Origin of the sequence: Eubacterium sp. AF36-5BH (genome assembly GCF_003460505.1) — a bacterium.
Lineage (GTDB): Bacteria > Bacillota > Clostridia > Lachnospirales > Lachnospiraceae > Eubacterium_G.
Genome location: NZ_QTVG01000006.1, coordinates 1 through 115,343, shown reverse-complemented (window position 1 = coordinate 115,343; position 115,343 = coordinate 1). Strand labels below are relative to the sequence as shown.

At 35.1% G+C, this 115,343-nt stretch carries 88 protein-coding genes, 4 pseudogenes, 2 riboswitches and 1 other annotated feature (1 of these 95 running past the window's edge); of the genes and pseudogenes, 22 read left to right on the top strand and 70 right to left on the bottom strand.

From position 1 onward, the window contains the following. The 31 genes and pseudogenes from DW006_RS07620 to DW006_RS07465 form a co-directional block, all read right to left on the bottom strand. Positions 1-551: the beginning of a glycoside hydrolase family 16 protein gene (locus DW006_RS07620; protein WP_117999735.1), read on the bottom strand. 1,369 nt of this gene lie to the left of the window's left edge; the window shows 551 of its 1,920 coding nt (coding positions 1-551); it begins with the start codon at positions 549-551; its stop codon lies beyond the left edge, outside the window. A 296-nt stretch (positions 552-847) separates the two neighbouring features. After that, positions 848-2,047 (bottom strand): hypothetical protein, encoded by a 1,200-nt coding sequence (locus DW006_RS07615; protein ID WP_022165905.1) that lies wholly within the window; start codon positions 2,045-2,047, stop codon positions 848-850. 12 nt (positions 2,048-2,059) lie between these two features. Then, entirely contained in the window at positions 2,060-2,878 is an 819-nt protein-coding gene (locus tag DW006_RS07610; protein ID WP_022165906.1) for a MoxR family ATPase, read from the bottom strand. Between the two features lie 117 nt (positions 2,879-2,995). Further along, positions 2,996-4,120, bottom strand: a complete 1,125-nt coding sequence (locus DW006_RS07605; RefSeq protein WP_117999734.1) for an aldo/keto reductase — start codon at positions 4,118-4,120, stop codon at positions 2,996-2,998. A 167-nt stretch (positions 4,121-4,287) separates the two neighbouring features. Then, positions 4,288-6,897: a glycoside hydrolase family 16 protein gene (locus DW006_RS07600; RefSeq protein ID WP_117999733.1), complete on the bottom strand. Its 2,610-nt coding sequence runs from the start codon at positions 6,895-6,897 to the stop codon at positions 4,288-4,290. A gap of 376 nt (positions 6,898-7,273) precedes the next feature. Beyond that, positions 7,274-8,872 (bottom strand): Na+/H+ antiporter NhaC family protein, encoded by a 1,599-nt coding sequence (locus DW006_RS07595; protein WP_243002596.1) that lies wholly within the window; start codon positions 8,870-8,872, stop codon positions 7,274-7,276. A 289-nt stretch (positions 8,873-9,161) separates the two neighbouring features. Next, positions 9,162-10,187: an aldo/keto reductase gene (locus DW006_RS07590; RefSeq protein ID WP_117999731.1), complete on the bottom strand. Its 1,026-nt coding sequence runs from the start codon at positions 10,185-10,187 to the stop codon at positions 9,162-9,164. Between the two features lie 8 nt (positions 10,188-10,195). Then, on the bottom strand, positions 10,196-10,654 hold the full coding sequence (locus tag DW006_RS07585) for a low molecular weight protein-tyrosine-phosphatase (RefSeq protein WP_117999829.1): 459 nt from the start codon (positions 10,652-10,654) through the stop codon (positions 10,196-10,198). A 179-nt stretch (positions 10,655-10,833) separates the two neighbouring features. Next, on the bottom strand, positions 10,834-12,033 hold the full coding sequence (locus tag DW006_RS07580; protein ID WP_117603803.1) for a site-specific integrase: 1,200 nt from the start codon (positions 12,031-12,033) through the stop codon (positions 10,834-10,836). A gap of 134 nt (positions 12,034-12,167) precedes the next feature. Then, entirely contained in the window at positions 12,168-12,377 is a 210-nt protein-coding gene (locus DW006_RS07575; RefSeq protein ID WP_004844954.1) for an excisionase, read from the bottom strand. Next, the gene (locus DW006_RS07570) at positions 12,374-13,189 is read right to left on the bottom strand and encodes an ATP-binding protein (RefSeq protein WP_117946846.1); all 816 of its coding nucleotides are present in this window, start codon (positions 13,187-13,189) and stop codon (positions 12,374-12,376) included. The genes DW006_RS07575 and DW006_RS07570 overlap by 4 nt, the downstream gene beginning before the upstream one ends. Further along, a complete protein-coding gene (locus DW006_RS07565; protein ID WP_117603801.1) occupies positions 13,189-13,716 on the bottom strand; it encodes a replication initiator protein A in 528 nt (175 codons plus the stop codon). The genes DW006_RS07570 and DW006_RS07565 overlap by 1 nt, the downstream gene beginning before the upstream one ends. Before the next feature lie 978 nt (positions 13,717-14,694). Next, positions 14,695-15,720 (bottom strand): sensor histidine kinase, encoded by a 1,026-nt coding sequence (locus tag DW006_RS07550; RefSeq protein WP_117999730.1) that lies wholly within the window; start codon positions 15,718-15,720, stop codon positions 14,695-14,697. Further along, on the bottom strand, positions 15,717-16,394 hold the full coding sequence (locus tag DW006_RS07545; RefSeq protein WP_055218786.1) for a response regulator transcription factor: 678 nt from the start codon (positions 16,392-16,394) through the stop codon (positions 15,717-15,719). The genes DW006_RS07550 and DW006_RS07545 overlap by 4 nt, the downstream gene beginning before the upstream one ends. A gap of 19 nt (positions 16,395-16,413) precedes the next feature. After that, positions 16,414-18,486 (bottom strand): ABC transporter permease, encoded by a 2,073-nt coding sequence (locus tag DW006_RS07540; RefSeq protein WP_117999729.1) that lies wholly within the window; start codon positions 18,484-18,486, stop codon positions 16,414-16,416. Further along, positions 18,476-19,243: an ABC transporter ATP-binding protein gene (locus DW006_RS07535; RefSeq protein WP_117999728.1), complete on the bottom strand. Its 768-nt coding sequence runs from the start codon at positions 19,241-19,243 to the stop codon at positions 18,476-18,478. Before DW006_RS07535 ends, DW006_RS07540 begins: the two co-directional genes overlap by 11 nt. 553 nt (positions 19,244-19,796) lie before the next feature. Next, complete coding sequence (locus DW006_RS07530) at positions 19,797-21,020, bottom strand: ATP-binding protein (RefSeq protein ID WP_117999727.1); 1,224 nt, start codon at positions 21,018-21,020, stop codon at positions 19,797-19,799. A 256-nt stretch (positions 21,021-21,276) separates the two neighbouring features. Next, entirely contained in the window at positions 21,277-21,747 is a 471-nt protein-coding gene (locus tag DW006_RS07525; protein WP_117999726.1) for a hypothetical protein, read from the bottom strand. A 17-nt stretch (positions 21,748-21,764) separates the two neighbouring features. Then, positions 21,765-23,564, bottom strand: coding sequence for a DUF2075 domain-containing protein (locus tag DW006_RS07520; RefSeq protein ID WP_117999725.1), 1,800 nt, complete (start codon positions 23,562-23,564; stop codon positions 21,765-21,767). Between the two features lie 15 nt (positions 23,565-23,579). After that, entirely contained in the window at positions 23,580-23,912 is a 333-nt protein-coding gene (locus tag DW006_RS07515) for a nucleotide pyrophosphohydrolase (RefSeq protein ID WP_117999724.1), read from the bottom strand. A 177-nt stretch (positions 23,913-24,089) separates the two neighbouring features. Beyond that, positions 24,090-24,500, bottom strand: a complete 411-nt coding sequence (locus DW006_RS07510) for a (deoxy)nucleoside triphosphate pyrophosphohydrolase (RefSeq protein WP_117999723.1) — start codon at positions 24,498-24,500, stop codon at positions 24,090-24,092. Between the two features lie 22 nt (positions 24,501-24,522). After that, positions 24,523-26,948, bottom strand: a pseudogene (locus DW006_RS12445) (DUF3427 domain-containing protein). Positions 26,949-26,969: 21 nt separating this feature from the next. Next, a pseudogene (locus DW006_RS12440) lies at positions 26,970-27,260 on the bottom strand (phospholipase D-like domain-containing protein); the annotation flags it as partial. A 212-nt stretch (positions 27,261-27,472) separates the two neighbouring features. Further along, the gene (locus DW006_RS07500) at positions 27,473-28,849 is read right to left on the bottom strand and encodes a hypothetical protein (RefSeq protein ID WP_117999722.1); all 1,377 of its coding nucleotides are present in this window, start codon (positions 28,847-28,849) and stop codon (positions 27,473-27,475) included. A gap of 54 nt (positions 28,850-28,903) precedes the next feature. Beyond that, positions 28,904-29,224: a hypothetical protein gene (locus DW006_RS07495; RefSeq protein ID WP_147337641.1), complete on the bottom strand. Its 321-nt coding sequence runs from the start codon at positions 29,222-29,224 to the stop codon at positions 28,904-28,906. 431 nt (positions 29,225-29,655) lie between these two features. After that, entirely contained in the window at positions 29,656-30,255 is a 600-nt protein-coding gene (gene thrH / locus DW006_RS07490; protein WP_117999720.1) for a bifunctional phosphoserine phosphatase/homoserine phosphotransferase ThrH, read from the bottom strand. A gap of 102 nt (positions 30,256-30,357) precedes the next feature. Beyond that, positions 30,358-31,455 (bottom strand): HNH endonuclease domain-containing protein, encoded by a 1,098-nt coding sequence (locus DW006_RS07485; protein WP_117999719.1) that lies wholly within the window; start codon positions 31,453-31,455, stop codon positions 30,358-30,360. A gap of 58 nt (positions 31,456-31,513) precedes the next feature. Then, a pseudogene (locus tag DW006_RS07480) lies at positions 31,514-32,114 on the bottom strand (C-terminal helicase domain-containing protein); the annotation flags it as partial. 16 nt (positions 32,115-32,130) lie between these two features. Next, positions 32,131-32,382: a hypothetical protein gene (locus tag DW006_RS07475; protein WP_117999718.1), complete on the bottom strand. Its 252-nt coding sequence runs from the start codon at positions 32,380-32,382 to the stop codon at positions 32,131-32,133. Between the two features lie 342 nt (positions 32,383-32,724). Further along, complete coding sequence (locus tag DW006_RS07470) at positions 32,725-33,297, bottom strand: hypothetical protein (RefSeq protein ID WP_117999717.1); 573 nt, start codon at positions 33,295-33,297, stop codon at positions 32,725-32,727. 221 nt (positions 33,298-33,518) lie between these two features. Then, complete coding sequence (locus tag DW006_RS07465; protein WP_117999716.1) at positions 33,519-37,010, bottom strand: InlB B-repeat-containing protein; 3,492 nt, start codon at positions 37,008-37,010, stop codon at positions 33,519-33,521. A gap of 75 nt (positions 37,011-37,085) precedes the next feature. On the opposite strand from DW006_RS07465, the gene DW006_RS07460 reads away from it, so the two are divergent. The 4 genes from DW006_RS07460 to DW006_RS07445 are packed head-to-tail and all read left to right on the top strand — an operon-like array spanning position 37,086 to position 38,613. Then, positions 37,086-37,448: a helix-turn-helix domain-containing protein gene (locus DW006_RS07460; protein WP_306751100.1), complete on the top strand. Its 363-nt coding sequence runs from the start codon at positions 37,086-37,088 to the stop codon at positions 37,446-37,448. After that, positions 37,408-37,785 carry a TnpV protein gene (locus tag DW006_RS07455; RefSeq protein WP_009274452.1) on the top strand — a complete coding sequence of 126 codons (378 nt, stop codon included), beginning with the start codon at positions 37,408-37,410 and terminating at the stop codon, positions 37,783-37,785. The genes DW006_RS07460 and DW006_RS07455 overlap by 41 nt, the downstream gene beginning before the upstream one ends. A 55-nt stretch (positions 37,786-37,840) precedes the next feature. After that, positions 37,841-38,254, top strand: a complete 414-nt coding sequence (locus tag DW006_RS07450; protein WP_117505909.1) for a DUF3795 domain-containing protein — start codon at positions 37,841-37,843, stop codon at positions 38,252-38,254. A gap of 53 nt (positions 38,255-38,307) precedes the next feature. Next, positions 38,308-38,613 carry a hypothetical protein gene (locus tag DW006_RS07445; protein ID WP_021425049.1) on the top strand — a complete coding sequence of 102 codons (306 nt, stop codon included), beginning with the start codon at positions 38,308-38,310 and terminating at the stop codon, positions 38,611-38,613. 93 nt (positions 38,614-38,706) lie between these two features. Here DW006_RS07445 and DW006_RS07440 read toward each other — a convergent pair whose 3' ends face one another. Continuing rightward, complete coding sequence (locus tag DW006_RS07440; protein ID WP_117505910.1) at positions 38,707-39,513, bottom strand: helix-turn-helix domain-containing protein; 807 nt, start codon at positions 39,511-39,513, stop codon at positions 38,707-38,709. A gap of 483 nt (positions 39,514-39,996) precedes the next feature. Here DW006_RS07440 and DW006_RS07430 point away from each other — a divergent pair, with 483 nt between their 5' ends. The 7 genes from DW006_RS07430 to DW006_RS07400 all read left to right on the top strand — a co-directional run bounded on the left by DW006_RS07430 (position 39,997) and on the right by DW006_RS07400 (position 45,255). Beyond that, positions 39,997-40,185, top strand: coding sequence for a hypothetical protein (locus DW006_RS07430; protein WP_003020302.1), 189 nt, complete (start codon positions 39,997-39,999; stop codon positions 40,183-40,185). Next, positions 40,182-40,523 (top strand): DeoR family transcriptional regulator, encoded by a 342-nt coding sequence (locus DW006_RS07425; RefSeq protein ID WP_006873175.1) that lies wholly within the window; start codon positions 40,182-40,184, stop codon positions 40,521-40,523. The genes DW006_RS07430 and DW006_RS07425 overlap by 4 nt, the downstream gene beginning before the upstream one ends. Continuing rightward, a complete protein-coding gene (locus DW006_RS07420; RefSeq protein WP_117505911.1) occupies positions 40,516-40,812 on the top strand; it encodes a DUF3847 domain-containing protein in 297 nt (98 codons plus the stop codon). The genes DW006_RS07425 and DW006_RS07420 overlap by 8 nt, the downstream gene beginning before the upstream one ends. 300 nt (positions 40,813-41,112) lie before the next feature. Further along, positions 41,113-41,475 carry a VOC family protein gene (locus DW006_RS07415; RefSeq protein WP_006777628.1) on the top strand — a complete coding sequence of 121 codons (363 nt, stop codon included), beginning with the start codon at positions 41,113-41,115 and terminating at the stop codon, positions 41,473-41,475. Between the two features lie 190 nt (positions 41,476-41,665). Beyond that, positions 41,666-43,240 carry a MobQ family relaxase gene (mobQ, locus tag DW006_RS07410; RefSeq protein ID WP_117505912.1) on the top strand — a complete coding sequence of 525 codons (1,575 nt, stop codon included), beginning with the start codon at positions 41,666-41,668 and terminating at the stop codon, positions 43,238-43,240. A 64-nt stretch (positions 43,241-43,304) separates the two neighbouring features. Next, a complete protein-coding gene (locus tag DW006_RS07405) occupies positions 43,305-43,949 on the top strand; it encodes a CHC2 zinc finger domain-containing protein (RefSeq protein ID WP_117505913.1) in 645 nt (214 codons plus the stop codon). Then, positions 43,918-45,255, top strand: a complete 1,338-nt coding sequence (locus DW006_RS07400; RefSeq protein ID WP_117505914.1) for a virulence-associated E family protein — start codon at positions 43,918-43,920, stop codon at positions 45,253-45,255. Before DW006_RS07405 ends, DW006_RS07400 begins: the two co-directional genes overlap by 32 nt. Positions 45,256-45,283: 28 nt before the next feature. Here the strand turns inward: DW006_RS07400 and DW006_RS12435 are convergent, their stop codons facing one another. Then, the gene (locus DW006_RS12435; RefSeq protein WP_117505918.1) at positions 45,284-45,523 is read right to left on the bottom strand and encodes a tweety protein; all 240 of its coding nucleotides are present in this window, start codon (positions 45,521-45,523) and stop codon (positions 45,284-45,286) included. On the opposite strand from DW006_RS12435, the gene DW006_RS07390 reads away from it, so the two are divergent. Beyond that, the gene (locus DW006_RS07390; RefSeq protein WP_054328110.1) at positions 45,497-45,694 is read left to right on the top strand and encodes a hypothetical protein; all 198 of its coding nucleotides are present in this window, start codon (positions 45,497-45,499) and stop codon (positions 45,692-45,694) included. The genes DW006_RS12435 and DW006_RS07390 overlap by 27 nt on opposite strands. Beyond that, positions 45,695-47,365: a recombinase family protein gene (locus tag DW006_RS07385; protein ID WP_117505915.1), complete on the top strand. Its 1,671-nt coding sequence runs from the start codon at positions 45,695-45,697 to the stop codon at positions 47,363-47,365. A gap of 82 nt (positions 47,366-47,447) precedes the next feature. On the opposite strand, the gene DW006_RS07380 is transcribed toward DW006_RS07385, so the two are convergent. The 8 genes from DW006_RS07380 to DW006_RS07335 form a co-directional block, all read right to left on the bottom strand. Then, on the bottom strand, positions 47,448-50,393 hold the full coding sequence (locus tag DW006_RS07380; protein WP_117999715.1) for a hypothetical protein: 2,946 nt from the start codon (positions 50,391-50,393) through the stop codon (positions 47,448-47,450). 10 nt (positions 50,394-50,403) lie between these two features. Beyond that, positions 50,404-58,287: a hypothetical protein gene (locus tag DW006_RS07375; protein WP_117999714.1), complete on the bottom strand. Its 7,884-nt coding sequence runs from the start codon at positions 58,285-58,287 to the stop codon at positions 50,404-50,406. A 248-nt stretch (positions 58,288-58,535) separates the two neighbouring features. Continuing rightward, positions 58,536-59,807, bottom strand: coding sequence for a helix-turn-helix domain-containing protein (locus tag DW006_RS12430; RefSeq protein WP_117999713.1), 1,272 nt, complete (start codon positions 59,805-59,807; stop codon positions 58,536-58,538). 96 nt (positions 59,808-59,903) lie between these two features. Beyond that, the gene (locus DW006_RS07365) at positions 59,904-61,763 is read right to left on the bottom strand and encodes an ABC-F family ATP-binding cassette domain-containing protein (protein WP_117999712.1); all 1,860 of its coding nucleotides are present in this window, start codon (positions 61,761-61,763) and stop codon (positions 59,904-59,906) included. 424 nt (positions 61,764-62,187) lie between these two features. Continuing rightward, positions 62,188-62,649, bottom strand: a complete 462-nt coding sequence (locus tag DW006_RS07355) for an Hsp20/alpha crystallin family protein (RefSeq protein ID WP_117999711.1) — start codon at positions 62,647-62,649, stop codon at positions 62,188-62,190. A gap of 459 nt (positions 62,650-63,108) precedes the next feature. After that, positions 63,109-64,455 carry an MATE family efflux transporter gene (locus DW006_RS07345; RefSeq protein WP_117999710.1) on the bottom strand — a complete coding sequence of 449 codons (1,347 nt, stop codon included), beginning with the start codon at positions 64,453-64,455 and terminating at the stop codon, positions 63,109-63,111. A gap of 10 nt (positions 64,456-64,465) precedes the next feature. Next, on the bottom strand, positions 64,466-65,584 hold the full coding sequence (locus tag DW006_RS07340) for a metallophosphoesterase (protein ID WP_117999709.1): 1,119 nt from the start codon (positions 65,582-65,584) through the stop codon (positions 64,466-64,468). A 58-nt stretch (positions 65,585-65,642) separates the two neighbouring features. Next, positions 65,643-66,092: a flavodoxin gene (locus DW006_RS07335; protein ID WP_117999708.1), complete on the bottom strand. Its 450-nt coding sequence runs from the start codon at positions 66,090-66,092 to the stop codon at positions 65,643-65,645. Between the two features lie 325 nt (positions 66,093-66,417). Here DW006_RS07335 and DW006_RS07330 point away from each other — a divergent pair, with 325 nt between their 5' ends. After that, entirely contained in the window at positions 66,418-66,858 is a 441-nt protein-coding gene (locus DW006_RS07330; protein WP_117999707.1) for a MarR family transcriptional regulator, read from the top strand. Further along, positions 66,858-68,147: a cytidylate kinase family protein gene (locus DW006_RS07325; protein WP_117999706.1), complete on the top strand. Its 1,290-nt coding sequence runs from the start codon at positions 66,858-66,860 to the stop codon at positions 68,145-68,147. The genes DW006_RS07330 and DW006_RS07325 overlap by 1 nt, the downstream gene beginning before the upstream one ends. Positions 68,148-68,421: 274 nt before the next feature. Here the strand turns inward: DW006_RS07325 and DW006_RS07320 are convergent, their stop codons facing one another. The 12 genes and pseudogenes from DW006_RS07320 to DW006_RS07260 all read right to left on the bottom strand — a co-directional run bounded on the left by DW006_RS07320 (position 68,422) and on the right by DW006_RS07260 (position 82,128). After that, positions 68,422-68,850, bottom strand: coding sequence for an SseB family protein (locus DW006_RS07320; RefSeq protein ID WP_022164912.1), 429 nt, complete (start codon positions 68,848-68,850; stop codon positions 68,422-68,424). A gap of 246 nt (positions 68,851-69,096) precedes the next feature. Then, positions 69,097-69,561: a 6,7-dimethyl-8-ribityllumazine synthase gene (ribE, locus tag DW006_RS07315; RefSeq protein ID WP_022164913.1), complete on the bottom strand. Its 465-nt coding sequence runs from the start codon at positions 69,559-69,561 to the stop codon at positions 69,097-69,099. A 253-nt stretch (positions 69,562-69,814) separates the two neighbouring features. Continuing rightward, positions 69,815-71,017 carry a bifunctional 3,4-dihydroxy-2-butanone-4-phosphate synthase/GTP cyclohydrolase II gene (locus DW006_RS07310; protein ID WP_117999705.1) on the bottom strand — a complete coding sequence of 401 codons (1,203 nt, stop codon included), beginning with the start codon at positions 71,015-71,017 and terminating at the stop codon, positions 69,815-69,817. A gap of 18 nt (positions 71,018-71,035) precedes the next feature. Continuing rightward, positions 71,036-71,740, bottom strand: a complete 705-nt coding sequence (gene ribE / locus DW006_RS07305) for a riboflavin synthase (RefSeq protein ID WP_117999704.1) — start codon at positions 71,738-71,740, stop codon at positions 71,036-71,038. Then, a pseudogene (gene ribD, locus DW006_RS07300) lies at positions 71,703-72,834 on the bottom strand (bifunctional diaminohydroxyphosphoribosylaminopyrimidine deaminase/5-amino-6-(5-phosphoribosylamino)uracil reductase RibD). Before ribD ends, ribE (DW006_RS07305) begins: the two are co-directional and overlap by 38 nt. A 337-nt stretch (positions 72,835-73,171) precedes the next feature. Then, positions 73,172-73,286: riboswitch (FMN riboswitch) on the bottom strand. Positions 73,287-73,340: 54 nt separating this feature from the next. Then, on the bottom strand, positions 73,341-74,318 hold the full coding sequence (locus tag DW006_RS07295; RefSeq protein ID WP_147337640.1) for an acyltransferase family protein: 978 nt from the start codon (positions 74,316-74,318) through the stop codon (positions 73,341-73,343). Positions 74,319-74,793: 475 nt separating this feature from the next. Beyond that, positions 74,794-75,879, bottom strand: coding sequence for a leucine-rich repeat domain-containing protein (locus tag DW006_RS07285; protein WP_117999700.1), 1,086 nt, complete (start codon positions 75,877-75,879; stop codon positions 74,794-74,796). A 14-nt stretch (positions 75,880-75,893) separates the two neighbouring features. Continuing rightward, positions 75,894-76,847 (bottom strand): leucine-rich repeat protein, encoded by a 954-nt coding sequence (locus DW006_RS07280; RefSeq protein ID WP_117999699.1) that lies wholly within the window; start codon positions 76,845-76,847, stop codon positions 75,894-75,896. A 313-nt stretch (positions 76,848-77,160) separates the two neighbouring features. After that, a complete protein-coding gene (locus DW006_RS07275) occupies positions 77,161-78,591 on the bottom strand; it encodes a 6-phospho-beta-glucosidase (protein WP_117999698.1) in 1,431 nt (476 codons plus the stop codon). A gap of 16 nt (positions 78,592-78,607) precedes the next feature. Next, positions 78,608-80,467, bottom strand: coding sequence for a beta-glucoside-specific PTS transporter subunit IIABC (locus DW006_RS07270; protein ID WP_117999697.1), 1,860 nt, complete (start codon positions 80,465-80,467; stop codon positions 78,608-78,610). Positions 80,468-80,773: 306 nt separating this feature from the next. Next, on the bottom strand, positions 80,774-81,490 hold the full coding sequence (locus DW006_RS07265) for a MurR/RpiR family transcriptional regulator (RefSeq protein WP_117999696.1): 717 nt from the start codon (positions 81,488-81,490) through the stop codon (positions 80,774-80,776). Between the two features lie 155 nt (positions 81,491-81,645). Beyond that, positions 81,646-82,128 (bottom strand): DUF2798 domain-containing protein, encoded by a 483-nt coding sequence (locus DW006_RS07260; RefSeq protein WP_117999695.1) that lies wholly within the window; start codon positions 82,126-82,128, stop codon positions 81,646-81,648. Between the two features lie 347 nt (positions 82,129-82,475). Here DW006_RS07260 and DW006_RS07255 point away from each other — a divergent pair, with 347 nt between their 5' ends. The 4 genes from DW006_RS07255 to DW006_RS07240 all read left to right on the top strand — a co-directional run bounded on the left by DW006_RS07255 (position 82,476) and on the right by DW006_RS07240 (position 86,676). Beyond that, complete coding sequence (locus DW006_RS07255; protein WP_117999694.1) at positions 82,476-83,444, top strand: TAXI family TRAP transporter solute-binding subunit; 969 nt, start codon at positions 82,476-82,478, stop codon at positions 83,442-83,444. Between the two features lie 67 nt (positions 83,445-83,511). After that, the gene (gene gltS / locus DW006_RS07250) at positions 83,512-84,699 is read left to right on the top strand and encodes a sodium/glutamate symporter (protein ID WP_117999828.1); all 1,188 of its coding nucleotides are present in this window, start codon (positions 83,512-83,514) and stop codon (positions 84,697-84,699) included. 20 nt (positions 84,700-84,719) lie between these two features. Continuing rightward, complete coding sequence (locus DW006_RS07245) at positions 84,720-84,968, top strand: hypothetical protein (RefSeq protein ID WP_243002595.1); 249 nt, start codon at positions 84,720-84,722, stop codon at positions 84,966-84,968. 43 nt (positions 84,969-85,011) lie between these two features. After that, positions 85,012-85,109, top strand: a riboswitch (purine riboswitch). A 187-nt stretch (positions 85,110-85,296) separates the two neighbouring features. After that, on the top strand, positions 85,297-86,676 hold the full coding sequence (locus DW006_RS07240) for an FAD-dependent protein (protein ID WP_117999692.1): 1,380 nt from the start codon (positions 85,297-85,299) through the stop codon (positions 86,674-86,676). A 170-nt stretch (positions 86,677-86,846) separates the two neighbouring features. Here DW006_RS07240 and hcp read toward each other — a convergent pair whose 3' ends face one another. Beyond that, the gene (gene hcp / locus DW006_RS07235) at positions 86,847-88,466 is read right to left on the bottom strand and encodes a hydroxylamine reductase (RefSeq protein ID WP_347475099.1); all 1,620 of its coding nucleotides are present in this window, start codon (positions 88,464-88,466) and stop codon (positions 86,847-86,849) included. A 241-nt stretch (positions 88,467-88,707) separates the two neighbouring features. After that, entirely contained in the window at positions 88,708-89,490 is a 783-nt protein-coding gene (locus tag DW006_RS07230) for a 4Fe-4S binding protein (RefSeq protein WP_117999691.1), read from the bottom strand. 226 nt (positions 89,491-89,716) lie between these two features. On the opposite strand from DW006_RS07230, the gene DW006_RS07225 reads away from it, so the two are divergent. Then, on the top strand, positions 89,717-90,388 hold the full coding sequence (locus DW006_RS07225) for a Crp/Fnr family transcriptional regulator (RefSeq protein ID WP_117999690.1): 672 nt from the start codon (positions 89,717-89,719) through the stop codon (positions 90,386-90,388). A 122-nt stretch (positions 90,389-90,510) separates the two neighbouring features. Here the strand turns inward: DW006_RS07225 and DW006_RS07220 are convergent, their stop codons facing one another. From DW006_RS07220 to DW006_RS07195, 6 genes are all read right to left on the bottom strand, one after another. Continuing rightward, complete coding sequence (locus DW006_RS07220) at positions 90,511-91,848, bottom strand: glycoside hydrolase family 30 beta sandwich domain-containing protein (protein WP_117999689.1); 1,338 nt, start codon at positions 91,846-91,848, stop codon at positions 90,511-90,513. A gap of 28 nt (positions 91,849-91,876) precedes the next feature. Further along, entirely contained in the window at positions 91,877-92,626 is a 750-nt protein-coding gene (locus DW006_RS07215; protein ID WP_117999688.1) for a response regulator, read from the bottom strand. Further along, positions 92,626-94,437 carry a histidine kinase gene (locus DW006_RS07210; RefSeq protein WP_117999687.1) on the bottom strand — a complete coding sequence of 604 codons (1,812 nt, stop codon included), beginning with the start codon at positions 94,435-94,437 and terminating at the stop codon, positions 92,626-92,628. Before DW006_RS07210 ends, DW006_RS07215 begins: the two co-directional genes overlap by 1 nt. Before the next feature lie 81 nt (positions 94,438-94,518). After that, entirely contained in the window at positions 94,519-95,364 is an 846-nt protein-coding gene (locus DW006_RS07205) for a carbohydrate ABC transporter permease (protein WP_117999686.1), read from the bottom strand. A gap of 1 nt (position 95,365) precedes the next feature. Then, the gene (locus DW006_RS07200) at positions 95,366-96,289 is read right to left on the bottom strand and encodes a sugar ABC transporter permease (protein ID WP_117999685.1); all 924 of its coding nucleotides are present in this window, start codon (positions 96,287-96,289) and stop codon (positions 95,366-95,368) included. Between the two features lie 99 nt (positions 96,290-96,388). Continuing rightward, positions 96,389-97,696, bottom strand: a complete 1,308-nt coding sequence (locus DW006_RS07195) for an extracellular solute-binding protein (RefSeq protein ID WP_117999684.1) — start codon at positions 97,694-97,696, stop codon at positions 96,389-96,391. A 441-nt stretch (positions 97,697-98,137) separates the two neighbouring features. On the opposite strand from DW006_RS07195, the gene DW006_RS07190 reads away from it, so the two are divergent. Continuing rightward, on the top strand, positions 98,138-98,485 hold the full coding sequence (locus DW006_RS07190; protein ID WP_117999683.1) for a hypothetical protein: 348 nt from the start codon (positions 98,138-98,140) through the stop codon (positions 98,483-98,485). Positions 98,486-98,557: 72 nt separating this feature from the next. Here DW006_RS07190 and DW006_RS07185 read toward each other — a convergent pair whose 3' ends face one another. Beyond that, positions 98,558-100,813 (bottom strand): glycogen/starch/alpha-glucan phosphorylase, encoded by a 2,256-nt coding sequence (locus DW006_RS07185; protein WP_117999682.1) that lies wholly within the window; start codon positions 100,811-100,813, stop codon positions 98,558-98,560. Between the two features lie 246 nt (positions 100,814-101,059). Between DW006_RS07185 and DW006_RS07180 the strand changes: the two genes are divergently transcribed. Continuing rightward, positions 101,060-101,926: an AraC family transcriptional regulator gene (locus tag DW006_RS07180; RefSeq protein WP_117999681.1), complete on the top strand. Its 867-nt coding sequence runs from the start codon at positions 101,060-101,062 to the stop codon at positions 101,924-101,926. Positions 101,927-102,176: 250 nt separating this feature from the next. Here the strand turns inward: DW006_RS07180 and DW006_RS07175 are convergent, their stop codons facing one another. The 8 genes from DW006_RS07175 to DW006_RS07140 all read right to left on the bottom strand — a co-directional run bounded on the left by DW006_RS07175 (position 102,177) and on the right by DW006_RS07140 (position 114,884). Further along, positions 102,177-103,151 (bottom strand): ATP-dependent 6-phosphofructokinase, encoded by a 975-nt coding sequence (locus tag DW006_RS07175; RefSeq protein ID WP_022164575.1) that lies wholly within the window; start codon positions 103,149-103,151, stop codon positions 102,177-102,179. 264 nt (positions 103,152-103,415) lie between these two features. Continuing rightward, positions 103,416-105,116, bottom strand: a complete 1,701-nt coding sequence (locus tag DW006_RS07170) for a carbon starvation protein A (RefSeq protein ID WP_117999680.1) — start codon at positions 105,114-105,116, stop codon at positions 103,416-103,418. Positions 105,117-105,643: 527 nt separating this feature from the next. Continuing rightward, positions 105,644-105,896 (bottom strand) — a binding site (T-box leader). Positions 105,897-106,018: 122 nt separating this feature from the next. Beyond that, positions 106,019-108,190 carry an ATP-dependent helicase gene (locus DW006_RS07165; protein WP_117999679.1) on the bottom strand — a complete coding sequence of 724 codons (2,172 nt, stop codon included), beginning with the start codon at positions 108,188-108,190 and terminating at the stop codon, positions 106,019-106,021. A gap of 118 nt (positions 108,191-108,308) precedes the next feature. Further along, positions 108,309-108,869: a cytidylate kinase-like family protein gene (locus tag DW006_RS07160; RefSeq protein WP_117999678.1), complete on the bottom strand. Its 561-nt coding sequence runs from the start codon at positions 108,867-108,869 to the stop codon at positions 108,309-108,311. Positions 108,870-109,060: 191 nt separating this feature from the next. Continuing rightward, positions 109,061-109,753, bottom strand: a complete 693-nt coding sequence (locus DW006_RS07155; RefSeq protein WP_117999677.1) for an LrgB family protein — start codon at positions 109,751-109,753, stop codon at positions 109,061-109,063. Then, the gene (locus DW006_RS07150; RefSeq protein ID WP_117999676.1) at positions 109,734-110,105 is read right to left on the bottom strand and encodes a CidA/LrgA family protein; all 372 of its coding nucleotides are present in this window, start codon (positions 110,103-110,105) and stop codon (positions 109,734-109,736) included. Before DW006_RS07150 ends, DW006_RS07155 begins: the two co-directional genes overlap by 20 nt. Positions 110,106-110,338: 233 nt before the next feature. Beyond that, complete coding sequence (locus DW006_RS07145; RefSeq protein ID WP_117999675.1) at positions 110,339-114,187, bottom strand: leucine-rich repeat protein; 3,849 nt, start codon at positions 114,185-114,187, stop codon at positions 110,339-110,341. Between the two features lie 346 nt (positions 114,188-114,533). Then, positions 114,534-114,884, bottom strand: coding sequence for a hypothetical protein (locus tag DW006_RS07140; protein ID WP_117999674.1), 351 nt, complete (start codon positions 114,882-114,884; stop codon positions 114,534-114,536). Positions 114,885-115,343 lie beyond the last annotated feature (459 nt).

The window sequence follows — 115,343 nt, the reverse complement described above, 5'->3', positions numbered from 1 at the left end:
TCACCCTTTAAACCATTTGTGTTCCAATGAAGACAACCGCCTACATAATTGTTGGAATTAGCATGTTCCATAATGTCAATTTCCCCACAATATGGCCAACCAACTCCTTCGTTCATGTTTTCGCCCATCATCCAATATGCAGGCCAAACACCATCCTGATTTCCATTTTCTACTTTTATTCTGGCTTCCATTTTTCCATATTTAAAATATTTCTTGCCCTTTGAAATAATTCTACCTGATGTATATTTCTGTCCACCATAATTTTCTTTTTTTGCAATAATCTGTAATGAACCGCCTGCTACTCTAACATTGTCAGTTCTGTTTGTATAATATTCAATTTCTCCGTTACCCCAGCCCCAGTTTCCGTTTCCAATTTCGTATGACCATACAGATCTATCAAGAGATGTACCGTTAAACTCATCTGACCATACCAAGTTCCAATTGTTTGCAGCTTTTACACTCTTTGTTTTTGTTTCGCCAATTGTAATTCCTGATACAGCTACTGCCAGTGACATTACAACAGCCCCCACTTTTTTCGCTATTCTTTTCATGTTTTTGTCCTTGTACTTTTGCTACCTGATATAATGTAACAAATAACTTCCTTTCCCAATCATAATTGTTAATAAAAAATTACTTTCCGTCTTTTCTGAATTATCTGTAAAATTCATTCAACAAAACTTTCCAATAAATTCCTCATTAAACAAAAATTATATTTCTATATAAACAAAGAAAAATGTTTTTATCAAGTATTTTTATGCAATTTTTCAAAAAAAAGCAGCTACACTTTTGTGTAGCCACCTTTTTGTACCCTATATACATTTAAGAAACAAATATAACAGGGAGTGTGTTATTTATCTGACATCAACTTTTTAATTCCTGCCTTTAAGCCATTAACTGTCAATGGATACATGTCTATGATTTCCTTAATGGCTCTTTCTGATTCCATCCAGTAATTCTTTGTTAAATCACCATGGAATGATGGATTAAGCCAAATGGTATGTGGATATTTCTTCTTAAACAACTGAATCCATTCATGTCCTGAAAGTCCATTATTAGGCCCGCTGTAATTTCCGTTTTTGTCGTAGTATTCTTCCGGCGCCATTCCAGCATCACCTACAACTATAACCTTGTAATCCTTGTCATAGTTATTAAAAGCATAAGTTGTGTCAATCCATTCTCCCGGAGCACACTCAGGTGTTTTGTATAACTTTGCGTAAATACAATTGTGAATGTAGAAAGTTTTTACGTCCTTAAAATGATTTGCTTTATTTACTGCCTGAAATAGCTGGTTGCACAATTCACTGTAAGGATACATTGACCCACCACTATCAAAAATTAGCATAAGTTTAACAGAATTCTTTCTAGGCTGCTGAAACTCAAGTTTCAGATAACCACCCTGATTACAGGTAGAAGAAATGGTCCCGTCAATATCTAACTCTGTCTTTGGCAAATCCATTTTTCGTGAATACTGACGTAGTTCCCTGAAAGCCACCTGAAACTGTCTCATTGTAAGTTTAGTGTCTCTTCTGAAATCTCTGTAACGTCTCTCACCCATTACGGCAAATGCTGTTTTCATTCCGGCTTCATTTCCAAGTTGGATGCCACCTGCTACATGACCGTTTTTTCCAAAAGCCGAACCACCGCCTGTACCAATCCAGTGATTTCCACCGTTATGCTCAGTGTGTTGCTCGCCTAATCTTTCACGAAACATTCTGTGAACTTCTTTTGCCTCACGCTCTGTACGTTTATCTACAAAATCTTCAGGATTAGTTAAACGAACTCTGTCACTGTCGTTATGGAGCCATTTGTTTAATTTTTCCATATTTAATTTATCAGTTTTGATATTTTTAAAATACTCTAAAAAAGCAGAATCTAATTTATCGTAATCAGCTTCGCTTTTTACAAGCACTGTTTTACACAAGTAATAAAAGTCAGTAAAATTAGAATGTGCCAGCCCCTTATCTAAAGCTTCCATAAGAGTAAGCCATTCTGTTGTAGATATATCCAATCCATTACTTTTCAATGTGTAGAAAAATGGTGTAAACATATTTCCTCCATATTATCTGCTAACAAGTCTTACTGTTTCTAAATCTTCATCTTTTTTAATAAGCACACCTAAATATGGCAACTTAACGCTTATTGTTTCAGGATCAACGCCACCAATCATTAATGCTCTAATCCAGTCAATAAATTCCGATGTACTTGGTTTCTTTCTTAAATCCCTAATCTGTCTGATTTTATAGAAAGTATTCATTGCCTGATCTAATAGATTCTCTTCTAAATTTTCAAAGTGAGCATCTACAATCTGCTTCATTAATGCCGGTTCAGGAAATGTAATGTAATGGAATACACAACGACGTAAAAATGCATCAGGCAATTCTTTTTCCGCATTAGATGTAATAATAACAATTGGGCGAACCTTTGCCTTTACTGTTTCCTTTGTTTCGTTAATATAAAATTCCATTTTGTCCAATTCCCAAAGAAGGTCATTAGGGAATTCCAAGTCTGCCTTGTCGATTTCGTCTATTAAAAGAACAACCTGCTTATCCTTCTTAAAAGCTTCACCAAGTTTTCCAAGCTTAATATAGTGTCCAATGTCATCTACTCCTGCTTCACCAAACTGGCTGTCGTACAATCTCTGAATTGTATCATAAATATATAAACCATCCTGCGCCTTTGTTGTTGACTTAATGTTCCAAATAAGTAACTCCATGTCAAGAGCCTTAGCAACTGCCTCCGCCAACATTGTTTTTCCAGTTCCTGGTTCTCCTTTAATAAGAAGAGGTTTCTGCAATTCTCTTGCCACCTGCACTGATGCCATTAAATCATCTGATGCTACATAAGTATCTGTTCCTGTAAATCTTGCTTCCTTTGCCATTTAAATTCCTTTCGTTTTTAGTTTTTTATTATAAAGTCGGTTCTTAAATCATTTCTTAACTATAAAATTATATTAATCCCAAATTTATTATTAAGAAATTATATATTCAAACCATTATTATTTTCCAAAATATTCTGCCACTTTCTTTAAGTCTTCAATAATTGGTAAGTTCTGTGGACAAATTTTCTGACACTTACCACAGGCAATACAATCACTTGCCTTACCAAAAATTCCTGTTAATCTGTCATAATATTCACCCTGTGGTGTCCAGCCTTTTTCTTTTACTTCCTGTTTATCTGCATTGTATAAAGAAAAATACTTTGGTATAGCAATTTTCTTTGGACAACCCTCAGTACAGTATGAACAACCTGTACATGGAATTTCTATATTTTCATTTAAAATATCTGCAGCTTTCATAACAAGGTCAACTTCTTCTTTTGTTAATGGTTTAAAATCCATCATATAATCAGTGTTATCAAGAAGCTGTTCCATATTACTCATACCACTTAAAACCATCATTACATTATCAAGACTTGCCACAAATCTAATTGCCCATGATGGCACTGACATTTCCCTATTGTATGCCTTGAAATGTTCTTCAACTGCCTCAGGCACATTAGCTAAAGTTCCACCTTTTACCGGCTCCATAACAATAACCGGCTTCCCATGTTTTGTAGCTACTTCATAGCATTTACGTGACTGAACCCCTTCACTTTCCCAGTCAAGATAATTAATCTGAAGCTGAACAAATTCCATTTCCGGATGTTCTGTTAGAACCTTGTCCAACAACTCTGCATTATCGTGAAATGAGAAACCAATATGCTTAACAAGTCCTGCTTTCTTTTTATCAACCAACCACTGAAAACATCCAAGGTCTGTGTACTTCTTGTAATGATCTAAACCAATATCGTGAAGTAAGTAGTAATCAAAAAACTCTACACCTGTCTTTTCAAGCTGCTGATTAAAAATCTCATCTGCTTCTTCTATTGTGTTAAAAAATCCACCATGCAATTTGTCAGCCAAAGTAAAGCTGTCTCTTGAATGACGTTTTACCAAAGCCTCTTTTGTAGCATTCTCACTTTTGAATCCACAATACATCCAAGCCGTATCAAAATATGTAAATCCACGTTCCAAAAATGTGTCCACCATTTTGGACATTTCTTCTATATCAACATCTGCTGCCTCATTTTGGTCTACAAGTGGTAATCTCATCAAACCAAATCCTAACTTCTTTTTAGCCATATTTCCTCCTTATTAAAATTGTAGAAATCATTCTTTAGCCATAAATATTTCTACTAATATTTTTCCTAGACATTTACTTCTATATTTTAATAATTAATGAATTATTTGGCAAGCAAAGTTGCAAAAAAGTAAGAAGCCCTTACTAGACTTCTTACTTTCTAAATAAATTACTTTTTAATTTTTACTTTTTTAGGTTTTGACCATGTTTTGCAACCAACAGCTCTAGCTCTTACATATAATTTCTTCTTGTTTTTAAGCTTCTTGCTCTTAATTGTAAACTTAGTCTTCTTTACAGTTTTCTTAACAAGAATCTTCTTGAACTTCTTGTTCTTAGAAACCTGTACCTGATATTTCTTTGCATTCTTAGCTTTCTTTAATAAGATACTAATTTTCTTCGCTTTAATCTTCTTAGTTGCTTTCTTAACCTTTGTTTTGCCAACAGTCTTCTTAACAATAGGTGTTGTTACCTGTGGCTTTGTAGTTTTTTCCGGAGCCTTTGTTGACTCTGGTGTTGTTTCTGTTGGTGCCGGTGTTGTTGGTTCAGTTGTAGGATTTGTAATTATCTTTGTACCTAACTTGTAATCACCGTATAAGCCATCGTTTGCACCATCAGTTTTTACATTTGCATTCTTATCATTCTGTTCATCTTCATTTGATGCAACTTTTCTCTGATATACTCTAACATAATCTACTTCCATCATGGCCGATGTGAAATTGTCATCAGGTACATAACCACTATCAAAAGTTCCGCCTGCTGCTAAGTTTAAGATAAGGTAAAATCTCTGATCAAATGGTGCATATGTATTACCTCTGTCTGAACCTGAGTACCATTCTCCAGCTGTACATTTGAAGTAGCATTTACCATCACAGTAAATCTTAATATTTTCTGCATCCCAAACTACGCTGTATACATGCCAATCATCAATACCTGTTTTAACATTTCCATTTTTAGTCATGTCAAACGCATCAGATGAGTTAATGTTGTTTGGCCACTGTGAACCATAATGTAATGTACCAAATACCATGTTTGGTGTACGTCCACGTCCTTCAAATACATCAATTTCTCCTGATAAAGGCCATGAACCATATACTGAATCATTTGGAAGCATCCACATTGCAGGCCATACACCTGTACCTGTTGGCATTTTTGCTCTAAAATCTACTCTTCCGTATTTAACTGAGAACTTGTCCTTTGTTGTTATCTTACCTGAAGAATATTTTGCTTCTGCTTTCTTTGTGCTATCACCCTTCTGGGTAAAAATCTTTGACTGCTTCTTCATGTCAATATTAAGTTTTCCGTCTTTTACAGAAACATTATCTCTTGTATAATATTCTAATTCCTGATTTCCCCATCCGGCTGTATTAATATCATCTTCTTCGAGGAGGAATCCTTCATCGTATGACCACTTGTTTGTATCAAGCTTGCCTCCGTCAAATTCGTCATTGAAAATCATTTTCCAACCTGCAGGAGTATAATCCTCTGAACTGTTTTCTACTTTAATATCTGTCATGTCAGCAGGTAACTGTGCTTTATATTCTGTGTTACCCTTAATTGTGTAGATTATTGCATTGCTACTTGCATCGCCACCTTTTTTGCCATCAATAGGGTAGCTGATTCTGATTTCTGTATCTTCTCTTACAGGCTGAAACCATAAGCCATAAACATGATCACTGAAATATCCCCACTGACTGCTTAATGAATATTTGTTATAGCCATTTCCTTCGTAAACCCAGCCACTAACTGCTACGTCTGTAAGGGCAATCCATTTTCCGTCGACTTTTACTTCATATTTGAATAAGTCTAAATCATCCTTAATTGCTTCTGTTCCACCAATCTTTGGAAGTGGAATACCAACTGATGCTGTTTCAACTTTGCTTGCATCGTATGAAGTTCCCTCATAAGCTGTTAAAGCATAACTTGTTCTAACAGGCTTCTCATAAACAACTTTTACATCCTGCATTACATTAGGATTTGACTTTGATTTGAAACGAAGTGTAAATGACCAACTGATGTTTGTAAACCAATAACCGCCATCACCCTCTGAATAATAACCAAAGTTCTGATCCCATTTGAAACCTGAATTTGCATTGCCAAGGAACTTTACAAATCCTTTGCCATCGTTATTGTCAACTAAAATTTCAACATCATTCTGAATCTGTTCATACTTAATATTTTTGTCACCGTTAAAAGTCCATGCTCCCCAATGTGTAGCTGAACCACCTGTTGTGTCTGCCTTAATTGTTTCTTCTGTAGTAGAAATACTTGTAAGCTTATAAGTTGCAAGTTTTTCTAGTTCTAAAGTGTAATCCAAGTTTACACCACTTGATTTGCTATGAAATCTGAATTCTGTAGTTTCTGAAACTTTCAACCAGCAAACCCAGCCATCCCAGTCAAGCTGATGTTCAATACCCCAAGTTTCATTCCATACAAAAGACTTAACTTCTTCAATCTTCTTCCATTCGCCGCTTGTGCCGTTCTCCTGTTTAACGTACAACTGAATGTCATCTCTTACATTATCATAATTCAATTCTTTTGGTTCTTTTCCATTAAACTTAGGTAAAACAAATCCAAAGCTTACTGCACCTGTTCCTGATTTCTTAATTGTTGGTCCCTGTTCACTGTTATAATAGTCCATTGATGTGACTGCTGTTGTGGCTGAAACCTTTGAGCTGTTACTTACTGAAACAACACCGATTGTTGTAATCATAAGTGCAACAGTTAATACCATTGAAACAAGTCTGCTAAACCAATTTTTCTTACTAAACCCTCTGTTCATAATAACACGTTCCTTCCTTTCTCAATATTCTTCTGCCCAAATACTTTAAAATTTTTATTCGAGCTTCCCCATGTTAAATGTTCTTTTATTATATCGCTCACATTTTATTCACAAAATTCTTTATTTTTTATTTAGTTCACTTTTTTTATAAAAACATTTTTATTTTTTAAGTTTTAATGCTTTCCCCATAAACTATTCCCCAATTTATATTGTTCTTACGGAATTTCTTATTTTTTAAGTAATAAAAAATATTTTTGGAGATAAAAAAATCTGTATTAAGTTCACTGGTAATCTACCAGGTTAACCTAATACAGATTTTTTAAAATTTATGTTTTTATTTTGAAAGCTTATACTTGGCTTTTACTCCAATTTTATACTATTCTTTATCTTCTTGAACAATGTTAATTAAAGCAATTACCACAATCATCATAAGAATTGCAATCGGTAGCACAATCCATGCATTGCGGACAAAGCCTGCAATTATAAATGAGAAAAATGAAACTGCTGCCGCCACAATAGCATAAGGTAACTGAGTGGATACGTGATTTACATGGTCACACTCTGCACCCGCCGAAGCCATAATGGTTGTATCTGAAATTGGTGAACAATGGTCACCGCAAACAGCACCTGCCATGCAGGCTGAAATTGAAATAATCATTAACTCATAATTGCTGCCCTCAAATACTGCAACTACAATAGGAATAAGGATTCCGAATGTTCCCCATGAAGTTCCTGTTGCAAACGCAAGGAAACATGCAACTAAGAAAATAACAGCAGGCAATAATGAAATAAAATCTCCTGCAACAGATTTCATTGACATTGCAACAAACTCTTTTGCTCCAAGAGAATCTGTCATTGATTTTAAAGTCCATGCCATTGTTAAAATTAAAATAGCAGGAACCATTGCCCTAAATCCATCAACTAAACAATCCATGCAGTTTTTAAACGGAAGAACTCTTCTAATAACATACAAAACAATTGTAATTACAAGTCCGAAGAAGCTTCCTATTGCAAGTCCTACTGATGCATCACTGTTTGAAAATGCTGTAATAAAGTCTTTTCCTTTGAAAAATCCACCTGTGTAAATCATTCCAATTACACAACAAACCACAAGACATAAAATCGGAATAACAAGGTCGATTACTTTACCTTTCGAGCTACCCTGCTCATCTTCCTGAATGTTCTGTGTTCTATCGCCCATTGAAAATAAGTCACCGTTGTCAGCGTTCTTCTCATGTTTTGCCATTGGGCCAAATTCAACTTTTAAAAGAACCATCGTCACCATCATTACTATAGTTAAAATTGCATAAAAGTTATAAGGAATGGCTCTTACAAATAAAGTTAAGCCGTCCTCCCCTTTTACAAAACCACTTACTGCTGCCGCCCATGAAGATACCGGTGCAATAATACAAACCGGTGCTGCTGTTGCATCTATTAAATATGCAAGTTTTGCACGTGATACGTTATGCTTGTCAGTTACCGGACGCATTACACTACCAACTGTAAGACAGTTAAAATAATCATCAATAAAAATCAAAACACCCAATAAAATAGTTGCAAGCTGTGCACCTACTTTTGTTTTAATATGCTCGCTTGCCCATTTTCCAAATGCTGCCGAACCGCCGGCCTTATTCATCATAGCGACAATAGTTCCCAAAATAACAAGGAATATTAAAATACCTACGTTGTATGAATCTGTTAAAACACTTACAAAGCCGCCATTGTCATCTCCGAAAGCATGGAGTATTGTTCTTTCAACATTGCCACTGCCATAAAGAACGGCACCAACAACAATACCTATAAACAATGAACTGTAAACTTCTTTAGTTATTAACGCCAGTGCAATAGCTACAACCGGTGGTAATAACGCCCAACCTGTAGAAAAAACTACAGGGGAATACTTTGCCTTGTCTGCGCCTAAAACAACTGTGGCACAAACAACCACTAAAAGTGCTGAAACACAAAAAAGTGCCATAAGCCTTCTAGCTGTTAAACCTTTTCTTCTTTCCATAATGTTTTTTAGTTAAATTAGCTTTAACTTTCTCCTCCGTTTTCTATTTTTTACCTTTGCCTTTTTATATTATCACTTTTTTATTAATAAGAAAATTGTTAAAAAGGAATTTATGTATACTTTGTTTAATTATTACATGTGATTTTCCTTTAACTTAATTTTACAATCATTGATACATACTATTTTTATGTATTAATTTTCTATTTAACATTTCTGTTATAAACGATATATCAACTTGAATTATATGCATTACTTATACTTGTACTTTGCCGGCTAAAACATTCTTGTAATCTTCCAGATTCTTTCTAAGAAGTTCCGGTGTGTCTAATTCATAAGGACATTTTCTTTTACATTTGCCACAATTAATACAGTTTTCTATTTTTGCCATTTCAGCCTGCATCTCTTTTGTAAGCCATGCCTTAGATGGTGCTCGTCGTAACATTAAAGACATTCTTGCACAATTGTTTATTAAAATTCCCTGTGGGCAAGGCATGCAATAACCACACCCCCTGCAAAATTCTCCCACTAATTCAGTTCTTTCTTTTGCAATAAAATTTCTTGTCTCCTGGTCTAACACCGGATCCCTGTCCATAAATTGAAGCCATTGCTCAAGCTCTTCCATTTTCTGTATTCCCCAAATTGGAAGAACATTATCGTACTGAGAAATATATGCCATTGCCGCATTTGAATTGTGAATCAAACCACCTGCAAGTCCTTTCATTGCTATGAAACCAACATTTTTTTCTTTGCACAAATTCACAAGTTCAATCTCTCTGGCTGAACAAAGATAACTAAATGGAAATTGCATTGTTTCATATAATCCTGAATTAACACATTTAAAAGCTGTTTCAATGTTATGTGCTGTCACACCAATATGTTTAACTATTCCCTGCTGTTTTGCACTTTTTAGGCACTCATACATTCCAGTACCATCTCCCGGTTCATAGCACTGTGGAACACAATGAAGCTGATATATATCCAAGTAATCTGTTTTTAAATTAGTTAATGTAGTATCTAATTGAATCCAGAAATCTTCAGGATTTTTTGCCATGGTCTTTGATGCAATAAAGATTTTTTCTCTCATTCCATTAAATGCGACTCCAAGTTTTTCCTCGCTATCACTGTATGCCCTTGCCGTATCAAAAAAAGTCATGCCTCCTTCGTAGGCTCTATGCAAAATATCAACTGCTGTATTCATATCCACTCGCTGTATTGGCAATGCTCCAAATCCATTTTGGGGTGTAGTGATATTTGTTTTTCCTAATGTAACTTGTTTCATATACTAGTTTACCTTCTTTCGTTTAAAAATCTCAGAAAACCTCTGCAACCTTTTTCCACATCTTCATATGTTACGTCAAAATTGCCTGTATACCATGGATCTGCAATATCTCCTGACTCTCCGGCAAATTGTAAAAGTTTGTAGACTTTTCCTTTGTAATCACTTCCGACTATACGTGCAATATTTTTCATATTGGCACTGTCCATGCCGATAATATAATCGAATTGGTCATAGTCTGACTTTTCTAAATGTCTTGCCTTATGATTACCGCAGTAAATACCTACCTGTGCAAGCTTTCTTCGTGTACCTGAATGTACACCATTGCCAATTTCCTCGTAACTGGTTGCTGCCGAATCTATATAAAATTGTTGTGCCATGCACGCCTGCTCTACCATGTGCTGAAGCACGTATTGCGCCATAGTTGAGCGACAGATATTGCCGTGGCAAATGAATAGTATTTTTATCATTGTTGCATAACCTCGCATTTCTTAGTTTTTCTTGGTTTTTCGGGCTTTGTAAGCCTTTGTGAATTTTTCTTTTCTGGCATAACCTGGTTTATTTTCTCATAATATCGTCCGCAAAAGGTGTAAAATAAGGTGTATGTTTTTCCATTTTACACCTTGCTATTTTCAATTAAAAATCGTAATTACACAACCTGAATCCGGGCAACTTCTTCCCTGGCATCCTCAAGATTTACGTGCGTATATGTATTCAGCGTTACGCTGATGTCTGAGTGGCCCATCAAATATTGCAATGCTTTTGGATTCATTCCGGATTTTGCCATATTTGAGCAATAGGTATGCCGACATACATGAGGGGTGATGACAGGCATCTGTACTTTGTAAGTATTATTATACTTCTGAATGATGTGTTGAAAATAATGCTCCCAGTGCAGGGAATAACAGATACTTTCATTTTTATCAAAGTATAAGAATCCACTTTTTCCATCTACCATAGGTTCTGCTTTGGGCGGGTTTCGTTTTTCTATAATTTTCCGAAAACATTCCTCTACATCTGCAGTCATAGGTATCTTTCTTGTTCCGCTGGTTGTTTTAGTCTCTTGAATATAATATCCGATTTTTGATTTTTTCTGCAATTGATGATCGATGTTGATCGTATGCTCCTTGAAATCAATATCAGAAATCGTCAAACCACAAAATTCCGAGATGCGAAGGCCTGTTTTAAATAATATGTAAATTCCTTCATAATACCTGCAAAAATGAGGGTCTTCCTTCACAAACCGTAGGAACTTTCGTTCCTCAGCCCTGCTGATTGCCTCTCTTGTCACACTGTCATTCACAACCACTTCCATTAGCTGAAACTGAAATGGATTTTTCCTGATCAGGTCATCATCCACTGCCAACTGAAATGCCGGACGAAGAACTCCTCGGATTGAATGGATGGAACTATAGCTTTTCTTTTCTACCTGCTGAAGATGTATCAGCCAACATTTTGCATCCGAAATCCGAACCGTATCAATCCTTCTTTTTCCAAATGGATCTTTCTTCAATAAATTGATAACTGTTCCGTATCCTGCAACTGTAGTAGGTCTGACACCGGTTTTTGTTGATGTATATTTTTCAACCAGTTCCAGTACCGTCATATTTCCGCCATTTGTTGCAATCTGTTCAAAATGATCTGCCTGGATTTTCTTCTCCATCTCCCGAAGCGATAAAGCCCGGTGCTTTCCTTTCGGAGTTGCATCGTTATGGTCTAAGCGCCAGCTATATACGCAGCGCTCCTTTCCCATCTCATCGACATACTTAAATCTATATCTGCCATCAGATAACTGTATTTCTCCATTGTGTAATATACGTCCTCTATGATCTCTCCTTTTTTCACTCATAATATTTCGTCTCCTTCATTAAATGCTCATTTAACTTGGAAGACCGTCTCGGTTTATTCATTATACCACAAGACCTTCTCTTCGCTAAGATAAAATGAACATTATTTTCATTACTATTTCTTCTATTCTGTCACTTAAACTGTACTGGCTGTGTCCAGATAATCTTCAAATAATTTTCTTTTGAACCGGATATGCGAACCAACTTCCAAAATAAAATCTGCTCCTTCATTTTCACCTGCGATTTGTCTCAATCTCTTTTCTCCAATTCCGTAATATTCTGCTGCTTCGGAAACATTTAAAGAATATTTCTTCCAAACAGGTATTGTTTTTTCTGTATGATTCATTCGCATTCCTCCTTCCCTCTGTTTGTGTTCAACAGCGTTTTCGCTTTCTCCATTTTCATACTTGCAATCGCTTCTCGTTTGCTTGTGCCTCCAACATACACGGGTGTACACATTTCTAAAATACGGTCATAGATACGCCTTTTATCCAACATGGTCTCGCTTTTTATTTCTTTCAGCGGAAGATTCGTTGTGATGATCAAAGGTCGTCCCGAACGGATCCTGCGGTCTATGACACTAAAAATAATTCCTAACGCATATTCTGAATTTCGTTCCACTCCAAGATCATCAATAATCAAAAGCTGGTAAGAAGCCAATGCATTGATATATTCCGTTTTGTCTGCCAGTGGAAATATATTATCAATAATGGTATTGAAATTTGTCATCTTTACCGTTACTTCCCGCTTAAGAAGTTCATTGGCAATACACCCGGCAATATAACTTTTCCCGGTACCAACCGGTCCCCAGAACAAACAGCCTATATGATTTCTTTTCATTTCCTCCCAGTTATCAACATAGCTTTTTGCCTTATGCATTACTGCATCTGACATATCTGCATTCTCAAATGTCCACTCTTCCATCCTGCTCTCGTCAAAACAGATGCTCGTATTTCTACTGACTAATTCCCGGTGTTCTTTCTCTTTAAAATATTTTTGTTCTTCTTCATACGCTTTTCTGTCACAGGCACATTGCCTGGAATGTTTCTTCATCCCCATAAAGCCACCCTCTGGGAAAAATGCTTCTTTCGCTTCCCCACAGACTTTGCAGTATCGCAAACCATCACTACCTACACATACGGTATCTTCTTCTCTCATCACAAACTCTCTCCTTTCCCATAGCAATAATTTACTTCATAATATTTATTACTTTTATATTTCTCAGTTACTTTACTAGGTGCCACATTTCCGACTCCTGTACAGCCATTTTTACGACCAGATGATGGTTGCTTTTCCGACTCCATCAAAGCCATCTTTTCAACCGCCTTATTCTCAACCGGCTGTAGCCCAATCTCATCAGATGGTATTTTTACATATAAATGATTGGGTTTTGAAAATCCACCGGATCTGCGAACCAATAATCCCTCATCATCTAATTCCTTCAATGCTGTTTTTATAGAAGATTTGCATTTGCCGATTTGAACAGACAATTCATCTATTGGAAATATCAGATAAACATTTCCATACTTGTCTATCCAGCTATTCTTTCTTGATATCCGCGCCCGGTCGTACAAAATCATATAAAGATATTTTGCAGTTTGAGAAATTCGCAGTTTTAGCAAAAACTTCGGAAACTGGAAGTATTGAAGCATCTGCTCTGACTCCTTCATGTATTCATATTTCATTCTTTTCTCACCTCGTTTCTGTTTCTAATTGTTGTAAAAATCATTTTTATGCCGGCTCAAAAAATGTCCTTACACATATTCAAAAGATGAAGGGCATAAATACAGGCTCTTGATGAAAATTTTTTATTTTTCCTGCAAAAAATACCCTTTCATTAATACGAAACGCTGAGAGGCATTTTTACAGCCCCCTGAAGAAAACTTTTTTATTTTTTCTGTTAATTAAATATTTGAAAATAAAAAAACACTCACCTATCCAGGTGAATGCCTTATCAAAATTTTCTTATTTTGTTGTCTATGATGCTTACTCAGAAACGCTTGCGTATCTGCTAAAATGTAATTGCCTGCAATTATATTTTCACGTGGGTATGGGGACGTAATCCCCATCAAGTCTGCCACTCGTAAGTAATACAATATTGTCAAAATGACAATACTGTAATACACGGGTGGATCTTGCTCTGGTTGTAACGTATGAATTCATACAATAATAGGCCCAAATGGGCACTTTCACCATTTGAGCCTATATATTATATATGTCTTTCAAATGATAGCTTAAAAAATAGCTGTCTAGACGGTATGTTTTTAACGTAGAATTGATTTTATGGAAGACAAGGCATGGAATGCTTTGTACCTTTAATGGAAAAATTTAATGATATTTACCATGTACAAAAAAGAAACGGCAGATAAAAAACATCACACGAATCCTTATCGTGCTGTAAACTATATAAGAGATGAGAACGGAAATCCTATATGCCCTAATGGACGTAAATTTCTTTTCAAACGAAAACAACATGTAAGATATAAAAAATATGGACGTACAGAAGAAATCTATCCAAGCTTATTAAGTGTACCCTTTTTACATAAAACAGTGACGATTTTCAAAAAACATATATTAATGTAAAGAAACGCCAGAACCAGCATTTGTCGGAACTAGCGTTTCTTTAGCAGAGACTTATTTTACAGCCCCGTTTTTTGCTTATATTATTTTCCTCCGTTGGATTTCAATTTTGGAAAGAAGATGACTATCTTAAAGCCCTTTTCCCACGGGGAAGCAGCTTCCAGACGAAGGTTTAGATCGTCAGCCATCTTCTTAACCAGGTAAAGCCCTATACCGGTAGCTTTCTTTCTGCTGTCAGTAGAATCCCCGGTAAAGCCCTTTTGAAAAATATACGGCAGATCATATTTTTTTACACCGATGCCATTATCCTCAACTGAAAGGACATCTGCGATCTCCGAATGTATCATAGAGATTGTTAGCATGGGACTATCGCTGCTATATTTTATGGCATTGCTCACGATCTGTCCCAACATAAACTGAAGCCCTCTACGGTCTGTATAGACTGTTTCAGATTGCAGTTTATTGATAATTACAAACTGCTTTTCTTCCAGAAGTGGGGCATAGTCCTCCAGAACTTCCCCCAAGCAGTCATTCAAATTGATATCCTTAAACTGATAATCCTTTGTACTGCTCTTTAACCGGGCATAGTATAACATCTGAGTGACATCCTCCTGAAGCTGACTGCGGACATAATCCAGTTTTGCTTGCAGGGGAGGAGACATTTCGTTGCTCCGATTATCCAGGAGCATGGTCAACAACGATAGGGGCGTTTTCGCTTCATGTGCCCAGCCCTCCACATATTCTTCATAGTCCTGTAGGGCATCTGCCATACTGTTACTCTCAGTTTTGTGTTCCTGTAAAACTGATGCCAGAAGCCGGATAGATTCTCCTTCTTCCCGGCTGATGGCACCGAGCAGCCGTTCCTCGTTGCAGATGGCAGGATCACTGAGGAAATCCCGGAACAGCTCTCGGCGGGTGGTCTCCCGCTTGTTTAGTACAAACAGAATTGCTGAAAACAAAAGGAGGCTTGTCAGAACTACTAACCCACTCAAGGTTTGAAATGCCTGAATGTCAGAAATCCAAAGAATGATAGCACAAAAGCAATCCACGCCCAACAGCAACAGCAGCCAGGGGTAGTACCGTTCTATCATGCGCCAAAGCCGCTTCATGGAGCCACCCCCGTTTCCAGACGATAGCCCATCCCACGAACCGCAACGATTCGCTGCTTCATCTCAAGACCGGACATCGTCTTTTTCAGCCTGGTCAGATTAACCTGCAAGGCATTTTCGTCTATGTATTCCGTGGTTCCCCATAGTGCTATGCAAAGTTGCTCCGTCGTGACCAGAGCATCGCCGCCGGACAAAAGAGCAACCAACAGTTTTCCCTGATTTTTTGGAAGCACGACAGAGGTATTATGAATATAAAGCGTGTAGGTCTGCTGGTCTAACAGGAAATCTGGTCCCTCTATGAGATTGGTACGGCCTTCATACCTTTTGAGGATATTGGATACCCTGGCAAGAAGTCGATCTTTTCTGCACGGCTTCGTCAAATATTCATCAGCACCCAAGTGGAACGCTTGCAGTTCATCCTTTACCTGATCTCTGGAAGTCAGTATCAGGACGGGGATAGCGGTTTTATTCTTTAGTTCCTGGCAGATTTGAAAGCCACTGATCTCCGGCAAATTCAGGTCTAAGATCACAAGGTCAGGACGGAGGGCTGCCAGGAGCCGAGCGGCATCTTCCAACTCGGTGATTGCCTCCGCAAGATACCCGTCCTTTTGAAGCATATTGCAGAGTTCTTCCCGCATATAGACTTCATCTTCCACAACAGCAATTCTTTTCACGGCAGCACCTCCTTCCAAATTATTCTTCTCTCTGTGGCTGCATCAGTGTCAGCAAATACCGATCACTGGAGCGCTTGACCACTCTCATATAAATATATTCTATCACGCAAAGCAGCAAAATCATAGCAGCAGATACAAACATCATTTCAGCCACTGTCCCACGGGTTCGGGACGAGAGTATCCCTGTAAATAACGCCCTGACTCCAAACAAACTGCTGACAGCCGCAACCAATACAGGAAGTCCCATAAACCAGGTAATTTGCTTTCCAGCAGACTGGCAAAGGGTTTCGTAAGTAGCTCCCAGGCGGATCAGAGTCTGGTATCTGCGCCCGGTTTTCTGCTGACTCATCAGGAACTGAACACCCACGATGGTGTTGGCAACTACCAGGAAAACAATCGCAAGATAGAGGGTAATATAACTGGATGCTATGGTGTAGAAAAGCTGACGACCCATATTCTGAAGATAGCTTTCATATTCAATGTCAGTTTCGTCCAGCTTCTCGTTCAAATCCAAATATGCAGTCATAAGGCTATTTCCATTCAGAGCTTGCTCACTGAGCACCGCATTGACATAGGTATCATACATTCCCTGACTATAATATAGAAATGCTTCATCCGGAAGAATCAATGCAAAGGACAAGGTTATAGAACGGTCCGTGACCAAATTCACAGACTGAACCTCTCCTGTAAGATGAATCGGACTACCATCCAGTTCCACCTTGGGATGCCCGGCCAATACTTGGTTCAGCATTGCGGTACGGCTTACCGTAGTAAACTCTGTATCAATATAGACAGCGGCCTCCTTTTCGCCTAATTGGAGAGCCGGATTGCCGGACAATTCCAACAAACGATTATAGTCCGATAAACAAATCAAATATGGGTATGTGGCATAACCAAGATTGTTCAGAAGGACATCCCGGTCTTCCGACTGGGGCAGGCTCCGAAGAGAGTCCATAACAGCGTCCATGCTGTAGGCATTATCATAATCTTCTGTGGTGCGAATACGCCCAACCCTCATTTCAAAAAGCTCTGAAAATTGATTTTCCAAACTGTTTTCTTTCAGGACTGCCTTTATATTCGGAAGAACCTGCGATGAATCTTCTGCAGTATGATCTTCAAAAGTATAGTCGATTACATGGCCAGAAGACAGGTTATTCGTTCCTGCAATTCCTACGCCCGCACCAAAACAACACAGCGCCGCCAGAATCAGCAGGGAGCTGATGGCCATGGAGTTTGACTGATGAATGACATTCTCCTGAATCTGCCGGAAGGTAAATACATGAAGCTGCTTATTTCCTTTTCCTTTCTTAACAATCAAAGCAATCAGTGCACGCATCCCATAGAAAAGCAGCATCGTACCAACTATGCCCAACAGCAAAGTCAGTCCCATCATACTTACCTTTGTCCATGCAATTCCCTGAATCGCCATGTAGTAAGCCACTGCCAACATCACACTTCCGCATATAGCAGCCAGTCCATAGATAACAGATGGCATTTGCTTTTTGGGGCGGTTCGTTGGCTGGGATAGCAAAGTACCGATCTCCTGGCGGCTGATTCGTCCACTCAAAATCAGAAGTGCCGTCAGCTTAATTGCCAGAAATCCTGCCAGCGTCCATTCAATCGCAAACCAGGATAAAGAAAACTGATGACCGATGATCCCCATGCCTGCCAGCTTGGCGGTGACAAGACTGACAATTTCTGAAAGCACCACAGCCACAGGTAATCCTATGAGCATGGCAAGAATACTGGTCAGGAAATCTTCCGCCAGAAGCATACCAAACAGTTTACTTCTACGCATCCCCAACATTAGATAAACACCAAACTCATGCCGTCTGCGCTCGAACTGATACTTGCAGGCAAAATAGATCAAAAAGAACAGAATACCGAGGGTCATCCCATAAAACGCAGGAATCAGAAGCAGGAGTTTGTCAACTGCGTCACTCTCCATTTTCTGCAAAAAGAGCATCACATCTTGAGTGGAGATGGAAAGAATCATGTAAAATGCAACAATAGAAATCACCAGGGAGCTGAAAAACAGACCGTTTTCCTTTCGGCTGCGGCGACTGTTCCGAAGAATGAGATTAGAGAACATTTGCGCTGCCCCCTCCCAGTTGCGCCATCACCTTCAGGATGTGCCCGTAGAACTCCTGCTGGCTTTCGTCTCCACGCCGAAGCTCATGAAAGATCACGCCATCCTGGATGAACAGGATGCGCTTACAGAAGCTGGCGGCATTGGAATCATGGGTTACCATCAGGATCGTAGCTTGTTCGTCACGATTCAGGCCGGACAGCTTCTCCATAAGACTTCTTGCGTTCTTAGAATCCAGCGCACCCGTCGGTTCATCGGCAAGGATCATTTGGGGATGTAAGATCAGAGCCCTTGCTGCCGCAACACGCTGACGCTGGCCACCGGACATCTTGGACGGAAACTTATCCAGAACATCAGAAATTTCCAGATAGTCAGCCAACTGCTTCAGCCGCTGGCTGCTTTCTGTTTCGGCTACCCCATGCAAGGAAGTCGGGAGCAGGATATTTTCCCTGCCAGTCAGGTTGTCCAGCAATTCAAAGTTCTGGAATAGATAACCAACTTTTTTGCCACGGTACTCGGCAAGAGCCTTTTCCTTGAGGGATTGCAGAGTATCTCCCTCCACCTGAATGCTTCCACCTGTAGGCTGAATCACAGTTGCAATACAGTTGAGAAGCGTGGATTTGCCGGAACCACTGCTTCCCATAATACCGAGAAACTCTCCCGGCATGACCTGAAAAGTGATTCCGTTCAGTGCTCTCGTCTGGTTTGGCAACGTCCCATAGACTTTGGTAAGATTTTCAATATTCAAAATTGGTTTCATGTGAATGCCTCCTATCCATTTCTGGGTAAATGATAGCACAGAAGCACAATAAATAACACTTACAGTCGCTGTAAGGATTCTGTTCCTGTTTTCAGAACAAGAATGACGCATCAAGCGGAATAAGTATATGTTTTGTAAAAACGTCGGGTGACAATGAAAAAATATGCTGGACTACCGGATTGGCTAACTTGCATTTCTTTGTCAATTCTGGTAACCGCTTCAAACATGGAAGTTTCTGTTCTTACTTTTATTATACTCAATCAATAAAATCAACACGGTTCAGCAAATTTTAATTATTTCCAATATGACAAAATTGCTTCCTGTTATATTTATCTATTTCTTTATTTCTCTATTATTCCGATCCGGTCTTCCAAAGGTATAAATAAGGTGTAAATTATTCGTCAATCATCAAAAAATCCTTTAAAGCCTAGGCTTTCACAGCATCCATTAAACACTGCCGTGGCAGATAAAAAGTATTTTTATCATTGTTAAATTTCTCCTGTTCTGAGATGCCCTGTCTTACCGAGTTTTGCGTTGGTTTATCAGAATTTCCTTATATCATCCAGACCGGTATGATATAGTTATCCCTATCAATTGCACCAAGTGCAGGCTTCATACAAATAACCGCTCCTTTAGAGCATGGTGTTGATGCCTTATCAAGCAACCTAAATATCTTTGTCAATTCTGTTCCCGGATTTGAGGTTTTCTTAATTTCAATTGGATTTAATATTCCATCATGTTCCAATACAATATCAATTTCTTTGGCATCCTTGTCGCGGTAATAATACATATATGGTTCCTTTCCACAGTTCAGGTACGTTTTCCTAATTTCTGCAACCACGTAATTTTCTAAAATTGCACCATTCATAGCTCCGCTTTCTAATGTTTCAGCACTGCTCCACTTTGTCAAGTAACAAACCAATCCCGTATCGTAAAAATACAACTTTGAAGTTTTTACAAGACGCTTTAGCAGATTGTTGGAATACGGATGTAAGTAAAAAATAATTCCCAGAGTTTCCAAAATCCCCAGCCAATTCTTTGCCTGTGTTTGATTAATATCCGCATCTCTTGCAATTTCTGCTATATTAACCATTTGACCACATCTTGCAGCCACCGCAGTAATAAATCGAAGAAATTTAAGTGAATCAATAGCATCCGACAATTCTTTAACGTCACGCTCAATATAAGTAGACAAATAACTGCTGTAAAAAATCTGGCTGTTGCTGTTCACACCACTTACAATAGCAGGCATGGAACCTTTATAAATACGTTCGAAAATTCCTCTTGCATCAATTTCTGTTCTGCCTGCCTTTCTTGTAACCAATGCTTCCATCTCTATGGTAAATGGCTCCATATCAGCGCCTGCTATTTCTGCCTGTGATAGAGAAGTAAGAGAAAGCACTGCCACTCTGCCTGCCAGTGACTCCTGTACTCCTCCCATCAGTTTAAATATCTGTGAGCCAGTCAACCAAAAAGCCCCTGGTTCATGATTTTTATCCACATTCATTTTAATATAAGCAAATAATTCCGGCGCATACTGAACTTCATCAATTAATACAGGAGGCTTGTGCAATTGCAGGAATAATTCCGGGTCAGACTTAGCAAGAGCCCTTTCATTCAAATCATCCAGGGTAACATATCCCCTTTCTGTTCCTTCCATTAACTTCTGCAACATTGTAGTCTTACCCACCTGTCTAGGTCCTGTAACAAGAACCACCGGGTATTCCTTTGTAACCTGATTTACCACATTCTCCAGATTTCTTTTTATATAACTCATATACAAAACCTCTTTTCGGCTAATTTCTAATCTGAATATATTTTAGCCGAATTATCATAAAATAACAAGCACTTCTCGGCCAATTTATATTTTAAATATATTTTAGACAAAATGCACTTGTTTTATTCTGTTCATTTTCATTATGAATCCAAATAATTACTATTAAATAATATCGGCAATAATTGTATTGTTTGAAATTTTTATTTTATGTTTTTTTGCCTTTATTTTTGTAAATGTGACTAATTTTATGTCACATTTATAATTTAGAATACATTTTCTTTATTTCTTCCATATCTTTTGTAGCACAATTCTTAAACCCATAAACACAACTTATAATTACAACTATCAATATTACTATAGGAATAAGTAGACATGGAATAAGCGAATAATCTTCTCCATATACAATTTCCAAACTCATAATTCCAATGATAAATAGCGCAAATATGCATATAATTGTTGAAAATATGCTCACTGCTATGGACTGTCTTTGTTTTACTCGAATAATCACACCACTATCATGTTCTTCAAATTTTCCAACATTTACCGATTTAAAAGAATTTTGTTTGTAATAGCGGTTTGTACTTGGGTTCACTGTTATTTTGAATCCTTTATTATTAACATAACCAAGATACTTGGATTTTTTCAGCCATCCTGATTTAGGCAAAATGTCTTTTGTATATTCTATGCACTCTTCCTTTGTCATTTTTGTTTTTATACTATATTTCATGTCTTCCTCTTTCAAAATTATTTATTATTCATTGTAATGTCATTAGCCGGAAAAATATATTCCTTTAAATATTTTTGCATATTAGGATTGCATGCATACACATAACACCCTTTTATTCCTCTTGCTAATATAGTTGTATATGTATTCATAATCAATTTTTTCAGAGTATTCTCATCTGTACCTGCTTTTACTTTTGAATCTTTATACTCATCCAAATTCACTACAATTGATTTCGTATCAAAATCATAATCAATCTCTTTTCCAAATATAACACCAACATAGTTCATATCATATCCCTGAGTGGTATGAATGCATCCAATAGTATTGTGAGAGTCCTGTCTGGTTACCCATGAATCATTTGTCAAATTCCAAATATAATGATTTCCATCAATTAATATGTCATATTCTCCATTTTGAACTAATGTATTGTAATATTCCATATCATCTTTAGGCTTATTGTTAGGTTTAGTTTTCCATTCCCAGGAAAAACCTGCAACAGTTTTACACAATCCCATCTCATCATCCTTCTTACGAATAGACTCAACAAGGGTATTTACATTATCAAAAATAAAGAAATCATAATTTTCTATTTTTTCACGTTTTTTACGCAAACAGGACATCACATCTTTTATGTATTGAAGATATGTATCTCCTCCTTCACAGCGCATTTGTGTTTTTAGTTTGTGTTGATGAATTTTGTACTTATATTTTTCCAAAGTTTCCTTATACTCACCATGGGATAAGTCTGATGATTTAACAGTTTGAGTTTGATCATAAAATAAAACAACATGCTTTGCTGAATTTATTATCCAATCCAATTGATTTGCACTATTAGGCTCCAATCCCAGTTTTCTACATGTGTCATCAAAAGACTTATATCCGGTTAGATTTTTTCTTTTAGACAAACGATGGGATTCATCAACAAACAAAATATCATATTGGTCTTTTACAACATCAGTAGGTCCAATAACCATTTGTCCAACCAATCCATTTCCACAATCTCTAAATACCTTTTTAACAGTGGCACGTATTCCCGGCATTGGAAAAACAAAACCTACTTTAAACGGTTTCCCACCTCTATTTACTGAAATATGTTTTTTTAATCTTAGCAACGCACTTCTTTTATTTTCATCTATGTCATCTTCGAAATTCTCCACTTTACTGTCCAATAAACTGTCGTCTATGTTTATTGCATTTACTATTGAATTAATAATACTAATAGCCAGAACTGTCTTTCCTGTTCCTGCGCATCCATTGATTAAGCTAACACATTTATTATCATTCTCAAATGTATCCACAATATCATTTATTATAGATATGCTTACTTCATTTTGTTCCCCTGTTAACGCATTGTATGGAGAAAACTTAAAAATATTTTCGTTTTCAATAATATCTAAAGAGTTTTTGGCAAGATTCTTGTTAAGCAATTCCTTCCATAGAATTCTGAATTGACTACGATATTGTTCTCTTTGATAATAATCGTGAATAGCTTGCTGACCTTTATTCTTATTAATAATTTTTTTAAATCTACCATCTACAGAACAGTATTTTATAAGCCTTTGTTCATAATCTAAAATAACAGATTTGTTATATCTGCCATCAAAGATAATTTCTATACCTTTTAAATTTTTCTTTTCGTCATTTTTTAGATGTTGACTCATTCTTACTGCGGCACTTGTAGTTTCACCAATGTAAAGATTGTCCTCATCATGTATAAGGTAAACCACCGGCCAATTAACTCCTTTATCGTGCACTTTCAATTGTGAAAGTCCGCTCTCATTAAAATCAAAATGTTTAATCTCATTTATAATAGGCATATTTTTCTCTCCCACTTATAACTTATCGTATTTATCACTTTTTCCTTTTGACTTACTTACCGGGTATTTCTTTTCATTAATTTTTATTTTTTTCTGGACTATTTCGTCAATATCCAATCCACATGCATCTGCCATAAGCACACAATAATTAAGCACATCCGCCAGTTCTTCTTTTATTTTTTCCTGCTTATTTTCATTTGATGTATCCGAACCACTCCACTGAAAAACTTCAAGTAATTCTGCTGCCTCCAGCGAAATTGATATTGCCAAATCTTTTGGATTATGAAATTGCTTCCAATCTCTATCATCTCTAAATTTTAAAATTTGATTAATTGTCTCACTTGTCATTTATCCACTCCTTATTAATATCAAACTGCATAGCCTATTTACATTGCTTCATAGCATTTCTCCATCTTTAACTAAATTTGTTAGCAATTTCATGAATTAACAATTTCTACATAACTATATGTCTCTCATTTAATTACGTCATTTTTAATTTAATTTAGTCATTTCATATCCAAATGACTAAATTAAATTTATTTCTTTTCCAATCTTTTCAATTAACGTAACATCGGCCGGCAGCCACTTAACGTCATTCAACTGTTTCTTTGTCAGCCATCTTGCAGCCTCATGTTCCTTTAATACAAGATTGCCACTTACAATTTCACACCAAAAGCAATCCATTGACAGGTGAAACTGTGGATAATCATATTCAATAGTATCAATCAGTTCTCCTACGGATATTTCTGTATCAAGTTCTTCCATTATTTCACGTTTTAATGCCTGCTCCGATGTTTCTCCTTCTTCTATTTTTCCACCGGGAAATTCCCAGCCACCTTTAAAATCACCATATCCACGCTGTGTTGCAAATATAATTGGTTCTTTGTTTTCGTTTGTAGATTTTATTACCGCTGCAACAACTCTGACTGTCTTCATCTACTGTATCTCCTTATCTTCACTACTTTGTAAAGTACTCATATATATCTTCCCTTACGCTGTTCTTTAACTTAAACAAAAAGTTCATTATTGGAAGTTTCCTGCCCCTATTATTCTTTATTGTTGTCTGTCTCCAATCAACCGGATTCACTTCACCCATATAATAAAAATCAGTTCCTTCGCCGTCGCTTTTCTTTATAAACAAAACAATTTTAAGACCTGACTCTTCACTATTAATAATTTCCTGACTTTCACGGCTGTCAATTGCAACACCGTTTCTTGTCATCCAGCTAAATGTTTGCTGATTTATAAACTGGTCCTCATACTTTGTGCTTTCTGATATATCGTCTTTCTTTTCATATGTAACAAAAATAGGACATGTACCATGTTTTATTCTGTAGCCATACATTGTAGAACTTTCATCCCTGTCCCAGTTCATAAGACGACATACATCTTTCCTTGAATACTTTCCATAAAGAACAAGATTATTTTCATCATGGTTTGAATACATATCTTTGTAACGCATCATTCCATACTTAACAAGATTTTCCAGCTCTTCCCTAAATCTTACATTTCTAAGTTTTTCCACAAATGCTAATGAACGTTTTAACATTCCTGATTTTAACTCTAGCGATGATACTAATTCTATATCTGAAAACTTTGTTGCATCACTACCTGTTACAAAATCAAGATTTATTATTCTTATTGCTGAATCATAATCTGTCTTTTTAAATTTTTCACCAATATTACTTAACTGCTCTGCGAATGTATTTTCTTCTATATTCGTTCCTTCCAACATCATCTTTAGCATTAAAAGTTCATGGGGTCTTTTTCCATCAATTATTAATGCTGAAACAAAAGCTAATATTTGCTCTTCCTTATCTGTAAATGTAATATTGTAGTCTTTGTCTACAATTCTTAAAAAACTGTCATATGTTTTTGCATATTTTATAAACAGCATAGGATCAATCTCACCAAGCTTATAAAAGTCCAAAATAGTCGGAATACGTCCAAGCTTATATTTCACCTGATTGTATTTTTCTGTAAGCATACGCTTTGTTGTTGTCATTTTATCAATGGATTCAAAGATTTTCTTTTTTGTAATCTCATCAAAATGAATGGTGGAACTGCCGGGAATTACCCTTGCCCCTTCTCTTACGTATTTTCGCACATTATCCTTGTTGTATGTTCTGTCACCTGACAAGGCTATTGGAATCAAAAAGTTGTTGTTATAGTTTCCAATAAAATCAAGTACTACCACATATTCCTTGCCATCTGCCTTTCTAAGTCCACGACCAAGCTGTTGTACAAAAACAATTGCAGACTGCGTAGGACGAAGCATAATAACCTGATTTACCTGTGGAATATCTACACCTTCATTAAAAATGTCTACTGTAAAAATGTAATCAAGTGCCTGCTCTGAAACCGGTCGTCCTTTTTCATCAACATTACATTCCATCTCCAGTCTTTCCACAGCTGCTTCTCTTTCACTTTGACTATTTGAACCTGATAATGCAATTGTATTATATCCACGCTTATTGAAAGCATCTGATAAAGCCTTTGCTTCATCATTTCTGCTACAGAATACCAATCCCTTCACTCTATCTCCATCATGTCCAAAGTATTCAACCTTTTCAATTACATGATTAACTCTTTCTTCTGTGGCAAGATATCTGAATTCTGTTTTTTCATCGATTTCTCTGCCCTCAATAGTCAAATCTGATATTCCAAAGTAATGAAAGGGACAAAGTAAATCATCCTTTAAAGCATCCTGAAGCCTTATTTCACTTGCAATATTGTGATCAAACAATTTATAAATGTCGAATCCGTCTGTTCGCTCAGGAGATGCTGTCATTCCTAAAAGAAGCTTAGGCTTAAAGTGATTTATGATTTTATGATAGCTTTCCGCTCCTGCTTTGTGGGTTTCGTCGATGATTATACAATCAAATCTGTTGTTTGAAAATTCGGAAAGAATATTGTCTCTACTTAATGTTTGAACTGTTGAAAAAATATAGTCAGCATTCATATCCTTATGATTTCCCGAAAGAATACCTGTAGAAATGTTACTGCTAAAAACATTCTCATATGACTTTTTGCCTGCTTTAGTATTTGTTCACGATGTACTAAAAACAGAACTTTCTTAAATCCCAATTCACGCATGGCAAATGCAGAAGCATATGTTTTACCGGTACCTGTAGCAGAAATTAATAATGCCCTTTCTTCACCTTTTTCCATAATTTTCCTAAGATTTACAATAAACTCTTCCTGCATAGAATTTGGTTTTAAAGTATATTTTTCAAAAGATGGGATTCTATCTTTTTTTGCAACTTCACGCTGGTGTTTAATAATTTCATAACGTGCCTTATAAATCTCATAAAAATAATCAAAGTCCAATGCATACTCAGAATTCCAAAGTTTCTGAAATTCTTCTACAATATCCTCTGCCACTTCTCCATGTTCAGTGGATATTATTTTTGTATTCCATTCTATATTACTTGTAAGTGCAGTCCTTGTCATATTCGAACTACCCAGAATGATTCTATATACTTCTTCCTTTTTAAAAATATATCCTTTAGTGTGAAAACCATTGTTTGCACTTTCAACGTCATACATTTTTAATGTAATATTCTCAAGTTCATTTAATTTTGCAAGTGCTCTCGGTTCACTAAAGTCCAAATAATTAGTTGTTAAAATTTCTCCCGGAATTCCCTTTTTTTCAAGTTCCTTTAATGTTTGCAAAAGTGGTGTAATTCCACCCATGGTTATAAACGCAACACTGATTTGAAATTTCTCACACCTTAGCAACTCTTCTTCAATAGAAGAAATAACTTTCTTTCCTTCCTCCGGATTGTTTGATACAAAACCTGGTTTATATTCAATATTTGAAGCAAGAGAGCCATTAATATACGCTGTTTTTAAGCCCTGCGTTATGTCTTGTATTCTTTCCTGATTCATTTATCTTCTCCTTTTTCTTATGGTCCCTGAATATTAATCATGCCATCTCCGTCACATCCCCAATAATAATTTAGTTGAGTATCTGACCACTCAATTAAAACATCATAAAGATGCGAAACCTGATATCTGTGTTCATATAAAAATTGAACCGGATTATTTTTTATTGTATCAAAATCTGTGTTTTCGTCTTCTAGTACATATAAATTGAACTTTTCAATATATGGTAGCAAATCCGGATTAAATGTGTCATTTACAATCATTTCTTTAGCTTTTTCTAATCGTCTGATAAATTTTATCCACATTGCAAAGGGTAAATGATTTTCAGTAAGATTATACCTATCATAAATGTAGGGATAAACATCCTTAACGAATGGAAGAATAAAACTAGCTGTTTCTTCCTCAATTTTCAAGGATGATATATGCGATGCCATTACACATTCAGGAACTACATTAAATACTATTTCTGATTCATAGTACCCAAATCCACTATATCTAATGTCAAATATTTCTCTTCTCTGCCACTTTGTTATGTTCACACTTTTAGCCAGACGGTCCCCTGGATTTTTATACTTATACACCATTTCTGTAAAACACATTCTATTTATTATGTCTTCTTTTTCAATTTTTCTACACTGTTCTATCCATTTAATAGCATTGTATGTGCTCATTCTACAAAGAAGTGCAACACTTTCCTTTCCATTTTCTACAAACCCTATCATATTTGCATGTTCTTTGTATCCCTCAAAAAGAAATGATATTGTATAATCCGTTCCGCAAACTTTAAATGTTCTGTCTTCACATTCCAGCGTTTCATCTTCAGTCAACGCTGACAATAGGCATTCATAAAACCACTTTGTACGTTCTGCAAAGATCACACCTTTTATTCTGTATACTGTAATAACAAATGCACTTTGATTTTCCTCATTTGCCGAAAAAATTTTGTTATAACGCCATAGTGCTCTTGTATTTTTTAATATTGTCTCTTTTAAAGTCTTTTCTCGCAGCTTTTGAGTAATAAAAGCATCGTCAACCAAATTTTTATAATATGTTTTATCTCTTTCCACGTCATACAAAGCCAATTTATTTTTGGCAGCTATGTATTCCAACGCAGGAAGTACTTCCTGAACCACTGAAAATGCAGTTGAAATATAAAGATATGGCATTTGCTTATATTTCTTCGGTGGATATTTAATTATAATTTGACATTTATCTCCCAACATATTTTGAATCTGTGCTTTAATGTTTCGTACATCAAATTCCTTCAAATATCTATCTGCACCATTGTCATTCCACTCTTTTTCAGAATCACGACTTATAGCCATGTTTATGTATTCTACAACCATAGTTTCGTTACTCACAGCAATTGTATCGTATATATATATTCTATATCTCATAACTCCCCCTTTCTGTTGCAGTATCCACTGATAATCTTATTTCCTCTTTCAAATTTATATTAATGCTAATGCTAAAACATATCCAATAATTGCTATAATAATTGAAAACAATATTAATAATTTTCCTAAGTCATTCTCGTCTTTTCCTATGTATATTACCCCTAAAATAATACCTACCAATGGGAGAAGAAATGAAATAACGTATAAAACCATATTTGAATTTTCTCCGCATTCGTCTTTTTCTGTACTTACTTCATCATTATAATAATCTTTCTCCCTAAATACATAACCACAATATCCATATTTTATATTTGTTGATATGTTTTCTCCATCCCATTTAGGGCAACGAAACTTTTCTGGTCTCTGACTTATCACATATTCATTCACCATTTTCTCACTATTACTCTTAAGTACTTTTAAGCGTTCCTCTAATTCTTCAATTTAGTCTTCGCTGTACAAATTTCTCTGCTCTGATAATTCCAATTCAATTTGATTAATACTAAGATCAAATAATTCTTCTTTTGTCATTTTTCCTCCGTTTTGTTGTATAAGGTATCATATCTCCATCGACTACTTAACTGGTAAAATCTTATTTTATTATATACTAGATTTTAACATAGCACCACACTATGATTCATTTCATAGTATAGCACGTGTATTTTCTATATAATAAATTTTTATTTAACAAAAGCTGTGAGTTTTAGAACATATAGGCATTTCCAAACATCGTTGTCAATACTTTATATGTACCACTTAACCCACAGCTTTTATGTATCTATTCACTTAAAAAATATTCTGCTATTTCATTATAACGCTTTCTTTATTGCATCCATCAATTCATCGTATGTTTCAAATGCCGGAAGTTCAGGATATTCTTTCTTAATTTCTTCTGTACTTCTGAATAAAAATCCTGCCTTGCTTGCCTTAATCATGCCAAGGTCATTGTGGCTGTCACCGCTGGCAATTGTATCATAGCCGATTGACTGTAATGCCTTAACTGTTGTAAGTTTTGAATTTTCTATTCTCATCTTAAATCCTGTAATTTCGCCATCATCAGCAACTTCTAATGAGTTACAGAAAATTGTAGGATAACCTAACTTCTTCATTAAAGGTCCTGCAAACTGTGTAAATGTATCACTGATAATAATTACCTGAGTCATTTCTCTTAATTCATCTAAGAACTTCTTTGCTCCTGGCATTGGATCAATCTTTGCGATTGTTTCCTGAATTTCCTTAAGACCTAATCCATGTTCTTTTAAAATATTTATTCTATAATTCATAAGCTTATCGTAATCAGGCTCATCTCTTGTTGTTCTCTTAAGTTCACTTATTCCTGTTTCCTCTGCAAATGCAATCCAAATTTCAGGTACTAATACTCCCTCTAAATCTAAACATACAATGTTCATTTCTCATTTCTCCTATCTGTTTATAAAAAAGTTTAAGGCACGCTGTACCGCTGACATTGTACCATGATTTCATTATTTTGTCTAAAATGCCAAATGTAATCTCTAACTCCACTCATCAAATCCACAAAGCTTTGCTGAATCATACACTGGCTTTAATATATTACATAATCTTTCACTAAATTGTTCCAAATCTAATCCATCTGCATATAAACTGCTTCTTACTTCCTGACTATTAATGTGACGTTCTGCACATTTTTCAAATTGCTTTCTGGCAGTATCGTATGTATGACAAATTGTATAAGCCTTATATTCAAGCTCTGCCAGTTCCTTATAATAGTCATCCCAATTTGGCAGTTTGTTTCCTTTTTTACTGTTTATACTTGGTGTAGTTGGACTTAAATTCCACAATTCATCATGTGCCACATACTGCCATGGTACAAAATGATCAATGGACATTTTTTCGTTTTGCATATTTATGTTTCCATATATATCTTTAATAGTTGGGTTTAGCGTTATAATTGTCTTCCAATATTCAGTAACTTTCGCTAAATCACGTTTTTCCGGTCTTTTAAGTTTATCCGATATTCCCGGAACATTTGGATTCCTAGCCTGAAGATAATTTATAAGATTAAAATAAACCCAGTCTGTGAGAATTTCCTTATTTCTAACCAAATACTCTACCCATTCATCACTTATTTCAATAACCGTTTTTAATTTATTAAATTCCTTAAAATAATACAATAAATGCTTCTGTTGATTTATCTCATTAATTTTCTTTTCGCCTAAATCTTTAATATTAGAATAAAAAGGACTTTGTAAACGATAGGGAACGTTACGAATCAAATCTCGTTTATGTTTTATTATTGTCTTATCGTCATTATTTTCCAAAAATTTTAAAATATCTTTTTCCTTTGCGGTAGGTGGAATATTGTATGTTGAAGAAATATATTTTACTACTTCTTCCAAATTGTCTGTCACATTACATGGTCCAAGGGTTAAATTAAATTCTGTAACCATATACCACGCACGCTTTATCATTCCATTTAACAGGTCATTATATGTAAATGCTGTCTTCTCAAAAGAAACTGCATCTAAAATCGCAAGCGTCCAAAAATATTTATAACAATTTGTTACTCTCTTTCGGTCAAGTATACGGCTTAAATGCCCTATATCTAAATATTCACTATCCGGTAATTTCATATTCCATTCCTTTCTTGTTGTTTAGGCACAAATGGCAATGAAAATTTCTATTTTTACTTTATCCCAAAAGTTCCAACAGTTCTTCCTTATTAAAACTTGCATTTCCTATGCCTTCTCCACCAAGAACTTTATCTGCCAATTGCTGCTTTCTTTCCTGTAAATTTACAATTTTTTCTTCTATTGTTCCTTTTGTTATTAATTTATAAACATTCACAACATTCTTTTGTCCAATACGGTGTGCTCTGTCCGTTGCCTGATTTTGTACAGCAACATTCCACCATGGATCATAATGAATTACAATATCTGCAGAAGTTAGGTTTAGACCTGTTCCTCCTGCCTTAAGAGAAATGCAAAATACAGACACATCATCCTGATTAAACTGCTCAACCATTTGCGCTCTCTTCTCCTTTTTAGTAGCTCCTGTTAATGTGTAAAAGCTTATTTTTTCTTTCGCCAATCTTTTTTGGAGATTTTCAAGCATTGATGTGAACTGTGAAAAAAGCAAAATTTTATGTCCGTTTTCCACTGCGTTTTTTATCAAATCAATACACATATCAGACTTTGGCCGATTCCCCTTTATATTTGTCAAATAAAATTGACGGGTCACAGCACAACTGGCGAAGCTTTGTTAATTCTGAAAGTATCTGGATTTTACTTGTGTTAAATTCCGCATCGTCAGTTTTCTCTAGCATCATTTTCATTCTTTTTACCAGATTCCTTAATAATCTTATGTCTCTCTTCTACATTTCCTGACGCAATTTTCACTATCAGATTAGGTGCAAATTTTTCAAATTCATTTTTCCAGTTATAAACAAGAGATGCCGGACACTCACATTCTGAAAACACGATAAATTCGTCATCTATTCCTACAGTTGCCTGGTAAATATTCCTACCACTTCCTCTTACATCCCCTTTTACGTTTATCAAACCACTTTCTTCATCCTTTTCAATGTCAATACTTAAAACTTTTCCAATATTATATAAATCTCTTCCTCTTTGAAAAATCTATCGTTAGTACATTTCTTAATTTCATTAAGATCTATCATTTTATCCTCATCCTATATTCAACGTTATTTAAGCATTTTTATAATGCTTTTGTTTATAAATTTCCTTCAAATACTCTATTGCTACTTCCGGAGCCATTCTATTAATTTATGCATAATATTATCTCCTTATATAACATTTGCTATAATTTATATCATAGCAAATGCTATATTTGAAATCTATTATCCCCTCTACTTGCTACGTTGCACTAATTAACCTAAAGAATTATTTTTTTACAAACCAATATTCTTTGTTTACTTCTCCTTCTTTATCAACACTGCAGATTTTTATTCCATAATCTACTACCTTTTTCTTAATGTTCTTTTCATATTTGTACTGATATTTTTTCCCTGTTACATCTTCGAACTCTAATTTTTCCCCAGACTCAATATCCTCCAAAACTCTCGTAAATGAATCTATTCCATAGATTGTCATGCCCTCAAGGTCCCATGGCATTTTATCTCCACTTCTGCACAAAGAATAAGTATTTGTATTGTCATTAAAAGTATTTATTACAGGATATTTAATTTGCTTATTTGGTAAACTAATAAAGCCAACTACGACCTTATTATCTACAGTTATAAAAGTATTTCGGTCCATTTTAGGGATTTTCTTTTTTATACTTACAATTTCATTTTCTGCTGCCTTTTCCAATTTTTTTGCTCTTTTTCTGTCTCCTGTTCCATTTTCAACTACAGTAAAAAGTACAACAATTATTATAAATAAAATACCTATTGTAAAATACTTAATTTTTTTATTATTTCGATATTTTTTCAAAAATTTATTTATCTTGCTCATATTAAATCTCCAATATATTTTTTTATATTTTGTTTATTGAATTTTACTTATTATTTTTCGCTTATTTTTTTACCTATTATTCTTTTTTATAATTTTATTATTCCTCATAATTAAACTGGTATTAATTTATCACAAATCTATTATAGCATTAAGTGTCTCTAAGAGTTCACAACTTTTAGAGACACTTAACATTTTTAACAATATGGTATTTATTTCTTCAGTTACTTAACCTTCATTGTCTTTTTAACAAAGCCAATCTTTTTATTAAGTTTCTTTTTGTATTTTTTTCTGACTTTCTTTGGTACTTTAAATACTGCTTTTTTACTAATTCTCTTAAATGCATTTTTGCCTATCTTCGGTACTTTAGTAGATTTAAACTTAATATTTTTTAATTTCTTTTTCTTGTAAAAAGCTTTCGCTGCTATAACTGAAACATTTTTTCCTATTAAAACACTTGTTAACTTCTTACAATTCTTACATACATTTGCTCCAATTGCTGTAACCTTATATGTTTTTCCTTTCAATTTTATGCTATCAGGAATAACAAGCTTTGTTGTATTTTTATTTGTGCTTCCAATGTATGTAACTGTGTTAGTTGAAGTTACTCTATACTTATTCTTTCCTATTGTATGAGTACTTCCTATTTTTACCTGTTGTTTATCTGTAGGAGTTACATTTCCTCCTGAAGATGAATTTTTCCATATTGCATATAATGTAATATTAGAACTAATATAAAATTTATCTCCCGGCATATAGGTTGTTCCTGTTCCGTCCTTTTTGGTATTCCAGGATACAAAAGTTTTTCCCGAATATGTAAATCCACACTTTGGAACTAATACAGAATCATATTTTTCATAAGGACTGTTAGGATCTGTCATAGCTCCCTTTCCACCATTAGCATTATAAACAATTTTATATCCATTTTTCTCGGTTTGTCCCTGTATTTCCGCACCATATGTAAATGATGCTGACAATGCTGCTCCATTTAACAGAACAAGTCTTCCTTCAACAAAACCATGACTGCCGTTTTTTATAGTCAACTTATTCCCTGTGATTTCTGAACTTCCTAAAACGCTTTCCACATTCCACTGAACATTGTCCATATCATTTAAAATAATATAGTTGTCATTATTTGTTATAGCCTTCAACTGAACTTCCACAGACGTATCTCCCTTTTCATTAAGGAAAAGATTTTTATTTGAATAGGAAACCCACTCTTTATCTGTGTTATCAGTTGTATCTGCACTTAATGCCACATCAATGTCTTTTACATTTCCCATTCCATTATTGTAAACTTCACATTGTGCCTTTGTAGAATTTCCGATTTCGTCACTTACAATTATTTCAACATTCTTCTTGTAATAACCACTGCCAATATTTACATCAAATGAGAAATCACCTTCTTCATTTATTTTTGCATTTAAGTCTTTTAATGTTTTCTGTCTTATTACCGGCTCATTGTTAATATTTACGGTAATATATGCATCTTCCTCTGTGATTCCGCTAACATTTAATGTTCCATTTTCATCAAAACCTGAGCCATTAGTTGGTGATTTAAGAAGTAAAGTTGGAGCAGTTGTATCCACATTAAATACAAAAGATTCATTAAATCCATCTCCATTCTCGTTCTTACCATATATATTAATTGTATGGTCACCATCTGATATATTGGTTAATTCAACTGGTATTGATTTTGTTTTTGTAAATGTTCCTGTTTTTGTTTCATCCCCATCAAGTGTCCATGTTCCAGTTACGTCCATATCTGATAAAGCAACAAAATTAATGTTTGACGAATCATATGTATCATACATTACTGTTTTTTCTGTTACATTTCCATTTTCATCTTTAACATTTTCTACTCTTCCAACCTGGTATTTCTTTTGGTTAGCACTAAGAGTTAAAGTTGCTTTGTTAGGTTCATTTAAAGTAATGTCATTAGAAAATGTTTCTTCACCATAAATTAATCCTGTTACATTATTATTTTCGTCAACTACTTTATTGAATGGTGTAGCAGAAATTATATATTTACCATTTGCTTTTAAACCATTTTTCTTAACAACATTTTTTCCTTTTGTATCTTCAGTACTACTGTCACTACTTCCACCTAAAATTGCATAAATTTCGTTATTCTGATTTTTAGTTGCTGAAACACTGTAATCTGACAATTCAGTTTTTTCACCCTTTTCGTTTACTTCATATACTTTAAACAATGCTCCTGCACATTTATCGTCTTTTGAATCAACAGATGCTTTTAATTGTAGATCACCAGCATTCATTGCAGTAATATTAGTAATTTTTTCCGGTTGTGTCTGATTTTTATATTCAAATGTACCCTTTGTATTTACAATTCCTGTAGTAACATCCTCCTTACTATATACCGCTCTTATGTAATACTTACCTGCAGTAAGTGTTTCAGATAAATTAATTGTTGCTGTTTTCTTTGCAATTTCTCCTTTGGTAAGTGAAGCAACTAATGTTCCTCCATCCTTTTCAATATCTGTATTATTTGTAACGTAGATATCCATTTTTTCTAATTCAGACATATTAGCATTTCCGTCCCAGTTAATTGTCACTTTATTATCAGTGTTGGAATACTCTGTTTTCTCCATGCTTATATCGTTCACTTCAGGAAGTGGATCAACTGCATATAATATAAGCTCTGATGCTTCTTTAGTATTTACCTTATACATTTTGTTATAAAGATTTCTGTCGGTAAATGAAACTACAATTGTTCCCTGCTTTTTATCCTTGTCATAAGAGAAATTTGCATTTGCATCTTCGTTTTCAACATCGCTTTTTGAATTATCATAATATTTCAAAGCAATCTCTTTATCATTGGAATCCTTAATTGAAAATACCTCTTTAGCTTCTTCTGCCTGTTCTAAACTCTCGCTGCTAAATGATACACTCAACACCTGTGCACCACCGTCTTCATAACTTCCTAATGTGAAATCATGATATTTTTTTGTAATGTCAGAATGAAGGTTTGAATTGGCATTTCCGCTGTCATCTGCTAAGAGATTTCCACTGTCTGATGAAGATAATTCTCTTATGTTTGAGCCAAGACTCATATAAAGAGTATCTTTCTTATTCTCATCATAACCTACAGGATACCATGTTCTTCCATTTATATCTTTTGTTCCCGCTTCCTCTAAATATTGAGGATATGTTGGTTCAACATTAGCCTGAGAACCAAAGGATAAATCTCCACCATATACATAACATATTCCTGTTGAAAATCCTAACACTTTAAGTGCTCCCCATATACGTGTTGTATTAAGACCAAGTGCTGCATTTCCTACCTCAATTCCTCCTATTAGTGGAATAGCATCAGGAATTTTAATGCCAGCCTTAGCATAAGCTTCAAAAGCTTCTTCTGCACCTGTACTTGTATCTACCACTATATAGCCTTTTCCTTCTATTATTCCCAAATACTCTATGCTACACTGCACTAGCATTTTGTAATAAGGTATCCAGTCAACTTGAATATTTGCATAATCCATTAATACTATGTTTGTATTTGAAACCTTTAAATCTGAAATTTTCACTCCAAATCCTGTAAGTCCCAAAGATAAATCTGCTCTCGCGTCTAATGCCTGAAATAGTCCAAAGTTTACACTTAAAAGTAACCTAATCGGTGGAACTTCACTGGCACAAAACAATGTATCATACATATTTTCAAAGCCACCACCGCCACCCATTAGCCAGTTCATGGCTAATTAAAGGGAACAAAAAGAAAGGAAAAGCACAATCCAGACGGTATCAGCGGCAGTCCACAAGAATAAATTGTGATTTCACAAGATTGGTGCTATAATAAGAGAAAAGTTCCTGCCGGGGCAGCCGCCCCGGTGGTATGGATAGGAAGGCGGGAAAGCAATATGCACATCAGCTATAAACCACTCTGGCATACACTGTTAGAGCGTGATATGAGAAAAGAAGATTTAAGGCTTGCTGCTGGTATGACAACGAATATGATTGCCAACATGAGCAAAGAGGGAAAGCACATCAGCATGGATACATTAGCCCGTATCTGCGAAACGCTGAATTGTGAGATTACCGATGTGATTGAGTTAGTATCAGACGAGCCTGCTTCCACAGGAGGTAAGGAGCATGAGCGAATTGAAACCAAGAATAACGGAAAACGGAATTGATTATATCCTTGTCGGAGATTACTATATCCCAGATTTGAAGCTGCCGGAGGAACACCGCCCTATCGGAAAGTACGGACGGATGCACCGGGAGTATTTAAGAGAAGTCCACCCAGCCAAATTGAACACCTTGACCTTGACAGGGGAGTTATGGACATACCTTGCAGACCTGAACGAACAGGCACAGGAACGGTTAGACACCATCATGGAGCAGATGAAAGATGCCGAGGGCGTGACCGAGGAATTGAAACGAACCCAACAAATGGAATGGGTGCGGCGTTGCAATAACATTCACAACCGGGCAGAAGAAATTATTTTGCAAGAGATGATTTATTCATAACGGTATGGTAGAATGATTATGACAAATAAGAATTTGTTGAAAGGAGTAAACAACTATGAAAATGTCAAAAGAAAAAATTGATATAAGCATGTTTGCCCCATGCGGAATGAATTGTAAGGTTTGTTATAAGCACTGTTACAATAAAAAAACTTGTTCTGGGTGCTTGAATAGTGATAAAGGGAAACCAGAACATTGTCGTAAATGCAAAATAAAGGATTGCATCAAAGGAAAATCGTTATCCTATTGTTTTGAATGTGCTGAATATCCATGTAAGTTGATTAAAAATCTTGAAAAAAGCTATAATAAACGGTATCAAGCAAGTCTTATAGAAAATAGCCGTTTTGTTCAAGGACATGGCTTGGAACATTTCATGGAACAGCAGAAAATAAAATATACTTGTCCTAAATGCGGTGGCATTATTTCTATTCACGATAAAGAATGTAGCGAGTGTCAAGAAAAAATGAAATAACAAAATTTCAGTTTATAGAACTAAGAAAATTAGAATTGATGGAGGGATATATTATGATAGGCTTTAGTATAATGATGTGGTTCTGTTCTGCTCTTCTCATATTTGTTAGTTTTTCTCTATTAAAAGGAAATTATTCTTCTGTTCATGGCAAAGTATTTGAAACCACAAACGACAGAAAAGGATATGCAAAAGCATTAGGAAAGCCTGTTTTATTGATAGGAATTTGTCTTTTGTTCTCTGGAGTGATTGCAGTTATATTACCGAAAGATTATGCTATTTCTATTGCAGTTATATTTATATTATTTATAGCTGTTATTTGTAGTATATGGCTGTATAAGATTCAAAAAAGATTTTCGTAAATCCCAGTTTATCGTTCTGATTTTCAACTGAATAACCACAGTAAAAACCGCTGCTACATGGAAGCTAACAAACCATGCAACAGCGGTTTTTCTTTACCGTTTTTTCCTTTGGCTGATAGGCGTTCCCATTTTCTTTGATTTTTTGAGAATCCGAATGAGCCAGCGAAATTCTTCATCTGACAGATTTTTATAGTTGATACCAAGTTGCTTGCAGTAAAGGACAACCAGCTTTTCATCCCGGCTGCCCTTGAAATTTTCGACCGCTTCCAGATTTTCTTTCAGTTCATCGGCAACGGTGGTCTGGGGTGCACTCTCACTGTCCTTTTTGTGGGCTTCCCGAATATCCCGGATAATGAGGTTGAGGTCATCCAGAACCATGTGACTAAAATACTCATCATCGCTGATATGGGCGGCTTGCAGCACTTTCAAATGCGGGTCATCTTCGCCGGGGCGATACCGTTCAATGATTTCATGCCGGACGGTATCGACAAGTGCATTGAGATTTTGAATCTGCATGGTGGCAATCCCGTCCACATAAATCTCAATGTCTGCAAGAAACTTGATAAAATCTTTATGTGTGGCAAGCTCACAGAGCAGACGGTTGTTAATCCGACCACTTTTCAAAAGTGCCACCATCTCATCATTCAAATGCAGCTCCGTTAATGGTATGTTGATCTGCTCCCGGTTCTCTGTCCGGCACAGTAGATAATCAACGGAAACCCCATAGAAGTCTGCCAGCGTGATAAGGTTGCCATGATTGATTTCCTTATAATCTTCTTTTTCATAATTTCCAAGAGCTGATTTGGAAATACCCGTCAGTTCTGATAATTCTTCCAGATTTAAGCCTTTGTCCTTGCGGAGTTCCCAAAGGCGTTCCTGTATGCTTGTTGCTCCTTTCATGGGCGCACGCTCCTTTCCGGCGGTTTCATTGCTGCCGCTTAACTGGATTATATCACACTTTCCGCAATCGTGGAAATTTCTGATTTTTACCCTTAATTCCTACTTTGTGGACATACGGCACAGGGCACAAAAATGTTCTATGATACAGGTAGTTCATCGATGGATTATTCCAATCGAATGACCAGCCTGTGTGGGATATGCTTCCCCGGCGATGTAGCGCCATGACTTTTGGCAGGGATATGGAGGAACCCTGACCGAAACGAGCGTACCAAAGGGAGCGATACGCCGCTGTGAGATTCAGGGGAGGAACGACACCGGGGAGAACTGGCGAACTGACACCGAAATGATACCGAAACACGACAATCTGATAGGGGGATAGTCTACCCTATCGCTGATACTTCGGGAGATTTTAGGCGGCTCTATGGCTGTAATTTTTCCGAAAATCGCCCCGAAACCATACACAAAAACGGGAGGAAGCGCAATATGCCGAGAATGAGCAAAAAGAGGAAACAGGAGCTTTCCTTTTACCTCAATGACCGGGGGCGTGTCACTTACAACGAATTATGCCGGAAATGCCAGCATGGGTGCAAGCAGAGCTTCCGGGCGGTTGTGATTGACTGCCCCCGTTATTTATCCAAACGAGCAAAGAAAAAGGAGGAACACACCGAATGAATTTTGAATTTATGACGATAGACACACCACTGCCGCCCTGTATGCCATTTCCCAGAGCGTTGACAGGATTTCCAGTCAGCAGCACCGCAAAGGTCATGTACTGCCGGATGCTGGACGCTATGCTATCCAAAGGGCAGGAGGACGAGAACGGAATCCTGTTTGTCTGCTTCCCTGTCACAGCCATTGCCGCAGTCCTGTCCCGCAGTCCTATGACGGTCAAGCGTTCTTTGAATGAACTGGAAAACGCAGGACTTATCATGCGGGTGCGTCAGGGCGTTGGAGAGCCGAACAGGATTTATGTGCTGATACCGGGAAAGGAGGACGCTGCCCTTGCCTGATAGCTCAAAACTTGAAAAGCTCAACCGGGAGCTGGAGAAAAGCGAAAAGAAACTGCGGAAAGCTATCAATGATGAAAAGGCATTGCAGCATCAGTTGAAGCAGCTTACCCGAAAGGAACGGACGCACCGGCTCTGTACTCGTGGCGGTATGCTGGAAAGTTTTCTGCAAGAGCCGGAACGCCTGACAAATGATGATGTCATGCTGTTGTTGAAACTCATTTTTCACAGGCAGGACACGCAGGAACTATTGAAAAAACTGCTGGAACGGGAGAAGCCGGAAACCCCTTAGTTTACTAAGGGCGCAATTATACACCACCCAGAGGTTGGTGCATTGCGTTCTCCGAAGGCTCCTCGCCGGAGGGCTGTGATTTTCCGCAGTCATGGTCTGCTCCAAATCAAACAGGGGACGCTACGCTTCCCCTGCGCTGGCTGCCGCCAGCTACCCTTTTGTGGACTTGCCATCTGGGGACACCTTGCGTTGCAAGTTGTTCCCAGCCGACAAGTTTCATAAAATATGCTATCTTTTTGATAGGCAGTGAAGTATAATGAAGATGACAACAAATATGAATTTATTTAGAGGTGTTAGACAATGAAATTAAAGAACATTTTAATTGTTGTTAAAGATATTGAGAAATCAAAACAATTTTACAATGACCTGTTCGGTCTTGATTTGGTACTTGACAATGACGGTAACATGATTTTAACGGAAGGACTTGTGCTTCAAGACGAAAAAATTTGGAAAAAGTTTTTAGGAAAGGATATTATCCCTAAAAGTAATTCTTGTGAATTATATTTTGAAGAACAAGATATAGAAGCATTCGTTGAAAAGCTGGAACGGTCTTATCCCTCAATTCAATATGTTAATAAACTTATGACACATAGTTGGGGACAAAAAGTAATTCGTTTTTATGATTTGGACGGTAATTTGATTGAAGTAGGAACACCGATGTAACACCATAAATTTCAGTTTGTCAACTTCACATCGGGTCAACTTGCCCCGAACTTTTATAACTAAATACCCGCCGCCCACACAGCGGCACACCGAGCAGGAAATCTGAAAAAGGTCTCCTGCTTTTTTTCTGCCCAAAATGAGGTGGTAAAACGCCACCCCATCCACCAAGCATAGAAAGGAGGGACACGAAATGCCCTGTCCACACAATGAAATCACGATTGTGCAGCGCAGCCAGCGGCAGTCTGCGGTTGCCGCCGCTGCTTACCAAAGCGGCGAAAAGCTGTTCTGTGAATACGACCAGCAAGTGAAGCACTACCCGGAAAAGCGTGGGATCGTCCACAATGAAATCCTGCTCCCGGCAAATGCCCCGCCGGAGTATGCAGACCGCAATACCCTATGGAATGCTGCCGAGGCCGTGGAAAAACAATGGAACTCCCAGCTTGCAAGGCGGCTCATCATAGCCATTCCGAGGGAGCTTCCACCGGAACAGTATGCCGGGCTAATACGGGACTATTGCCGGGAGCAGTTCGTCTCCAAAGGCATGATTGCTGATTTTGCCATTCACGACAAGGGGACGGGCAACCCACACGCCCATATCCTGCTTACCATGCGGGCGTTGGACGAATCCGGCAGGTGGCTTCCCAAGAGCCGGAAAGTCTACGACCTTGACGGTAACGGGGAACGAATCCGGCTCCCGTCCGGCAGGTGGAAAAGCCACAAGGAGGATACGGTGGACTGGAACGACCAGAAGTATTGTGAAATCTGGCGGCATGAGTGGGAAGTCATCCAGAACCGCTATCTGGAAGCCAATGACCGCCCGGAGCGAGTGGACTTGCGTTCTTATGCCAGACAGGGGCTTGATATTATCCCTACTGTCCATGAGGGAGCTGCTGTCCGGCAGATGGAAAAGCGGGGTATCCAGACGAACATCGGCAACCTGAACCGGGAAATCAGAGCCGCCAACCGCCTGATGAAGTCTATCCGTCAGCTCATCCAAAACCTCAAAGGCTGGATTACCGAGCTGGGCGAAAAACGGAAAGAGCTGCTTGCACAAAAAGCGGCGGAGGAAGCGACACTTCTTCCCAATCTGCTGATGAAGTATATGGAGATACGAAAGGAAGAACGGAAGGACTGGACAAGGGCTGGACAGAACCGGGGGACTTCACAGGACTTAAAGGCAGTCAGCGAAGCCCTGTCCTATCTCCGGCAAAAGGGGCTTTCCTCTGTGGAGGACTTAGAAGCGTTTCTGGAATCTTCCGGGAAATCAGCTGCCGATTACCGCAATCAGATGAAGCCAAAGGAAGCCCGAAGCAAAGTGATTGACGGGATTCTTGCCAGCCGGACAGACTGCAAAGAATGTAAGGCTGTCTATGAGAAGTACCAGAAAATATTTTTTAAGAAAACAAAGGAAAAATTCAAACAGGAACACCCGGAGGTTGCCCGATATGCGAAAGCCGCCGCCTACCTTGCCAAGCACCCGGACGATAAGGACAGCACCCAAAAGGAACTGCAACAGGAGCAGGAAAAACTTCTCAGCGAAATCGCAGAGCTGAAAGTACCGCTGACAGAGGTGCAGGAGGATTTGAAGAAGCTGCGGGATATCCGCTACTGGGTACAGAAAGCCACCCCCGGCACAGAGGAAAGCAAAGAGCCGCCCAAGAAGCAGCCCATCAAGGAAGTCTTGCAGGATAAGGCAGACGAGAAAAAAGCACAAAGAACTGCCCAGGAACAGACGAAACACAGACAACAGGATATGGAACTTTAACAGGCACTTGCCATTTTCAATCAGAGAATGTCAGGTGCTTTTCTTTTTTCAAGGAGGGATAGATTTGAATGTATTTGAAGCTGTGAAGCAGTCCGTCACAACAAGACAGGCTGCGGAGCATTATGGAATCCATGTAGGTCGGAACGGGATGGCTTGCTGCCCGTTCCATAACGATAAAACCCCAAGCATGAAGCTGGATCGGCGTTACCACTGCTTCGGCTGCGGTGCGGATGGGGATGTGATTGATTTTGCCGCCGCCCTGTATGGGCTGAGAAAGAAAGAAGCCGCCGTACAGCTGGCACAGGACTTCGGGCTTTCCTATGAGGACTGGAAACCGCCGGGAAAGGAAAAAAAGCCAAAGCCCCGGCAGAAATCCCCGGAGGAACAGTTTCAGGAAGCAAAGAACCGCTGCTTCCGTATTCTTGCCGATTATCTTCACTTGCTTCGAGCATGGAGAAAGGATTATGCCCCGCACTCCCCGGAGGAAGCCTTTCATCCACGGTTTGTGGAAGCCTTACAGAAGCAAGACCAAGTGGAATATCTGCTGGATGTGCTGCTCTTTGGGGAGACAGAGGAAAAAGCAGCTTTGATTACGGACTACGGGAAGGATGTGATACAGCTTGAAAAGCGAATGGCAGAGCTTGCCGCCGCAAACGCAGCAAGAACTAAAAAACACCATGAACGCCATGCAGCCGCCCCAGAGCATTGAGGAAATCAAGGCGGGGCTGGAAACTACCGAGAAAGGCGGTGTCCGTCAGAGCATACGGAACTGCCTGACCGTATTCCAGCGTGACCCGCTGCTTTCCGGGGCTATCGCATACAACATCCTGACCGACCGCAAGGACATCATAAAGCCCATCGGCTTCCACAGGGAAAGCACCGCCCTGAACGATACGGACATGAAGTATCTGCTTCTCTATCTGGAAGAAACCTACGGGCTTACCAATGAGAAGAAGATTGATAACGCCATCGGGATTGTGGCGAATGAAAACAAGTACCATCCCATCCGGGACTATCTCAATACCCTTGTGTGGGACGGGACAGAGCGAATCCGTTTCTGCCTGCGGCACTTTCTGGGGGCTGACGCAGACGATTACACCTATGAAGCGTTGAAGCTGTTCCTGCTGGGCGCAATCTCACGAGCCTTTCAGCCGGGGTGCAAATTTGAAATCATGCTCTGTCTGGTAGGCGGTCAGGGGGCTGGCAAGTCCACCTTCTTCCGTCTGCTGGCAGTCCGGGACGAGTGGTTCTCCGATGATTTGCGGAAGTTGGACGATGACAATGTGTACCGCAAGCTGCAAGGTCACTGGATTATCGAAATGTCGGAAATGATGGCAACCGCCAACGCCAAGAGCATTGAGGAAATCAAGTCGTTTTTAAGCCGACAGAAAGAGGTTTACAAGATACCCTATGAAACCCACCCGGCAGACCGCCCCCGTCAGTGCGTGTTTGGCGGCACTTCCAATGCCCTTGACTTCCTGCCTCTTGACCGTTCCGGCAACCGCCGCTTTATCCCCGTCATGGTGTACCCGGAGCAAGCCGAGGTTCACGTTTTGGAGGACGAAGCTGCTTCCAGAGCCTATATCGAGCAGATGTGGGCGGAAGCGATGGAGATTTACCGAAGCGGCAGGTTCAAGCTGGCTTTCAGCCCCGCCATGCAGCGGTATCTCAAAGAATACCAGCGGGATTTTATGCCGGAGGACACCAAAGCCGGAATGATACAGGCGTATCTTGATAAGTACACCGGGAGCATGGTCTGTTCCAAGCAGCTCTATAAGGAAGCCTTGAACCATGCTTTTGACGAGCCGAAGCAATGGGAAATCCGGGAAATCAACGAGATTATGAACCAGTGCATTTCCGGCTGGCGGTACTTCCAAAACCCAAGAATGTTTTCCGAATATGGCAGGCAAAAGGGCTGGGAGCGTGAAAACCCGGCAACGGACTCCGGCAATCCGTCTGAAAAAACAATGGACGGTTTTGTGGAGGTCACAGAACAGATGGAGCTTCCATTCTGAAAATGACAGCCCGTTGCACCCCCTGTTGCTATTCCGTTGCCGAGCCGGTTGCCGGGGAAAAACCCTTATTTCCGGGCTTTTCTCCCTTATAACAACCAAAACAACAGAAAAATAAAAGAAAAGTATAAATAGTAACCATCGCCAGATTGAGATTGTTTGCAAGGTCTTTTGAAGCCCGTTGCCGGACTTCGTTGCCGACACCCTCTGTCTGGCTATTTTCATGTATGGAGGATAACTGCCTATGGCAAAAAACAAAACAGAGATTCATGTGACTACTGTGTTTGACGGGGAGCTTGACGCAACCGATGTATTCGTCAGCCTGATTTCCCAGAAATACGGAAAAACAAATACAAAAGAATATCTTGCTAAAAAGAAAGATATGAAGTATAATGAAGATGAGGTTCAAAAGAGCCAGATACCGTCTGGATTGTGTGGGTAAATGGCTATGATGAACGAAATGGAATACAGAACAATCGGAAAGGCACTTGCCGGGGGCTATCGTGCGGCGGTCTATTGCAGGCTGTCAAAGGACGATGACCTGCAAGGCGAAAGTGCCAGTATCGCAAATCAGCGTGATATGCTGGAAAAATACTGCGAAAAGCAGGGATGGGAGGTTGTGGCAGTCTATCAGGACGATGGCTTCACAGGTCTTAATATGGAGCGTCCTGATTTACAGAGAATGTTGAGAGCCATTGAGCGCAGGCAGATCAACCTTGTCATCACGAAAGACCTCAGCCGACTGGGGCGTAACTATCTGCAAACCGGGCATTTGATTGAAGACTTTTTCCCAAGAAACGGTGTCCGCTATATCGCCATGAATGACGGTATCGACACCCTGCGAGATAACAACGACATTGCCCCGTTCAAGAATATCCTGAATGAGATGTACAGCAAGGATATTTCCAAGAAAGTCCATTCCTCTTATCTTCTGAAAGCGCAGAAAGGACAGTTTACCGGGTGTCTTGCCCCGTTTGGGTATCGGAAAGACCCGGAGGACAAAAACCATCTGCTCATTGACGAGGAAACCGCCCCGATTGTGCGGCTGATTTTCGGATATGCCCTGAACGGTCATGGTCCGAACTATATCCGCAGACGGCTGGAAGAAGAAAAAATCCCCTGTCCCACATGGTGGAACCGGGAACGGGGGCTTCGCAATACCCGCACCAAATGGGAAAAGAAAGACCCGGAAAACGGGCGGTATATGTGGGACTTCTCCGTTATCAAAGACCTTTTGATGAATCCCGTCTACACCGGGGCGATTGCTTCTCAGAAAAAAGACTACCGTTTCAAAATCGGCACGATTGGGGAAAAGAAGCCGGAGGACTGGATTGTGGTGGAGGGACAGCATGAACCGCTGATTGACAGCATGAGCTTTGACATTGTGCAGAATAAGTTGAAATCCCGCCAGCGTCCGGGGCAGACCAATGAAATCAGCCTGTTTGCCGGACTGGTAAAATGCGGCGAGTGTGGGAAGTCGCTGACGATACGCTACACAAACGCAAAACATCCCCAGCGGATTTATTCCTGCAAGACCTACAACGCCTTTGGAAAGAACCACTGCACCCAGCACCGGATTGATTATGACACCCTTTACAGCCATGTGCTGCGGAAAATCCGGGAATGTGCCAGAACTGCCCTGATGGACGGGGAAGCGGTTGCCGACCGCCTGACCAATACCTGTGAAGCAGAGCAGCGGGAACAGCGGGAAGCAATGGAACGCTCCCTTACAAGGGACGAGGAACGGATTGAGGTTCTGGACAAAATGGTAATGCGGCTTTATGAGGATATGATTGCAGGGCGTATCAGTGAGCAGAATTTCAACACCATGCTGGAAAAGACACAGACCGAGCAGACGGAGCTTAAAACAAAAGTGTCAGAGGGCAGGAAGCGGCTGTCCGATGAAGTCCAGCTTGCCAATGACGCAAAACAATGGGTGGAAGCCATTCAGGAATACGCCAACATCACAGAGCTGGACGCAGCCACCCTTAACCGCTTAATCAAAGAAATCGTCGTGCATGAGCGCATTGACGAAGATAAAATAAGACACATTTCTATCGAAATTCATTTTAATCTCAAACCCATCCCGGAGGTGGAACAGGTCACTGCCTGACCTGTCCTGCCGGGACGGTTCTCTTAAAAACACCATATAGATTTTTGTACGCCGCCGCCCGCCATCGAGCAGAGTTTTACACCTAATTGGGGATAAAACAGCTGACTCCTACTGAATCTAAATTTATTCCAGGCTTTATTCCCTGAATATAAAAATATAAATTGTCAACTATAGGTACATTATTATGACTTTTAAAACCAAGTTTAACTTCAAGTGTAATTGATTTAAGGAAAGAAGCATTTCCTTCAACGCTAAATGACCAGTTATTAATTGTATTTACTTCTAATTTTCCCACAATATTAGGCATGGAATCTGTATACCCGGGAACTTCTATTTCAGCATCAAAATTAACCCCAATAAATCCCTGATTCATTCCATAAAGGACATTCTTTACCTGAACTGTTCCCTTTGTTTTCTCTTTATCTTTTTTATTTTTTGCAATAGCTCCTGATGTTCCGGTTTTCTTACTATATGTTTTATTCCATTCACTTCTAAGATCTGATGCTTTGGCTCCTGTGTCAGAAAATACGTCCGACCCTGCTGCTTTATCGTCATTTGTCACTGCATTTCTTTTTGATACAGGTATAAGGAAGCTTAAATCGAGACTTGCCGAAAAAGACATTACAAAACCTTTAGCTTCGTCTTCCTTTACATCTGCTGCATTTTCCTCATCAGTATCATACATCATTCCAAGTCTTGCAAATGATAAATTAAATGCCATTCCTGCAATTGTCATTAATCCATTTAACGCAGTTGGATATACCAGTGTAATAACCTGATCCTCAAAATCTTCTAATTCTTCTCCATTTGTATTATATGGTACAAGACTATATTCTTCTCCATTCACGATAGAAGTAAAACCTGCATTTCCTTTATATATTCTTGTATTTTCCACCGATGCATTTAACGTAACATCATCAAAATCTGTATTAATTTCTCCATCTTTTTTTGTTAATGTAATTATACCGTCAAGAGCATCAATACATCCATTTATAACAATCTTGTCTTTATCTCCATCCAAAGACTTTGCTACATACTTTACATTTTCACCATCTTCACCTTTATCGTAAGTATCATCTTTTATAAAGTCCCCTTTAAATAAAAGTAATACTTCCTCATATTTACTTTTATTTTTCTCATACTCTGTCTCATCAGAAAATGATTCTATGTTGTACTTTGCACTGTCACCTTTTGTATTTTTTTCCTGAACCACAGCTAATAACCCATAGTAGTCATTTCTATATTTAATGTCATCTGACATTACTATTGAAAGAGCATCCCCTGTAGTTTTTTTATCTACACCTGCAGGTGGTTCAATCCAATCAAAAACCAACTTGTATGTTCCAGGTTTCATTTTTTCATTAAATAGAACATCTATTTTATTTTCTTCTCCATATACGGTTATGTTTGAAGAAGGAATTTTATATTCCGTATCTTCTCCCTTAGCATAAAGAGTGTATCTGCTTTTATCCTCAAGCATTGAAAAATTCTTTCCCGTAATATATAAATGTCTTGATAAATCATTATACAAAATCTTTGGAGATGCACTATTAAATGTTATTTCCGGTAACTTACCGTTACCTCCCGGACATAGTACATATGTGGACCCCTCATATAACATATTTTCATACAAAAGATTCGAATCTGTTTTACTTGTAATTTTGTATACTCTAAATGTTATTTTTCTATAGGTTGCTGAAGTATCTACATCCGCTTTGAAATAAAACGGAATATTAATATTTGTACCTTTTTTGAAATCTACATAAGAACATCTGTAAGGCTTGGCATAGCTTGTCTCGTAAGACAATTTTTGCTGATGTTCATCTAATGGTGTTAAACCTTCAGACGCATACGCTGCAACAACCACCTCGTCATAATTTTCCTTGTCAGATATATTTTTTAAAGATGTCTGTATATTAAATATTCCATCTTCTTTATATTTACCATTTGTATCTTTGTTACAATTAGACACATAATTTTTTCCATTGATTGATAAGCTTAATGTTGCCGGCGCTGTTATGTTAAACGCAACTGTATTGATTTCCGGTTTAACCTTCTCATTGGAAAAAACACCATAATATGTATTTACAATTCCTTGTTTACCTGCATTAACTGTACCTAAATCATAGTACATTGCCATAGCACTATCCGCAGTTCCATATTGATCATTTCCTTCATTTGTAAAATCCAATGATTCATTTGGTGCAAAATCAAAATCTGTTGCTGCAATGGAATTCCAATGTGCAAAGGCAATTTGCTTTAGCATTCCCTTTGATGAAATAACAGTACTTGCTGTTGCCTGTGGATTTTTTAAATCATCATATGCATAAAATGTTGCAGGAATCTCTTCCCCTTTAATTACACATTCCTTTTCAATTGTATTACTACTATAAGATGTGTCCGGTAGTTCATAATATGCAAAATCCTGATTTCCAATTGCTGAATCTAACAGCATTCTTGCTTCTATGCTTACATTATCTGTTCCGTTATTTTTTACATTGTATGTAATGCATACCATTCCATGCTCATTTGATCCGGAATTTGCCAGTTCCAGACGCTGGGTGAATTCTAAATCACCCAGTGTCCACTTTGCTGATAATCCAGTTTTATCCTTTAACACTGTAACCTTACTTGTTTCGATTCCTTCATATGAGTAATCCTCTCCAAAAATGTATACAGCAGTTTTACCATTTCTTGTTATCTTAAAAGATGTAAATGATGTATCATAATCGTCACTGTGATACAATAATTCCTTATTATTGTCAGATTTTATTGTCTTATCACCTTCTACATTTGATATGTAAAATCCACCATTCTCACCTGACATTTGAACAGATGTATATTCATTTTCCAAAGATAAAATCTGACTGCTTATCTGAAATCCATTACTCTCCTTTGACGTAGTTTCGCTTAATGGGCTTTTAGCTGCTGCCATATAATCTGCTGGAATTGCAGTTATTACTAACGCCAATGAAAGTACTAAACAGATAATGCTTTTAGCTATTTTTTTAGTAATAATATTTCCCATCTTTGTCCTCCTATTTTCCTATGAAGAGATATGTTAGATATGACTCTTTATTTTGCGTAACAACATACAGTGTATAGAAACCTATATCTAAGTCTTTTAATTTTCCATTTTTAGATACTTTGGCGTTTTTCATTGAGCCTGCTTTTCTAATTCCTTTTTTGTAGTAAACCTTAAAAGATTCACCACTTCGCTTAGACTTTTCAAGAGTAATATCCACATTGTTGTCAAATAAAATTGTAGTATCACATGATTGTGTTAACTCTCCATTTACCCTAACTTTCAAGTTCGCAGAACTTATAACCTTTACATATCTGTTTACTGTTCGTTTATTTCCAACACTATCTGTCAGGACATATTCCACTTCATAAATGCCTTGGTTATTTAACTGTTTTTCACTTAACATATTTTTAACAGTTACTGTTGGTGCCTTATCTATGTTATCCCATAAAACAAATGTACTATCATCTAATAATTCTTCCTCAAGTTCCTTTGAAGTTGTTCCCTGAGATACATTTAACACCGTTTTGTTAAATTGAATATTAGGTGCCTGATCATCTACATATTTAACTTGTAGTAATTTGTATGAAACAAGTCCTGCCTGATCTGTTGCCTTTACCTGATAGCTTCCATTTTTACTAATCGGTAAAGTAATCCAATCTAACTCATCACCAACTAATTTTCCATCATTATTAGAATCTACCGGTGCTTTCACACTGTAATCTTTGCCTTGGAAGGTAATTGTTCCTTTTTCAGACATTGTTACTTTAACTTTACAGTTTTGTGGTGAAACATAATCTTCAGGTATTCCCACTGCATATACGCTTGGTGGTGTTTCATCTATTGAATCCACAGTAACATTCTTAGTTGTAATATTACCTGCCATATCAGTAAATGAAATTTCATATGTTCCATTACTCTTTACTGTTAAAGGTATATCTGTATTTGCTCCGTATGTTGTATCATGGTCGCATCCTGTTACAAGAACTTTTTCGTTTGATTTGCAAACGAATTTGACTTTATTGTTTTCACTTGTTTTTGTAACAGTTACCTGTGGAGCTTCCTTATCAACTATTCCCTGAAGATCAATATCTGTCAATTCATTGCTCATACCATTAGGTGACGTTGCTACCACCTTGACTATTCCTGGAACTTTTTCCTTAAATTCTACTTTAGCTTTTCTTCCTCCAAGTTCTATAAGAGTTGAAGAAAAACTACCATCATCTAAGATCCAGGAACTATCTTTTTTATAATATACCTTAATCTCTGACACAGTCTTATTAAAATCTAATGCTAAAGTTACTGAAACTCTAACAGGTTCTGTTGGTGCTATTTTTTCATATAATTTTCCATCCTTTGTATAACATGGACTCCATGAAGACACCTTAATTTTCGGTGCATCACTATCAATTTCCGTAACATTAGTTGTTACAGTAGTTTTGTTTCCACTTTTATCCTTGAATGTTGTGTTGTAACTTCCGTTATTATTTACATCCATATAGTAATAATAACCTTCGTCATCTAATCCCATTTTTAATCCATTCGTTATGGGCAGAATTGTTCCATTTTGATTTTTTGTATCCGTATTATCATCTGTATAGAATTGAAGTCGCATTTGTGTAAAGCTCTTTCCAACTTTTTTTACTGTAACCTTAGGCTTTTCTTTATCAAACTTAGTTGCACTAAAGCTATGGGCAACTTTGTTACCAGCCTCATCTACAGCCACTACAGTAATTCCACATTCCTCCGTAATCACTATGCTATTATCAATCTCCGATACTTTAACTCCACTTATATTTTGCGACATACTATTATATGAAATTTCATCTATTGATTGATTTAATCCATTAAGAACAACAATTTTTGATTTACTTACATCAAACAAAGTATACTTTATTTGATATCCTCCTGTATAACCAATATCTTTAGAAATTTCTTCAAATGTATCACTTAACGGATTCCACGAGGTTTTATACTCTGACATTCCATCATATACAGCATATATTTCCGCCGATACCTTTGGTGCTTCGATATCAGTTATTTGTTCCCCATCTTCAGGTATTGGTGTTTCGTAATCTGTTAAAATCAATTCATCCGGTAACTTTACTGTAATTGGTTCTCCTGAATTTCCACATTCATCTGCATACTCAAATGTATAATTTCTTTCTGTTCTATTTGAATGTTTAAATGTGTGCTTAAGCTCTTTTCCATTTATTCCGTATATTTCCTCAGTTGGTGATGAAATATATACTTCAACATCATTGTTTGTAGAAAGTGATAACAATTCTTCAGTATTTAATTCTTTCCCTTCTATAATATCTCCTGTTTCTTTAAATACCCATGTTACTTCCACATCGTCTGGTGCTTTCTTATCAATATTTCCAACTGAAACATTATACTCAACTGTTTTTTCTTCAGCAGCACCCTTAACAGTAAGATTAAATGTTACGGTATCATTAGCACTGAATTCAACAATTGCTTTTGACTTATTCTTATTCCATGTTACCGTATAGTTATCACTTTTCTCCTGACTCTCTTTAAGCGTCAATTCCGAATTCTTATCCACTCCCGTAATTGTTGCTACTACATTCTGATTTGTTTTTGACAATGTGCTATATTCTATATTGGCAGCATAATCGCCAAAGAAATCCTTAACTTCAATTTTTTCTGTATATTTATTATTGTAAACGTCCACATATTCAATATCATATGTTCCATCCTTACATATACCGAAATAATCCTTTAATACAATTCCTTTTAAATCTGCTCCCTCAAAATAATGCTCCATTCCCTCTCCTCTTGTTATTGGAAAACGATCCATCATATCCATTGTTCCATATAACTCTTGAGGAACATCATTCCCATTTATTTTTGTTACTCTTACCTTTCCGGTAAATTGAACATAAATTGCTTCTCCTTCCGGCTCACTTTCTACACTTTTAATTTTAGGAACATTGTTAAGTCCATAAAACTCTTCGCCATCAGTAGTTAATTCTTTTTCCATTTCGTGTCCGACTTCATCAATAACATTAATTATTACTCTATGATTAATCTTTTCTCTCAAAGATTTACTACTATCAATGTCATCATTCATTTGAATATACATATATATATAGTACCCACCATCAGTTTCCGGGCCATAAGACACCTGTATATTATTTATTCCTGTCCCTTCCAGTTCAGTTCTACCTATATATGCGCCTGCATACCCATCACCATAATCCCACTTATCTGTAGCATTAACAGTAAAAGCATCCTTATCATCTACTGCAATTTCAATTTGAGCATTGTTAAGCGGCTTGTCATCTTTTACATCAACCTCTAAAACTGCATTTTCTAAATATCCTTCATCTTCATCGGCGCCTTCATATGATTGGAATTTTGCCGGAGATATAGATTTAAATGATGCCACCGGTGTTCGACAGTCTATATTTTCAATATAGAACTGTGTATAAGCTAAGTTGCCGTACCCATCTATCGCATAATATAGATGTCTGCCATTTTGTATGTATTCAAAAGTCCGTTGACTAATCGGGTTCACTTTTGACTCATCACCTTTGAAATCTGTTTCATACAACGAAACATCCTTTGTTACAAGCTCACTTCCCATATTCACAACTCTTGCTTCCATCTTTTCAACAACACTAGTGTTTTTATCAACATCAATGTCAAGGGTTGGAGCTTTTGTATGATACATAATTTCTACTTCATGTACACTTGATTTATTACCACCTATATTCATAATCCTATAAGAAATAGTATTAGAGCCTTCAAATACCGGAATTTCACATTTTTCATCAGAATTATCTAATGCATAAAACTCTTGCGCTGTTTCTATATTTTTAACTTTTGCAGCATCAATAGGTTTTACTGTTATTGTCATAGTGTTGTTATTGTTGTTAAATTCTTCAAATTTAAACCATTTAGCTTTATTCTCATTTGAAGAATCGCCAGTCCACACCTTAATCCAATAATCATTTAAGTCTTCATTTGTCATTTCATTTACTGCTAATTCTATTGTTCTGTCATATGAAATAACTTTATTATCATCTGTATCTGTATAACAATTTCCAAGATATAATGTGTCTGTATCGTAAGCATCCTTTGTGTTTAATGTATAATCATTTTTTCTCTTATCTTCTAATGTTCTCGAGAAATTATAATCACCTGTTTTTTCAAAACCTTCATATGGAGGACGTTCAGTATTTTCGTACTCGTCTTTTGCTGTAAAATTAATTTTTGTAGATACACTATTAATACCAAAAGCTTCTGTCATTTTATCTGAATAATCATAAACAAATATATTGTCGTATTCAGCCGTTGAAACCATCTCTGTTTTGCCTTCTTCAGCATAATTTGCCAGTGATACTTTTAACACATATTTTCCATTTGCTAATTTCAAATCTTCCGGAATTTCGATGTTTTCTGTTGTTACCCCCTCAGTAACCTCCCACTGATAAACAATATATCCATCTACATTTTCCAGTCGTATATATGAATTTTTTGAACTGTAATTTATATTTTCTGTGGAAAAATCTTTAGTCCTTATATTAGATATTTTAATATCAAACCCGGCACCTTCTAGAGAAGATAAATACTCCGCTTTATTATCCTCAGGATTATAATTAATGTAATCCTCTTTGTTTACCTGTTTACCATAATTATCTTTTGGATTAATATCTATTTTATTTGTATCACCATCATAAGTTATAAAATCATTTGCAGATACATCCTTTAACTTTGACAGACCGTATTCATCGGGCATCATAGTAAATTCATCACTTATTAAACTTCCTTTTGATGAATCAAAATTTATAATATTTCCATTTTCAGAAAAAGCTGATGCCTTAAATCCTGTGCCTGCTAATACTCTAACTTTTCCATAATACATATTTCCTGATATTGCAAGGAATCTATCTCTGTATTTTTTGTCTGACTGTTGGTTAATATTAAATTCCTTTGTTATCGTATATGTACTTCCACTTTTTTCTATTTTTCCATAACTCCATTTGTTTACTTCTGTATCTGAAAATTCAGAATTAAATGGAAGTTTTTTATTATCTAGATACTCCTCCTCCTTTGATGCAATTTGAGAAGCCTGTCCTGAATTATCCCTTATGAAATAATTTTCCGGATTCAGTGGATCTTCAATTACCACAAACATACTCACATCATTATTACTTGATGTAAATGGGCCATTTACAACTAATGATGATTTTTTGTTAGAAATATTACCGGGAACTGAAACCTGAAGTGTTGGCATTGTCATATCTATATTTGCTACTACTAATTTTTCACTTACGGTCTGATTTCCTGTTATATCACTGGCGCATACATATAATCCTGCATTATAAATCTGATTTTGTGAAATGTTTTCTGTGTTAATTGTAGCAACACACTCAATTACTTTACCATTACTTTCTTTTATGTTCTTTACATTTTCTGCCTGAAGAAGTTTGTATGATTCTACAGATGGAACTTCATTTCCCTCTTTAACCCAAATATATTTGATGTTATTAGTGTCAATTCCTCCTTCATCTTTTATTCTTACCTTTGCTTCCTGGTAAGCTGTATTGTCAGAATTCTCCTTTAACGTAATTCCCTCATAAGCTAAAGTTGGATTAATTTTATCTTTTGGTTCATATTCAAAATTCGTTATTTTAGTTATGCTGTTTTCATTTACATCTGCAGATGTCATCTCTATATTCAATCCTGAACTCATGTCACTGTAATCTACATTGTCAATAAATTTTATATATAAATATACATAACTTGTTTTACCTGTAAGAGAGAATGTTGTATTTCTTTCATCAGTTCCATCTAATGCCAACTCTCTGTTTGATTTACCGTTTCTAAAAGTTTTCTTCGATAAATCCCTGTTTGATATTTCTTTAAGCGATAATATGTATTGAAAATCTGAAACTGTGCTTGATTTCAAGTCAACACTTATAGAACCTTTTCCGCCAATTACTCCTGAGGCAAAAGGAAATAAATTACTTCCACTTTGTGTATCTACATCTGTTGTGTTAAATACAACTCTATACACTTCTCCTTCTGTCTCACATCTTGCCATTGAATATTTTTTTGAAGAATCAATCTCCTCATCTCCGATTCTAATAACTGGTGACTCATTATCTAAAAAATACTCTGTTCCCGTATTTGATCTTAAATCTCCAATTTCTGTTAAACTATTATCTGAATAGTCCTTTAACATATTTTTATTTTCAATGTCTGTTACCGTTATTTTGTATTCTGATTTTTCACTGCCTTTTGATATGGGTCTTATTGACATATTTTTGTCTATTGTAACCTGATTAAATTCAATTGTTGTTGTTTCTCCATAAGAAATACTCTTAACTGTAGTTGTTATCTGACTTCCATTTGAATTATATACATTTAACTTTGCCTTAATTTTAGAATAATCCCCACTGGCAATTGTTTTTATGTTTTCATCAAGTACAACTTTCGTATGTAATTTTGTTCCATTTTTTAAATAGTTATTGGCATTGTCGTTGTTGCTGTCTTTTTTCTGATTTGTTGAAAATATTACATTTTTAATTCCAGGATTAACCGCATCAAGATATGTTCTGTAAATACCTACACCTTTCTTATATGCTGAGTCTACCCTAAAGCTGCTAACATCTACTGGATTTCCTGCAATATCTGTAATTGCACATGTTGTTTTCTTTATATTACTTTCAACTTTTGTTTTATCATTTACTCCACTTTCAAGCTTTTTCATTGTTCCACTTGAATATGAAAGTGTATTCCCCTTATTATCCAAAAATACTCTATCAAACTTATTGTTCTTATTAGCAGAAGATGTAACTACAAAACTTTTCTGATTATTAATATCTGCAAGTCCTGATATAAAAAAGTCTGTTTTGTAGTTTTCATTATCAATTTTCATTGTTGCAGGAACCCTATAAGAAAAAATGGCTTCATCATTTTTCAAACTTATTAAGTCAGCATATATCTGTGTAACTTCTTTTGTATTTTTTTTGCCTAATGCCAAACCTAATTTAATTCCCGTTGATTGTTTACTAGTGTCATTATTATCTGCAAGTCTTACATATTCACTAAATTTTACCTTTGCATAGATTGTCTGACCTGCTTTAAAATATTTTGTTGCTGTATCTGTGTTCTGCGCTGATGTAATTGTTATTTTTGAAATAGTTGGTGCCTTTGTATCCTTTAATGCTATAGATACATTTTCTACATATGCACCACTACAATTCTCACAGCCTTTTCTGGCAGTCATATATACCGCTAACTGGTTTTTATATCCTTTGTCCGGATTCATTGTATTCCAATAATCGTTTCCACCTATAGTTGAATAGTCTGAATTATTGTTTGATTCAAATAGTTTACCGCTAAACCAATCATTATTACTTCCCAAAGGGTATCCAAAAATAACCTTGCAATATTGTTTTATTTTGTTCCAATGTCTTTTGGTACTTCTATGATTATGGTTTTTAACATTTGCAGAAATGCTTTGTTGAATTTGTCCTTTCTTAGCTAAATCATACAGTCCTGAATATTTTTCGTCTTTTAAACTTGCTCTGTAAGATTTTCCTTTATCACCATGACGATTTTGATATGTAAGTCCCAACATATTTACATTATTAAAAGCGCTACCGTTTTTGGAGTCTTCTGCTAATGAATTGGTTCTTAATAAAGCTTTATATACATTATCACCATAATTTCCAGACAACATATCACTGCATAATAGAGATACTCCAATTTTTTTGGGAGCATATGTAACTGCTGCATTTACATTTAATGCACCCTTAAAAAAATTCATTGCCGGAATACTTGTTATAATCATTGCCGTCGCTAAAACTGTACTTAGAATTTTTTTACCTTTTCTCATTGTCACTAATTTGTGTTTTAACATAATCCTTTCTCCTTCCCTTTTACAATATATTTATAATTTACGTTTCTTACTAAGGTATAATTTTCTAATTAAATTATAAATTAAGTAACTATTTTCCGCATCGTACATTTTTTCAAAAAAATGGACATTTTTCTCTGTTTAATTCCATAATTTCAAAATTAATTTGAAATAAAAAATGGAAAAACATTAAAAAATGTCCATTCTATTAGTAGTACTTTTTCTACTACATTTATACAATATTCTGTTTTCTATCTTAGCATGAAATCTTTAAGCTGTTTTCTATTTGTTATATTTAATTTACTAAATACACATGTTAAATGTTGTTTTACAGTTCTTGTAGTAATATCCAAATGTTCAGCAATTTCCTTATTTGTCCATCCTCTATTAGCAAGCATTGCTATAGTAAACTCTGTGGTTGTTAAGTTATCTGCAACATCTTCATTTGTATCAGGATTATGAATTCTTCTCCAGCCGGCACTAAATTTATATGTAATATCAATTATTCTTGCATAGTCATCGGGATGTTCTTTCTTCATACAAGTCTCTATAAGTCCCTGCAAAAGTCCATGATGCTCTCCTATGCCTTCTATTAAATCATCTGGTTTTGAAATTTCCCATGCTTTCATAAAATACTCTTTTGCTTTTTCTTTTTCCATCATATTCATGCAGTCCATTGCCGCAACTAAATTTAAATATATAAAAGCTATTGGATATATTTTATCTGAAGTCATAATACATGCCTGTACTATCCCAAGTGACCTTTCATATTCTTTGTTAAGATATGTCTTATGCGCTAAAACATAAGCTCCCCACAACTGCATTCCTTTAGTAAATTCATTAAGATACTCTGACAATGGTGGAATATTTCCTACAGGTAAATGAAGCAATGTATGAGCAGCTGAAGCTACAAACACACAGCATGCACGGGTCTTTTTATCAATTTCCATTGACATTGCTTTCTCTAAATATTCTCTTAACCGATTTAATCCTATTCTAGCAGAATTTATCCTATCTAAAGATAAATTTGCAAAAGTGTATATAAGACTTGCAGAAAGTTTTAACATTATGTCTTCATGATTTAAATACATTTCTGAATATTTTACGGCTTTTTCATGCTGTCCACTAAAGTAGTAATATTCTGCATATGCCATTTCTTTTTGTGGAACATCTTCAATACTTTCTATAAACTCTAAGCATTTTCCAAGTTGAAATGAAGAGCTCATAAGTAACATCGGTATGCGTACAACCTCTTTATTTTGTGGGTTATAATCTATATGCACATTTCCTTTGTTTTCGTTTTCTTTTTTTTCTGTAAGGCCTAAAATATAATCTGCTGACACTCCAAATTCTTTTGTTAATCCAATAAGAATTTCGCTGCTTATGGTTTTAGTCTCTTCATTAACTATTCGACTAATCTGAGATGGAGTTACATTTAATCGCCTTGCCAATTCGCGCCTTGTAATTCCTTTTTCATTACATAAGGACATAATTATTTGTGCTGAAGTTTTATGTGATTCCATAGTTTTCTCTCCTTTATAAATTAACTATAGCACGTATAAAAAGCTGTTGCAAATTTGCAATTTTCCACGATTCATCGTTTAACATATATTCCTTTACTACTGATTTTCAATTTTTTTTGCTAACTCTTCCAAATATTCCCAACGATCCATTTTTTCCATCAACAGCATTTCCGCAGCTTCCTTTTCTTCCAGTAATTCTCTTAATTTTACAGAATTGGTTGCATTTTTGTTCATTTCCATATCAAGGTTTTCCAACTTTTCTTCCAGTTTTGCAATATCCTCTTCTATTGTTTCATACTCTCTTTGCTCATTGTAAGAAAATTTTAATTTTTTATTTTTATGTTTATAAGATTCCTTTTTTTCATTACCGGATAACTTGTTTTCTTTACCACTTCCCCATTTTTTTTGTTCAGGCAGACTTTGGTTACTATTAGCTAACTCTTTTTCAGCTTTCTTCTTATTAATATAGTCTGTATAACCACCTTCATACTGACTAATTACTCCATTTCCCTCAAATGCGAAAATTCTTCTCACCACTCTATCAAGAAAATATCTATCATGGGATACTGTAATTACAATGCCATCAAAACTATCCAAATAATCTTCTAATATTGTCATTGTTTCAATATCTAAATCATTTGTAGGTTCATCTAAAATAAGTACGTTAGGTGCCTCCATAAGTACCCTTAAAAGGTTAAGTCTTCGTCTTTCTCCACCGGACAATTTTTCTATTTTGCTATACTGTTGAGATGATGGAAATAGAAATCTTTCAAGCATTGCCGATGCCGATACAAGTCCATCCTCTGTACGAACAAATTCCGCTGTGTTTTTTATGTAATCAATAACTTTTTCCTGTGGATCCATGTAAGCAATTCCACCTTGTTGGTCTGTCTCAATTTCCTGTGTATAGTAGCCGATTTTGATAGTCTGTCCAATTGTTACAGTTCCACTGTCAGGTTTAATTCTACCATCTATAATTTTCATTAAAGTTGTTTTACCACAACCATTTTTTCCTACAAATCCTACTCTGTCACCTTTTAAAAAATTATAAGAAAACTCTTTAATTAAAATATTATCCTGCCCATAATTTTTTGAAACTTTATCAAGTTCAATGGTAGTTTTTCCCATCCTTGATTTAATACTGCTTAATTCAATTTTATCATCTTCAACTATTCCTTTTTGATTCTTAAGATTTTCATAGCGCTGTATATGAGCTTTTTGCTTTGTGGACCTTGCTCTTGCGCCACGCTGCATCCACTGAATCTCCTTGCGGAGAATACTTTGTCTTTTGCGTTCACTTGCCTTCTGACTGTCTTCTCTTTCTGCCTTACGCTGTAAAAATCCAGAATACTTTTCGTTATAGCTGTAAATTTTTCCTTTGTCTAACTCGATAATTCTATTAGTAACGCTATCTAAAAAATATCTGTCATGAGTTACCATAACTAAGGCCCCTTTAAATGCGCGCAACTGATTTTCCAACCACTCTGCCATTTCACTGTCTAAATGGTTTGTAGGCTCGTCTAGAATTAAAATATCGCAAGGTGTAATAAGCACAGAAACTAAAGCAAGTCTTTTTCTTTGACCACCGGACAATTCACCTGTTTTTTGTTCAAAATTATTTATACCAAGTCTTGTCATCATGGCTTTTGCCTTAACTAACTCGTCTTCGTTTGCATGATGATGTACCATATTCTGCACACTTTCAATTACTGTGTCGTCTTCATTAAACTTCGGGTTCTGTGGCAGATAATGTATCATCAAATTAGATGCCTTTATGACATTTCCACTGTCAGGTACTTCTAAGCCTGCCATAATTTTTAGCAGTGTTGATTTTCCTGTCCCATTTATGCCAATGATTCCGACTTTTTCGCCTTCATGAAGGTAAAAGCTTGCGTCATCAAATAATTTCCTTTCTGTATATGAATGTGTAATGTTTTCTAATGATAAAATATTCACTTAATGCCTCTTTTCATAAAATTTTTGTTGTCTATAATTCACTAAACTTTTTTGCTATTAGTATAACACATATGTAGAAAACCGTAACAATAAACAGAACCGTTTTAGCTTAATTTTATGCTGGGAAATATTTAGACAGTTGTATGATTTTTGATAAATTCTTCAGGTGCCCATTCAACTGATTTACAGTCACCTGAAACTGCGGAACATTTATGTTCTAAATGTGATAAGTACTCTGAACATTGGAAACCTGTTGCAGAAAAATTATGGAATAAAAATAAATAGCTTTTAATTCATACACTCTACTGTGCCCTGTATGTTGTCCACAAACATACGGAGCACAAAAAAACCTAGGACACATTATTGTAGTCCTAGGTTTTTTCATTTATTGCTTATTCTCTAAACAACCATATGAAGAATTTATTTATCCTTCAATTTCTATAAATTTTTCTTTTTCTTCAACCTGTTTGTTTTCTTTTGGAACTGTGAAAGACAAAATTCCGTTTTCATATTTAGGATGAACATCCTGAACAGTTACATGATCACCAACATAGAAACTTCTTGTTAGGCTACCTGCATAACGTTCACGTCTTACATATTTACCCTTCTTATCTTTCTCGTCCTTGTCTAATCCTTTAGCTGCATTAATTGTTAATACACCATTTTCAAGTTTCATCTTTATTTCGTCTTTTTTGAATCCTGGAAGATCCATAGAAACTTCATAGCCATTCTCTGTGTCCTTAACATCAGTCTTCATTAAATTTTTAGCATGTTTACCATACAATTTCTTGTCAACATCTGGGAACTCTGGGAATTCAAAGCCTCTTGAAAAATCATCCATAAAGTCATCAAATAAGTTTTCTCCAAAAATACTAGGCATCATCATAAGTCATCTCTCCTTCCATATTACATAACTAAAACTTAATTTGTCATGCGCTACAGCGTAGCGACTAATTTGTTGTGCGCCATCACGTTGAGACCTTTTAGCCTTTTTGTATTTATCTTTGTACCTTTTTCTTTGTACAATTATGTTATAGTCCTTTTTGTTAGCACTGTCAAGAGGTGAGTGCTAATTTTTTTGTGAATTTTTTGTGAACTTTCCAATTTGTGCTTTCAGCCTGTGAGTCTATTTTCCGTAAACTGACACTAAAATGTCATACGCCTTTCCATATGCTGCTTCCCAATTAATTATAACCTTGTTAATCATGTATGTTTTCTCAAGGTCAATTATAAGCCATGCATCATCTGCAAAATTTGATGACCATCTTGAATCATTATTTCCACTTCCATCTGCCCCATAATCCTTTGCGTTATAGGCATAAGCAAAAGCACCGGAACGCCCATTTTATAAGGGTTTCCCAGTGCTTTTATTAATAAATTTGTATCCTAATATGCCCGTCAAATCCGATAAAAACCAACCAATTGGTATGGCTACCCAAATACCAATTACTCCTATAACCGGTATTTTTGATAAATAATATGCTAAAACAACTCGTGTTCCAAGAGAAATTATTGTAAGAATTACTGACATTAATGGCTTATTTATAGCCCTATAAAAACCGTAAAGCATAAATAAAATTCCAATTCCTACATAAAAGGCACCTTCTATTCTTAAATAAGTCACTCCCGTACTTATAACTGCTGCACTCTTACTGCTTACAAATATTGACATAAGTGGTCTTGCAAATATAAATACCAAAGCACTTATTCCCAGGCAAAATAGGACTACACTAATACCTGCTTTTTTTACGCCTTCTTTAATTCGCTGCTTTTGATTGGCACCATAATTTTGGGCTACAAAAACAGAAAAGGCATTTCCAAAATCCTGTGCCGGCATATAGGCAATGGTATCAATTTTCACCGCCACCGCAAATGCCGCCATTACATTTTGTCCAAATCCATTAACTATTCCCTGAACCATAAGTATGCCCAGATTCATTACTGACTGCTGAATACAGGTGTAACCTGAAAGTGACAAAATGTTTTTGAAATTACTTTTGCTCCACCTGAAATCTTCTTTTCTGACCCTGTACTCCGGATATTTGATTATGTAATATGTCAATATCCCAAGCCCTGCAACATACTGGGAAATTACCGTAGCAACTGCTGCTCCCATTATTCCCATGCCAAGTCCAATTACAAAATATAAATCGAGTATTATATTTAACACCACTGAAACGCCAAGAAAAATTAAAGGTGTTACAGAATTGCCAACTGCCCTTAACAGGTTGGAACAATCGTTGTAAATATACGTTGCAAAAAATCCTATAAATACATAAAACAAATATGTCCGCATATCAGCAAATGTGTTATCTGGCACATTTAAAGCCTTTATAATTTTATCTAAAAAAATGTATGAAATTATTATCAGTATTATTGTCAGACCACAGGTAATTTCTGAAGATATAACAATTCCGTTTCTAATTGTTCTATTATCTTTGTTTCCAAATGCCATTGAAATAAATGTGCTACTTCCCAATGATAACCCCATAATAATGGATGTTAGAAACGTCATTAACGTATATGACGAACCAACCGCTGCTAAAGCAGTGTTGCCAATGAATCTTCCCACTACCCATGTATCGGCTAAGTTGTAAAACTGTTGCATTACATTTCCAAGCATCAATGGGATTGCAAACGCCCACAAGCCTTTTGAAATATTACCTTTTGTTAAATCTATGTTCTTTGCCATTATGTGTTCCTTATTTATTTTTTATATTTATAATCACATACTCCGAATGCTTTTCAGTTCTTATTGGATAGCCCCAACCTGCAATTCCTGATGTGACTATTTCGTTTAAATTACCTTCCTTCACATAACCATAATTCAAATCATTCATATGTAACATTGGCGAAATTAAGCCTATTGGTAAAATCTGACCTGCATGTGTATGACCTGATAAAATAATATCGCCACCGGCTTTCTTCACTTCACTATATTCACATGGCTGATGGTCTAAAACAATCCATTGCTTATTTTTATCCAGCCCTTTAGTCAAGGCAGTTATGTTCTTTCTAATGAAATTTCCATCGCCTCTGTCAGCTCTTCCAACAAGCACTAAATCATTGTTTATTTTTTCAACATTGTCTTCCAAAATTGTGATTCCATCTTTTGTTATCTCTTCTGCTAATGCTTTTGGTGTGTAATATGGTTTTGATGTATAATTATTTTTGTCATGATTTCCGTAAACATAATAAATTCCGTATTTATTATGTATACCACTTAAAGTCTTAAATGCCTCTTTCATTTGTGGTAACGTGGTACTTTCATCAACAAGGTCACCATCCAAAATAACAATGTCAGGACTTTCTTTATTTATTCTCTCAACAACTTTTTCCAACTGCTCCTTATTTAAAGTTATTCCATAATGAAGGTCTGAAATCAATGCCAGCTTATAGCCTTCACTTCTAATATTCTTCTCTGTAGTAACAGTATAATTTGTGGATATAACATTAAAAATATTAAAATATCCGTATGTTAAAATTGCCACTGTAAGAGCTATTGCGACTATGCCTGTTCTATGTAAAAAGCTCACAGCCTTCGGCATGTCATCATTCTTTCTCACTTTTTTTCCAATCCACATTATTAGATCTATGATAAGCAGGAATGCTGCCAAATGTAAAAGAACAAAAAACCAAGTTCCTTTCAATGCAACTGCCGGTGTTAAAATTAATACCGTACCAACTATTGCTGCTATGTTCTTTTTAGACTTTTTCATTTCGCCTTTGCAGAAATCAACTGCTCTGTAAATTTTTCTAAAAAGGTAAAATATTACCACTCCAATTGCAATAATTGGAAGCACAATCCAAATAAAAATCATAAATTCTTCATCCTTTTATAGTTTAACCATATTGCATAAATATTTTTAACCTTGGCAATTAAAACCAAGCCTTAACGCTTCCGTTTAATAACTTTCCTTTTCCCCAATTAATATTAGGGTATTCTTTTTGTAAGTTCTTTTCTACATTTTCGATTCCACTTCCACCTGATGTAGCAAATGGTATTACTGTCTTACCTGAAAAATCATAGCTGTCTAAAAATGTATCAATAATCTTTGGTTCAACATACCACCAAATTGGGAATCCAACTAATACTGTATCATACATGTCCATATTTTCAACCTGCTTTGCAATTTCAGGTCTGCTTGCAGGATCATTCATTTCTACAGAACTACGACTTTTCTTATCCATCCAATTTAAATCTGCTGATGTGTATTTTTCCTTTGGCTCAATTTCAAATACATCACCATCTACCTCTTTTGCTAACTTATTAGCTGTTTTTGCTGTTACTCCGCTTGCACTAAAATATGTTACTAATACTTTACTCATATGTATCACTCCTTCTTTGATTGATTCTATCAAAACCTAATCCCACACCATATTCAATATAACACTGACTTCTTTACCATGTCTAATACCTATTATACATATATGGATATGCCTTTTGTGTATCTTATTTGTAAACATTTTTTATGGAATAAACATTCTTCCATAATTCTGTTGCACAAAACTGTTCTACTATGAATGTGTACTCATTTTTCTCTATCTCATAGGATGCACACTTGTTCCCAGTTCTCTCATTTGACAAATTTTAACTCGTCGTTTATATTTAGTTAGGTTTCTAACAATTAGATTTCTAATTAAGGAGGTTACTATGCAGGAAACACTTCACTACCTATTGATGTCTGATCATCTAATGGTACAAAAAGCTTTGGTTGCAAGTGTAAAAGACACCGGGCTAACTCCCGGGCAACCGAAAATACTTGACTACTTGCTTCACCATGATGGGGCTATTCAAAAAGATATTGCCATGTTCTGTCACATTGAACCGGCATCTTTAACATCTATTTTAAACGGTATGGAAAAAAAGGGATATATTGAAAGAAAAACAGCAGGCAATAATCGCCGCTCACTTCATGTATACCTTACAAAAACCGGGAAAAAATACGCTGACCGTCTAAACCTTGAATTTGCAAAAATCGAAACAGATGCATTAAAAGGTTTTACTGAAGCAGAAACAAATCAGTTACATAATATGCTCTATCGCGTATATGAAAATATGGCAAATACTAAAAAGAAAGAAGGCTTGAATTAATGAAACATTTAAAAATCAGAATACCAATGTATTTTATTGGACTTTTTATAATGACTATTGGTATTGCACTTTCCGTAAAATCTAATCTTGGTGTATCACCTGTTAGTTCTATTCCTTACACTATTACCTGTGTATGGGGTATCGAAATGGGAAAGGCAACTATTCTTTTCCACATCATACTGGTAATTCTTCAGATTTTACTACTTAGAAAAAATTTTAAACCGGTGCAGTTATTACAGGTTCCTGTTGGCGTAGTATTTGGATACTTTACAACTTTTTGTAACTATATGGTATCTTTTCTTCCAACACCTGAGAATTTAGCAATTCGTATTTTTATGGTACTTTTAAGCACTGTATTTGTGGCATTTGGTATTTTTCTATATTTACCGGCAGATTTGATTCCACTTGCAGGAGAGGGCTGTATGCAGGCTGTTTCTTCTGTTACCCGTATTGAATTTTCAAAAGTAAAAATTGGTTTCGACTGTACAATGGTTGTAGTATCAGCCGTTACATGTCTTGGTGCATTACATAGCCTTGGCAGTGTTGGTATAGGTACAATTATTGCTGCCATCTTAGTTGGTACATTAGTAGGTGTTGTTAATCGTGCTTTCGGTAAACAGCGTGATAAATTACTTGGTAAAACCGACGAAGCCGCTGTATCCGATGATGAATTTACTTCAAATTATGTAATTACCATTTCACGAGAATTTGGAAGTGGTGGTAGAGAAATTGGTAAGATTTTGGCAAAACAGCTTGGTTTTGATTACTATGACTCAGAACTCATACGACTTGTTGCTGAAAAAAGTGGTTACTCACCTGAATTTGTAGAGAAAAATGAACAGGTTCTTAAAAATCCTGTTCTCCATGATTTCTTTGCCTGGTATGGCGAGCCACTGGAAGAAACAGAACTACCTAAAGTAAATCAGCTTTTTATTAAAGAATCTGAACTTATACGTGAGATTTCACAGAAAGGTCCATGCATTATTGTTGGTCGACTTGCCAATTACATGTTAAAAGAACTGCCTACTGCATACCATGTATTCATCAGTGCTGATACTGCCGCTGAAATAGCCAGAGTTTCAGCTCGTGATAACATTTCAGAAAAGGCTGCTAAGGCTAAAGTTAAAAAAGTAAACCATGAACGTGCTGTTCACTGTAAATATTTTACTAAAACAGACTGGGGTAATGTTAAAAACTATGATTTGTGTATTAAGTCCGATGACTTTGGCGTTGATGAAACAGCACAAATTATTAAAACTCTTTTCCAAAAGAAAATGAATATAGAATAAAAAATTATAAAGAATATAATTTACTAACTTACAGGTCAAATGCGTGTTTGCTAGTGTAATTATATTTTTAAACAACAAGCATTCATAAACTACTAACAATAATGGTTAAGTATTCGTACCATTTTAGTAATTTATGACTGCTTGTTTTTTATCTATTGTATTCTTCCCATTTATGAATTAACAACCTGACCTATTTTCTTATTTTCATTTATAACAGATTAACAACCTATTCTGTTATCTTTTCATTTATAATAAATCAACAACCTGTCCTGTTTTACACAATGTTTCCTAATACAATATTAATTAATTTCTTATTTAGCATTATTGTTTTGTTCCATGGATTAAAAATTACACCTTCAATATCATTTGCACTTAAAGATGATTTCAACAATTGATCCATGTCTGCAAGGAATGTGGACATTACCTGATTTCCACCTTTCATTTCCTCATCAAAACTTGTAAACGCTGCCCACCATTTCTTGCCATCAGGAGTTTCCACAACCTGTAATCTTATCTGATTATCTCCCCTTGGTGGCTCCACAGCTATAATCATCTGTGCTTTCTTTGTCATTGTTCTACGAATAACCGTAAGAGTATGTGCCAACATTTCATAGCTGCTTTCTTTTTGTAGTGCCTCAATAGCTTCCTCGATTCTGTAGTTTTCTTTTAACCCTGCATCGATTTTTTCATTGTCCCTGTGCATAAAATTTCACCCCTTTGTACTTTCATTTCTTCCGAAATTTACCTTTGCTATTTAAATTTGAATCCGATAAAATCCAATATTTTTGCAACATTATTGTTTAAAATTAAATCCTGGTTAAAATTTAAATCATACTTTTTTATTATGATTAGTATACCACCAACAGATGTTTTTTTCAGCAGAAAATCTCACTATTTTGCATTTAGGTTGTAATTATTTTATGCAATTTTTTAAATTTGTAAATTAATATTATTTTATTTTTCTAATTAGATTTACCATTTCAATAGCGCCAAGTGCACACTCGTATCCTTTGTTTCCAGCCTTGCTTCCTGAACGTTCAATTGCCTGTTCAATATTTTCTGTAGTAATTACACCAAACATTACAGGTATATCATTTTCCATTGAAACTGCTGCAATACCTTTTGATACTTCATTGCAAACATAATCATAGTGACTTGTGCTTCCTCTAATAACAGCTCCTAAACAAATTACAGCATCATATTTTCTGCTTTTTGCCATTTTTGATGCAACAAGTGGAATTTCAAAAGCACCTGGCACCCATGCAACGTCTACATCATCTTCGTTTACATCATGTCTTACCAAACCGTCAATTGCTCCACTAAGCAATTTTGATGTAATGAACTCATTAAACCTTGCCACTACAATTCCAACTTTCATGCCTTCTGCTACTACTTTTCCTTCTAAAATATTCATTTTCTTTCCTACCTTTCATATCTTAATATGTCAACACTATCCCCTATTCTCTGCCCAGCTAAATACTTTATCGAAAGCACGCTCCCGCTGCGTTCCGCTCGTAGCGGTCCTATAAAGCCGACTACGCTGCCTTTATGGACCGACGGCTCCACAGCACTTTCTTATAAAGTCTTTAGCTGTGCAGAGAATATTTTTAGTTGTTGTTTTTACTTATTTATTTTTGTCTTTGATTATTTATTAATCTTCTCTTTTATTATTTGTACTGGAGAATATGTCCCATTTTGTATTGTTTTGTTTTTAAGTAATATAAGTCATATTCTGTTGCGTCCATTTGAATTGGAACTCGTTTAGATATTTCCATTCCAAATTCTTCTAACTGGTATACTTTGTCAGGATTATTTGTTAAAAGTTTCAAATCTTTTACGCCTAAATCTCTTAGTATCTGAGCGCCGATATAGTATTCTCGCTCGTCTCCTTTGAATCCTAATGCTAAATTTGCTTCCAAAGTATCCATGCCTTTTTCCTGAAGCTCGTATGCTTTTAATTTATTTATCAAGCCAATGCCTCTACCTTCCTGTCGCATATAAAGTAAAATTCCTCTGCCTTCTTTTTCAATTTGAGTCATTGCGGCAGCAAACTGCTGTCCACAGTCACATCTAAGGGAACCAAAAGTATCACCTGTAAGACATTCTGAATGAACTCTGCAAAGAACGTCTTTACCATCTCCAATATCACCTTTTACTAACGCAATATGGTGTTCACCGTTTAATTTATTTACATATCCATATGCTGTAAACTCACCATATTTTGTTGGCATTTTTGTAACTGTCACTCTATCCACTAATTTTTCGTGTACTTTTCTGTAGTGCTGTAAATCTTTAATGCTAATCATTTTGATATTCATATCCTTAGCCAACTGAACTAATTCTTTAGTTCTCATCATTGTGCCGTCTTCACGCATAATTTCACAGCAAAGTCCACATTCCTTTAGACCTGCCAATCTGCACAAATCCACTGTGGCTTCTGTGTGGCCGTTTCTTTCTAACACGCCATTATCTTTTGCCAAAAGTGGAAACATATGTCCCGGTCTTCTGAAATCTTCCGGTTTTGCATTTTCGTCAACACACTTCATAGCTGTAATTGAACGTTCTGCTGCTGAAATTCCTGTTGTTGTATCTACCGCATCAATTGAAACTGTAAAAGCTGTTTCATGATTATCTGTATTATTTGTAACCATTTGAGGAATTCTAAGTTTTTCCACATACTCCTTTGACATTGGCATACAAATAAGTCCCTTTCCATAAGTTGCCATAAAATTAATATTTTTAGTTGTGGCAAACTCTGCTGCACATATAAAATCTCCTTCATTTTCTCTGTCAGGATCATCTGTTACTAAAATAATTTTTCCATTTTTTAATTCTTCTAAAGCTTCTTCTACTGTATTAAACTGATACATTTTCTACCTCTCTTTCTATCAAAAACCATGCTTACTTAAAAACTCCATAGTTATTCCTGAATGGCTTTTTGTTTGCTTATTGTCTGATGACTCATTATTTTTTAATGATTGATTATGACACTCAACCACACCTCCGCCAAAGCTAATCAACCGTTCCACATATTTTCCAATAATGTCATTTTCCAAATTAACAACATCACCAACTTTTTTATCTTTTAAAATCGTTACCTGAACTGTATGTGGAATTGCTGAGATTGCGAAATTCTCATTACTCACTTTTGCAACAGTAAGGCTGATTCCGTCTATTGTTATGGAACCTTTTTCTACGATATATTTAAGTATTGTAGGGGCTGTCTTAATGGTATACCAAATTGCATTATCGTCTTTTTCTATTTTTGCAATTGTGCCTACACCATCCACATGACCTGAAACTATGTGACCACCAAATCGTCCATTAGCAGCCATTGCTCTTTCTAAATTTACCCTACTGCCGGTTTTCAGATTATTTAAAGATGAACGTCTCAAAGTTTCATGCATTACATCAGCTTTGAAAAACTGACTTCCTATTTCAGTTACCGTTAAGCAGATTCCATTTACTGCAATGCTGTCACCAATTTTTGTTTCTTCTAAAACTTTTGTAGCGCCAATAGTTAATATTGCTGAGTTGGCAGATTTTCTTATGGTTTTAACAGTCCCCATTTCCTCTATAATTCCTGTAAACATTAGCCTCACTCCTTTATGTAACTTTCAATTAAAATATCTTCACCAAGAATGCTGACCTTACTTTTTTCAAGTTTTAAGCTTTCGGCTGGCAACTTAAATCCCTGTCCTTCAACCGGTGTCTTGGCATCTTTCCCGCCAAAAATTTTAGGTGCAATGTAAATTTCTGTTTTATTAACAAGTCCCTTGGATACCATTGACCAGTTAAGAGTTCCACCACCTTCAACAATGACACTGTCAATATTCATCTCCCCTAATTTTTTCATCAGGCTTTCCAAACTTACTTTGCCATTTTCATCAGGTAGCTGAAGAATTTTGCATCCTAGCTCTTCATAAATTTTCACCTTTTCTTCTTCAACATTTCCCGTTGCAATTATTGTTTGAATATCTTTTGCTGACTGTACAATATTCGATTCAATAGGTGTTCTTAAATTAGTATCACATATAATTCTTGTTGGATTTACACCTTCAGGGATTCTGCAGGTAAGCATTGGATTATCTTCCAACACTGTTTTAACCCCTACCATAATTCCACTGTATCTATGTCTATTATTATGTACATGCTCTCTGGCTTTTTCCCCTGTAATCCACTTAGACTCTCCTGTGTAAGTAGCAATTTTCCCATCAATAGTCATTGCATATTTTAAAATTACATACGGTGTTTTTGTTTGAATATAGTGGAAAAAAACTTTATTTAAACTGTCACATTCTTCTTTTAAAATATGGGGTTCAACTTCTATTCCATTATCCTGTAAAATCTTAATTCCTTTGCCTGCTACTAATGGATTAGGATCATCTGAACCTACACAAACTTTCTTTATACCAGCCTGAATAATTGCCTCCACACATGGTGGCTGTTTTCCTTTGTGGCAACAAGGCTCCAATGTAACATACATGGTAGCTCCCGTCACATCATCAGTGGCGTTTGCAAGAGCATCTCTTTCCCCATGCAAATCACCATACTTGTGGTGGTAGCCTTTGCCAATAACTTTTCCATTTTTCACAATAACGGCACCTACCATTGGATTCGGTGATGTATAACCCATTCCTTTTTTTGCTAAATCCAGTGCCATTCTCATATAATATTCAGAATTCATTTTTCACCTCCTGATTTTGTGTAAATAATGAAGATTGTCGCTTGTGACATTCTTTGCGCTGAGTGCGTGCCCGTCTGCAACTATTTTCTTATTACATAAAAAGCCCTGAGCATATGCTCAGGGCTTTTTTCAATCTATGTTATCTAATCAATTCCTGTTAATACTGATTAACATTTAAGTAAATTATTGAAGTAATTATTAACATTATTTCATTTTAAATTTGCTATATGATAATTACTAATTTTGAACATATCTGCCAAACATATTATTATTCAAAAAAAGCTCTGGAAATATCTTTCCAGAGCATATAACTATCAATATAAATTTTAAATTTATTCCATATCTTCTTTCATCCAGACTTTACTGTCGGCTTCGGAGTTTCACCGAATCATGCCTTCCGGCTCGTGGGCTTTACCACCGGTAGGGAATCGCACCCTGCCCTGAAGATTTATTCAATTTTCATTTAAGACTATACTCTACATATATCTAAATGTCAACTTTATTTTTTAATACAATTCCTTGTTTAATATTTTTATATTCTTTAATTTGCTCATTACTACCTTATTCAAAAATTTTTCACATATAATGTCTATGCACGCACATACAATAAAAATCAAAATAACACTTGTGATTGCACTCACTATTAACATTGCTCCACCTTCCAAATACTTTTCCGGACACTTGATAATATCATTCCATAAAAAGTATCTCATCGTGTCACTGTTAGCATGTATCAATAAAATACCGAATGTTGTTTTTGACAATGTATTAATTATTTTGCTATTTTTAATATTTATGTTCTTAAATAAGATAAATAACATAATTGCCATTGTAATAGCCATAAATTTATTAGCTCCAATGACAAAATGATATATATCAATTTTCATTGTGTAATTAAACACATAGATGCTAATACATATTACTACAGCAGAAATAATTGTGCCTACTAATCCCACTCTAAAATTATCCCATTTTTTGTTACCATATTTTCTTATAAAAGCTCCAATTAAATATACTGTAATGTACCATCCCAATCCTTCAAAATTGTCTCTAACAAATAAATATCCCTCACTGTCTATCTGAAAAAAGAACGTGCTAAAAATAGAATATAATGCTATTAAAATAGATAGTAATATAATCATTTCCTTTTTATTCATAGCATTTATAAGCTTATTAATAAAAGGAATCAACAAAAATAATGCCAAATATAAAGCTACAAAACTATCATATCCTGTTCCATAGTTTTTTATAAAAGGAACAAATCCATACAACAGATTATATTTTCCTAAAGGATAATATCCTGCAATCAGAAAAGCCCCATTAATTACCAGAAAGTAAAAAGCATATTTCACAACCAAATTACACCACTTTAATAATGTGACTGATTGTTTACACATAAAAAAACCTGTTATGATTATAAAGCCATCAATAGCAATCTTTCCACCACATCCGAATATTTCTATCCCTATCATTTTTGCTGACATTTTAGCTGGTGTAAAGAACGCTTTTATACCGGAATTTACCACCTAATGATGTGCTATTACCATTATAATCAAAACAATTCTCAACAACTCGATATTTGATTTTCTCATTTTTTTTATTTCCATTTTTCGCTCTTCCCTCCTAAATTTTGACAATTATCTTTAATTATAACACACAATAGTCTATGTTCAATAAATTCTTCGAAACACCAGCTAATAACACCAAATTTCAAATTTCTACAAGAAAGGATGTCGCTTACGACATTCTACGCACCGAGTGCGTGTTGCTTTAGCAACATTTTTCCTTTCGCGCGAGTGGGCATCCATAGTGGAACGTTTTTTATATAATAAGAAATTTTGAAGGAATTTCTTATTATATAACAAAGCTCTGGAAATACATTTCCAGAGCTTCTAATTATCAATATAAATTTAAAATTTATATTATTAGTTATTAATACACTCTCTTTATAAGCTATCTTTATAATTTCACAACATTGCTCCATTTTGTGTACAATGTCTTGCCACCTTTTTTTCTATACGCTCTATATTGGAATATGCTTTTTACGTCTTTAGGTGCAATTTTATTTTTGCTTACAAACTTGCCCATTTTTCTGTCAAGTTTACCATAACTTGGAATGTAACTTTTTTTAGTTTTCTCCACAAAAGTCTTTTTGATTTTTTTATTCTTTTTACTACTAATAGTTATTTTTACCTGATAACCTTTAGCTGTGTCAACATCATTCCAAGTAAATGGATATAACATATAAGGCTTTATCTTTTTAAAAGATTTAGTGTAGCTTATTTTTGTAACAGTATTCAATGCTCTTTCAGCCATTTTCACTGAATTGGGCAAATAAATTTTCTTTACTTTGGCTGTGTAGAAAGCATTTTTTCCAATGTTTTTTACTTTAGGACCTTTAACTGTCTTAAGTTTGCCACAGTTTGCAAAAGCCTCTTTTCCAACATCTTTAACATTTTTTAAATTGATTTTTGTTAGATAATTACATTCTGAAAATGCATAGTCTTTTATTTTGTTTACATTATTTAAGTCGATATTCTTTATGTAACTTCCTGCAAATGCATGTTCTGCTATCACTTTAACTTTCTTAGGAACCGTTATATCTACAACTCCGCAACCGGCAAATGCATAAGTACCTATTGAAGTAATGTTGTCTTCCATTTTGATAGTTTTCAACTGTGCATTATTAAATGCATGTTCCGCTATTTTCTCAACTGTTTCAGGGATGGTATAGCTACCACCAATATTCTTTTGTCTTGGATAATAAAGTATAGTCTTTTTGTCTTTTGAAAATAAAATTCCATCTTCTGACATATACTTAGGATTGTCTTTATCAACATTTACACTTTCAATGCTATTCATTGTCCAATGCCAAATTTCATCTATACTTCCGGTATAATTTTTGTCTATTGTTATTACTCTGTAATCTGAGCCATGCTGAATTTTATCTATGCTCACTTCACCGCCTGTATTCTCGCTGGCACCTACAATATTTACCTGAAAACACATAGTAAACGCTAATAATATTAGTAAGAATTTTTTCATAACTTTCTCCTCCTTTAATCTGCATCATGCCATGAATCATAAACCATATAATCACTCCACTTTGTATACACTTTTTTATTCTTTATGTATTTATAGGCCCTTACCTTTGTTTTTATAAAATAGTGCTTATACTCCGAAAAAAAATCTATTTTTAAATTTTTGTCATATCTAAAGTCGTAATTTAATTCTCTAAATTTATTTAAAACTTTTTTTCTTATTTTCTTGTCATAGACATTTTTTGATGTTTTTGCCCTTACAATTTTCTTGTCTTTTGGTTTAAATCCACTATATATTACGCTCTTAACATCATAGCCTTTTGCTTTTGAAATCTTATACCATCTATTACAGCTATATACATATGGCTTTATTTCTTTAAATTTTTTATTAGTTTTTATTAAAATATTGCTGTCTACAGCACGTATATCCAGCTTTGCCTTCTGATTTAACTTTATTTGCTTTATTGCGGTATTATTTATACCCTGTTCTTCAATTCTGCTAATATTATTTGACACAATCTCTTTTAGATTTTTGCATTGTGAAATTCCATTAGAATTTATTTTTTTTGCTTTATTTAAATCAATCTTTTTCAATGATGTACAATTATAAAAAGCCTTATTTTCTATAACTTCGGCACTTGTAATTAACTTGTATGACTGTGATTTACTTCTTGGAAAATAATATAAAATCTTTCCATCTTTTGAATAAAGCACCCCGTCTATAGCCTTATATTTTGAATTTCCTTCTGCCACTACAAACTCTTTTTTACAATCTACATATTGGTATTTTGTGTTGTACACTGCATCACCACGATAATTTTCATCAATATAAATCTTATCGTATGATGTTCCATGTCCTTTTACATCTTCAATATTAGTAATATTATCATTTGCACTAACACTAATCCCAAATAATATTGTTGTTACCAATATACTAAATATCATTGTTACTTTACATAGTTTTTGTTTCATAAAAAAACCTCCTTTGAGAAAAAAGAAAAGATTACTTGCTAAATATGTAAGTAATCTTTTCTTCGCTTAAATTGTTCTACATTGTTTTAATTACTTCATACTCTATTTACATTATACATTTTTTTTAATTAATTCAAATAACGGTGCAAGAGTTTTCACATTATTTTATCTATATACTTTTAAACGTAGGATTTTTACTATTTATTGCATTAGCAAATTAAAAGTTTAGCAAATAAAAAGGTAAAAAAAAAGACTGTGCCTTAACATTTTCAAGCTGTTAAAGTACAGTCCCTTCGATTACTACTATGTTTTATTATAATTCTTCACCATTGGAAGCTATTACCTTTTTGTACCAGTCAAATGACTTCTTTTTGCTTCGTTTTAGTGTGCCATTACCTTCATTATCTTTGTCAACATAGATAAATCCGTAACGTTTTTTCATTTCTCCTGTTGTAAATGAAACACAGTCAATACAGCCCCATGGTGTGTACCCCATAAGTTCTACCCCATCGTCAATTACAGCTTTTTTCATTTCTTCAATGTGAGCTTTTAAGTAAGCTATTCTGTAATCATCATCGATTGTTCCGTCTTCATTTACAGTATCAATTGCGCCAAATCCATTTTCCACAATAAATAGTGGCACCTGATATCTTTCATATAACAAATTAAGTGCATATCTAAGTCCAATTGGATCAATCTGCCAGCCCCAATCACTTGTTTTTACATAAGGATTTGGAACGCTTCCAGGGAAGCCATCTACACCATTTCCATCTGCAACATGGTCGGCTTTTACAGCATTTGTCATATAGTAACTTAATCCTACAAAGTCAACAGTACCTTCTTTTAATATCTCCCTGTCTCCTTCTTCCATTTGAACGTGAATGTTTTTCTTTTTCCACTCAGGCCATACATAAGATGGGTATTCGCCTCTTACATGAACATCACCAAATAGATAGCGGTCATGCATTGCTTCAACTGAATACATCATATCTTCCGGTTTACATGAATATGGATATAATGGAACGCACGCCATCATACAGCCAATCTTAAAATCAGGATTAATTTTATGTCCTTCTTTTACTACCATGGCACTTGCCACTAATTCGTGATGTACCACCTGATACATACATTCTTCAGGATGCTTTTCATTATTGAAAATCACACCTGAGCAAGTATATCCGAAAAGTGGATACTCATAGTTCTTCTGGTTATTAATTTCGTTAAAAGTCATCCAATATTTTACTTTGTTTTTATATCTTTCCATAACGGTTAGTGAGTACTTTACAAAAAAATCGATAACTTTTCGATTTTTCCAGCCCCCGTACTCTTTCACAAGATGATATGGCATTTCGAAATGAGATAGTGTTACCACCGGCTCAATTCCGTATTTTAGTAGTTCATCAAAAAGATTGTCATAGAATTTTAATCCTTCTTCATTTGCCTGTTCATCATCCCCATTTGGGAAAATTCTTGTCCAGGCAATTGAAGTACGAAAACACTTGAATCCCATTTCAGCAAATAACTTTATGTCTTCCTTATAGTGCCCGTAAAAATCTACTGCTTCATGATTTGGATAATAATATCCATCTTGTACTCCATCTGTGATTTTCCTATCTACACCATGAGCTCCGGCTGTTAAAACATCGGCTATACTTACGCCTTTGCCTCCTTTATTCCATCCACCTTCTACCTGGTGCGCGGCAACAGCTCCACCCCATAAAAAATCTTTTGGTAACACGCCCATATCCAACTCCTCTCAATTATACTGTTAAAAATGCAATATCCTTAACAGCTTCCTTTCTTCCTGATAAAACCTGAACATCCTTTGATGTATCAGTTGTTATAAACATAACTGTTGTATCGTAGCCTTCTTTCTTAAGAAGTTCCACGTCAAATTCCACAAGTAAGTCACCTTTCTTGACTTTATCTCCCTGTGAAACATAAGTTGTAAAACCTTTTCCTTCAAGCTTTACTGTATCAACACCAATGTGAATTAATACTTCTGCACCATTTCCATCTGATAAGCCTACTAAATGGCCTGTTGGAAATACTGCGTCAACATTACCATCAAAAGGTGCATATACTTTTCCATTTTCAGGTTCAATTCCTACACCTTTTCCCATTGCTTCTGAAGCAAAAGCTTCGTCTTTTACCTGATTTACAGGAATAACATTTCCTGTTACAGGTGCTACAAATTCACTTGTAGCCTCACCATTTGTTTCTGTTGTTTCATTTGATGTTTCAATTTCCTTTGTTTCATCATCTGCTTCATCTTCAAAACCAACAATGTATGTAAGCACTGCACCAAGTACGAATGCTACAACAATTGAAATTACCAAGCCGATAAATGGTGTTAAATGGCCAGCCTTAAAGTAAGCAGGTAATGTAGCAATACCAGGCATATTGTAGCTCCATGACACTGCATGGAAAGCTCCACCAATAGCACCACCAACTGCACCGGCAATACAGCCACAAATCATTGGTTTCTTTAATCTTAAATTGACACCATAAATTGCAGGTTCTGTAATACCGAAAAGTCCTGTAATTGCTGCTGATGCTGAAACACCCTTCATGTCTTTATTTTTTGTCTTAAGGAAAACTCCAAATGTTGCACCTGCCTGTGAAAATACGGCTGATGCCTGAAGTCCTGTAAATGTGTCATAACCTAAGTTTGCGTAGTTTCCTACTGTTACAGGTGTAATTCCCCAGTGAACACCGAAAATTACAAGAACTTCCCATAAGCCACCTACTACAAGTCCGGCAACTATAGGGCTTAAATTGTATAATGTATTGTAAATACCACCAATTGCTCCACCGATTGTATTTCCAATTGGTCCAAATGCTAATAAAGTAAGTGGAACCATAATTGCTATTGTAAACATTGGTGTAAATAAGTTTCTAATAACGATTGGTAAATATTTATCGAAAAATTTCTGTACGTATGATGCAATCCAAATTGATAAAATAATTGGGATTACTGATGATGTATAGCTTAAAAGCTGTACTTTCATGCCTAAAAAGTAAACAGGTTTTGCTGCATTAACCATTGCAATGTAATCCGGGCAAACAAGTGCACAGGCAATAACTAATGCAATAAATGTATTAACACCAAATTTCTTTGACGCTGTAACTGCTATAAGTACAGGTAAAAATGTAAATGCTGTCCATGAGATAAAGTTTAGAATCTGATATGTACCACCTGCTGTATCAATTGCATTTAATGCAACTAAAACACCTAAGATACCCTGAAGAATACCACATGCTGCTAATGTGTATAAAAATGGAGCAAATATTGCAGAAATTACATCAATAATTCTACTTACTATACCTACTTTTTTGTTTCCGGTTCCTTTTGCTGCTTCCTCATCAATTGTAACCATCTTAATCATGTGCTCGTAAGCGTCCTTTACATGATTTCCAATTACTACCTGAAACTGTCCCCCAGCCTGTACTGTAGTAATTACTCCTGGAATTTTTGCTACTTTGTCTTTGTTTACTATTGATTCGTCTTTAAGTATAAATCTAAGTCTTGTAGCACAATGAGTTACATTGGTAATGTTGTCATTACCGCCAAGTTCTTTTAACAGCTCCATAGCTGTCTTGTGATAATCGATTGCCATGTTTTTCTCTCCTTCTCTTCTATATTTCCGTCAATTCTTTATCAACTAAGAATATTTTATCATACAAGATTTTTATTTCTACAAATCTGCGTTTTATGTAACGTATGAGGACGAAAAAAATATGTTACAAAGCCGTAACACCTTGTAACATATCCTTGATTAATTTTCATTTATTTAATTTCTACGATTGTGCTCCTATTTTTCTCATGATTTTCGTTTAAATAATATGATTTGTCTGCTTTCTATCTTTTGTTTTCTTTTGATAAAATCTACAGCCTTCTATCTTTTGTCTTTATTTGATAAAATCTACAGCCTTCTTCCAATTGCCTCTATCAAATAAATGACAGGTATCTGGGTTGTTGTATTAACATGATTACCATGTTCATGGTCCGTAACATAATAGGTCAAATTATAATCAGAAAGATTTGATAAGGTTGATGTTCCCTTATTTGTAATACTGATTATTTTACATTTGTTCTTTTTAAAATCATTTGCCATTTGAACTATCTGTTCTGTTTCTCCTGAAACGGAAAGTGCAATTACAACCGCATTCTTTATGCCTTCCATAATAGGAAAATATGGATCCTCTATGTACTGACTGAATTTTCTCAAATTTGAGAAGAATCTTGCACCGTATTTTCCAAGGATACCGGACGTACCAAGTCCAATAAAAATAACCTGGTCAGCCTGTCTTACAACCTGGGCAATTTCATCCAATTCCTTTTGATGTATGCCGGAACCTATTTTATAAAAATACTCCTGTATCTCCTTTACATCTTCGTTGTTCTTTTTGTTTTTCTTTGTCTCTTCTTCAAGATACATTTTGAATTTCACTTTAAATTCAGAATATCCATCAAAACCTGCTTTTCTGCAAAAACGCATAACAGTGGCTGTTGATACATGAACCTCATCAGCTAACTCTCTTACAGTCATGTATTTTACTACATTTTTGTTCTTCATAATGTAGTCATAAACCAGCATCTCCATATCATTAAACGACTTAAGAATTTCGTAATTAAACATATTGTACCTCTTTACAATCTAATTAATCGCACCAATTTTATATTATACCATAAACCGAATGTATATGGGATGTTTAACTACAACTTCTTCATATAAATACTAAATTTTAAAATTTGAATTTGAATATTATTTTTTAATTGGATACTTTTTTACGTTTATGCCAGAACTTTTCCTTCAGGGAAAACTGTTCTGAAAACTTTTCTTACTAATGTTCCTGCTACGATTAACTGTAACGGCAATGCCATTATAAAGTTAAATGGTATGTTATGTAACCATATAAATAATACATTTGACCACTGACCTGTAGTAACTGAAACCTCTACAGCTCCGTATAATGACATGATAATTACCATAGGTACGACCATTGAAACTGACACACAAATTGTTGTTTTTAATGGGCCATCACCTGGCTTTACAAGAAACTTAAAGGCAAAACCCTTTGCTAATCCTGAAACAACAAACCAGTCACAACACATTGCAAAAATATAAGCAATTGGAAATCCCAACCAGGCTTCCTTTATCGACGCTGCTGACAAGCCTCCCATATTAAGTGATACGTTATAAATACTCATAACAAACACCATTGTAAAACACATCATGACTGTAAAAATCAAACTTTCTCTCTTATTATGTGGCATTTTTTTCTCCTTAAACTCTGTAGCTTATTTCAGGAGCCGTTTCAGGCTTCGGGGGGGGATTTTCCACAGTTTAATTATTTGTAATTACCTGCCTTGATTTCACTACTTTTTAATTATTTTTTACCGCAAAAAGTTAGCATAATAATTTTTTGTTGTCAACTGACTTTTTTGAATTTTTTCCTATTATAGTGTAAAATATTAATGTACTTATATAATTCAGAAACTTCTATATAATAAACGATTATATTCAGTAAGTATTTTAAACAAACACGAATATGTTTTCTTGCTTTATGTTAAATATTTCTGATGATTTTTAAGTCACTACTAAAGAACAAGGAGTAACGATTTTGAAAAAATTATTATGCATTATTTTAACCCTTGTAACCATAACTCTTACAGGTTGTGGTTTCGGGGATAGCACTATTCGTTTTGGTGCTGCAGGACTTGGTGGCATGTACTATTCTTTCAGTACGGCTTTTACGGAGCTTGCAACAAAAGAAAACGACAAGCTAAAATTTGACGTTAAGACTACTGCCGGTTCAGCAGCTAACTTACGTCTTTTGTCAAAAAACTATATTGATGTAGGTATTTCACAGATGGATTTAATTGATGATGCCTACTATGGAACACCAGAATTTAACGGCAAGAAATACAACGGCTATTCAGCAATTGCCGGTCTGTACAAAGAAGCCTGCCAGATTGTAGTCCTTGATAAGTCTTCAATTAAAACCCTTGATGATTTACAAGACAAAACAGTAAGTATCGGTGCTTCTGAGTCAGGTACGGAATTAAATGCCACACAAATTCTTAAAGCCAGCGGTTTGTGGGATAATAATTTAGTAAAAACAAAAAATCTTGATTACACAGATGCGGCAAAACAATTAGAAGATGGTGAGATAGATGCTTTCTTCTGTACTTCAGGTGTGCAGACAACTGTTGTTGAGGAGCTTGCAAAACATGCCAGTATCCGCTTTATTGATATTGACAGCAAGTGTACCAAGAAGCTAAAAGCATCTTACAAATTTTATGATTCATTTACTATTCCAGCCAATACATATACAGGCCAAACCAAAGATGTTTCAACACTTTGTGTTAAGTCAGTATTGTTAGCCAGAGATGACATGTCAGAAGACACTGTAAAAGAATTAACAGCCCTTCTTTTTAAGCACGCAAAAGATTTCCAGTATTCACTACAGGCTGATTTGGATTTCAACGAAAGCGATGCTACAAAGGGTATAACAATTCCTTTCCATCCGGGAGCCTGTGCTTACTATAAGGAAAAAGGAATTACAGTTTCTTCAGAAGACAAGAATTAAAAAGAAAGGAAAAGTATATTGATAAATAACTTTCATAATGAATGTTATTACAGTATATTGGAATAAAATGAATATACAGTTAGATATGTATCAGACACTTGCCATAGCAGTTGTAGTGTTGATACTTGGACAATTTTTAAAAAGCAAAATTGATTTTCTTGAAAAATTTTGTATTCCTGCACCGGTTGTAGGTGGTTTACTTTTTGCAATATTCACCTGCATCTGTTATGCAACAGGTTTAGCAGAATTTTCATTTGACGATACTTTAAGAGAAGTTTGCATGGTATTTTTCTTTACATCTGTAGGTTTTCAGGCAAACTTAAAAGTTTTAAAAAGTGGCGGAAAGTCTTTAATAATTTTCCTGGCACTTGTTGTTTTACTTATTATTTTTCAGAACGGTTTGGCCGTTGGGGTATCAAAATTATTAGGACTTGATCCATTAATTGGTTTGTGTACAGGTTCTATACCAATGGTTGGTGGGCATGGTACTGCCGGTGCCTTTGGACCGGTTCTTGAAGATTTCAACATTTCAGGTGCCACAACAATTTGTACAGCTGCTGCCACATTCGGTCTTATTGCCGGAAGTTTGGTTGGTGGTCCAATTGGTAGAAAACTTATTGAAAAGAAAAACCTTATGAATACAGTTACAACAGAAGATGACAGCCTGTTAGTTGAAGACGAAATCAAGCATGAGAGACATACAAACATGTATGCCGCAGCAGTTTTCCAAACTATTTTAGCTGTTGGTCTTGGAACTATTTTCTCTTGGTTACTCACAAAAACAGGTATGACATTCCCAATTTATATTGGTGCAATGCTTGCTGCCGCTCTTATTAGAAACTTAAGCGAATACTCAGGAAAATTCACAATTCACATGGGTGAAATTAATGACCTTGGTGGTATTTGTCTTTCATTATTTTTAGGTATAGCAATGATTACTTTGAAGTTATGGCAATTAGCTGACCTTGCGCTACCTTTAATTATTCTTTTAGGTGCACAGCTTGTACTTATTTTCTTTTTCACATACTTTGTTGTTTTCAATGTTATGGGAAGAGATTACGATGCAGCAGTTTTATCTGCCGGTACATGTGGGTTCGGTATGGGTGCCACACCTAATGCCATGGCAAACATGCAGGCTATTTGCGACAGATATGCTCCATCAATTAAGGCATACCTTTTAATTCCTTTAATAGGAAGTTTATTTGCAGACTTTATTAACAGTTTAGTTATTACATTCTTTATTAATTTTGTTTAATTTTATCGGAGGAAAAAGTCATGAAAAAAGATAACGACAACAAAGGAAAGATTAACCTGTCATTTGATAATTTAGCAATTCCTGAAGTTCACTTACACAGAACTCACAAGGGCAATGCAAATGCAGATACAAATAACGAAAACACTGTAAAAAAATCAGTGGATTCACAATCAGTTGAAGGTAATGAGTCAACAGATTCAAAAAAGAAAAAACCATCAATTAGTTTTGATTCAGTTGCAATTCCTGAAATTCATATAAAAAATAAATAACGATAAATCTTATTTCGTAAAACTGTTGATTTAATAGTAGTATTTTGCTATTATGTCATAGGATTATATAAGTTCATAATACGGTTGAACGTTTCTACTAACTGCCTCAAATAGTTTGCTATAATCTCTTTATTAGTGTAACTATTTGTAGCAGTTTTTTTGTGCCCTGTACTAAGGAGGGACCCGTTCTTTTAGAATGGGAGGATACCTTAGTGCTTGTACTAAGGAGGGACCCGTTCTTTTAGAATGGGAGGATACCTTAGTGCTTGTGCGCAAGTAGGTAATCAATTCTCTTCGAGAATTGGTTACATTATAAGGAGGATTTTTAATGAAGAAATATGATGTAATTATTATTGGTGCTGGTCCCGGCGGTATTTTTGCAACTTACGAGTTGTCAAAGAAAATGCCCAACCTATCCATAGCAGTTTTTGAAGCAGGTCACAAGCTCTCCGGAAGAAAATGCCCTATCGACGGAGACAAAATACCTAACTGTATTCAGTGTAAAAGCTGTTCAATTATGAGTGGTTTCGGTGGTGCCGGTGCTTTCTCTGATGGTAAGTATAATATTACCAACGATTTTGGTGGTACACTTTACGAGCACATTGGTAAAAAACACGCCATTGAATTAATGGAATATGTAGATGAAATTAATATGAAATATGGCGGTGAAGGTACTAAGTTATACTCAACTGCCGGCACAGGTTTCAAGAAAATCTGCATGCAGAATAAATTAAAACTTCTTGATGCATCAGTACGTCATCTTGGAACTGATATTAATTATATTGTTTTGGAAAATATTTATAAAGAACTTGAAGATAAAGCAGATTTCTATTTTGATACTCCTGTTACCTCTATAGAGCATTTAGATGATGGATATTTAGTTCATACAAAAGACGAAACTTTCCACAGTGAAAAATGTGTTGTTTCTGTAGGCCGTAGCGGAAGTAAATGGATGGAACATGTTTGTAATGAAATGGATATTCCAACTAAGTCAAATCGTGTAGATATCGGTGTTCGTGTGGAACTTCCTGCTGTTATTTTCTCTCATTTAACAGATGAATTATACGAAAGTAAAATTGTTTACCGTACACAGCAGTTTGAAGATAATGTTCGTACATTCTGTATGAATCCACATGGTATTGTTGTTAATGAAAACACTAATGGTATTGTAACTGTAAACGGTCACAGCTACGAGGGTGAAGAAATGCAAACAGAAAACACTAACTTTGCCTTACTTGTAGCAAAGCATTTCTCTGAGCCATTTAAGGACAGTAACGGATATGGCGAAAGCATTGCCCGCCTTTCAAACATGCTTGGTGGTGGAGTAATTGTTCAGCGTTTCGGTGATTTAGTTAGAGGACGTAGAAGTACCGAAAACAGAATTGAGGAAGGTCTTGTAACTCCTACTCTTGCTGCAACTCCAGGTGATCTTAGCTTGGTTTTACCAAAGCGTATTTTAGATGGTATTATTGAAATGATTTATGCCCTTGATAAAATTGCTCCCGGTACAGCAAATGACGATACTTTGTTATATGGTGTTGAAGTAAAATTCTACAATATGGAAGTAGACATCAACGACCATCTTGAAAGTAAATATGACGGCTTATACATTATTGGGGATGGCAGTGGTGTTACACATTCACTTTCACATGCCTCAGCAAGCGGTGTATTTGTTGCAAGAGATATTTGCGATAAAGTACAGGCTTAATAAACAAAAAGTACAACTATTTATGAGTTCAGCCATTCCTTGGCAAATCATGTTTCATAAATAGTTGTACTTTTATTTTTAATTATCTTTCAATTATTACAAATTTATTTTTTAACCATTTTCCGGCTCTGTCTGATTTTGATTTTCAACATTTGCGATTTGACTTACTTTTATCCCAAAATTTTCTTTAAGTCTTCTTCCGGTGTGCTAATTGGTGATATATTGTAATTGTCTACAAGTATTTTCAACACGTTAGGAGAAATAAATGCCGGCAATGTTGGTCCCAGAAAAATATCTTTTATACCCAAATGAAGCAATGTTAGTAAGATACAAACTGCCTTTTGCTCATACCATGACAATACCATTGACAATGGCAATTCATTAACATCACATTCAAAAGCTTCTGCTAATGCTATTGCTACCTTAATTGCAGAATAGGCATCATTACACTGACCCATATCCATTATTCTTGGTAGCCCATCTATGTCACCTAAATCTAAATCGTTAAATCTGTATTTTCCACAAGCTAATGTCAAAATAATTGAATCCTTAGGTGTTTGTTTTACAAAATCTGTATAATAATTTCTACCAACTTTTGCACCATCACAACCACCTACCAAGAAAAAGTGACTGATTTTACCCTGCTTAACACCGTCAATTACCTTGTCAGCAACTGATAAAACAGTGTTGTGAGCAAATCCTGTTGTTACGAATTCACCGCCATTTATACCTGTCATTTTGTGGTCTTCACTATAGCCACCTAGTTCCAGAGCCTTCTCAATTACAGGTGTAAAATCTTTATCTTCACCAACGTGTACCATTTCTGGATATGACACAACCTCTGTTGTAAACACTCTGTCCCTGTAGCTTTCCTTAACAGGCATAAGGCAGTTGGTTGTAAATAAAATTGGTCCCGGTACATTATCAAACTCTTTCTGCTGGTTCTGCCATGCTGTACCAAAGTTTCCTTTTAAGTGGCTGTACTTTTTAAGTTCAGGATAACCATGTGCCGGTAACATTTCGCCATGAGTATAAATATTGATTCCCTTGCCTTCGGTCTGCTTAAGCAATAATTCTAAGTCTTTTAAATCGTGACCTGATATTATTATAAATGGACCGGCTTCAATTGTTAGTGGTACCTTTGTAGGAACCGGAGAACCATATGCACTTGTATTTGCCTTGTCCAAAAGTTCCATACATTTTAAATTAACTTCTCCAACTTTCAATACTGTTTCTAACAACTTGTCCCCTTCTAAGTCATAGCTTATTACTGATAAAGCTCTGTAGAAAAAGTCGTTTACTTCCTTATCTTCCATCCCAAACATTAATGCATGATATGCGTATGCTGCCATACCTCTAATTCCAAACAATATAAGGGATTTTAATGAGCGAATGTCTTCATCTGCATTCCATAATTCTTCCATATTGTAATCATCTGTATTTCCACATCTGGCTACACAGGCAACACAGCCTGGTACAATTCTGTCTTTTTCCTGATGAACTTTTTCAATCATTTCCTCTAAAGTATTGTCATTAAAGTTTACGTTTGTAACTGTTGTAAATAAACCTTCGATAATAATTCTGTCTGTATTTTCTGTTTTCTGATTATTGCCGCATGCCTTTGCCAAGCCAATCAAAGCACCTGTCAATTGGTCCTGCAAGTTGGCTGTGTTGGCTGTTTTACCGCAAACACCAATACTCTTTGTACAACCACTACAACCTGCTGTCTGCTCACACTGAAAGCAAAACATGCTATTTAAGTTTTCTAAATTTGTTTTTGTATTACTCATTTTTCTCATTCTCCTGTTTTTAATTATATTTTTATTATTTTCTTTTTTTGTTATTATTTCTTTAGTTAAACAAATTGTGTATTCAACTTATTACACAATTTGAAATTTATCTGTTTTTATTTCTTATACGCAATTTAAGATTTTCCTGTTTTTATTACTAACATATGATTTTTAATTTTCTTATTTTTATTATGTGCATACAATTTTATACGCAGCTGATTTAAGTTTTCATTAAGAAATTTTAATCAAGTATTTCTCCATTAATTGATACTGTTACAACTCTCCATGGAATGAATTTCCCACTGTTTTGAAGAGCATTTTTTGCAGCCATTTCCAAGCCACCACAACATGGAACCTCCATTCTAATAATGGTTACTTCCTGAATATTATTTTGTTTAATTATCTCTGTAAGCTTTTCGCTATAATCCACCTCATCAAGTTTCGGACAGCCAATGAGAGTTATTTTTCCTTTCATAAACTCTTCATGAATGTTAGCGTAAGCATAGGCTGTACAATCCGCTGCGATTAAAAGTTTTGCGCCGTCAAAATATGGGGCATTAATAGGAACCAGCTTAATCTGACATGGCCACTGTCCTAGTCTTGACTGTTGCTTTCCGTAAGAAGTGACAATTTCTTCGTTATTTTCATTATTGTTCAATTCTCTCATTCTGCTTCCGGGACAGCCACTGTGTTTCTCAGATTGAACTTTTTCTGTATTACTATGATTCAAAACTTTCATTCTACTACCAGGGCAACCACTTTGGTTTTCAGACTGTTCTGTTTTTTTCTTCTTCATATTTTCCATAACTGCCTCATGGTCATAAGCCTTTGCCTCGCGCTCTACAAATGTTATGGCACCTGTTGGACATGATGGTAGGCAATCCCCCAATCCGTCACAGTAATCATCTCTAAGCAGTTTTGCCTTTCCATTAACCATGCCAATTGCACCTTCGTGACAGGCTGTAGCACAGGCTCCGCATCCATTACATTTTTCCTCATCAATGTGTATAATCTTTCTAATCATTACAACCTCCTAATATAATTTGTAATTTTTAATCCTTATTTTGCAATTAAACTTTTCTCACAAGCTCCTACGCAAATTTGAATTTCCATAAGCAATTTGTTTTGCGTTCTTTTTATTTTTGTTTTAATGTATTTGTTGCTTTACAATGGTTATTATATTAGAATGAAATTATTATTTACGTTGTTATAACCACGTTTTTTAAACTTTTTTTAAAAGGATTTATTATATGAAATTATCTAATTTAAAATTTTTAAACGATATATCAAAATTAAAATTTTTCAAAAATGTCACTATTGACGAGTTGCAGGAATTAAACAATCTTGGGGCTTTTTCTGAAAAGTTTTTTCCTAAAGGCAATATTATTTTTCACACCGGCGATGTTGTTTCAAGAATGGGAATTGTAGTAAAAGGACAGGTTTTTATTGAAAGTAATGATTTGTGGGGCAATCGTAGTATTCTTAGTGTTGTTGAAAAAGGACAGGCTTTTGCAGAATCATACGGATACACAAAATCTCCTATGTTAGTAGATGCCGTAGCTGCCGAAAATTCTACTGTTGTATTTTTTAATTTGAACGTATTGCTGGAAGAAATTTATCAGTCTTACTCATGGCAGTTTAAAATCCAAAAAAATCTTCTGTTAATTGCTACAAACAAAAATATTATTTTATCAAATAGAAGTTTTTGTACTGCACCTAAAACCATACGGGAAAGACTTTCAATCTACTTTTCCCAACAGGTTATGATTAACAAAAGTAATGAATTTTCAATTCCATTTAACAGGCAACAGCTTGCTGATTTTCTTAATTTGGATAGAAGTGCCTTGTCTAAGGAGCTTTGTAAGATGAGAGATGAAGGTATGATTGAATTTCATAAAAATCAATTTAAACTAAAGGAATAAGACTGCCACTAATTGGCAGCCCTTATTCTTTTAATTTTCATTATGTTATGTATTATCTTATCGCAAAAAATATAGCTACAGTTTTTTCATACTGTAACTATAGCTATATTTCTTATACTATTCTATTCTTCAATTACTGCTGTGGCAATTGCATTTGGTTCCACTTCCATTTCTGCGCAATAACCATTTAATCTCAAGTATGCAGGAATTTTTTCTTCTGTTCTGTTAAGCATTACTACTGCAATCTTATTATCTTTCTTAAACGCAGTAACATCTAACCTGTCTGTATATTTTGTAAATCCAATTCTTACTGCACCTTTTTCAATAAAATGGCTAAAATGCCACAAGTGACCACATATATTACTTTCAATTAACTTCTTATTTTTTGTGTCATATAAATATGGTGCGTCACAGAAATTCCCTACGTGATTTGGTCCACCTATTTCATCTAACACAATGTTCCAGTCTAAAAATGTGTTCATGCCATTATTGAAGTTTCCTATAATATCATGAGCATACTTTTGCGCATTTTTCAAATAATCTGTTGCTGCAAATTTGCTGTATTCAATACAAGCCTCGGATAAAAGTAACTTCTTATTTGGAAACTTTTCTTTAATCATCTGCAAAGCTTCAAAATGATCACCGCTGTACCAATGGAACGCGATTCCAGCAACCATATGGTCTGTTTCTTCATCAATAATTGTATTAGCCCATTCAAAAGCTCGCTCTTTATTATGATCCCAAATATAGATTTCAATATCATCTAACTTATGTTCCACTAATGCCGGCCACATATATTTTTTCAAAAATTCTTTCTGCTCCTGCGCTGTATATATACATGAGTCCCAGGTTTGGACAGCCTTAGGTTCATTTTGCATTGTAAGCTTTGTTACTTTATAGCCTCTGCTTCTGTACTCTTCAATGTATCTGCAAATATAATCTGCCCAACGTTTTGTATATTCCTTTTTTAGCTTGCCACCATAATTTCTGTCTCCATTTGTTTTCATATAAACCGGTGGGCTCCATGGTGATAACATAATTTCAATCTTTTCTTCATACTTCTCTTCCACATCATCTAACAGCGGTATAATATATTTTTCTACCCTCTCAAAGGAGAACTTATTAAAGTTCTCATCTGCTTCATCTGAATCAGCCTCGTAATGCTCCAAAGAGAAATCACAACTGTCAATTGGAATTCGAACTAAATCATATTTCATGTTATCTTTTCCAAAATAGTTTAATATCATTTCTTTCTTCTGTTCATCATCCATTAATGAATAAACATATCCTGCTGAATCTGTTAAAGCTCCACCGAATCCTTCTACCTGTTGGTACTCAACTTCAGGATATAAGTTAATTAATTCATTTTCCCTTTCATCATCTTTAATAAAAGTAATATTTTCATTTACTGTTTTCTTTACATTATCCTTATATGTAGTTGTTATTAAATTTAATTTCATAATTATCTCCGTTCCGTTATCTTAATTTCTATACAAGCCCCTCTCTTTTGCCAATTCTATACTGCTTTGGGGAAACACCTTTTATTTTCTTAAAGACTTTTGAGAAATATTTTTCATCATTAAATCCAACTTTGTATGCAATCTCATATGTTTTCAAATAATCCTGTTCCAAATAGCAACATGCCCTGTCCACACGAACAGTATTGATATAATCCACGAAACCACAATGTACGTTCTGATTAAATAAAGATGACAAATATCCTCCTGATATTCCAAGCTGTTCTGCCACTTCTGCAAGCGATAAATTTTCAGCATAGTTTTCAGCAATATATTCAAAAGCCTGATTTACTAAATGATTTGTCTGCTTCCCTTCTCCGGTTATCTTAATTTTTTCTTCTTTTCCAATATACTTATCTGCCAATCTGTTAAGACACTCTAAGATGTCTGTTGCTCTTGTAGGTTTAAGCAAATATTCTTTTGCTCCATACTTTAATGCCTGCTGTGCATACTTAAATTCATCATATCCACTTAGTATTATAATTACTGGATTAAGTCCTGCCTTTATAGCTTCTTTCATTACTTCAATTCCGTTTTTTAATGGCATCTGCACATCTAACAAAATCATATCCGGCTGAAACTTTAATACAGCGTCTATAGCTTCCTGTCCGTTTTCTGCCTCATATATTTTGTCAAACCTGTCTGTGTGCAACTGTAAGTATTTTACAACTCCTCGTCTTATTGTATCTTCATCATCAGCTACTAATAATTTTACTGACACTATACTTCCTCCCCTTCATAAGGCAATATCAAAATTACCGTTGTTCCAACTCCGATTTTACTATTAATTTCTAATTTAAAATTATCTCCATATTTTAATTCAAGTCTCTCTTTTATGTTTTTAATAGCATATCGACCAATTCTTTGCTTTGCATATTTGTCTGTTTCCTGTTTCCAGATTTCCTGTATCTGGTCCTTGCTCATTCCAATTCCCGTATCTTCTATTTCAAAATGTAAGAATTCTCCTTCTCTTTTTCCTGAAAGATTTAATTCACATGGTTTACTTACATTTTCAAAACCATGTACAATTGCATTTTCAACAAAAGGCTGAATAATAAGCTTTGGAATTTTTGCTTTATTAATGTTTTCATCAACACTAATGTTATAATTTAGTCGCTTTGAAAATCTCATTTTTTGAATTTGCAAATATCTGGCTACCAGTTCTATTTCCTGACCTACAGTTATTACACCTTGTCCTTTGCTTAAAACCAATTTGAACAACTGGGACAATGCGTAAACGCTTTCTGCTATATCATCATCTCCGGCTTCCGTTGCCTGCCAATACAATGAATCCAATGTGTTATACAAAAAATGGGGGTTGATTTGAGATTGTAGTGCTGCTAACTCACTTTCTTTTTCTTTCAGAGTTATTACATAGTTTTCGTTAATTAATTTTTCTATATCTCCAACCATTTTGTTAAAACACCTTGCCACTTCACCGATTTCATCACTTGTAGATACTCCCACCTGCTGATTAAAATCACCTTTGGCAAATTTTCTAATGGCTTCACTCACCTGTCTTAAAGGCTTTGTGAAAATATTAGAAATAATCACCAACAATGGCAATAGACCTGCAAGCATTCCAACTAAAAGTAAAATAGGCATGTATGCTATGTCATAAGCCTGCATCTGCATGCTATACTTTGGAACTACCTTACAGATAATACTTGAGTTTAATCCCATTTGACTACATATTATTTCATAATTCCTGTATGAAAAATGTTCTTCTCTAGTATTGTATTTCTGATTAACAAATTTCTTGCTTAATAGATATTTGTGTACATCTTTATTGATTTTTCCGGCACCGGCTATTTCACCACCGTTTTTGTCAATGACCACAATACCTGTTTCATCACCATCAACTATGCTTTCGCATAGTCTGGTGAAAGGCTCCTTATTAGTACCAATAACAAGGTAACCTAAATTTTTATTATGAGCAAGATCCACTATTTTTCTATACAATACGATCTTATCTGAACGATTGGTTGAAAAAGTATCTCCGTAACCTTTGCTGACACTTTTCCACATCATACCGTTTTCACATTTTGTAAAAACATCTTTATATGTTTTTGTACTTTGTACTGTCTTTTTGTTAGCAATATATGAACTTCCATCCATACATCTTAAATATGATCTTATCCCATTTTCAGGATAGATAGCTACTGTACGAATGTTTCCTTTTATAGCCATCATGTCCTGAATTATCTGCATCGGTGCCTCTTCAAGCCACAACTTTGCATTTTGATTTTTGCTACTACAATCAGTAGTCTTTAGGAGTGCATTAATATCGCCATTAATGCATATATACGTTGAGAAATCTTTTATTTCCGTTTGTAACACATTAATACTTTCCGATAGTGTATTAATGCCTGATATGTCTTTTTCTAATACTTTGTTAATTTGATTATTGTAATTGTAAATTACAAGTACAATACATACTGCTACTAAAACAGGGGTTATAATTAAATACCCATAAAAAATCAACTTTTTCTTTACACTTAGTTTGCTGACCCACTGCTTTAATCTTTTCATATTGTTTCTTCCCTCGCTATATCATCTAAAATTTTAGACTTTAGATAGCTTAACGTTCATCGGAACATTATTATAATATCTTTAACCCTTAACGGCTCCCATAGCTACACCCTTTGTGATATGCTTATTTAAGATAATATAGACAATTACTGCCGGCGCTGCTGTTAATGCCATAACCGCAAACTGTACAGCATAGTTAGAAGAATACTGCCCTGTAAATTCTAACACCGAGAATGGAAGTGTTTTCCATTTTGGTGAACTTAAATATGTACTAGCCATCATGAATTCATTCCAGTTGTTAAGGAATGCCATAATCGCAACTGTTGCAATTGATGGTTTTAACATAGGTGTTATTATTCTAAAAATAATTCTGTAAATACCACAACCGTCCATAATAGCGGCTTCTTCTAATTCTAATGGTATCTGGTCAATAAAACTTGTCATTAAGAATAATCCCTGTGGCAATGAGAATGCTACATAAGGAATAAGCAATGCCCAAATAGTATCGGTTAATCCCAACTGACTATATATCTTATAGTTTGGAAGCAGTGTTGCGTGAATAGGAATCATCATTCCCATTAATAATAATGTTTTAGTAAAACCGCTAAGTCTCCAGCGCATTCTTCTACAGGCGAATGCTGTCATTATGGATACTAAAACTACTATTACTACCGCAAGCACATTTATAAGTATACTATTTTTGAAATATAATAGGAAGTGTCCATCTACAAAAGCTTTTACATAATTTCCCCATTGTATTTTTTTCGGTATGATTAAAAGTCCACTTGTAAACATTTCATTGCTGCTCGCCAATGAAAAATCTATAAGCCAGATAAGAGGGAATATCTGTATAATTGCTATTATAATCAGCACAATCCACAAAATAGGTTTTGTGATTTTTTTCTGTTTCTTTCCTGCTGTCTTCATACTATACCTCCCTTACCTTTCTTATTCTCTGTCTTTGTTGTCTTTTTAACTTTGCAACATCTTTGTCTTCAAATACTTTATTCAAAAGCACTGTAACTATTAAACAGATAATAATGAATACAACACCAATGGCATTACCATATCCGTATTTGAAAGCTTTAAACGCCTGCTGGTATAAATAGTTTGCAGCAAACTGTGTGCTGTTTCCAGGTCCACCGTTTGTCAACAAATATACTGTTTCCATCTGTTTTAAAGCTGAAATAACCGCCATTGTTACGTTTACCTGAATAACCGGCTTCATTAATGGAAGTGTTATTCTTAAAAATGTCTGTGTTTGTGAAGCTCCATCAATAGCGGCTGCTTCATATAAAGTAGGATCAATGTTTTTAATTCCTGTGTAGTAAATTAACATTCCCCAACCAAATCCATGCCAGATTAATACTATAAGCACTGACCAAATAGCTGTGTCCGTGCCGAACCAGTTTATGTCACCTTTTCCGCCAAATGCTTTAATTATGTTGTTCAATAACCCAAAGTCAGGATTGTAAATAAATTTCCAAAGGTAAGCAATTACCGCAACAGAAATTACATTTGGAATGAAGTAAACGCATCTAAAGAAATTTTCCCCTTTTCCTCCAAGTTTATCTAATACTGCTGCTACAATCATGGCAAGTGGATGCTGTATGCAGATAAAACCAATTGCTAATAACAAAGAGTTTCTAAGTGATATTGCAAATGCCTTATCGTGCAATAATTCTTTATAATTTGCCAAGCCGATAAAATCTGCTGTTCCCATTCCTGAATAGTCTGTAAAACCATAGTACACACTTAAACATATAGGTGCTAATATTGCAAAAACAAATAATAACAGCCCTGGCAATACTAAGCTTAAAATTACAAGTTTATTACCATATAATTTCTTCACCTCATTCTCCTTCCCCTATCTTTTTAGATAGATATGACCGTCAGGGATAATTCTCTGGCGGTCATATGTAGATTTTCAATAATTATTTATGTTTCTTTTTTATTTACATGAATCGCCAATTATCTTTAAGAAGTCATCAACACTCTTGCTTCCATTTGAAACGCTCTGAATTTCGCTTTCAATACTTGTCTTAAATGTTGAAGGACCGCAATCGTTAATAGGTGTTCCTGATAAGCTTGTTGCATTGTTTACTGCATCAACAAACTGCATCTGTAATTTTGTTTCTTTTCCTGTCATGTATGCTGACTGATCCTGAGCTGACATTCCAACTCCGTTTTCCCAACCATACTTTGAAAGTTTATCTGGCTGATACATATAATTTAAGAATTTAATAGCTTCTTCTTTGTGTTCTGATTTTGAAGATACTGCGTATCCACCACCATTCCAAGCTGCAATGTCTGTAGCTTTTCCTTTGCCACCGTCAATTATTGGCATTGTAAATACTCTGATGTTTTCTCTAATTTCCTTAGGAATGTCTTCATTTAATGCCATTGAAGCTTCCCAACTACCCATGTAGAACATAGCTGCCTGTCCGTTTGTGAAAAGGTTTTGCGCTGTTCCGTAATCCTGTGAGTCATATCCCTTCTGGAACATCTTAGCATCTGCTGTCTGCTTTAAAATTTCTGTAGCCTTCTTAATATTTGCATCTGAGAAGTCACCCTTCTTAATTGCATCTGAAACAGTACTTGAATAATCAGAACCTGTTAATTTGTAAAGAATGTCTGAAAGGTAAACAGCCATTGGCCATCCATCTCCACCATCCATTGCAAGAGGAATAATTCCCTTATCATTAATCTTCTTAGCAAGTTCTAACAATTCATCATATGTCTTTGGAACTGTCCATCCATTTTCCTTAAACATTTTTTCATTATAATAGAAACCTGCAACGTCTGTGTTTCTTGGAAGACCATATAATTTTCCATCTTTCTTAAAGCCATCTAATGAACCTGAAATGAATCCGTAATCTTTGTAGTCATCTTCATTTAACTCAGCTAAAACTCCTGCATCAAGAACTTCATCTAAGAATGAAGGCTGTCCCCAAATACTAACAACATCCGGCATACCTTCCATTGAATAAGCCTTGAACTTTGTTTTGTAAGCTTCCTCATCTAAAGCTTCAACCTTAATAGTTACGTTTTTGTTTTCCTTCATATACTCATCAATAATCTGCTGTTCAACAAGACCCTGACCATTCTTTCTGTCTGGAAGATTTGTGAACACCTTGAGAGTAACCTTGTCGTCTCCCTTCTTTGCACTACTGTTTGTGTCTGCACTCTTTCCACATCCAACAGCCATAGTAACAACCATAGTCAACGCAAGCACAGTTGATAAAAATTTTTTTCTCATACTAATTCTCCTCCTCTTTCTTTAAAAATTTTTCATCCCTTTGTGTGATAACCAAATAGTATCATTTAAAATAGTTTTTAAACAGATGTAAATCTTACAAAAAGGTGTAAAATCTTCGACTATTAAAATTTACACCTTTTTAAATCTTTTTATGAACCTTATAAGCAATCTTATGAAGTTAAAACCCTTTAACATTATTTTATAAACTATTATGGTTACACTTTTTAAGTATATGAGACATGTAATTTATATATTCTTATTTTTTAACCAATTCCAGAAGGGAATTGATTACCTTCTTAATGCATCCACAATCAGATTTATGTCGTTTTTTTTACATTTGTCAGTTTATTCTTGACCATATAAGCATATAGCGATATGGTTAATACAGTTTAATTTTTTAAGCTTATACAAATATTGAGTTATTGAAAAAGGAGGAAAGCTATGAAATTCAAAACTATTTTATCAAGTTTGATTTTAGCAATAGCAGTAATAATTGCTCAGAAATTAAACTATATGGTAGAGGCCAAGGTAAGCACTACATATAATGCTACATATCAATTTGTATGGTGTTCAATTATTATGCTGGTTTTAGGCATTGTAGTCGGATTAAATGTAATATGGATTTTAGAGGCATCTAGTTATATTGATACTATTGTAGCCATAGTGCTTCAGATTGTAGCTGCGGTTGTTGGCTTCGAAGTATTTCAAACTATAACATTTTTGCCATTTATGATAATAGGCGTTTATGTTTGCATACTAACATTACAGCTAATAAAAAAATCTAAATAAAAAATGACAATAAAAATACGATGCAACAAATTTATTGCATCGTATTTTTTCTTAAATTATATAATTTTTAACTTATTTTAATTTCCAAATATCTTCATTGTACTGTTCAATAGTCCTATCTGATGAGAAGAATCCTGCATTTGCAATATTTACAAGCATTTTCTTAGCCCATTCCATTCTATTGTTGTATTCTGCATAAGCTTTTTCTTTTGTTTCAACATACTGGTCAAAATCAGGAAATGTCATAAACCAGTCTTTGTTTAATAGTTCATTTTTTAATCTTTCAAGATTTTCTCTATTACCAACCTTTAACATTTCATCGCTTGTAATAAAATCAACAGCTTCTTTTATTTTTTCGTTGCTTTTGTAATAATTTCTTGAAACATAATCAGACTTAGCATAATGTTCGATTACTTCATCGCTTGATTCACCAAAAATGTAAATGTTGTCATCTCCTACAAATTGGTGAATTTCTACATTTGCGCCATCTTCAGTTCCTAAAGTTACTGCTCCATTAAGCATAAACTTCATGTTTCCTGTACCGCTTGCTTCTTTTGATGCTAATGAAATCTGTTCTGAAATATCACAGGCAGGAATAAGTTTTTCTGCTAATGTTACATTATAATTTTCAACCATTACTACATTTAAGTAAGGGCTAACTTTCGGATCATTGTTTACGATTTTCTGTAAACATAAAATCAAATGAATAATATCCTTAGCAATAATGTAAGCAGGGGCAGCCTTTGCGCCAAAAATTACTGTAATTGGAGTTTCAGGTTTGTTACCTTTCTTTATTTCTAAATATTTGTGAATAACATATAAAGCATTCATCTGCTGACGTTTATATTCATGTAAACGTTTAATTTGAATATCAAAAATTGAATTTTCATTTAAATTAATTCCCTGTGTGTCAGCTAAATATTTTTTCAACTTATTCTTATTATCAGCCTTAATTTCAAGCAATTTGTTTAAAGCATCCTGATTATCCATAAGGCTTTCAAGTTTCTTAAGCTCCATTGCATCCTTCTTAAATCCATCACCTATCCATGCCTGAATCTGGTCTGATAATTCACTGTTACAATGAAGAAGCCATCTTCTAAATGTAATTCCGTTTGTTTTGTTATTAAACTTCTCAGGATAAATTTTGTAGAAGTTATTAAGTTCTGAATTCTTTAAAATTTCAGTGTGAAGTGCTGCCACACCATTTACACTAAATCCATAATGAATATCGATGTGAGCCATGTGTACAGTATCATTTTTATCTATAATAACAACACTTTCATCATCAAACTGTCTTCTTACTTTATCATCTAAAATTTCAATAATTGGTACTAACTGCGGAACAACTTCCTGTAAATAACTAATTGGCCACTTTTCCAAAGCTTCTGACAAAATAGTATGGTTTGTGTATGCACATGTTTTCTTTACCACATTAATTGCATCATCTATTGACATACCTTCCTGAACTAACAAACGAATTAATTCAGGAATTACCATTGTTGGATGAGTATCATTTATTTGGATTACTGCATAATCATAAAGGTCATATAAATTGCTTCCTTTTGCCTTGCACTCATCAATTATAAGTCTTGCTCCATTACTTACCATAAAATACTGCTGGTAAATTCTTAATTTTCTTCCTGCCTCGTCGCTGTCATCAGGATATAAAAATAATGTAAGGTTCTTAGCTATGTCATTTTTATCAAAGTCAATTCCATCACCTACAATATTTTCATCTACTGTATCAATGTCAAATAATTCTAACTTGTTAGTTCTATTCTCATAACCTGTAACTGAGATTTCGTACATTCTTGATGTAACTGTAAAATCCTTAAACTGAACTGGATATGTTACGTCTGTCTTCTTGAGCCATGTATTTTCACCAATCCAAGGATTAGGTGTTTCTTTCTGCATATTGTTTTCAAAAACCTGTTTAAACAATCCTAAATGATAATTAATTCCAATACCTGAGCCTGGAAGGCCTAATGTTGCAATTGAATCTAAGAAGCAGGCTGCAAGTCTTCCAAGACCACCATTACCAAGTGATGGCTCAACTTCTATTTCTTCAATTTCTGAAATATTCTTTCCTGCCTGTGTTAACATTTCTTTTACTTCATTGTAAATGCCAAGATTAATCATGTTGTTTGAAAGCAATTTTCCAATAAGAAATTCTGCTGAAATATAGTAAACTTTTTTCTTTCCTTCGTTGCTTTCTTTTTCATCTGCTAACTGCTGTGTAATGTTTAAAAGTCCATTATAAATTTCGCTGTTACTACTTTGTGAAATTTCTTTTCCTAACTGCTGCTGTAATCTTTCTTTAATATTCATATATAAAACCCTTTCCTTAAAAAGCCTTTTAATTAAAATGCATTATAAGATGTGTTTATGCACTACCATAAAAGGTGTCAATAGTTACGTTATTGTTTTACCTGCTGGCTTTACTGTACCAGTCTTTTGTTATTAGTAATATATCATCATTTTTTAGTGTATTCTTGCAATATTATCTCATTTTATTGTACAATACTATCATCAATATATTATTTCCATAAATACTGGTTTCAATTAGGAGTTTTTATGAATACAATAGAGTTTCAAACTTATAAAGAGCAAAAATCACATACCACAGATGAGTTTCCATACAACACTTACCTTTGTACAATTCCGCTTGATTTTCCATCTGTGCCAATTCACTGGCATGAAGAAATTGAGTTAATTGTTATCCAAAAAGGAAAGGGACTTGTCACTTTAGATTTTATTGAATATGAAGTTGAAGCCGGCAATACCATTATTGTACTCCCGGGGCACCTACACTCTATACGTGAAATTTCAGGAGAACGTATGGAATATGAGAATATTATTTTTAAGAAAGAACTTCTGTTTTCTGCAAAAGAAGATATTATAAATTCAAAATTTTTTGAGCCTTTATTTAGAGGTGAAATTAATATCCAAAATTTTATTACACCGAAACTTTCTTTCTATGATGATTTTTCTAACATTATAAAAAATATGGATTCATTAAGCGAAAAAAGAGATTTTGGTTTTCAGATTATGATAAAAAGCAATTTATTTAAACTTTTTTATATTCTTATTCAAAACATGAAAGCTGCCCAATCTAAAGATAATAAGAAATCTGAAGAGAAGGTTAAGGAAATTATTTCTTATATTCATGAACATTATTATGAAGATATTAAACTTAAAGAAGTTGCTGATTTTTGTAATTACAGCCCATCTCACTTTATGCGCTTTTTTAAGGAACATCTGCACACAAGCTTCACTAAATACTTAAATGACTATCGATTAATTCAGACAAAAAAACTTTTAAGCGAAAGCGATTTAAGCATTCTGGAAGTAGCCGGGAGATGTGGGTTTAATAATATTTCATATTTTAATAGGCTCTTTAAGCAAAAATATAACCTAACTCCTAGGGAGTTGCGGGGGTGAAATAAAATCAGTAACATTGATTGAAAAACTCATTGCAAAATCGAAGTTTTTTCCAATACATTAAATAATGTATTTTCGGTTTTTCTGATATTTTATGTGTTATAATCCTATTAAAACTGTTGAAAAAATCTTAATTGTTTGCATACCAAAATAGCGGCTAGCATTTTCTTCTGCAAAAGTTATTGCAACAACTTCTTAAAAATCACAATGATTTTGTTGCGTTAATTTTTTCAATTAAGGTTTTATATTTTTAATCTGACAGCATCAAGCTCAATTCGTATTGGAATGAATCTAACATATTATTATGAATGTTTATTGCTTCTGCTGTATCATAGTCAATAAGCTTGTCATTTTTAATTGCAACAATTCGGTTTTGTTTTCCCTGAGTTAAAATTTCAACAGCATAAGCACCCATTAATGAACCATACATTCTGTCCTTTGCTGTTGGATTGCCACCACGCTGTATGTAGCCTAACACAGATACTCTTGATTCTATGCCTGTTTTCTCGCAAATTATTTCTGCCAGTTTTGGTGCATCTGTAACGCCCTCTGCAACTACTACCAAGTAACTGTTTCTTCCCTCTGCGTGTCGCTGTTTTATTGCATCAGTAATTGTGTCATAATTACCATTCCATTTTTCAGGAAGTACGATAGCCTCTGCAGATGTTGCCATCCCTGCCCATAAAGCAATGTAACCTCTTTTTCTACCCATTACCTCAACAACACTACATCTTCCATGGGAAATTGAAGAATCTCTTATCTTATCAATTGCCTCTGTAGCAGTATTTGCAGCTGTATCAAAACCTAATGTGTATTCGCTACATGAAATATCTCTGTCGATTGTTCCAGGGATGCACACAACATTGACACCCTGTTCTTTAAAATCAATTGCGCCTCTAAGAGTTCCATCCCCTCCGATTGCAACTAACGCATCTACATTGTTTGCTCTAAGATTTTCTGCTGCCTGTTCTCTATATTTTGTTTCAAGAAATCTTTCACTTCTACTTGTTAAAAGAAAAGTTCCTCCCTGACTATTAATATTTCTCACATCATCTAATGTAAGGTCTTTTGTCTCCCAATCAATTAACCCTTCATATCCTCTGTAAATTCCCACAACTTCTATATTATGATGAAATGCACTAAACACAACCGCCCTAACAGCTGAGTTCATTCCCGGTGCGTCTCCACCACTTGTTAAAACTGCAATTTTTTTAATATCTTTCATATTTTTTCTCCTGTATCTTTTTGATTTTTAGGCTTGTTTTCATAAATCATTACATGTAATTATTTTCTCCGATAATTATTCTAACAACGAGTATTTTTTATGTCAATAAATTCAATTTACATGCCAAATTATTTGCAGTTAATATTTTGAATAGAAAAAGCGTAAATTCTTTATACCTTTCCAAAATCAAGCTATTTTAAAATTTTGAAAATGGTATAGAATTTACGCTTTCGCTTATTATTTTATTTAATTATAACTGTTGCCCTATGCAACTGCTTTTTCTGTATTCTTTTCGAATAATTTCTTAACACCCTGTACTGCAACGATTACACCAAGGATTAAAAGTAAAATTGCAAAGATTAACTGCAATGTGTTTCCAAGTGTTAATCCTGTTGAAAGGAATGCGCCACCTAATTTGTAAATTGTCATTCCAAGAGCTGTAAATGTTACTGCCATCATGAAGAACATAGGTACCCATAACATCCAACCCTGACGTTTTGTTTTCTTCAAGAATACTGCACATGCTACTAAAGCAAGAACTGATAATAACTGGTTTGCTGAACCAAATAATGGCCAAATTTCTGCATAACCAACTTTTGCAAGTAAGAATGAAAGTACCAATGTAATGATTGTTGCAAAATATTTGTTTGTTACTACCTTCTGGAATGGTGTCATATTTTCTTCTGTTACTCCTTCATCTAAGAAGAATTCCTGGAATGAAAGACGACCAACTCTTGCTACTGAATCAAGTGATGTTAAAGCAAATGCTGAAACTGCTAAGTTAATTAATGTAAATACTAAGCTATGTGGCAAACCAATAACTGATAAGAAGTTTGCGATTGCACCTGCGAAAATCTGTGGCTGTGTTGTTAAGCCCTGTGCTGCTGCTTCGCCTTTTGCAAATGAAGCAACTGCGATTAATGCGATTACTGCAAGCATACTTTCCATAAGCATTGCACCAAATGATACTGGTAACATGTTCTTTTCATTTTTAATCTGCTTTGAAGCTGTACCTGATGAAACAAGTGAATGGAAACCTGATACAGCACCACATGCGATTGTTACAAATAAAATTGGGAACATATACTGTCCATCTACATTAAAGCTTGTAAATGCCTGTAAGTTACATGATGGATTTGAAACAAATACACCGATAACAGCACCTACAATCATAAATATTAACAAATAACTGTTTAAGTAATCTCTAGGCTGTAATAATGCCCAAACAGGAACTACGCTGGCAACAAAAATGTAAGCAAAAATTAAAATGTGCCATGTTTCTCTTGTTAAGTAAATTGGGAAGTTTAAGCCAATTACAACTGCTGCTATTAACATAACAATTGCTATTGCTGTGTTAATCCATTTATGTAATTTTCCATATTTTAAAATCATACCTAATGCAACAGCTTCAAATATAAATAGAATTGATGTTGTTGCTACTGCACCGTTTGCTGCAACTTTCTTTACAGCTTCACCTGCTACTGTAGGTACTGTAAAGCCGTTAAATGTTCCGGCTACAACGTCTGCAAATGCTGCAACTACTAAAATACAGAATAACCAGCAGAATAATAAGAATAATTTCTTTCCTAATTTTCCAATATATTCTTCGATAATATAACCAATTGTACGACCTTTATTTTTTACTGATGCGTACATTGATGCAAAATCCTGAACAGCTCCAAAGAATACACCACCTATAAGTATCCATAATAAAACCGGTAACCATCCGAAAATTGCTGCCTGAATAGGACCGTTAATTGGGCCTGCACCTGCGATAGATGCAAACTGATGTCCAAATACTACGTTTGTATCAGCTGGCACATAGTCAACTCCATCTTCCATTTCATACGCTGGAGTTTTTGCGTTAGGATCAATTCCCCACTTTTTCTGAAGATAGCGACCGTAGAGAAGATATGCTCCTCCAAGAACTACGATTGCAATCACCATCATTAAGATTCCATTCATTTGTATTACCTCTCTTCTTCTTTATTATTTGGATTGCTACGTGCAATCTAATATTTTTTATTACTTGGATTGCTACGTACTTCGTACTCCCGCAATCCAAATAACATACTTACATTATTTTTTATTACCTTGGATTGCTACGTACTTCGTACTCCCGCAATCCTAGCAATTTGCTTGCTTATACTATATTTTTTTATTATTTGGATTGCTACGTACTTCGCACTCCCGCAATCCAAATAACATACTTACATTATTTTTATTACCTTGGATTGCTACGTGCTTCGCACTCTCGCAATCCTAGCAATTTGCTTGCTTATACTATATTTTTTTATTATTTGGATTGCTACGTACTTCGCACTCCCGCAATCCAACCCACACATTCGCATATCGCCCGACTTCGTCGTGCTTTTATGCTCATTTGTGGGGCGTGTTGTCAATAGGTAAATGCACCTTTGTGCAAGCACAGGTGCATTTACCTATTGCAACACTGTAATAAAAAAATAAAAACGCCTTTGTTGTCCTAGGACAACAAAGGCGGATAAATCATTTCCGTGGTACCACTTTGTTTGAGATAACTATTGCTAATTATCACCACTTAACACTGTCTAAATAAACAGTTTCTTCTGTAACGTGAAGAACACGTCCCTGCCTACTAACTAAAAGCTTTAGGAGAGATGCTCCAGGGTGATGTTACAATAAGGCTTTTCTTCCGATTCTCAGCTACCTCGGTTCTCTGTAATCAAGCTACTCTTTGCAATGTATCCCTTTCAACGCAACTTGTTATTTGTTTGTCTTTTTATATTTTATCACTTATTGTCGAATCTTGCAAGGTTAAATTTTGCACAGATTTTTTTGATATTTCTTAATATTTTTGTGACAATTTTTAAATAATGTCCCTTTATTTATCGTAGTAAATCCTTTTCCATTAAAAATTTCAGTTTCATTTTGCTTGTTTTATTTTCGAATTCAACTTCAATTGTATCCCCTGAAATCCTTTTAACTACACCTTCTCCCAAAGTTTTGTGCTCTATTTTTCCTGTATTTTTTATTTCTTCATACTTATCCCAGTATTCTGACTCTGTAATAATTTTACTTGATGTTTTATAACCTTTTTTTGAATTATTGTAGGCATAAGGTTTGGTTTTTCCTATATTATTCGTCCTTTTTCTTTCCGTTTTTGTAACTATTGGTGTGCTTTCGCCTTTACCAATTGGAGCTGTTGGCGCTTTTGTTCCTAACAATTCACAAATAAAAGTATTACTGCCTTTTTTTGAAAAAATACAAAGATTATTTTTCGCCCTTGTTACGGCAACATAAAATAAACGTCTTTCTTCCTCATATATTTTTATTTCTTCATCTGTTGCTTTTTTCCCTGGTATATATTCAGGAAAAACACCATCTATCGCATCCATTATGTACACATTATCAAATTCCAGACCTTTGCTGGAATGCATTGTGGAGAAAATCAGATTACAGCTAGCGTCATTTTCTTTATTTCTTACAAGTTGTTCCAGTTCTTTCAAACGAGCCACAAAATCAAATACGGACCTTTGATTCTGTGCTATTGTCTGCAATATTTCCAACTTACCATCTTTTATATGATTTTTTTCAAGGTAGTCTTTATAACCCATTGCATTTATAATTCTAAAAAGACCGCTGGCACCATTTTCGTTTGCGAGATTTTTCATATGCAACTTAATCTCTTTTACGCTTTTCACCGTTCCTTTAGGTGTCTGTGGACACTGAAGAACTGCATCTAGTAGGGAAATATTTTTTTCTTTGCTAATTACGCAAGCTTTTTCAGCAACGACTTTTCCCACGTAAGTATTTATTTTAAAATAAATCTGCATAAACATCTCTGTATTTGTCTGGTCTTTTGAAAAATTAATTATGTTTTCAATATCCATTACAACTTTGTTAGTAAAAAAAGTTAAATCTTTATTTTTGATTTTGTATGGTATGTTATTCTGCTCTAGCAAATCTATTACCGGCAAAATACTTTCATTATCCCTGTACAACACAGCTGTTTCATTTTCACAATCTGTTACTACTTTCTCTAAATATTTGTACTGCCCTTTTCTTGTTTTTATGTCGATTAATCTAATTTTATTATTGTTTGGTCTAAAAGCCTTCATTTTCTTTTTATGTCGCAGAGTATTTTTTTGAATAAACCTGTCTGCTGCCACAACAATTTCACCATTAGATCTAAAGTTTTCTTCCATTAAGAGAATCTTTCCGTTAGGATATGTTTTTTCAAATTCCAACAACGCTTCGGGATATGCAGCTCTGAAACCGTAAATACTTTGATCCTCATCTCCTACCATAAAGATGTTTTTGTATTTGCCACCAAGTATTCTAATGATTTCATGTTGAACTTTTGAAGTGTCCTGTGCTTCGTCAACAGAAATAAACTGATATTTTTCCTGAAAATATTCAAGAATTTCAGGTATTGATTTAAGAAGATTCAGGGCGTAAACCATTTGGTCATCATAGTCCATTAATGATTTTCTGCTTAACTCTCTGTTATACATTTCATAAATTTCTAATAATTTTATCTTCTCCTGATTTCCTAATTTCTCTATCTCTTTTTTTGATAACATCATGTTTTTTGCATAAGTAATCAGTGTTATAAGATTCTGAACATCACTTTCAAGAGGATAGCTACCCTGTATATGTTGATAGATTGCTGTTAAAAGCTTCACTTTAAAACCTTCATCTGGAATTAAATTATATGGCTTAATTCCCAGTCTTACTCCACAATAATGTATTATTTTGGCACATACTCCATTAATGGTCCTAAATTCAAGTCTTGATGCCATTTCTTCGCCAAAAATTCCAGCAAATCTTTTTTTCATTTCAATTGTAGCTGCCACTGTATATGTAAGTGTGAGAATTTTTTCTGGCATTATGTTTTTGCAATATATCATATAGCCCAATCTGTATACTAAAACAGTTGTTTTTCCACTTCCCGGCACAGCTAAAAGAAGGGTTGGCATCTCAATTGATGTAACCCCTTCAAGTTGTTGTTTTGTTAAATTTATTTGATATTTTCTGATAAATTCTTCTAATGTCATATTTTCCTCGATATGTTATTAATAAATCATAAATATTAAAAACATAAATTTTTAATCAATGCAATTTTTTATTTGTATGCTCTTAATTATCCGTGAACCTTTGGCTGTCTGTATAAATCTAATCATTTATATACTTTAAAATAATTTCTGCTGTTTTCTCTATTCCTATTACAGATGTGTCAATTGAAAGATTGTAATCTCTTGCATCTCCCCACACTGCATCTGTACAATATTTGTGAAAAGATGCTCTTTTTTCGTCCACTTCCTTAATATTTTTAATTGCCTCTCTTCTGCTAATGCTATCACGCTCTGCCACATAATCAACTCGCCAAGCCTCGTTTCCATGGAGAAAGACCTTCATTACTTCAGGATTATCTTTGTAAATAATGTTTGCACAGCGTCCAATTATAACTGCGTTTTTATCCTTGGTTACTTCTTTTATAAAATCAAGTGCCTTAGACATTGGCTTTTCGTTTCCAAAACTCATGGCTATTCCATACAAAAGACTGTTTACCGGTCTTTCATTAAAAAAGTCGCTAAACTCATCTTCCTTCCCAAGTTTTCTTGCTTCTTCTAATAATCTATTTTTATCAAAAAGTTCCAGACCTAATTTGTCAGCTAAAATCTGTGCCACTTCATGACCGCCACTTCCACATTGTCTTGCTATTGTAATAATCATGTTTTACCTCCCAGAATTTGAATTTTACATATAAATATTTTCATTTTGTAAACGTCATGTTTAGTATATCCTGTTTTAATTTTCAAGATATTCATGCATATATTATCATTTTTTTAATATTAACATATAAATTATTGCGTAACTTTTGAGATATTCACGTATTTATTTTAATTTTAGAAATAGTCGTATGTTTACAGAAAATTAGCGAAAACTGATGCTCCTATCATTGTTAAAATTCCTGCTATTACTATGGACAAACTACTCATTGCCCCTTCTATTTCTCCCATTTCCATTGCCTTTGCTGTGCCGATGGCATGTGAGGCTGTCCCAATTCCAATTCCTTTTGCCACTGGATTAGTTATTCTGAAAATTTTACAAACCACATCTGCAAGTATGTTTCCAAGAACTCCTGTTATGATTATAACTGCCACTGTAATTGTTACATAACCACCAAGTTCCTCTGAAACACCCATACCAATTGCTGTCGTAATTGACTTTGGAAGTAGTGTAACATACTCTTTATGGTTGAAACCAAACAATAACGCAAACGCCAAAATACATCCCAGACTTGTTAATACCCCTGATAAAATACCAAGAAATATAGCCCAAATATTTTCTTTTAAAAGTCTAATCTGCTGATATAACGGTATAGCAAGGCATACTGTTGCCGGTGTTAATAAGTAGCCTAAATATTGGGCACTTTTATTATAACTCTCATAATCTACGTTAAATATCCCCAAACATATAATTACAAAAATAATAGAAATAAGTAGTGGGTTAAAAACGGCAAGCTTAAATTTTCTTTTTAGAAGCATACCTAATTCATAACCTAAAACACTTATAACTATCCCAATTGTTGTTGAATTAATTACTACCTGATTCATTTTTTTTGCTCCTTTTTTTAATTACAAACTGTGTAACTTTTCCAGCTACCACTATTACCAGAATTGTTGAGATAATGGTGATTACAATTAACGGAATTAACATGCCTTTTAACTGATTCCAGTAAACAACAATTCCCACACCGGAACCAATAAACATAATGGGCATGATTTCTATTAAAAATGAACCTGATTCTCTTACGCTGTCAACTTTTACAATTCCTGTTACAAGAAATAACATCATCAGACAAAGACCATATATACTTGATGGAATTGCCAATGGAATCAAATATTTTAAAACCTCTCCCAAACAGGTAACAAACATGATGATTCCAAACTGTCTCATGTACTTCATAATTTTGCTTGTCTCCTTTATTCTTTTATTTTATTATTAGCATATTTGTAGAAAATAAATTTTATGGTGAAACAGAAAAAGCCTGTATCATTGTAAAATTCTAAACTCTATTGGCAAATTGCAGATATTGCTCTGCAAAGCCACATACAATGATACAGACTTTTTTTAATTTTATCTAGTACTTAATGCAATTTGTAAATTTAATTTTTGCATTATTGAAAATAACATTACTCTTAAAAGGTTCTAGCTGGGAACTTCTTTTTCAGTTTTTTACACCCTGCAAAAGCTTTTCTTCCCACTTTAATTTTTTTGTTCTTATAATACTTAACAGTCTTAAGATTGCTACATTTATAAAATGCCTTTGTTCCAATTTTTGTTAAATACTTTGATTTAATAGCAATGGTTTTTAGTTTTTTGTAACCCTTAAAGCCATTTGCATTAATTTCAGTAACTCTACATTTTTTGCCTTTTATTTTTACAAATGAAGGTATAACAAGTTTCTTAATTTTCTTGTTTTTACCGGAAATTGCTACCTTTGTAATGCCCTTCTTTGTAGATTTTACTTTGTATTTAAACTTACCAACAGTATATGTTTTTCCTACTTTTATTGTCGGTTGTGCTTTTACCTTTAATGTTTTTAATGTTTTAAAGGTATTAGCATTTGTATAAAATTCTTCACCTTCACTGTTAGTTACTTTTCCATACCAACTGTATTCGCTATCCGCTTTCAAGCCTGAGTATGTATATGAAACTTTGCCTGTTTTCCCATTTACACTCTTGATTGCGTCAGCTGTCTCCACAAAGCCATTAATTGAATTTGTTATCAGGCTTTGTTTTTTATCAACATAATTATAATTTAATTCTACAATATCCTGCTTATAAACAACTGTTCCCTGGTTGTAATTTTCCAACTTAGGATTGTCATAATAATTGAAATCCTTCTTATATGGAGAATATGAATTAACATAAATCTTATTGTTTTTCAAATCAAAATATAACAGTTTAACGTATTCGGCTCCTCCCTGGGCGTTCGATTGATAGTCAGTACAAATTTCATAAACAGTTCTTTCTTTTACGCCATCCTTGTCGTCATCAAATCCCATTACATTCATGCTGGCACCACTGTAATGTCCGTTTAACACTGCTATTACGTTAGGGTTCTTAGCAACAACATTAGTCTGAATCAACTTTCCTGCATAGTCTGTAATCGGTGTGTTTGCTTTTTCAGAACCTCTTGTGTAACGGTGAAGGGCAATGATTGCTTTTCTGTTAGGATATTTTTTCAACACCTGATTCATCCAGTTAATTTCATTTGTGTAAATATCCCAGCTCATATATAAAATAATAAAATCCTGTCCATTCTCAGTAATTAAATCATAATGACCTAAGTTATTCTTATATGAACCACCATAATAATCTTTGTTTTTAAATCTGTCTGCACCAAAGTATTTTTGATAATTTGTGTAATTTTCCAAACCGGCGCCAACATCGTGATTTCCAGCCAAAACACCATATGGCATGCCTGCATCATCAAAAATCTTCATTGCAGTGTCGGCATTTTTCCACTGAGTCTCCATGTCATAATCATCGGTAATATCACCTGTATGTAGGACATACTTGATTTTCCAATCTTTCTTATTGTCCACAATCCACTGATTCATGTTTTTATAATGATATGGAAAACTTTCTGCATATATCTGTGTGTCTGTTTCCCATGCAAATGCAAAATCATAATTTTCAGGTTTTCCTGTTCCATCCCATGACGTCTGGTTAGCAACTTTTGTGACTTCACTTTGCTCTATTTCAGGATTGCCGTCCTTAGCAATTACCTGTACTGCAACTGTTGCCTTATCATCTTTTACATAGTCCTTGGCTACAAATTTACCTGTTATTTTTCCTGATTTTTCCTCGCCAATAGCTTTCCACTTGCCTGTATTTATATTTTGAACAAACATTGTAAGCTTATGGTCACTGTCAGTTCCTGTGGTTTTTCCACTCCAATTAACAACAATTTTCTCCTGAGCTTTAACACTTCCTGTGTTCACCTTAAAAATTTCATAGGGAGCTTTGCCATTGTTACCTGAAACAACCTGTCCTTTCACTATACCGTTGTTTGCCACATTTAAGGCTTTGCCCTTGTAAAAAGTTACATTAGTTTTTTTACTGCCCACATTCACCGATAATGTAGCAGTATTGTTTGTAATCTTTTCTGTTGTACTTGTAATTGCAGAGTTTTTAACATTAAAAGTTACTGTTTTTTCAGTGATATTACCTGCCACATCTTTTGCCACAACTGCCAGCTGATGTGAACCTTCTTTTAGGTCGTCAGGAGAAATCACCCCTGGAAGTTCCACGTCTTTTCCATCTAATGTTACTGCAACGCTGTCTATGCCATTTGCATCTTTTGCCACATCACCTTCAGTGATTACAAGCTGTTTATTTAAAGTTGCTTTATCTTTTATGTCTATATTAATTGTAGGTTTTGTGTTATCAACTACGAAATCTACTTTTGTACTTTCCGGAATGCTGTTTGCTTCCTCCGACTGGTCATTGCTGTTTGCGATATTCGCTGTAGTTGTCTGCTGGCTACTATCCTGTGCATTCGCTGTAGTTGCCTGCTCGCTACTATCCTGTGCATTCGCTGTAGTTGCCTGCTGGCTGCTTTCCTGTGCATTTACTGTAGTTGTTTGATTGTTGCTATCTTGCGTATTCGCTGTAGTTGTTTGATTGTTGCTACTCTGATTCTCCTGGGCAACTATTGTGTACTTGCCGTCTTTTAGTTTAGTTGTATCAAGTAACCAGCCAACTGCGTCAACCTCTTTTTCAGGAATTGAAAATGAGACTGTCATTTTGCTTTCCATGCCCTTTGAGTCACCGATTGCATGAACTGCTGAAAGTTCAGTGCTTGTATTTATTTTTGAATTATCCGGTACAATCTTTGTTGGCAAATATACCGAACCATTTGGCAATTTCATCTGTAGTTGAGACACTTTGTAATCGTCCCTGTTTTCGCTAAAGACTTCCGGATACAATGTTTCTTCAAAAGAAGTTCCTGTGTTTCCTGCCCAAAGAGTAAGGTCAACATCGTAAGCCTTTGTTTGCTCATTATATTTAAAATATTTATTATCCACCCTGATTACTTTTGTCATTGTGGAATCTCGCCAAGGATTAAGCAAGGCCAAAATATCTTTTTGTCCATTACTTGTTGCTGTAACTGCATTTTTGTAGCCATTTGCTGTGTCTGCTGTCTGTACAATGAAATAGGCCCCATTTTCCAACATGGCTTTAGTGTTTTGCTTTTGATTATTTAATTTAACAGATATGTTGTTTTCTTTTCCGTCATTTACGGTAACAGTTTTGCTGCCTGAAATAACTTCTCCGGCATTAACATTTAGTCTTATTTTTCCTGTATCATTTTTTAATCTGTTAATTTTTACAGTATTTGCCGCCGACTTGCTAACGCCATAATATGTATAAGCTCTAACTTTAAAAGTAACCTGATCATGTCCAAACAAAATATCTGCCGGGATTTGCATAAAATAATGTCCCAGTCTTTTTTGAGTTTTTTCAGGAACCTTTGTCCACTTGGTTGCATCATCCAACTTGTACCATATTTCAGTTCCAATTAAATATGGTCTTTTTTTAAGTCTTGCCCCACCACTTGGTGTGTTGTGTGGGTTGCTTTCGTCTACATAATCTTTAAAAGCCTTGACTCTTTTTGCTGAAGTTGCGCCCACCAGCAAATCCACGTCATACATAACCTGAAGAGTTTCTCCCTCATTAATTGCCTCTGGTATTGTGTAATTTTCATCAGGACAAATTTCGAGTGTTGGCTTATTGCCATCATCAGCAGGATAATTTGCATTGCCATTTGCCAAAACTTCCTCGTCAATTTTGTTCCACGCACCTTTAATTTCTGCTGTTACTCCCGTAAAGCCTTCCGGTAAAACTTTTTCCACAGTTTCGGGACTTACTGCCTGTGTTTTTATATCATTTTCCTGTGCCGGGATTTGATTTGGTGCGGTAGCTATCATTGCTACTGCCAAGGTTAGTGATAAGATTCTTTTCGTTTTTAGTACCATAATAAACTTCCCCTTTTCTTTAAGTATTTTCACTACCTGTCTATTATAGCACTAAAAACAAAACATTTTACTTTAAATTTTTATCTTTGGAAAATCGTTCAAAAAATCAAACGTAAAATTTTACGTTTGATTTTCAGTCGTATTTTCAGTTTTCGTTTGGTTTTACGTTTGATTTTCAGTCGTATTTTCAGTTTTTGTTTTGCATTTGATTTTTAGTCATATTTTCAGTTTTTGTTTTGCGTTTGATTTTTGGTCGTAGTTATAACTTTTTGTTCCATATTTACTTTCAGTTACTTTACTTTTTTCTGTTTTAATATTTCCAATTTATCGTTTTACTTTACATAATCTAATTTCTTTCGTTTACACTTTTCATTTTATTAAGTCTCTCTGTACTTAACAGCATTAGTAATGTAAAAATTAAAATATACACAGGAAATAACGCTATTGTTATGTGTTGCGAAATTATACCAAATAGTGGTGGCATAAAAGTTGTACCCACATACGCAAATGCCATTTGTATTCCAATAACAGATTGTGAGTTCTCTTTTCCAAAATTAAATGGTATTGAATGTATAATTGATGGATAAATTGGTGCACATCCAAGTCCTATAATTATTAATGCAGTAAGGGGTATCGTATCTAATCCTGTAGGAATAAACATAAGTGCTAAGCCAACTACAATTACAACAATTTCCATTCAAATCATTTTTCTGTCACCTAGTCGGTCTGCTACAAATCCGCATAAAAATCTACCTATAGTAATTCCTATGTATACAAATGAAGCAAACTTCGCCTCCGTCTCATTGCTGATTCCACGATTGATTACAAGGTAACTTGAGCACCATAAAAATGTTCTCTGCTCATAAGGGTGGAATTTTGACTTGCTTTCTTTTTCTTACTTTACTACTTTCCCAGAATTTCCACCCCTTTGCTTGTTTCTCTGCTCATAGGGGTGGAATTTTGACTTGCTTTCTTTTTCTTGCTTTACTACTTTTCCAGGATTTCCACCCCTTTGCTTGTTTCTCTTCTCATAAGGGTGGATTTTTGACTTGCTTTCTTTTTCTTGCTTTACTACTTTCCAGGATTTCCACCCCTTTGCTTGTTTCTCCGCTCATAAGGGTGGAATTTTGACTTATTTTCTTTTTCTTGCTTTACT

Excerpts from the sequence above, each read along its gene's own strand:
- hcp (WP_347475099.1), bottom strand. The coding sequence starts at position 88,466 with ATGAGTAATACAAAAACAAATTTAGAAAACTTAAATAGCATGTTTTGC.
- DW006_RS07445 (WP_021425049.1), top strand. The coding sequence starts at position 38,308 with ATGATAGGCTTTAGTATAATGATGTGGTTCTGTTCTGCTCTTCTCATA.
- DW006_RS07155 (WP_117999677.1), bottom strand. The coding sequence starts at position 109,753 with ATGAATCAGGTAGTAATTAATTCAACAACAATTGGGATAGTTATAAGT.
- DW006_RS07355 (WP_117999711.1), bottom strand. The coding sequence starts at position 62,649 with ATGATGATGCCTAGTATTTTTGGAGAAAACTTATTTGATGACTTTATG.
- DW006_RS07220 (WP_117999689.1), bottom strand. The coding sequence starts at position 91,848 with ATGAAATTAAATTTAATAACAACTACATATAAGGATAATGTAAAGAAA.
- DW006_RS07500 (WP_117999722.1), bottom strand. The coding sequence starts at position 28,849 with ATGAGATATAGAATATATATATACGATACAATTGCTGTGAGTAACGAA.
- DW006_RS07325 (WP_117999706.1), top strand. The coding sequence starts at position 66,858 with ATGAAACATTTAAAAATCAGAATACCAATGTATTTTATTGGACTTTTT.
- DW006_RS07540 (WP_117999729.1), bottom strand. The coding sequence starts at position 18,486 with ATGTTCTCTAATCTCATTCTTCGGAACAGTCGCCGCAGCCGAAAGGAA.
- DW006_RS07575 (WP_004844954.1), bottom strand. The coding sequence starts at position 12,377 with ATGAATCATACAGAAAAAACAATACCTGTTTGGAAGAAATATTCTTTA.
- DW006_RS07605 (WP_117999734.1), bottom strand. The coding sequence starts at position 4,120 with ATGGCTAAAAAGAAGTTAGGATTTGGTTTGATGAGATTACCACTTGTA.
- DW006_RS07585 (WP_117999829.1), bottom strand. The coding sequence starts at position 10,654 with ATGATAAAAATACTATTCATTTGCCACGGCAATATCTGTCGCTCAACT.
- DW006_RS07615 (WP_022165905.1), bottom strand. The coding sequence starts at position 2,047 with ATGTTTACACCATTTTTCTACACATTGAAAAGTAATGGATTGGATATA.
- DW006_RS07485 (WP_117999719.1), bottom strand. The coding sequence starts at position 31,455 with ATGAAATTACCGGATAGTGAATATTTAGATATAGGGCATTTAAGCCGT.
- DW006_RS07380 (WP_117999715.1), bottom strand. The coding sequence starts at position 50,393 with ATGGGAAATATTATTACTAAAAAAATAGCTAAAAGCATTATCTGTTTA.
- DW006_RS07400 (WP_117505914.1), top strand. The coding sequence starts at position 43,918 with ATGAACGCCATGCAGCCGCCCCAGAGCATTGAGGAAATCAAGGCGGGG.
- DW006_RS07570 (WP_117946846.1), bottom strand. The coding sequence starts at position 13,189 with ATGAGAGAAGAAGATACCGTATGTGTAGGTAGTGATGGTTTGCGATAC.
- DW006_RS07335 (WP_117999708.1), bottom strand. The coding sequence starts at position 66,092 with ATGAGTAAAGTATTAGTAACATATTTTAGTGCAAGCGGAGTAACAGCA.
- DW006_RS07340 (WP_117999709.1), bottom strand. The coding sequence starts at position 65,584 with ATGATTTTTATTTGGATTGTGCTTCCAATTATTGCAATTGGAGTGGTA.
- DW006_RS07180 (WP_117999681.1), top strand. The coding sequence starts at position 101,060 with ATGAATACAATAGAGTTTCAAACTTATAAAGAGCAAAAATCACATACC.
- DW006_RS07375 (WP_117999714.1), bottom strand. The coding sequence starts at position 58,287 with ATGTTAAAACACAAATTAGTGACAATGAGAAAAGGTAAAAAAATTCTA.
- DW006_RS07165 (WP_117999679.1), bottom strand. The coding sequence starts at position 108,190 with ATGACATTAGAAGAATTTATCAGAAAATATCAAATAAATTTAACAAAA.
- ribE (WP_117999704.1), bottom strand. The coding sequence starts at position 71,740 with ATGTTTACAGGAATTATAGAGGAAATGGGGACTGTTAAAACCATAAGA.
- DW006_RS07515 (WP_117999724.1), bottom strand. The coding sequence starts at position 23,912 with ATGACAAGTGAGACAATTAATCAAATTTTAAAATTTAGAGATGATAGA.
- DW006_RS07205 (WP_117999686.1), bottom strand. The coding sequence starts at position 95,364 with ATGAAGACAGCAGGAAAGAAACAGAAAAAAATCACAAAACCTATTTTG.
- DW006_RS12430 (WP_117999713.1), bottom strand. The coding sequence starts at position 59,807 with ATGGAATCACATAAAACTTCAGCACAAATAATTATGTCCTTATGTAAT.
- DW006_RS07455 (WP_009274452.1), top strand. The coding sequence starts at position 37,408 with ATGAGCGAATTGAAACCAAGAATAACGGAAAACGGAATTGATTATATC.
- DW006_RS07295 (WP_147337640.1), bottom strand. The coding sequence starts at position 74,318 with ATGTCAGCAAAAATGATAGGGATAGAAATATTCGGATGTGGTGGAAAG.
- mobQ (WP_117505912.1), top strand. The coding sequence starts at position 41,666 with ATGCCCTGTCCACACAATGAAATCACGATTGTGCAGCGCAGCCAGCGG.
- DW006_RS07550 (WP_117999730.1), bottom strand. The coding sequence starts at position 15,720 with ATGAAGCGGCTTTGGCGCATGATAGAACGGTACTACCCCTGGCTGCTG.
- DW006_RS07240 (WP_117999692.1), top strand. The coding sequence starts at position 85,297 with ATGAAGAAATATGATGTAATTATTATTGGTGCTGGTCCCGGCGGTATT.
- DW006_RS07450 (WP_117505909.1), top strand. The coding sequence starts at position 37,841 with ATGAAAATGTCAAAAGAAAAAATTGATATAAGCATGTTTGCCCCATGC.
- DW006_RS07190 (WP_117999683.1), top strand. The coding sequence starts at position 98,138 with ATGAAATTCAAAACTATTTTATCAAGTTTGATTTTAGCAATAGCAGTA.
- DW006_RS07590 (WP_117999731.1), bottom strand. The coding sequence starts at position 10,187 with ATGAAACAAGTTACATTAGGAAAAACAAATATCACTACACCCCAAAAT.
- DW006_RS07385 (WP_117505915.1), top strand. The coding sequence starts at position 45,695 with ATGGCTATGATGAACGAAATGGAATACAGAACAATCGGAAAGGCACTT.
- DW006_RS12435 (WP_117505918.1), bottom strand. The coding sequence starts at position 45,523 with ATGAATCTCTGTTTTGTTTTTTGCCATAGGCAGTTATCCTCCATACAT.
- DW006_RS07600 (WP_117999733.1), bottom strand. The coding sequence starts at position 6,897 with ATGAACAGAGGGTTTAGTAAGAAAAATTGGTTTAGCAGACTTGTTTCA.
- DW006_RS07530 (WP_117999727.1), bottom strand. The coding sequence starts at position 21,020 with ATGAGTTATATAAAAAGAAATCTGGAGAATGTGGTAAATCAGGTTACA.
- DW006_RS07150 (WP_117999676.1), bottom strand. The coding sequence starts at position 110,105 with ATGAAGTACATGAGACAGTTTGGAATCATCATGTTTGTTACCTGTTTG.
- DW006_RS07320 (WP_022164912.1), bottom strand. The coding sequence starts at position 68,850 with ATGCACAGGGACAATGAAAAAATCGATGCAGGGTTAAAAGAAAACTAC.
- DW006_RS07245 (WP_243002595.1), top strand. The coding sequence starts at position 84,720 with ATGAAAAAAGATAACGACAACAAAGGAAAGATTAACCTGTCATTTGAT.
- DW006_RS07145 (WP_117999675.1), bottom strand. The coding sequence starts at position 114,187 with ATGGTACTAAAAACGAAAAGAATCTTATCACTAACCTTGGCAGTAGCA.
- DW006_RS07580 (WP_117603803.1), bottom strand. The coding sequence starts at position 12,033 with ATGAGTGAAAAAAGGAGAGATCATAGAGGACGTATATTACACAATGGA.
- DW006_RS07260 (WP_117999695.1), bottom strand. The coding sequence starts at position 82,128 with ATGCCACATAATAAGAGAGAAAGTTTGATTTTTACAGTCATGATGTGT.
- DW006_RS07225 (WP_117999690.1), top strand. The coding sequence starts at position 89,717 with ATGAAATTATCTAATTTAAAATTTTTAAACGATATATCAAAATTAAAA.
- DW006_RS07440 (WP_117505910.1), bottom strand. The coding sequence starts at position 39,513 with ATGAAAGGAGCAACAAGCATACAGGAACGCCTTTGGGAACTCCGCAAG.
- DW006_RS07185 (WP_117999682.1), bottom strand. The coding sequence starts at position 100,813 with ATGAATATTAAAGAAAGATTACAGCAGCAGTTAGGAAAAGAAATTTCA.
- thrH (WP_117999720.1), bottom strand. The coding sequence starts at position 30,255 with ATGAACATTGTATGTTTAGATTTAGAGGGAGTATTAGTACCTGAAATT.
- DW006_RS07525 (WP_117999726.1), bottom strand. The coding sequence starts at position 21,747 with ATGAAATATAGTATAAAAACAAAAATGACAAAGGAAGAGTGCATAGAA.
- DW006_RS07265 (WP_117999696.1), bottom strand. The coding sequence starts at position 81,490 with ATGTTTAATTACGAAATTCTTAAGTCGTTTAATGATATGGAGATGCTG.
- DW006_RS07430 (WP_003020302.1), top strand. The coding sequence starts at position 39,997 with ATGCCGAGAATGAGCAAAAAGAGGAAACAGGAGCTTTCCTTTTACCTC.
- gltS (WP_117999828.1), top strand. The coding sequence starts at position 83,512 with ATGAATATACAGTTAGATATGTATCAGACACTTGCCATAGCAGTTGTA.
- DW006_RS07280 (WP_117999699.1), bottom strand. The coding sequence starts at position 76,847 with ATGAAACAAAAACTATGTAAAGTAACAATGATATTTAGTATATTGGTA.
- DW006_RS07470 (WP_117999717.1), bottom strand. The coding sequence starts at position 33,297 with ATGAGCAAGATAAATAAATTTTTGAAAAAATATCGAAATAATAAAAAA.
- DW006_RS07520 (WP_117999725.1), bottom strand. The coding sequence starts at position 23,564 with ATGCCTATTATAAATGAGATTAAACATTTTGATTTTAATGAGAGCGGA.
- ribE (WP_022164913.1), bottom strand. The coding sequence starts at position 69,561 with ATGAATATTTTAGAAGGAAAAGTAGTAGCAGAAGGCATGAAAGTTGGA.
- DW006_RS07210 (WP_117999687.1), bottom strand. The coding sequence starts at position 94,437 with ATGAAAAGATTAAAGCAGTGGGTCAGCAAACTAAGTGTAAAGAAAAAG.
- DW006_RS07160 (WP_117999678.1), bottom strand. The coding sequence starts at position 108,869 with ATGATTATTACAATAGCAAGACAATGTGGAAGTGGCGGTCATGAAGTG.
- DW006_RS07195 (WP_117999684.1), bottom strand. The coding sequence starts at position 97,696 with ATGAGAAAAAAATTTTTATCAACTGTGCTTGCGTTGACTATGGTTGTT.
- DW006_RS07285 (WP_117999700.1), bottom strand. The coding sequence starts at position 75,879 with ATGAAAAAATTCTTACTAATATTATTAGCGTTTACTATGTGTTTTCAG.
- DW006_RS07170 (WP_117999680.1), bottom strand. The coding sequence starts at position 105,116 with ATGAATGGAATCTTAATGATGGTGATTGCAATCGTAGTTCTTGGAGGA.
- DW006_RS07595 (WP_243002596.1), bottom strand. The coding sequence starts at position 8,872 with ATGGCACTTTTTTGTGTTTCAGCACTTTTAGTGGTTGTTTGTGCCACA.
- DW006_RS07270 (WP_117999697.1), bottom strand. The coding sequence starts at position 80,467 with ATGGCAATCGATTATCACAAGACAGCTATGGAGCTGTTAAAAGAACTT.
- DW006_RS07230 (WP_117999691.1), bottom strand. The coding sequence starts at position 89,490 with ATGATTAGAAAGATTATACACATTGATGAGGAAAAATGTAATGGATGC.
- DW006_RS07330 (WP_117999707.1), top strand. The coding sequence starts at position 66,418 with ATGCAGGAAACACTTCACTACCTATTGATGTCTGATCATCTAATGGTA.
- DW006_RS07535 (WP_117999728.1), bottom strand. The coding sequence starts at position 19,243 with ATGAAACCAATTTTGAATATTGAAAATCTTACCAAAGTCTATGGGACG.
- DW006_RS07310 (WP_117999705.1), bottom strand. The coding sequence starts at position 71,017 with ATGTATCAGTTTAATACAGTAGAAGAAGCTTTAGAAGAATTAAAAAAT.
- DW006_RS07425 (WP_006873175.1), top strand. The coding sequence starts at position 40,182 with ATGAATTTTGAATTTATGACGATAGACACACCACTGCCGCCCTGTATG.
- DW006_RS07415 (WP_006777628.1), top strand. The coding sequence starts at position 41,113 with ATGAAATTAAAGAACATTTTAATTGTTGTTAAAGATATTGAGAAATCA.
- DW006_RS07610 (WP_022165906.1), bottom strand. The coding sequence starts at position 2,878 with ATGGCAAAGGAAGCAAGATTTACAGGAACAGATACTTATGTAGCATCA.
- DW006_RS07510 (WP_117999723.1), bottom strand. The coding sequence starts at position 24,500 with ATGAAGACAGTCAGAGTTGTTGCAGCGGTAATAAAATCTACAAACGAA.
- DW006_RS07390 (WP_054328110.1), top strand. The coding sequence starts at position 45,497 with ATGGCAAAAAACAAAACAGAGATTCATGTGACTACTGTGTTTGACGGG.
- DW006_RS07465 (WP_117999716.1), bottom strand. The coding sequence starts at position 37,010 with ATGAACTGGCTAATGGGTGGCGGTGGTGGCTTTGAAAATATGTATGAT.
- DW006_RS07565 (WP_117603801.1), bottom strand. The coding sequence starts at position 13,716 with ATGAAATATGAATACATGAAGGAGTCAGAGCAGATGCTTCAATACTTC.
- DW006_RS07275 (WP_117999698.1), bottom strand. The coding sequence starts at position 78,591 with ATGGGCGTGTTACCAAAAGATTTTTTATGGGGTGGAGCTGTTGCCGCG.
- DW006_RS07175 (WP_022164575.1), bottom strand. The coding sequence starts at position 103,151 with ATGAAAGATATTAAAAAAATTGCAGTTTTAACAAGTGGTGGAGACGCA.
- DW006_RS07140 (WP_117999674.1), bottom strand. The coding sequence starts at position 114,884 with ATGGAAATTGTTGTAATTGTAGTTGGCTTAGCACTTATGTTTATTCCT.
- DW006_RS07345 (WP_117999710.1), bottom strand. The coding sequence starts at position 64,455 with ATGGCAAAGAACATAGATTTAACAAAAGGTAATATTTCAAAAGGCTTG.